65 protein-coding genes, 2 tRNA genes, 3 rRNA genes and 4 pseudogenes are annotated in these 81,694 nt (G+C 42.0%); 22 read left to right on the forward strand and 52 right to left on the reverse strand.

What is annotated here, in order from left to right; translation table 11 throughout:
• Nucleotides 1-487 precede the first annotated feature (487 nt).
• Complete coding sequence (locus tag AC5590_RS10325) at nt 488-679, forward strand: hypothetical protein (RefSeq protein WP_169263801.1); 192 nt, start codon at nt 488-490, stop codon at nt 677-679.
• Between the two features lie 67 nt (nt 680-746).
• Here the strand turns inward: AC5590_RS10325 and speB are convergent, their stop codons facing one another.
• Nucleotides 747-1,790 (reverse strand): agmatinase SpeB, encoded by a 1,044-nt coding sequence (gene speB, locus AC5590_RS10330; RefSeq protein WP_169263803.1) that lies wholly within the window; start codon nt 1,788-1,790, stop codon nt 747-749.
• Nucleotides 1,791-2,195: 405 nt separating this feature from the next.
• Here speB and AC5590_RS10335 point away from each other — a divergent pair, with 405 nt between their 5' ends.
• The 10 genes from AC5590_RS10335 to AC5590_RS10380 all read left to right on the forward strand — a co-directional run bounded on the left by AC5590_RS10335 (nt 2,196) and on the right by AC5590_RS10380 (nt 14,233).
• Nucleotides 2,196-2,516 (forward strand): hypothetical protein, encoded by a 321-nt coding sequence (locus AC5590_RS10335; RefSeq protein WP_169263804.1) that lies wholly within the window; start codon nt 2,196-2,198, stop codon nt 2,514-2,516.
• Between the two features lie 973 nt (nt 2,517-3,489).
• Nucleotides 3,490-3,804 (forward strand): PqqD family peptide modification chaperone, encoded by a 315-nt coding sequence (locus AC5590_RS10340; protein ID WP_169263805.1) that lies wholly within the window; start codon nt 3,490-3,492, stop codon nt 3,802-3,804.
• The gene (locus AC5590_RS10345) at nt 3,788-4,243 is read left to right on the forward strand and encodes a lasso peptide biosynthesis B2 protein (protein ID WP_169263806.1); all 456 of its coding nucleotides are present in this window, start codon (nt 3,788-3,790) and stop codon (nt 4,241-4,243) included. The genes AC5590_RS10340 and AC5590_RS10345 overlap by 17 nt, the downstream gene beginning before the upstream one ends.
• Entirely contained in the window at nt 4,240-6,276 is a 2,037-nt protein-coding gene (locus AC5590_RS10350; protein WP_169263807.1) for a lasso peptide isopeptide bond-forming cyclase, read from the forward strand. Before AC5590_RS10345 ends, AC5590_RS10350 begins: the two co-directional genes overlap by 4 nt.
• Nucleotides 6,277-6,379: 103 nt before the next feature.
• A complete protein-coding gene (locus AC5590_RS10355; RefSeq protein WP_169263808.1) occupies nt 6,380-6,565 on the forward strand; it encodes a lasso peptide in 186 nt (61 codons plus the stop codon).
• Between the two features lie 120 nt (nt 6,566-6,685).
• The gene (locus tag AC5590_RS10360) at nt 6,686-7,657 is read left to right on the forward strand and encodes a serine kinase (protein WP_248277167.1); all 972 of its coding nucleotides are present in this window, start codon (nt 6,686-6,688) and stop codon (nt 7,655-7,657) included.
• A gap of 99 nt (nt 7,658-7,756) precedes the next feature.
• Nucleotides 7,757-9,574 carry an ABC transporter ATP-binding protein gene (locus tag AC5590_RS10365; protein WP_169263809.1) on the forward strand — a complete coding sequence of 606 codons (1,818 nt, stop codon included), beginning with the start codon at nt 7,757-7,759 and terminating at the stop codon, nt 9,572-9,574.
• A 7-nt stretch (nt 9,575-9,581) separates the two neighbouring features.
• Complete coding sequence (locus tag AC5590_RS10370; protein ID WP_169263810.1) at nt 9,582-10,814, forward strand: PqqD family peptide modification chaperone; 1,233 nt, start codon at nt 9,582-9,584, stop codon at nt 10,812-10,814.
• Nucleotides 10,815-10,911: 97 nt separating this feature from the next.
• Nucleotides 10,912-12,030 carry a nucleotidyltransferase domain-containing protein gene (locus AC5590_RS10375; RefSeq protein ID WP_169263811.1) on the forward strand — a complete coding sequence of 373 codons (1,119 nt, stop codon included), beginning with the start codon at nt 10,912-10,914 and terminating at the stop codon, nt 12,028-12,030.
• A 130-nt stretch (nt 12,031-12,160) separates the two neighbouring features.
• Entirely contained in the window at nt 12,161-14,233 is a 2,073-nt protein-coding gene (locus tag AC5590_RS10380; protein WP_169263812.1) for a glycoside hydrolase family 55 protein, read from the forward strand.
• 62 nt (nt 14,234-14,295) lie between these two features.
• On the opposite strand, the gene AC5590_RS10385 is transcribed toward AC5590_RS10380, so the two are convergent.
• The 24 genes and pseudogenes from AC5590_RS10385 to AC5590_RS10500 form a co-directional block, all read right to left on the reverse strand.
• Nucleotides 14,296-15,411 carry a hypothetical protein gene (locus tag AC5590_RS10385; protein WP_248277168.1) on the reverse strand — a complete coding sequence of 372 codons (1,116 nt, stop codon included), beginning with the start codon at nt 15,409-15,411 and terminating at the stop codon, nt 14,296-14,298.
• A 370-nt stretch (nt 15,412-15,781) separates the two neighbouring features.
• On the reverse strand, nt 15,782-16,906 hold the full coding sequence (locus AC5590_RS10390; protein ID WP_169263814.1) for a glycosyltransferase family 4 protein: 1,125 nt from the start codon (nt 16,904-16,906) through the stop codon (nt 15,782-15,784).
• A gap of 32 nt (nt 16,907-16,938) precedes the next feature.
• Entirely contained in the window at nt 16,939-18,231 is a 1,293-nt protein-coding gene (locus tag AC5590_RS10395) for a glycosyltransferase family 4 protein (protein WP_169263815.1), read from the reverse strand.
• Nucleotides 18,232-18,316: 85 nt separating this feature from the next.
• On the reverse strand, nt 18,317-19,453 hold the full coding sequence (locus AC5590_RS10400) for a glycosyltransferase family 4 protein (protein WP_169263816.1): 1,137 nt from the start codon (nt 19,451-19,453) through the stop codon (nt 18,317-18,319).
• A 50-nt stretch (nt 19,454-19,503) separates the two neighbouring features.
• Nucleotides 19,504-20,688 carry a glycosyltransferase gene (locus AC5590_RS10405; protein ID WP_169263817.1) on the reverse strand — a complete coding sequence of 395 codons (1,185 nt, stop codon included), beginning with the start codon at nt 20,686-20,688 and terminating at the stop codon, nt 19,504-19,506.
• Between the two features lie 16 nt (nt 20,689-20,704).
• On the reverse strand, nt 20,705-21,388 hold the full coding sequence (locus tag AC5590_RS10410) for a class I SAM-dependent methyltransferase (RefSeq protein ID WP_169263818.1): 684 nt from the start codon (nt 21,386-21,388) through the stop codon (nt 20,705-20,707).
• Between the two features lie 48 nt (nt 21,389-21,436).
• On the reverse strand, nt 21,437-22,552 hold the full coding sequence (locus AC5590_RS10415) for a glycosyltransferase (protein WP_169263819.1): 1,116 nt from the start codon (nt 22,550-22,552) through the stop codon (nt 21,437-21,439).
• 36 nt (nt 22,553-22,588) lie between these two features.
• Nucleotides 22,589-23,710, reverse strand: a complete 1,122-nt coding sequence (locus AC5590_RS10420; protein ID WP_169263820.1) for a glycosyltransferase family 2 protein — start codon at nt 23,708-23,710, stop codon at nt 22,589-22,591.
• Nucleotides 23,711-23,834: 124 nt separating this feature from the next.
• Nucleotides 23,835-24,956 (reverse strand): UDP-galactopyranose mutase, encoded by a 1,122-nt coding sequence (gene glf / locus AC5590_RS10425; protein WP_169263821.1) that lies wholly within the window; start codon nt 24,954-24,956, stop codon nt 23,835-23,837.
• Nucleotides 24,946-25,944, reverse strand: a complete 999-nt coding sequence (locus AC5590_RS10430) for a hypothetical protein (RefSeq protein WP_248277169.1) — start codon at nt 25,942-25,944, stop codon at nt 24,946-24,948. Before AC5590_RS10430 ends, glf begins: the two co-directional genes overlap by 11 nt.
• Before the next feature lie 256 nt (nt 25,945-26,200).
• Entirely contained in the window at nt 26,201-27,619 is a 1,419-nt protein-coding gene (locus AC5590_RS10435) for a hypothetical protein (RefSeq protein ID WP_169263822.1), read from the reverse strand.
• 160 nt (nt 27,620-27,779) lie between these two features.
• Nucleotides 27,780-29,801: an HAD family hydrolase gene (locus tag AC5590_RS10440; protein WP_169263823.1), complete on the reverse strand. Its 2,022-nt coding sequence runs from the start codon at nt 29,799-29,801 to the stop codon at nt 27,780-27,782.
• 112 nt (nt 29,802-29,913) lie between these two features.
• Complete coding sequence (locus AC5590_RS10445) at nt 29,914-30,909, reverse strand: ribose-phosphate pyrophosphokinase (protein WP_169263824.1); 996 nt, start codon at nt 30,907-30,909, stop codon at nt 29,914-29,916.
• Between the two features lie 97 nt (nt 30,910-31,006).
• The gene (locus tag AC5590_RS10450; protein ID WP_248277170.1) at nt 31,007-32,053 is read right to left on the reverse strand and encodes a glycosyltransferase; all 1,047 of its coding nucleotides are present in this window, start codon (nt 32,051-32,053) and stop codon (nt 31,007-31,009) included.
• Between the two features lie 33 nt (nt 32,054-32,086).
• Nucleotides 32,087-33,202, reverse strand: coding sequence for a glycoside hydrolase family protein (locus AC5590_RS10455; protein ID WP_169263825.1), 1,116 nt, complete (start codon nt 33,200-33,202; stop codon nt 32,087-32,089).
• Nucleotides 33,203-33,291: 89 nt separating this feature from the next.
• On the reverse strand, nt 33,292-34,575 hold the full coding sequence (locus AC5590_RS10460) for an ATP-binding cassette domain-containing protein (RefSeq protein WP_169263826.1): 1,284 nt from the start codon (nt 34,573-34,575) through the stop codon (nt 33,292-33,294).
• 15 nt (nt 34,576-34,590) lie between these two features.
• Nucleotides 34,591-35,430 carry an ABC transporter permease gene (locus AC5590_RS10465; RefSeq protein WP_169263827.1) on the reverse strand — a complete coding sequence of 280 codons (840 nt, stop codon included), beginning with the start codon at nt 35,428-35,430 and terminating at the stop codon, nt 34,591-34,593.
• A 252-nt stretch (nt 35,431-35,682) separates the two neighbouring features.
• The gene (gene rfbD / locus AC5590_RS10470; RefSeq protein ID WP_169263828.1) at nt 35,683-36,582 is read right to left on the reverse strand and encodes a dTDP-4-dehydrorhamnose reductase; all 900 of its coding nucleotides are present in this window, start codon (nt 36,580-36,582) and stop codon (nt 35,683-35,685) included.
• Nucleotides 36,579-37,124 (reverse strand): dTDP-4-dehydrorhamnose 3,5-epimerase, encoded by a 546-nt coding sequence (rfbC, locus tag AC5590_RS10475; protein ID WP_169263829.1) that lies wholly within the window; start codon nt 37,122-37,124, stop codon nt 36,579-36,581. The genes rfbD and rfbC overlap by 4 nt, the downstream gene beginning before the upstream one ends.
• A gap of 44 nt (nt 37,125-37,168) precedes the next feature.
• Complete coding sequence (rfbA, locus tag AC5590_RS10480) at nt 37,169-38,065, reverse strand: glucose-1-phosphate thymidylyltransferase RfbA (protein WP_169263830.1); 897 nt, start codon at nt 38,063-38,065, stop codon at nt 37,169-37,171.
• A 22-nt stretch (nt 38,066-38,087) separates the two neighbouring features.
• Complete coding sequence (gene rfbB / locus AC5590_RS10485; protein WP_169263831.1) at nt 38,088-39,182, reverse strand: dTDP-glucose 4,6-dehydratase; 1,095 nt, start codon at nt 39,180-39,182, stop codon at nt 38,088-38,090.
• Between the two features lie 623 nt (nt 39,183-39,805).
• The gene (locus AC5590_RS10490) at nt 39,806-40,621 is read right to left on the reverse strand and encodes a WecB/TagA/CpsF family glycosyltransferase (RefSeq protein WP_169263832.1); all 816 of its coding nucleotides are present in this window, start codon (nt 40,619-40,621) and stop codon (nt 39,806-39,808) included.
• A 461-nt stretch (nt 40,622-41,082) separates the two neighbouring features.
• On the reverse strand, nt 41,083-41,388 hold the full coding sequence (locus AC5590_RS10495) for a hypothetical protein (protein ID WP_248277171.1): 306 nt from the start codon (nt 41,386-41,388) through the stop codon (nt 41,083-41,085).
• Between the two features lie 454 nt (nt 41,389-41,842).
• Nucleotides 41,843-42,237 (reverse strand): annotated as a pseudogene (locus tag AC5590_RS10500) (transposase); the annotation flags it as partial.
• 75 nt (nt 42,238-42,312) lie between these two features.
• Here AC5590_RS10500 and AC5590_RS10505 point away from each other — a divergent pair.
• The 3 genes from AC5590_RS10505 (at nt 42,313) to AC5590_RS10515 (ending at nt 43,092) form a co-directional block, all read left to right on the forward strand.
• Nucleotides 42,313-42,507 (forward strand): hypothetical protein, encoded by a 195-nt coding sequence (locus AC5590_RS10505; protein WP_211178321.1) that lies wholly within the window; start codon nt 42,313-42,315, stop codon nt 42,505-42,507.
• A 91-nt stretch (nt 42,508-42,598) separates the two neighbouring features.
• The gene (locus AC5590_RS10510) at nt 42,599-42,811 is read left to right on the forward strand and encodes a hypothetical protein (RefSeq protein WP_211178322.1); all 213 of its coding nucleotides are present in this window, start codon (nt 42,599-42,601) and stop codon (nt 42,809-42,811) included.
• Nucleotides 42,781-43,092: a transposase gene (locus AC5590_RS10515; RefSeq protein ID WP_169263835.1), complete on the forward strand. Its 312-nt coding sequence runs from the start codon at nt 42,781-42,783 to the stop codon at nt 43,090-43,092. The genes AC5590_RS10510 and AC5590_RS10515 overlap by 31 nt, the downstream gene beginning before the upstream one ends.
• Here the strand turns inward: AC5590_RS10515 and AC5590_RS10520 are convergent.
• Both AC5590_RS10520 and AC5590_RS10525 read right to left on the reverse strand, forming a co-directional pair.
• Nucleotides 43,079-43,618, reverse strand: a pseudogene (locus AC5590_RS10520) (IS630 family transposase); the annotation flags it as partial. The gene AC5590_RS10515 and the pseudogene AC5590_RS10520 overlap by 14 nt on opposite strands.
• A 20-nt stretch (nt 43,619-43,638) precedes the next feature.
• Nucleotides 43,639-44,151, reverse strand: coding sequence for a helix-turn-helix domain-containing protein (locus AC5590_RS10525; RefSeq protein ID WP_169263836.1), 513 nt, complete (start codon nt 44,149-44,151; stop codon nt 43,639-43,641).
• Nucleotides 44,152-44,247: 96 nt separating this feature from the next.
• Between AC5590_RS10525 and AC5590_RS10530 the strand changes: the two genes are divergently transcribed.
• The gene (locus tag AC5590_RS10530) at nt 44,248-44,469 is read left to right on the forward strand and encodes a transposase (RefSeq protein WP_211178323.1); all 222 of its coding nucleotides are present in this window, start codon (nt 44,248-44,250) and stop codon (nt 44,467-44,469) included.
• Nucleotides 44,470-44,741: 272 nt separating this feature from the next.
• On the opposite strand, the pseudogene AC5590_RS10535 reads toward AC5590_RS10530, so the two are convergent.
• The 7 genes and pseudogenes from AC5590_RS10535 to AC5590_RS10565 all read right to left on the reverse strand — a co-directional run bounded on the left by AC5590_RS10535 (nt 44,742) and on the right by AC5590_RS10565 (nt 52,823).
• Nucleotides 44,742-45,590, reverse strand: a pseudogene (locus tag AC5590_RS10535) (reverse transcriptase domain-containing protein).
• Between the two features lie 295 nt (nt 45,591-45,885).
• Nucleotides 45,886-46,003, reverse strand: a 5S ribosomal RNA gene (gene rrf, locus AC5590_RS10540).
• Nucleotides 46,004-46,098: 95 nt separating this feature from the next.
• Nucleotides 46,099-48,985, reverse strand: a 23S ribosomal RNA gene (locus AC5590_RS10545).
• Between the two features lie 273 nt (nt 48,986-49,258).
• Nucleotides 49,259-49,331, reverse strand: a tRNA-Ala gene (locus tag AC5590_RS10550).
• 84 nt (nt 49,332-49,415) lie between these two features.
• A tRNA-Ile gene (locus AC5590_RS10555) sits at nt 49,416-49,489 on the reverse strand.
• A 158-nt stretch (nt 49,490-49,647) separates the two neighbouring features.
• Nucleotides 49,648-51,139 (reverse strand): 16S ribosomal RNA (locus AC5590_RS10560).
• Together the 16S, 23S and 5S rRNA genes with 2 tRNA genes alongside form the textbook arrangement of a ribosomal RNA operon.
• A 619-nt stretch (nt 51,140-51,758) precedes the next feature.
• Nucleotides 51,759-52,823 carry a potassium channel family protein gene (locus AC5590_RS10565; protein WP_169263838.1) on the reverse strand — a complete coding sequence of 355 codons (1,065 nt, stop codon included), beginning with the start codon at nt 52,821-52,823 and terminating at the stop codon, nt 51,759-51,761.
• Nucleotides 52,824-52,956: 133 nt separating this feature from the next.
• Here AC5590_RS10565 and AC5590_RS10570 point away from each other — a divergent pair, with 133 nt between their 5' ends.
• A complete protein-coding gene (locus tag AC5590_RS10570; RefSeq protein WP_169263839.1) occupies nt 52,957-54,222 on the forward strand; it encodes an acetylornithine/succinylornithine family transaminase in 1,266 nt (421 codons plus the stop codon).
• A 246-nt stretch (nt 54,223-54,468) separates the two neighbouring features.
• On the opposite strand, the gene AC5590_RS10575 is transcribed toward AC5590_RS10570, so the two are convergent.
• The 5 genes from AC5590_RS10575 to AC5590_RS10595 all read right to left on the reverse strand — a co-directional run bounded on the left by AC5590_RS10575 (nt 54,469) and on the right by AC5590_RS10595 (nt 59,880).
• Nucleotides 54,469-55,356 carry a hypothetical protein gene (locus AC5590_RS10575; RefSeq protein ID WP_169263840.1) on the reverse strand — a complete coding sequence of 296 codons (888 nt, stop codon included), beginning with the start codon at nt 55,354-55,356 and terminating at the stop codon, nt 54,469-54,471.
• A 129-nt stretch (nt 55,357-55,485) separates the two neighbouring features.
• On the reverse strand, nt 55,486-56,898 hold the full coding sequence (locus tag AC5590_RS10580) for a glyoxal oxidase (RefSeq protein ID WP_169263841.1): 1,413 nt from the start codon (nt 56,896-56,898) through the stop codon (nt 55,486-55,488).
• Between the two features lie 782 nt (nt 56,899-57,680).
• On the reverse strand, nt 57,681-58,811 hold the full coding sequence (locus tag AC5590_RS10585; protein WP_169263842.1) for an FUSC family protein: 1,131 nt from the start codon (nt 58,809-58,811) through the stop codon (nt 57,681-57,683).
• Nucleotides 58,812-58,842: 31 nt separating this feature from the next.
• Complete coding sequence (tsaB, locus tag AC5590_RS10590) at nt 58,843-59,532, reverse strand: tRNA (adenosine(37)-N6)-threonylcarbamoyltransferase complex dimerization subunit type 1 TsaB (RefSeq protein ID WP_169263843.1); 690 nt, start codon at nt 59,530-59,532, stop codon at nt 58,843-58,845.
• Between the two features lie 99 nt (nt 59,533-59,631).
• Nucleotides 59,632-59,880: a Ycf34 family protein gene (locus AC5590_RS10595; RefSeq protein ID WP_169263844.1), complete on the reverse strand. Its 249-nt coding sequence runs from the start codon at nt 59,878-59,880 to the stop codon at nt 59,632-59,634.
• Nucleotides 59,881-59,966: 86 nt separating this feature from the next.
• Between AC5590_RS10595 and AC5590_RS10600 the strand changes: the two genes are divergently transcribed.
• Nucleotides 59,967-61,214, forward strand: coding sequence for a tRNA nucleotidyltransferase/poly(A) polymerase-related protein (locus AC5590_RS10600; protein WP_169263845.1), 1,248 nt, complete (start codon nt 59,967-59,969; stop codon nt 61,212-61,214).
• Nucleotides 61,215-61,266: 52 nt separating this feature from the next.
• Here the strand turns inward: AC5590_RS10600 and lepB are convergent, their stop codons facing one another.
• Nucleotides 61,267-61,899: a signal peptidase I gene (gene lepB / locus AC5590_RS10605; protein WP_246163245.1), complete on the reverse strand. Its 633-nt coding sequence runs from the start codon at nt 61,897-61,899 to the stop codon at nt 61,267-61,269.
• 260 nt (nt 61,900-62,159) lie between these two features.
• Here lepB and AC5590_RS10610 point away from each other — a divergent pair, with 260 nt between their 5' ends.
• The 3 genes from AC5590_RS10610 (at nt 62,160) to AC5590_RS10620 (ending at nt 65,702) form a co-directional block, all read left to right on the forward strand.
• Entirely contained in the window at nt 62,160-63,482 is a 1,323-nt protein-coding gene (locus tag AC5590_RS10610; RefSeq protein WP_169263846.1) for a dihydroorotase, read from the forward strand.
• Nucleotides 63,483-63,954: 472 nt separating this feature from the next.
• A complete protein-coding gene (locus tag AC5590_RS10615) occupies nt 63,955-64,335 on the forward strand; it encodes a hypothetical protein (RefSeq protein ID WP_169263847.1) in 381 nt (126 codons plus the stop codon).
• 254 nt (nt 64,336-64,589) lie between these two features.
• Nucleotides 64,590-65,702: a phosphatase PAP2 family protein gene (locus AC5590_RS10620; RefSeq protein WP_169263848.1), complete on the forward strand. Its 1,113-nt coding sequence runs from the start codon at nt 64,590-64,592 to the stop codon at nt 65,700-65,702.
• Here the strand turns inward: AC5590_RS10620 and tsaE are convergent.
• Both tsaE and AC5590_RS10630 read right to left on the reverse strand, forming a co-directional pair.
• Nucleotides 65,689-66,150, reverse strand: a complete 462-nt coding sequence (gene tsaE, locus AC5590_RS10625) for a tRNA (adenosine(37)-N6)-threonylcarbamoyltransferase complex ATPase subunit type 1 TsaE (RefSeq protein WP_169263865.1) — start codon at nt 66,148-66,150, stop codon at nt 65,689-65,691. The genes AC5590_RS10620 and tsaE overlap by 14 nt on opposite strands.
• A gap of 284 nt (nt 66,151-66,434) precedes the next feature.
• Nucleotides 66,435-67,829: a gluconeogenesis factor YvcK family protein gene (locus tag AC5590_RS10630; protein WP_169263849.1), complete on the reverse strand. Its 1,395-nt coding sequence runs from the start codon at nt 67,827-67,829 to the stop codon at nt 66,435-66,437.
• Nucleotides 67,830-68,001: 172 nt separating this feature from the next.
• Here AC5590_RS10630 and ruvC point away from each other — a divergent pair, with 172 nt between their 5' ends.
• On the forward strand, nt 68,002-68,493 hold the full coding sequence (gene ruvC / locus AC5590_RS10635) for a crossover junction endodeoxyribonuclease RuvC (protein WP_169263850.1): 492 nt from the start codon (nt 68,002-68,004) through the stop codon (nt 68,491-68,493).
• A 250-nt stretch (nt 68,494-68,743) separates the two neighbouring features.
• Here ruvC and AC5590_RS10640 read toward each other — a convergent pair whose 3' ends face one another.
• Together AC5590_RS10640 and AC5590_RS10645 are read right to left on the reverse strand one after the other, a co-directional pair.
• Nucleotides 68,744-69,454: a response regulator transcription factor gene (locus tag AC5590_RS10640; protein WP_169263866.1), complete on the reverse strand. Its 711-nt coding sequence runs from the start codon at nt 69,452-69,454 to the stop codon at nt 68,744-68,746.
• A 127-nt stretch (nt 69,455-69,581) separates the two neighbouring features.
• Nucleotides 69,582-69,722 carry a hypothetical protein gene (locus AC5590_RS10645; RefSeq protein WP_169263851.1) on the reverse strand — a complete coding sequence of 47 codons (141 nt, stop codon included), beginning with the start codon at nt 69,720-69,722 and terminating at the stop codon, nt 69,582-69,584.
• Between the two features lie 410 nt (nt 69,723-70,132).
• Here AC5590_RS10645 and AC5590_RS10650 point away from each other — a divergent pair, with 410 nt between their 5' ends.
• Nucleotides 70,133-70,762, forward strand: a complete 630-nt coding sequence (locus AC5590_RS10650; protein ID WP_169263852.1) for a CPP1-like family protein — start codon at nt 70,133-70,135, stop codon at nt 70,760-70,762.
• A gap of 54 nt (nt 70,763-70,816) precedes the next feature.
• Here AC5590_RS10650 and AC5590_RS10655 read toward each other — a convergent pair whose 3' ends face one another.
• From AC5590_RS10655 to pstS, 8 genes and pseudogenes are all read right to left on the reverse strand, one after another.
• A complete protein-coding gene (locus AC5590_RS10655; RefSeq protein ID WP_169263853.1) occupies nt 70,817-71,515 on the reverse strand; it encodes an HAD family hydrolase in 699 nt (232 codons plus the stop codon).
• A gap of 387 nt (nt 71,516-71,902) precedes the next feature.
• A complete protein-coding gene (gene hppD, locus AC5590_RS10660; RefSeq protein ID WP_169263854.1) occupies nt 71,903-73,078 on the reverse strand; it encodes a 4-hydroxyphenylpyruvate dioxygenase in 1,176 nt (391 codons plus the stop codon).
• Nucleotides 73,079-73,201: 123 nt separating this feature from the next.
• Complete coding sequence (locus tag AC5590_RS10665; RefSeq protein ID WP_169263855.1) at nt 73,202-74,014, reverse strand: peptidylprolyl isomerase; 813 nt, start codon at nt 74,012-74,014, stop codon at nt 73,202-73,204.
• 250 nt (nt 74,015-74,264) lie between these two features.
• Nucleotides 74,265-76,568, reverse strand: a pseudogene (locus AC5590_RS10670) (esterase-like activity of phytase family protein); the annotation flags it as partial.
• A gap of 612 nt (nt 76,569-77,180) precedes the next feature.
• The gene (gene pstB, locus AC5590_RS10675; RefSeq protein WP_169263857.1) at nt 77,181-77,960 is read right to left on the reverse strand and encodes a phosphate ABC transporter ATP-binding protein PstB; all 780 of its coding nucleotides are present in this window, start codon (nt 77,958-77,960) and stop codon (nt 77,181-77,183) included.
• Nucleotides 77,961-78,009: 49 nt separating this feature from the next.
• Entirely contained in the window at nt 78,010-78,888 is an 879-nt protein-coding gene (gene pstA, locus AC5590_RS10680; RefSeq protein ID WP_169263858.1) for a phosphate ABC transporter permease PstA, read from the reverse strand.
• A 132-nt stretch (nt 78,889-79,020) separates the two neighbouring features.
• The gene (gene pstC / locus AC5590_RS10685) at nt 79,021-80,013 is read right to left on the reverse strand and encodes a phosphate ABC transporter permease subunit PstC (protein WP_169263859.1); all 993 of its coding nucleotides are present in this window, start codon (nt 80,011-80,013) and stop codon (nt 79,021-79,023) included.
• A gap of 264 nt (nt 80,014-80,277) precedes the next feature.
• Nucleotides 80,278-81,315, reverse strand: a complete 1,038-nt coding sequence (gene pstS, locus AC5590_RS10690; protein WP_169263860.1) for a phosphate ABC transporter substrate-binding protein PstS — start codon at nt 81,313-81,315, stop codon at nt 80,278-80,280.
• Nucleotides 81,316-81,694: the final 379 nt, after the last annotated feature.

Genomic DNA, 81,694 nt, shown 5'->3' on the forward strand with positions numbered 1-81,694 from the left:
CAGCGTCTCCGTAGGAGATACGCGTAGCGTCTCCGCAGGAGATACCCGAAGGGCACTGGCTCCCCAACCCCTCTCCGAACTCCGGAGAGGGGAGCGTTTGCGGAAGCTTATGCGGGGTGAGGTGACGACTGTATTGCACCGAAGTGAGAACCGCTAAGTAGGTCGGTACAAATAAAGTTAACTAGTCAAGGCAGTCATTAGTCATTGGTCATTAGTCATTGTAAGAATTTCAGCGTTTTCACATTTCGTAACATAGTTCAGTTTATTCTTACCTACCTACTTATAACCTAAAAATAAGGTCTCATATTTAATCTGACGAGAGTAATAAAAGAGCGCTATAGCGTTCCGCCACGCTGAGAGGATTTTTCTGTTCCCACTCGCTGCTCAAACATTCAAAATTATCAATTCAAAATTCACGCATTAAGAATTTTTTTTGAACTTTGAATTTTGAACTTTGAATTGTTTTGTTCCCTGTCCCCTCTTAATAATGATTCAAACAATTATTGTTTATGTGATCATTGGGCTGATTATCACTGGGATTTTAGTCAGTCCCACCTTAGTTAAACAAAGAAGAAACCGTCTTAAACATCGTCCTTTTCCCCCACTTTGGAATGCGATTATTGAAAACAATCTTCCCATTTATCTGCATCTTTATTGCTTCTTCCCTGTTAAGCGTTAAGCGTTAAGCGTTCCCTGCCCTGACGAGTTAGTTCACCAAATCAAACCGGATTCCTATACACTGCAAATTATGATCGTCGCACAGATAAATCCATCAAATTCGCCAGCTTGTAAACAATCCGCGCACCGACATTACCATCCCACTCAGCATCACCAACTTCGCACAGATCAAAACCAATAATTTTTCTACCACTATTTACCAATTCACGAAACAAACAAAAAGCTTGCTCTAATTCCAGTCCACCCGGAACAGGAGTTCCTGTACTTGAACAGTATTTTGGATCTAGACCATCTACATCAAAGCTAATGTAAACATATTCAGGCAAATTAGTGATAATTTCTCGACACAACTCCATCCAAGTCGTTCCCGAATACAGCTTTTGTTTCATGGCTGGGTCATAATAAGCGACAATTCGACCATGAGATTGGTTAATCATTTGCACTTCATCATGACAAATATCACGCAAGCCTACCTGAACTAACTTGGAAATTTGTGGTAGCTTCATCGCATTGAACATGATGGACGCATGGGAAAACTCAAATCCCTCATAGGCGTCGCGTAAATCTGCGTGTGCGTCTATGTGCAAAATGCCATAGTTTGCAAAGCGTGCTGCTAATGCTTGGAAGTAACCTAAGGGTGAACTGTGATCCCCACCAATCACAGCAACTCGTTTACCATTTTCAATTGCTTGCTTAGACTGTTCAAACAACCATTGATTTACCTGTTGACAAGCTTGATTAATTTCTGCTAACACAGGTGTTAAATCTGGTGTATCTGTCATGGGTTTACCTTGCTCAAGTCGCTCGATAATTTTTGCCGCTAAAGTGCGATAATATTCGTTCTTCTCTAAAATATCCTGAGGAATTTCTACCATGAAAATTCCCTGTTTCCATCCATCAGGATTATCGAAATCGAACAAATCCACTTGAGCCGACGCATCCAGAACTCGCTGTGGTCCTTGGGCAGTGCCTGCGCCATAGGAAACGGTCACTTCCCAGGGTATACCAAAGATAATCAGGTTTGCAGACTCGTAATCAAATGGTAAAGCAAAAAGGTTGCCATTAATTTGACCTATGCTACTGGGATTGTACTCTTGGAGTTGATGGCTCATGTGGGTAGATAAAACACCGCTTAGTGGACACCTGCACTATTGTAGCGAACCATAGCTTATGGTATCTTGCTTGTCAGACGCAGCCTAGGCAATGTGGCTATCCACAATTATTAAGGTAGCGGGCGCCAAGAGCCTTGCCCTTCTTCGCCTAGAGACTTGGGTCTAAACGTGTAAAAATCCGGCAACCTATGCCAACTGATCGCTTGGCAATACGCCTTTATGCGTCTGTTACTTTGCGCAATCACCCTGATAATAGGTTTTGCACAGGGTAAACCCTGAGCGGACTTGTGCTGAGCGTAGTCGTTCGCGTAGCGTCTGGTGGAGGAGATCGCAGCCGAAGGGTACTTCTCCTCCATAGTGCTGCCCCTAAAAATCCGATCGCCTTTATTTGTTTGCCAATCGCTTATGTCTCGTACCAGGTCAGCCATCAACCTTAATATTATTTTTTCGTCATTCTATAACTATATCTTAAGGAAGACAGAAAACAAGCATAGTAAAACTTATGACTATACACAATATGTTAGTGGACGTGACTATATATTTGAATCGACTGATAATCAGACAATAGGTTATATGACTGGAATTCGTGCAGGTGTCCAACGCGGGGATTATATCATTTTATGTAACAGTTCTAATACTTGTCGATATCAAGTTGAGGACATTGATTACTATTCTGAACCACCCGATATGTGGATAGCCTTACTTCAAGAAGTTGACTTTGAATAGTAGAGATTTTCATTTTTCCAGGATTTAAAGCCGAAAGCCCACGACGCGTCTTTCCATATGCGCACTTTTATATCATGTGTGTGATATTGTCAATATATTGAAACTCTATCGCTTTATGAGTAGAGTTCTCCTAACTCTACCAATTCTGAATTTTGACTCCTTTCATTGAACTTTAAAATTCTTTCTCATGAATTCCAAAGCAAAGGTGAGAATTTATTTTTTCATAGAAAATACAAAAGCCATAATTATGTCGGGAAACATACAGTTTTTTTTGAAATAGAGAGACTCTTTTGAGTCATTGCAAAGATTAGATATATCAACTGACACATACTTAACAGTATTGTGTTGTTTTTATGAACTTTCGGAAAAATACTAGCATGTTATTGTAGAAAATATCGTAGAATATCAGGTAAGCATTCGTTGAAATAAGCATATACAAACTTGAGTTCAATTAAGTTTGTTGAAAAAGCCATCTACCACTTCAGATAAAAAATCCAGTTTCTGATCTAGATTATTGCATGTTTTGAGACCAGGGACAATTTATAAGTAGGTAGCCACAAGTAAACCTAACTACGTAACAAAACAAAAAGAGGTCAAAACTATTGCGATTGCGCTTCTATTGCGGGAAGCCCTCTCCGGGGTCTACGTTCCACTCGCAATAATATACTGAAAAAATTTCCCGCTTACCTACTTAACAGTTAAGACTGTGATAGTTTTTATTATCAGAGTAAAGCTTTGGAAACTCAACCAATTGGTATAGTTCGAGTAGTCTAGTAGACAAGTAAAACCCTATAAATAGGATAGAGTTAGTTACTGTGTGTCAATCACTCATCTTGATTATTTCAAGTTGCATAAATTTTTAATAATTAATATACCTCTTGAGAGATTTCCAGTGTATTTACTGATTTGAAAATCAATTTCTAAAAATAACTTTTTTAATAAGATCAAGCATCTAAAGGAAATCCCTGTAATCATGACCTCAAAATCATTGAACTACAAGATCTCAGAGTCGTCGATAGTAGTAGCTGCTGTAGAGCAGATATCGTCAGATCTTGGTGGCGAAGCAGTCATTCTGAATCTCAGATCAGGAGTCTACCACGGACTCAATGAACTAGGAGCAAAGATTTGGAACTTCATTCAGCAACCCAAGGCAGTGAAAGATATTAAACACAAGCTTCTGGAAGAATATGAAGTAGAACCAGAAGTTTGCATGAGAGATATTTTGGCACTGCTGGAAGAATTGAAAGCTGTAGAGCTAGTTAAAGTTAACAATGAAACAGTTGCGTAACTTTCTGAAACTTTCTGGGAGCGATCGCTATCTTTTCGCAATCACCTTTATGTTGCTAGGGGCAATTAGGTTGGGGCTGTTTTTCCTTGCCTTTCGGAATTTACTAAAGCTCTTGCAAAAGATACATAAGCAAAATATTCGTTTCCCATGTTCGACTCAGAAAAGTCAAATTTCTGTAGGCAAGATTGTTTGGGCTGTTAACGTAGCAACACGCTATATGCCTGGTGAAACAAAGTGTCTGGCTCGCGCCTTGACGACTCAATTCCTCATGAACCGCTATCGTTACTCCTCTGAACTACGTATAGGTGTAGCTAAAGAACAGGGAGGACAATTAGAGGCTCATGCTTGGATTGAGTATCAGGGAAGGGTTGCGATCGGTAATCTCCCGGATCTCTCACGCTTTATCCCACTACCATCTCTCGAAGGAGTCAAGCTATGAGCGGAATTATGGGAATTTACTGCCTGGATAAGCGCCCTGTAGATCGGGAAGATTTAGGACTAATGGTTGAAGTCTTGGCGCACCGTGGACCTGATGGTGCAGACATCTGGGTTGACGGATCTGTCGGTTTAGGGCATCGGATGCTGTGGACAACACCGGAATCTCTGCTAGAAAAACTGCCATTGATTAACCAGACAGGTGATTTAGCAATTACTGCAGATTGTCGAATAGATAACCGGGATGAACTTATCCATGTGTTACAATTTGATAAGTGCCCATCCGAAAAAATCACGGATAGCCAGTTAATATTGGCGGCTTACGAAAAATGGGGTGAGTCCTGCCCAGAACAACTTTTAGGAGACTTTGCGTTTGCGATTTGGGATCGGCACAAGCAATCCCTGTTTTGTGCTCGCGATCACATGGGTGTTAAACCCTTTTACTATTACCATCAACCAGGTAAAATCTTTGCTTTTGGTTCTGAAATTAAGGGACTTTTATGCCTGAAGGAAATACCGCATAGGCTAAATGAAGTAAAGGTAGGCGACTATCTGGCATCCATATTTAACGATAAGTCCAGCACATTCTATCAAGATATTTTTCGTCTTCCTCCTGCCAGTTGCATGACGTTGAGCGCCAAGAAAATGCAAATTCGCTCCTACTGGTCACTTGACTATTGCCGTGAGTTGCAATTAGGATCAGATGAGGAATATGCCAAAGCATTACGTGAAATCTTTGCTGAAGCAGTGCTGTGTCGTTTGCGTAGCGCTTTTCCAGTTGGTTCTCATCTTAGTGGTGGGATAGATTCCTCTTCTATTACCTGTATGGCACGGCAATTGCTGATGGAAGAAGAAGAAAATCGCCAATTGCACACTTTCTCCAATATCTTTGATGCAGTTCCTGAATGTGATGAGCGCCCCTTTATTGAGGCTGTTTTGGCTCAGGGGAATATAGTTTCTCATTATGTTCATGCTGATAGGCGGGGTCCTTTATCAGATTTAGATCAAATTTTTCAATATCATGATGGAGCGATTCCTGCACCTACACATTTTTTGGTTTGGGGATTGAATGAAGCAACTCACAAAGAGGGAGTTCGCGTTGTCTTAGACGGCTTTGACGGTGATAATACCTTGTCTCATGGCGAGGCTTATCTTACTGAATTGGTCAGAAAAGGACAATGGTCAACTTTTGCAAAGGAAGTCGATGATTTACACAAGCTTGCTAGTGTTTCACCACGTAAAATTCTTCAATACTATGCTTTTACGTATCTCGAAGAACTGGCACGCTCTGGGAGATGGGTTACTTTTGCCAAACAAATCAATGAGATCCTACAATACTTTAACGTCTCGCGGCGATCGCTTTTCTTGCACCACGGCTTTAAGCCTTTGCTTCCTCAACCAATACGACAGGCTTGGCAATTGCTGCGCGGACACAATCAACCAGCAAATAATGACCGCAACCAAATCGTTAAGCGTAAATTTGCCAAGCATATCAGTCTCAAAAAGCGTATTCAGGTTCTCAAGAATTCACAGTCTAATCAACCCCTTACTGAAAGAGAACAGCATTGGCGGGGTTTGACTTCGGGCGTATTGACACAAGCCCTAGAAGTATCAGACCAATATTCCGCAGCATTTTCCATTGAGACGCGCCACCCTTTTATGGATAAGCGTTTGATTGAGTTCTGTTTGTCTCTACCACCTGAACAAAAGTTTCGCCAAAGTTGGTCTCGCTTTATTATGCGTCGTGCCATGTCAAATGTTCTACCAGAACAAGTGCAGTGGCGTCGCAGCAAAGGCGATATGAGTTCCAGCTTTTTGTATGGACTATTGGAACATAATCGTGAGCATTTGGATCGAGTGATGCAAAATCATTTACATTCCATCACTGATTATGTGGATGTCAAAGCCCTACGTAAAATTTATGAAGAATTAATATCTATAAAGGACATTAAGTCCTCTGAAAGCGTAACAGACTTACTGTTCTGGCAAGTAGCCATGTTGGCTTTTTGGCTAGATCACACCCAACTCAAACAATAGAATTAGTTGGAAGTATAAATTACGCTCAATCTTTATACGTACTCATATTTAAATTGGGTGCATCTACCCAAATACACAATACTTCACAACAGGATTGAAAACAATGAAAAAAACTTACGAAGCCCCTAGACTTACCAACCACGGTAACGTGAGCGAGATCACAGCTTTTAGCTTTGATTCTTCCAAAAAAGATACCTATTTTGGACCGCCAATGGCTAGTACTCCTCTTCTAAGTGGTACTGGTTCACTTGATGGTTGTGTCAAAGATAGCAGCGGGAAATGTATCTAAGAAGCAGCTTAAGAGTTCAAGGTATGCTGTAGCATCCTTTATAAGGTATGAGCCAGTCATTAACGCCCTTGCAACTCTAAGTCTTCTTTGTTGAAGCTAGTTTCTCCTAAGGGAATAGCTATGAAGATTCATAGCTATTCCCTTAAATTCTTCCCGAACAACCAAAAAGGTGACTCAAAGGTGTTTGCTTACTCTGCCTATAATCTCTGTATTCATTCAAAATTGGCTTTTCCTGAATTGATGCCCAGTGAACTAATACCAGAAATTACTAGGCAACAGCCAGATGTAGTCATTTCCAAGGGGCAGATCGGTGACTTTGAAAATGAAGCTGCTAATGGTGGCTTAAGGCTAGTAGGGTTTTTAAAGTTAGAAAACTCAACAGTAGGAAGGTTTTTGGTAGAGTTAGGACACAAGATTGTTGTTGAACCAGACCCAGGAATTGATGAGGATTTACTGCGTCCTTTTATTCTCGGACCAGCTATTGCAGTACTGCTCAGGCAACGAGGACTGCTTGTTCTTCACGCCAGTAGCATTGCCGTGAAAGGTGGAGCAATAGCATTTTTAGGTCATTCTGGATGGGGTAAGTCAACGCTGGCCGAAGCATTCCACACTAAAGATTACAGTATCCTCACGGATGATTTGATGGCTGTCAAGATGGATACTGACCAACCCATCGTATTTCCAGGATTTCCCCAGGTTAAATTATGGTCTGATGCAGCCACTTCTTTAGGGCATACTCCGGAAAATTTGCCCCTACTACACTCAATGACGGAAAAGCGGGTTCTCCGCTTTTCCGAAGGTTTTTGCCAAAAACTGCTGCCGTTAAAGCGTCTTTACGTGCTCGACAAAGGAACTAAACACACCATTGAACCGTTGCATCCTGCAAATGCTTTCATGGAGTTGGTGCGCTATTCCCGCGCTGTCAATTTATTACAAACTCCAGACTTTACCAAGACACATTTTGAGCAGTGCCAGAAGCTAGTTAAGCAGGTACCTGTGTGCCGACTGCAACGGCAATTTTCTTTAGATGCTCTTCCGGATTTAGTGAAGTTGATAGAGGAAGATATTAAAGAGGGTGTTTACACTAGCTGAACTGTCAAAAATAACTTTTTTCCACAACCTGACTTTAGATTCAACACTAGCAGCGGCTATTTAACCTATTAATATTTTGTTTTTGTAGAAAAATAAACTATGCAAGCAGGCAAAATATTAAAACAAAAACTCCAAAACACATTACGCTTTTTGCCTGCATTGCGCCTAGTTTGGCAAAGCAGTCCCAGTTGGACGATCGCTCGCGTCGTCCTCTTGGTGATCCAAGGCATACTGCCTTTAGTATCAATCTATCTCGCTAAACTGATCGTCGATACGGTCGCTGCCAGCCTCAACACAGGTGACAAAGCAGCAGCCTTTGGTCAGGTATTATTCTTAATTGTCCTAGCAGGTGTAGTCACCCTAGTCACTACGCTTTGCACCTCCTTAACAGAACTGGTCAATACCGCCCACTCGCAGCAGGTGAGTGACTATATGCAGGGTATTCTCCAGGCTAAATCAATAGAAGCTGATCTAGAATATTACGAAAATCCCCAATACTACGATACTCTGCAACGTGCTCAACAAGAAGCTCCTTACCGCCCTCCCCAAATCCTGAATCGTTTGGCACAGGTGGGACAAAATAGTATTTCCTTGCTAGCAATGGTTGGCTTACTGTTGTCACTTCATTGGGGAATTGCCTTAATGTTATTTGTTGCTGGTCTCCCCTCTATGCTAGTAAGGGTAAAATACACTCGTGTTTTGTACCGTTGGCAGCGTAAAGTCACACCTCAAGAACGACAGTCGATGTACTTAGCTTGGATGCTGACATCAGACCAGTTCGCTAAAGAAATTCGCTTGTTTAATTTAGGCTCCTACTTCAGTCAATGGTATCTGCGTATCCGACGGCAAATATATAAAGAAAGCCTAGTCATTTTCACCGCACGTTCTCTGGCTAACTTTGCTGCTCAAGCTGTAGCAGCAATTTTAATGTTTGCTGTCCTTGCCTTCATCGTTAATCAAGCTATCCAAGGTGTCCTCAAACTAGGGGATCTCGTCTTGTATTACCAAGCATTGCAACGTGGACAGAACGATATTAAAGGTCTATTGAGTAGTGTGTCTGGTTTGTATGAAGACAACCTATTTCTCGCTAACCTTTATGAATTCCTTGACCTGAAACCCAAATTGGTTGAGCCTTTACATCCTGTGCCTATCCCCCGACCAATGCAAAGTGGCATTGTTTTTAATCATGTCAGTTTTCAATACTCTACCACTACCCGTCAGGCACTTAAGGATATTAACTTGATTATTCGACCAGGGGAAGTCGTAGCGTTGGTGGGAGAAAACGGTTCTGGTAAAACTAGCCTCATTAAACTTTTATGCAGATTATACGCTCCAACCTCTGGAAGTATCACTATTGATGGCATTGACCTGGGCCAATTTAAAATTGCAGAATTACGTCAAGAAATTAGCGTGATTTTCCAAGACTATGCTAAGTACCACTTCACAGCCCAAGAAAACATTTGGTTAGGCAACATCGATCTACCACCGCACCGGGAAAGCATAATTGCTGCTGCCCGTCGTTCTGGTGCTGATGATGTTATTACTCATTTACCCCAAGGTTATGACACCATCCTGGGCAAGTTATTTGAGCGAGGAGAAGAACTGAGCATTGGTCAGTGGCAGAAAATAGCATTGGCAAGGGCATTTCTCCGGGACTCTCAAGTGATTGTTTTGGACGAACCTACTAGTGCGATGGATCCCAAGGCTGAATACGAGGTGTTTGAAAAGTTCCGTCAACTGATCAAAAATCAAGCTGCTATTCTGATTAGCCATCGCTTATCAACCGTCAAAATGGCGGATCGCATTTATGTGATGGCAAACGGCTCAATTGTCGAAAGTGGAACTCATGACGAATTGATGCAGTTGGGCGCTACCTATGCCCACTTGTTTGAAACCCAAGCCCAGCAGTATCGATGAAGACTCTATGTGGCAAGAAACTTTCCCTCAAGCTAGTAAAACACAATCACTTTCCCCGGCGGCGAAGTTGCCGAAAATCTATAGCATTCCGATTGCTGCCGAAGCCCTAGCTCATTACAGTCGTGAACTCCAAATAGCTGAACCTGCTGAGGCATTGTGTAGGTTAACTCAAGCCATTGCCTGTAGTCCTAGTTGGGCAGAAATGCCTCCAAGCGTATTGATTAGCCGACCAACTCCCGAACCTGTACTTGCGGTGTTGGGCTGCTTTGATGAAGTTGCTAAATTCCGAATTTGGACACAGTTGCAAAGCTTGAATCGGGATCTAGCTCGGATGCGCTATGTTAGCTATGGTCAAGCTGAGCTAGACTGTCAGCGCTTGGCTTATCAGTTAATTGATCGCTTTGGTCATGAGGAACTGAAACGCTTTCACTTCACCGGCATTCCTCGCGGGGGACTGATTGTACTGGGTATGCTGGCTTATTGTTTAGGACTCACGAGTGAGCAATTACAGCCACCGAAATCGCCGGATGTGCCTTGGGTGGTAGTGGATGACTGCGTGTATACAGGATCGCGATTCTACGGCTTTGTGCAATCCCACTCGCAGCAGAAGATGATCTTTGCCCATCTGTACTCTCATCCTGAGTTGCGTTCGCGCATCATAACTTGTGAACCTCACGTCCTTGCTTGTGTGAGTGCACACGATGTTTATGACTACGCACCTGAAGAATTGGGCGATGATTACCAAGCTTGGCAGAAACACTCGCTCTTCAACCTTAGCGGTTTCCGCTATTGGGTTGGAAAAACTGACCATGTGTGTTTCAGTTGGAATGAGCCAGATCGCTTTTTTTGGAACTCTATTACGGAAAAAATCGAAGGTTCCTGGTTGCTTCTTCCAAAAGACGTTTGCTTGAAAAATCAATTTAAGGGTGCTTCCAAGCTTCTGAATGTGCAAATTCAGCCTGGGGCAACCGGATCCCTCAAGCCTGCGGCACAGGTTGTCTTTGGTCAGTATGGGGAGCAAATTGTGATTGGCAACCTTGAAACACAGCAAAGCTTTGGACTAACTGATTTGGCTGCTGATATTTGGTTAGCTATTGTTGAGCACGGCAATTTGGAAGAGGTCATAACAGTGTTATTAAAAATCTACGACATTAATGAAACCACGCTACGCTCTGATGTGGATATTTTTATAGATCAGTTGTACGCCGAGGGTTTGCTAATTAAATTGGATGATCGCTAATTCAAAATTATGCTCCTATCTTTACCCTTAAGCAAGCTTATACGCAAATATTGAAAAGCCAAAAATAAGATACACCTATTACAACTTATTAATGAAAATGCAAACTTTACCAAGACCATATATCAGGAATTTCGAGACAAATATTCGCCCCGAAATAGAGCTACTTCTTTGTTGCGTCCGCCCACAGGTTGATGATGCTATTAGCGAACGCATCAAATCCTTGGTTAAAGAAAACATTGACTGGCAATACTTAATCCAAATAGCACATGGACACGGTGTCATACCCTTAGTGTATACCCGCCTCAATGCTGTCTGCCCAAAAGCTTTGCCCGACTCCGCTTTGAACCAGCTACGTAGTCTTTTCGGTGCGATCGCTGGGCGTAACTTGTTTTTGACTGGAGAACTCATAAAACTCCTAGAACTTTTGAAGGAGCAAGGGATTATAGCAGTACCTTATAAAGGGCCAGTTTTAGCTACCTTAATATACGGTGATGTAGCTCTACGGCAATTCGGTGATTTAGATATTATTGTCGAAGTGCAAGATATTTTTGCAGTCAAGAAATTGCTGCTTGATCAAGGATATCGACCCAATTTTGAAATGACTCATGCAGAAGAAATTGCTTATCTGCAAGCTAAAACTGAGCATACCTATGACTTTATTCACGATGACAAAGGAATTTTTTTAGAAATTCATTGGCGAATTGCACCAAAGTACATCACTCCCATCGAACCTAAACACTTGTGGCAAGACTTGGAACCATTCTCATTGGCTGGCACAACTATATCCTACCTGCCCCTAGAAGACTGGCTACCAATTTTATGCGTACATGGGTCTAGACATATGTGGGAAAGGCTGTCATGGCTGTGCGATATTGCTACACTCCTTCACAAACACCCAGATCTAAATTGGGAAAAAGTCTTCAAACAAGCTAGCACTTTTGGGTGTAGACGGATACTGTTTTTAGGGCTTTTCTTGGCACATGATCTTTTAGGAGTTGTCTTGCCTACAGAAATTTGGCAGCAGGTAAAAGCTGAACCGATGGTAAGTGCGATCGCCCCCCGAGTATACAATCAACTTTTTGATCAAGTCAGGACTTCCGATAGATTTCTGGGTAGAACTCTCTACCATATTCAGGTGAGGGAACGCTTGCAAGATAAAGTTCTTTACATCCAATCTTTCTTCCACTGGTTAATGAGTGGGAATGCCTCAGTTTAATGTGAGTTCAAAGCATCAAACATTATGGCTGATAAATTCTACAAATATAGTGTAGGGGGGTAAGGTATATTCTGATTTATTGTACTAATTAATTTAAAAGCAAAAATAGAAAATAGAAAATTTATAATCGATGAAACGACGATTTTTTTTGCTAAGTGCAGGTACATTAACATTCTCACAACTGCTTGTTAACTGTGCTGAAAACAACCAGGCAACCCCAATTAACCAGTCGCCAAAAGATTCAAGTGGTAAGCGAGAGCTTAATAAGTTTCGCAAGAACTTGAATAATTTTCCTAATGAAAATATTTCTTATCCAGCTGATGCTGGAGTGATTGACGTCATGAAGGACTATGGCGCTCGCGGAGATGGAAGGACAGATGACACTACCGCCATTCAATCTGCTATTAGCGCTGCTGTTGGAACGAAAATGATAGTATATTTTCCAAAAGGAACATATTTGGTTTCAAATACTATTTCTGCAAAAGATACTAATGGAGTTTGGCGCTGCCGCCTAATTTTACAAGGATACAACAAACAAAATACTATTATAAAATTGAAAGATAATTGTCCCGGTTTTACAGACTCAAAGAACCCAAAAGATGTTCTGCAAACTGGGAGTGATAATCCGATTGCTCAAGACGGTCCTCAGGCAGGAGGAGGTAATCAAGCATTCAATAACTCTGTTTTGAATTTAACTATTGATATTGGAATAGGTAATATTGGTGCAAGAGGGCTAGAGTATCTTGCAAATAATCAAGGAATTTTAGAAAATGTCACTATAAAATCCTCAGATCCTAAAATGTTGGGAGATATAGGACTTGCTATGATTCGCTTTGGTCCTGGTCCATGCTTGATTAAAAATGTCACAATAATTGGATTTAATTACGGAATATATGCTTTTGGGATGGAGTATGGATTGACTTTTGAAAATATCGCAATTGAAGGGCAGCGAGTAGCAGGTATATATAATAATGGACAAGTTATGGCGATCCGCCGATTAATTAGCTACAACGAAGGAACTATTCCAGTCATTAAGCTTGATGGCGCAGGTTTTCTAGTTATGGTAGATTCTGAATTAATTTGTTCAGGAAATACTAAAAATTCAGTTGCTATTGATAGTGTGGGTGATAATTCAGAATTTTTCTTAAGAAATGTAAAAACCTCTGGTTACCGAGTTGTAAGCATAACAAAAAGGAGACAGTCTGAGAAGACAGAAAATCCTATGATCGAGTATTCTTCACTACCTGTCAAACAACTGTTCTCCTCAACTCGAAAAAGCTTGAATCTTCAAGTAAAAGAAACACCAAATTACTACAATAACAACTTTTCAGATTGGGCTTTTGTTGGTCCTCCAACAGGAGGAGATGATACCTCCAATATCCAAGCAGCACTAAATTCTGGTAAACCTGTTGTCTACTTTAAGTCAGGGCTTGGTTATTTTATAAGTACAAAATTAGTGATTCCATCAACAGTCAAGAAAATTGTTGGTATGAAAGCAACTATACTTTTTTCTAAAAACAACACTTACTTTAGAGACAAGAGTAAGCCAAAAGCGCTATGGGAAGTAGTTGATGGTAGTGATTTGTTGGTCATTGAAGCCCTAGATTGCACTATTTTTAATACCAATACTGAAACAGCGGGTTGTTATTTTATGCACAATAAATCCGCTAGAAGTATCGTGCTTAAAAGGATTCCTGCGGGATACGGTGCTTACAAAAATGAAACGCCAGCATCAGGTGTACCACTTGGCGAGCTTTATATAGAGGACTATTCTGGAACTATCAGAATTAACGTTCCTCAAAAAGTTTGGGTGAGACAATTTAACCCAGAGAACTTTGAAGATGGGTACAACGCCAAGGTCACAAACAATGGTGGAGATCTCTGGATTCTTGGTTTCAAAATAGAAGGACCTGGTTCCGCCATTGAAACAAATAATGGTGGTCGCACCGAAGTACTAGGCGGGGAAATATACGCCTCAGGATATGTTCCCCCTGCTGGAAAGGCTTGCTTCCTTGTCAATAATTCTTCTGTCAGCTTTTCTGTTGGCACTTCGGGTGTAAATCAGTATCCAGTAATTGTCAGAGAAACAAGAGGCAAAGTTACTAAGAATTTGAATCATCGTGATTTGCCATCTAGAGGTGGTCCCTCTGTTGCCTTACCATTGTACTCAGGGCAAGTAACGCGAAAAAAAGGGATGAAATAAGTTTGGGCGATCGCTCGCACTCGACTCCCTAATGTCAAGTTTTCTGTCAAATCTACTACTTTCTAGACATTGTTTAAGGGGTGCTGATGTGCTTGTCGAGCCAGCCGCCGCTCATGCCATTGTAGACTAATCAAAATAGCCACAGTAAGGGTTTGACCCGCCTCTTCCATCTGAGTGAAAATCAGACCAAAGACAAACAGAGTCAGCGTCAAAAATTTGCAAAAATCATCCACACAAACACGAGACCATAAGACATAGCCAAGATACAGATAAGCCCCTAGACCTAAAAACCCTAAGTCTCCCCAGACGCCAAGCCAGCTAAATAAAGGCATAAACATTGAAGACTCCTTGGCAAGCCAACTTGCATACACTTTATCCCAGACTTCTGTACTCACAGGATGAGTTGTAGCCCCTAACGGACCCAGTAGACTCCAATAATCGCGGAAAAACCACCCTCCTAACCGCCCCACGGTATGACCTGGTCCAAGACCGAACAACCAATTTAAGGGTGACTTATAGTAAGAAACAATCATGGGAACCGCTGCCATTTTAGTCCTAACAGCCTCACCATCAGGACCGTAAAGTTCTGTTCTGCTAAACCAATATTTAAATGCTTCCAAGCCTTCTATTTCTAGGTTTTCCATGCACCAATAAAAACCTATAATAAACAAAGTAAAAATTATTATATACATTAGTGCTTTGCCAAAATCATTGTATTTAAAAAATACCAAAAGCATCCAGGCTACTACAAATACTATTAACACCTGCTTGGAGTCGGAAATTAATAATTGCCAAAACGCAAGGAGTAACCAAAATGCTCGAAGCCAAATAGAAACAGTCTTAGCATTCAGCAGATAATACAAACCAACAGCTAATGAAACGGAGCAAGATATATAATTGCCAGCGCCTGACAAATAAAAAACACCTTGAACAGCGTCTTGCGGAGTGTATTGGGCAACACTAATCTTACCCATCTCTATAAGAGGTTTCTGAATTAAAGCCACTAATAGGTTAATTAGGGCAGAACCTAGCAGCCAAGCTCTCAACTTTTGAAAACTTGCTGGCGTTAGAGGTATACAAACTATCGTCAGCAGCATCAAAAAAGGCTCACAAAGTATCATAAAATCCAAGAATACATTAATCGCACCTGCCTTATTCAAAAGTGCACTGGCAAGCATGACCCCAAGAAAGATAAAACACGCAGTTATAATTTCCCATGTAGTTGCTATTTGCTTGCTATCCTTGGTTCGGGTCTTGGTTATCGCAACTATGAGAGCAAATGGAACCAACAAAAAATGTGCAAAATTGATGACTTTAGGGACACCTGCTGCACTAATAATACGGGGGTAGAAAATACTTATAAAAGCAATTATTATGAGTGATAAACTAGTAAGGTATACTTGTTTACGTGGTTTCCAAAAATGTTGATTTATAGAGTTTTTTGTATTGATCATTCTTAGGTTTCTATTCTTTCAGAAAAGAACTGCATGAGTATTTTTACTGGTTTATAACGAAAAGTTAACTTATTGCTCACTCTAGTAATTATAATTATATTAATGTGGAATAAAAGTTGATATATTGATATGCACTATTTGATTTAGAAAAAGAATAATCCTGAGATTTATAATCATAATCAGGCTGAGCTAGGCATTGAAGAATTGCTTGCGAAAGATTTTCGATGCTATCGCCTTGTAGTTCAAAATAAGTGCAATTAGAGGAACCTATTTCTCTAAAGATAGGAATATCTGAGCAAACTACTTTACATGAAAGATATAGTGCTTCAGCTAATGGTAGGCAAAAACCCTCTGTAGAAGAAGGCACTACTAATAGTTCACAGTTTTGATACAGCCAACACAGTTCATCATCATCTATTGATGAAAGCATGAGTACACGCTCTTGTAGAGAAAGTGTTTGGATTTGATGACAAATGTTTTCTGTTTCCGGTCCAGAACTACCAACGAGAATCAGCTTAGTTGAATCTTTTAGCTGATTATTTTTTAATAACAGAGAATATGTCTGTATTAAGATATCTAAATTTTTGTTCTTACGATGCTGAGCAACGGCAAGTAAGAAAGGAGTATTAATACTACTTTCTATATTCTTGGGTACTCTTGGTTTAATCTGACTAAAATCTACATAGTTATAAACGACAGTAGTTTTTTTCCGTTGCTCAATGTGGGGGAAATAAATTTTTAGGAATTCTAGTGTTTGTTTGGAAACGCAGGAAAGTCCATCGCTATTGTTGATGCACTGTTTCAAAAATAACTGATTGAAGATAACATTTGGGTAGCCAAAGTTTTCTGGGTATTCATAAGGATATAGGTCATGAATAGTGGTCACGACTGGACAGGGAAAAACTGAGCGAAGAAATGGAAGTGGAAATGAAAGATGGACAATATTAGAATGGAGTTGTTTGGCGAGTTTTGGTAAACCAAATAAAAACCAGAGATTTCTTGAAACTGAGCTATTTTTAATGTCTACGCTCAGTAAATTAATTTTTTGTGAAGACAGATTAAAAGTTTTTTCAAAGTAATCTTTTTGCCATGCTCCTACAACCAAAGTAACTTTGGTTACTTGGTCGGTATCGACAAGACATTGAGCAAGATTTGCAGCGTGTCTGCAAACGCCAGTCGGTTTTGTAGGTCTGTGTAAAGCAGCAATTAGGATATGCATATTAGGGCGTTATTTTTAAAATTTGAATGTACTTAGCGATACGCCTTTGGCGTCTGCGTTCCGCGCAATCGCAATTCAGGCTGCTTCGTTATTTTTTCTTTCTGAGCTACGATTTCTTCATAAACCTCAGCCAAACGTTCTCCCTTAACTTGCCAACTAAAAGCCTCTGTTGTTAACTTCTGTCCGGCTTGACCCATACGTAGGCGTAGTTCTGGGTCTTTAGCGACACTAATCATTGCTTTAGACAAGTCATCGACTGCCTGATCCGGATGATTTGCAGAAATTTTGAAGCCAGTTTCCTCAGTAACCTGCAAAGCTGGTCCTCCCAAGTCCAGACAAATGACCGGACGCCCTGTTGCCATTGCCTCCATACACACCAACCCCCCAGAATCGTGTAAACTGGGATGAACTAGCACATGGCACTCGCCTAGCTTTGCCAAAGTCTCCTCACGGGGTAACTCGCCCCAGAACTTTACCTGTTGAGCAATTCCTAAATCTTGGGCAAGAGTGTGAAGGCGATCGCGTTCCGAACCGTCTCCCAAAATCCAGTACTCGGCATTAGGCAGGTTTGCCTGGGCGAAGGCACGCAGTCCCAGATGAAACCCTTTCCAATGCCACAGTCTACCGATGCTAATAAACCTTACTGGCAAAGCGTCTGGCATCCCGTACTCAGCAAGATTGGCTATTTCTTCCTTCGTCAGCCCTATCGCAGATAAAACCTCCACATTACTGACACCCATTTTGTACAGTCGCTTAGCCGTATCCTCAGTTGTAGCGCTAACGACAGCACTTTTTTTAGCAGTCAGATGCACAAACGGATCAAGTTCCCCTAAAAAGCGAACAAAGTCCCTCATAATTTCGTAAGTCTTTGCACGCCAGCTAAAATCTCGCCAAAACTCTTTTGGCGCAGATTCGCCGCCACCAACAGGTCCCCACACAAAAGGAACTGGCAGCAGTGAAAGAAAGCTAGGATTTGAATACTTGACAAAAGTAACGTGCTGTGCGACTTCAAAGCCGATTTCACGATGTAGACGGCGGGCTACAAAGTATGCTTGGATCTGCCAAAGATAGTAGTGGATTTGCATCGCACCGCTTGACCCCCAGCGCCAGAGGCTACCCAAGATGGGAAGATTGAAATATACGAAGTGTAAGTTAGGCACTGGGTTGCGGGCTAGCTCGGCTTCAATTGCTTCCCCACTTTCGTCAAATCGAGTTAAAACCCAAACTTCGTGATATTTAGCGACTTCCCGAACAACATTCCAGCCCACGCCGCGCTCAGATCCCTTGCCTGGTTCACACGAGTAGGCGGACATCAGAATTTTCATATCTAGAGCGCCTCTTTAAAATAGATTGAACAATGAAAAAATTAAGTTTTACTATAAAAACACTAGTGCAAGATTTTTTTAGCGATTAAGTTTTAGCAACTCCTTTAAATTCCTTACAAGCCTGAACTTTCTCATAAATTTCAGCAATTTGTTCTCCTGCTTTTTCCCAGGTAAACAGTTTAGCTCTTGCAAGTCCTTTGTTGACTAATTCCTGATAGGAATCAGGATGATTGTGAAGATGACACACTGCATCTGCAATTGCTTGATAGTCGTTTGGATCAACTAATACTCCCGCATCTCCTACTACTTCAGGCATGGCTGAAACCTTGGAGGTAATAACTGGAATTCCACAAGCCATTGCCTCTAAAAGGGTTATGCCAAATCCCTCATGGAGTGAAGGTGCTATTAACATATCAGCGGCGTTATAAATTTGAATTAGGGTAGATTTATCTGGCTTGCCTAAGTAGCTGATATGATTTTCTAGCCCTTGAGTTTTGATGAATATTTTTTGTTCATCTGTAAAGTCTGCACCCACTTTCCACAAGTGGATAGACAAGCCTCGCTGCTGCAAAGTTTCTATGACTTTAAGAATGGTAGAGAGATTTTTACGCGGATGATTGGAGCCTACATTTAGTAAACAAACTGTTTCTGGTGAAATTCCATATTTTTGCCGTAAAGACTCAGCTTGTTCTTTGGGTAATGGTTGAAATGCGGCTTCAACTGCATTAGGTATTACAGAAATACGTGCAGGTTCAATATCCATTATTTGAGTCGTATCTTTGGCTGTTGCAGAAGAAACAGCGACGACATGATCGGCGTACTTCATACCTTTGACAGCATGTATCCACATACCACGACTGAGGAAGGGCAGTTCCACTGAACCTTGAAGATTATCGTGAGAGTAAAAGTTGACGAGATCGTGACAGGTGACGACAACAGCTTTATTTTTCTTTTTTAACCAATAAGTGATGTGCGCCTCGCTAGGGTCGATGATATGAAAAATATCCGCGACTTGCTGCTGCACTTGTTGAGGAAAGCGCCAGAAACGTTCGTAGTATTTCCAAACTCTGAGTAACAGAGAACGACTTTTTCTGTCAACAGGTTGCGGTTTGAGATCAACAATCTCCCAGTTTGGTCGGACAGATCGCAGTCCTGAAATTATGCCATCGGCATAGACATCCATGCTAGGTTCAGGCATCATCCGCGCAATCACTACACGCATTGGTAATCTTTTACCCTCAAAACATCATCAAAGCTAGATTTAAGGCACTGCTATATGAGCTTTTCGTGTCTCATCGCATATGCTGCATTGTTTGGCTCCAGTAATTTTTGCCATAGGTTAAGCAACCGCTCTGCAATCCGTTCGTGCGTGTAATGCTGATACACTCTGGTCATGCCATAGCGTCCAGTTTCTTCGCGCCACTGTCGATCGCGGATCATGCGCTCCAATATTGCCGCTAGTCCCTGAGCATCTCCTTCTGGAAAGACTAAATCGGGTCGCCCAATCACGTTGGGAATTTCGCCAGAATTAGAACCAATGACTGGCACACCCATTGCCATTGCTTCAATTAGCACATGACCAAACTGCTCTTTCCAAGTTGGGGAAGTTCGTGAGGGCAAAACTAGGACATCAAATTTGCTGATTTCTTCTGGGGCTTTGTCGTGGGGTACTGCTCCTTGCCAAGTAACTAGATCGGCAATCTGGTGAAGAAGCGCCTCTTGTCTGAGAGTTTCTTCAAAAGAACCAGAGCCACAAAGGATGATTTGGCAGTTGAGTCCTTGCTGTTGGAGTTGGCGGACAGCTGCAAATATGACATCAACGCCTTTTTCAGGTACTAACCGCCCCAGGAAACCAATGTGAAATTTATCTTTGTGCTGGTGCGATGGCGATCGCCTATCCGCAGTAAACAATTGAGTGTCTACTCCCATCTGAGGCATGACTTCCACTAACCCAGTGTAACCCCATTGAGGCAGCAACTCCGCTCCATCACGATTGCCAGCAATCATCAGCTTTGCCGTACTCATGACAAATTGGCGCAGCCAACGGCGCGGAAGCGGAAGTTGTCGATCCATGTTTTCCCAACCAAACACGACTAAGGGTGTCTTGGTGAGTCGGCTCCAAATTGCTAGCTCAAGCGCACAAATAGAAAAAACTTCTTCCTCTACCTGTACCACGTCTGGTCGAAAGTCGTTGAGTACTTGCCAAATTTTCCAAGGCGCGTAAATATGAGCGCCGCCTCGACCTGGAAAAAGGACAGGTGCTGAATAAGTTTTGATATTGGGGTAGGGTGTCTCTAGTGGAAGTAGGCGATTCCACTCCAATGCTTTCCAGTTGCTAGGAGCAAGCAAACCGACTTGTGCTTTGCCAGTTCGGGCGAGCGCCTCAAGCTTTCCCTGGTTCACACCAACAACATAGGCGTGGCTGACAAACAGTATGCGTAGGGATGAGCTGGTCATTATAGCTTCTCTCCTGTTATGAACGCTGACCTACCAAAGGGTCTGACTGCACAGAATTAACTGGCTTGTAGCGGGGTGCAGATATTTTTTTCCCTTCAATAATGACAGCTTCATCAGTTCGACTAGAGCGTTCAATTGCTCGCACATCCTCTATCTCACTTTCAAAAGCCTGTCTGCTAGCAACCTCAAAGCCAATTTCAGACATAATCCGTAGTAACGCTGGAGTGTCATACATACACTTATGAGGAAATCGAATAAATGGTGCTAGTTTCCGCTTTAGCGCCCCATCACGAGGAGAATCATAGCTCACATAAAGTTCATCAAGCATTTCGTCGGCAGCGATTTCACCTTGCGTATACTTGTTGACAATAGCTCTCAAGTCTGGCACGATAATCCGAATAATGCCATTAGGCTTTAAGACACGGTGGCATTCTTTTAAGAAATGTTGTCCTTCGGTTTTAGATAGATGCTCCAGAGTATGAGAGCTATAAACTACATCGACTGAATTATCTTCCCAAGGAAATTTCTTCCTCAGGTCGTGCATAAAAATTTTATCTGACCAGTCAAAGTTGATAATTTTGAATGTTTTATTGATTATAGAAAAGACTGGTAGCTTTGCGATCCAAGCACCTAGTGCATAGTCTACATTTACCCAGCCACTTGGAATATGAGAACCACAACCAAGATTTAATTTGAGCATTTGATATATCCCTTTTTGCTAAGAGAACATTAGATGTGTGACGGTGGATTAACCACGTATAAAACTTGCAGTTAAGTTTCGCCTAAATAACCATCTGGCAAAACTCTTAAGTCGGCTTGATCCATACACTAGGTTAAAAAAGGCTGCAAAAAGTGCGTTTGGTAGATATTCACCCCATTGCACCAGCCACTTTTGAGGTAAAGAGTTAAAGTGGGTGTGAAATCGTGGGTTAGCAACTAGGTGCTGATGAATTTCTTTTCTCTCTATTTTGGATTTGTTTGTCAGACGGGCATGCAAGTAGCGAGAGTTGGACACTAGCACGCTGAATTTTAAATCGGTTAACTTTTGTGCGATCGCTGCACCATAAACATTTGTTACAAACAGTTTCTGTTCTTGGTGAACCCGCTCCATAATAACTAAATCTTTCTCCAAAAAATCTGGTGTCACGCTGACTAGACTTGTTGTGTTTGCTCCATGCAAGCGAAACTTACTTAGTACCTCTGGTGCTGCCCCAATCGCTGTGATTAATGGAGCGAAACGGAATATAAGACTGTCTGCATTGCGCTTAAATGCTTCATTGAGTGGAAATATTAACTCAGCTACTTCGCGTCGGACACTCAGTGCAGAAGCTGGAGGTATATTGTCAACTAATCCACCATTTACCAAAGCAGACGGTGCCAGCCAGCCTGAAGCTAAACGCTGGAACATCGCAGTAGGTTTTATGAAGTTCCCTTGGAAATCAATCTGAATAACATTGTGAATAGCAAAGCCACACTGAGGATCTGACCGAAAAACCTCCAGAGTCTTTTGCAGCTTGTTATCAATCCAGACATCATCTGCATCCAATAGGCAAATGATTTGACCTTTGCTATCCCGGTATGCTGCATTTAAGGCGGTAGCTACACCACCATTTGGTTTTCGTACTAGCTTGATTCGGGAATCTTTTTGAGTATAGTTTTCGATGACTTCACAAGAGTTATCGGTAGAGCCATCATCACAAACTATGATTTCATAATTGGGATAAGTTTGGCAAAGTACGCTTTCGAGAGTTTCGCTGATGTATCTGGCGTAGTTGTAGTTAGCAATCAACACTGAAACCAACGGTGCATCTGAAAGTGGCGAAAGGTCTATGGGTTGAAGTTTCTTATCTTGCAGTTCTTGCATACTTAATTCTTTTTTTAAAAATAATTACCCGACTTTTTACTCGCTTAGCAGTTTTGCAGAATGCATAGCTGGTTTTCTTGCAAATAGGGACTTGACAAATTGCTTCAGGGGACTGACTCCATACACCTGATTAAACAACAGTGTAAAAAGCGCATCTGGTAAATTCCATTGGAATAGCCACCTTTGAGGTTTGAACCAGCTAAATTCAGTACTAAACTGTGGGTGTGAGATCAAATGCTGGTGTACTTCTCGGCGTTGTTTGCGTGAGATACCTTTAAGGCGGGCAAGCAAGTAGCGATACTGGCAAATTGCTAAGCTATACCGCAAATCCCTTAATTGCTCTGCAATTTCCGTACCATAAACCTTTTTCAGAAGCTGTTTTTGTTCCTGATGGATATGCTCTAGGGCAGAGAGCGATCGCTCCATACTATCTACTGTTATGGGTGCTAGACTTGTAGTATTTGCTCCATGTAAACGAAACTTGTTTAACACTTCTGGCACAGCCCTGACTTCCGTCACAAGTAAAGCCAGAAAAATGATCAGACCATCTACATGGCGCTTCATTGCTTCGTTTATTGGAAATATCAGACTAGCTATTTCCCTGCGAATACTAAGTGCAGAAGCAGGAGGAAGATTTTCAATGAAACCACCATTTTCTAAAACATCTGGTGCCATCCAGCCTGAAGCTAACTGCTTCATCATAGGCGTTGGTTTTATATTTTTCCCCTGCCCATCAATTTGAATGACGTTATGAATCACAAAACCGCACTTGGATTGAGATTTCAGTTTTTCTACTACCCTTTGCAACTTTGTAGGCATCCATAGATCATCTGCATCTAGGATACAAACAATTTCTCCTTTGCTTTGTTGATATGCTGCATTTAAACCAGAGGCGATACCTCCATTCTGCTTACGGATTAATTTAATTCTGGGGTCTTTTTGAACATAGGTTTCGATAACTTCACAGGAGTTATCGCTAGAGCCATCATCACAAACTATAGCTTCAAAGTGTGGGTAGGTTTGGCAAAGTACGCTTTCTAAAGTTTCACCAATGTATCTGGCGTAGTTGTAGTTTGAAATCAACACTGAAACCAATGGATTTTCAGGAAGTAGAGGTAGTGCGATCGGTTGCAGCTTGTTAGTTTGTAAATCTTTCATAAAACCTCGTGGGATGTGTGGAAATTCAGAGGCTTTAGCCCTGGGTTAGTAACATTTACTCTCTGGCTAATATTGATCGGCTACGGCGGTAAGTAGGTGGGCAAATACTGCATAACCTGCTCACTCACTGCGCTACTTCTTTCTCAAACAAGCTCAAGGCTCGTAACGCTGCCTGATCCATGTCGTAGTATTTATACTCGGCAAGGCGTCCAGCAAAGATAACTGTACCGTTAAGTTTCTCCACCTCTTTCAAGTAGAGGTCATATCGGTCGCGGTTTTCCTCACGCGGAATCGGGTAGTAAGGGTCATTTTTACCTGGTACGTATGCCTGGGGATACTCCATGACCAAAGTTGTTTTGGGTGAAGTTTGCCCCGATAGATACTTTTGTTCGGTGATGCGGGTGATGTCGTATTCGTTGGGGTAGTTAACTGTACCTACTTCCTGGTAGTGTTCTTGATCTAAGGTGTCAAACTGAAAGCGCAGGCTACGATAAGGTAGCTCGCCATACATATAGTCGAAGAAAGTATCAATTGGACCAGTGTAAACCATCCGGTTGAATTTGATGTCGTTAATGACTTCCCGGTAGTCCGTTTGTAGCAGTATCTTGATATTGGGGTGAGCCAGCATCTGGCGGAACATCTCGGTATAGCCGTACTTTGGCATCGCTTGGTAAGGATCTTGGAAATAGCGATTGTCTCGGCTGATGTAAACTGGAACGCGTCCTGTCACACCGCGATCGAGTTCCTCTGGTTTGAGTTGCCACTGCTTAGTTGTGTAACGTAAGAAAACGTTCTCGTAGATGTAGTTAGCTAAAAACTCTAAATCTCCACTAGCGCTTTCACGCAACTTGAGAATCGGTACTTTGACCCCAAAACCGAAGTGTTCTAAGAGTTGTTCCTCTAGTTTTTCGGCGTAACGGGGAGGAAACAGCGCGTAAAGTGAATTTAAATTAAATGGGATAGGAACTTTCTTACCTTCCACTACACCAAGCACATGGTGAAAATAGTGTCGCCACTCGGTGAATTGGGATAAGTAATCCCAAATTTTTTTGGATTTAGTGTGGAAGATATGGGGACCGTATTTATGTACTAAGATGCCATGCTCGTTGTAGTAATCGTAGGCATTGCCGCCGATGTGGTCTCGCTGGTCTAAAATTAGTACTCTCTGCCCTAGTTGATTGGCGATTCGCTCAGCTAGCACACAGCCTGAATATCCGGCCCCGACAATTAACCAATCAAATTTCATGGTTTACATTCCCTTGTAAGGACAGTTGAGGTTCCAAGGAAAGTTGAGGTTCCAAGGAAAGTTGAGAGTATATTTCTGGTAAATACTCTTTCATTGCAGGTGTTTGCGGTCCAAATGAAAAATGTCCAGCAAACACGTTGTGAATAACAATCATTGCTCTCGACAGTTGTATACAGTCTTTACATAGATATGCTTCATCAATACCTAGCCCGCCTTGTTTTAATGGAGTTCTGAAGCCACCTATTTCTTGCCAAAATTCTTTTTCAAAAAGAATGGCACCAATGCTGAAACGATGTGGAGATGGTGAGTATTTGAAAGGTTGGGAGGCAATGTAATGGGCTACTTTATCAAATGGTAGGCTCTTTTTCCATAAGTACTTGGCTGCTTCTCCATCATCAGAAGCCTTAATGCCACCAGCTGCATGCTTCAATTCGCCAAATTTAGCTTTGTATTCATCCTCAGCACCGAGAAATTTGAGAAAATTGATGTAGGAATAACCATTAACATTCAGTAGCGGAGCACAAAAACCTGGGTCATATAACCCCTCTTTTTTGACAGATAAATATCCTTCTAGGAGTCGTTCAAAAAAGTTTTCTGATATAAAAACATCCTCATCTATTTTATAGATCCACTTGGCTTGTGTATGCTTGGCGATCGCTAAGTTCTGAACTAGTGAAACTTTGTTAGTTTTTGTGTACAGGTAAGACCAGCCATTAACTGCTGACATTTCCGCTAGTTCTTCAGAATATAACCCAGAGGAGAGGATACAGACATCAATATCAGGTGGAACAAACTTAGCAATTCTTGTCAGAGTCAGCGGATACAAAAAACTTTTGTAACCAGCAAGTACAATCAAAAGGCGATCGCTTTTCTTACTTCTGTCAATGAAAGTATGAGAACCACTAAAATTTAGCCACTCAATGCTTTTTTTGTGCAGGTTCCCACCTGCTGTGGACATCACTTGGGATGACCAATCGCGAAGGTTCAATATTTTTTTTACTCTGAGATCAAATTTGTCTGTCACATATCCCTCCCTAATCCAATTTGTCTAGACTTCAATAGTTGGTTGATACAGATGCTGATGCATTCGAGCTACAAACGGCTGATACACTGACTCAGGGGAGAGTCTTTTGGCAACGTCATCACACCTGTTTTTTGAATTTCAAATTCCTAAATAAGTTGGTTCATAAAAAATTTTTTTTAGCCTGTATTTGCAATGGTCACAATGACTATTTATGTTCATGTCAAGTGTCCACTAGGCGCGAGGCCGGTTCAGTCTCTGTTTTCGCTCTTATACTACGCTTTAGCCTGCCTACTATGACCCTTAGATTATGAGTGGCATTAAGTATGTTTGGATTAAGGACTATTCTAAAAAGAGGATGACTTCTGGCAAGTGAAGCTGGAAACCAAACACCCTTGAATGGTTGACTACCAAAACTCAGCAGTTTCAAACAATTAACAAAATTGTAAGCAGGTGCTAGTTCATAGAGTACTTTTTCGCCCTGATCGTCAGCAATTAAAAAGGAACCGAATACTTTTGCCTCTATAGGAGAAGGATCATAAACAAAAGATTCTATTAATAGATCACTAGCTCTGAGAAACTGATCTGTTGCACAATTGCTATCACTCAGATTTGTTGTAAGCTGCTGTGCAAACTCAACACCAGCATTTTGAAGGACATATAGCCCCCAGTTGATTGCTTTTTCATTTTTCTGATAACGCAGGATGGGGACATACTGATTATCAGATTGTTCATATCTCATTGTGCCACCATGATCTGCGGCAACCAAAAGCTCGAATAAGTGTCTGTACTTAGAAATATGGTGGCGATCTGGTTTTTCTACATTATAGAATGCTAATAAATGATCGCTTCCGAGCGCTTTTGCCTGCTTTTCTAGAGCAAAGTAAAACCCATGAACTCCCGATTCTGGATAGAGTCCAGCGCTTTTCAATAATTGACTGAAGGAACGCTGGGCGCGTCCAAGCCAGCCGATATCAACAATGGCAAAAGGTAAACCATCGCCTAATTTTTCCTGACGGAAATAACCAATTGCCTTCTCACGATAGACAGCAGATGTCGAGAGAATCAGTTCTATTACCTGTGGATCGCGAAAAGCTTGCTCAAGTTGGCTGCGTTCTTGACGACTAAGATTAAGATTCCACTTGGATGGAGGAAACTCAAACCGAATCAAAACATCTTCGATTTGCTGTGGTGTCAGGTTCACCCGCTCACAAACCGAATGAACCGATAAAAACGTCGTGCTATCTAAAATCCAACCCAGTTCGGCTTCACCAATCTCCATCAATGAAGGGGCGTGCCAAGCTTGCCGCGAGCCATACAGGTAGCGACAATCGATATCGTACCCCCAGTTCTGACAAATCACTTGTGCAATCTTGTGGAGAATCTGCCCATCTCTAGCAACAAAGTAGAGTCTTTCAATTCCTCTTTTTTTGGCTGACACCAAGCACCAGTAAACGAAGCCAAACAAAATTGGCGCAATCACGTTGGCTGTTGTATCCCAGATAATTTGCTTGTCTGAGCTAGTTTCTTTTGAATGCAAGCGGGTAAGTTTAGTAGCACCAGCTAGCTGCGAGCGAAATTGCAAAGGTAGCTGGGAGTCATGTGCAATCAGTTGTTCGTATCGATTTAGGTGGCTTGGCATGAAGGTTTCACCGACTAGCTTTTTGTATCAAATAACTACAGGCTTAGTGTTTATGTCTATTAGACCTCTCAAAAATGGCTATGAAACCTTTACGGCGCTTGCACTAAAAATCGATTTTTGGAGAGGTCTATTCAAGTAGTACTGAGGTGTGGAGCCAGAATTAAGCAGGCTCACTGAGTCGCTTGAGTAAAATGCCGCGTCTTAACTTACCCCCAATGACCCTAAGATGATGAGTCATGTTCATTGTTCTTTCATTCATAAATATTCTGAAAATCGGATAACTTCTTGCAAATGATGCTGGGAACCAAACGTTCTGATGAGGCTGTTTACCACGAAGTATCAACCTAAAACAATCAATCAAACTGTAAGCAGGTGCCAGCTCATAAAGTTTATTTTCACCTTGATCTTCAGCCATCAAGAAAGAACCAAATACTTTTGCTTCCTGGAAAGAAGGATTTTGAACAAATTCTTCGATTAACACATTAGTTGCCCTGATAAATAATTCGACTGGACAGTCTTGCTCACTCAAATTGGTTGTCAACTGCTTGGCAAATTCAACAGCGGCATTTTGAAGGACATACAGTCCCCAGTTGATTGCGGCTTGATTTTTTTGATAACGCAGAACGGGAGTATATTGATCGCCCTGTTGTTCATATCTGGCTGTGCCACCATGATCTGCGGCGACAAACAACTCGAATAGGCATCTGTATTGGCAAATGCGATCGCGATCGCCAACGGGTTTGTCTCCATCATAAAAATAAGTGAGTAACTGGTCGCTAGCAAATGCTTTCACTCGTTTTTCTAGAGCAAAGTAAAATCCATGCATACCTGATTCTGGATATAATCCCGCACTTTTTAATACTTTGCTAAAAGAACCCAGCGATCGCCCAGTCCAACCAATATCAACAACTGCAAAAGGCAAACCATCACCAATCTGTTCCTGACGGAAATAACCAATTGCCTGTTCACGATAGCTAGTAGCAGTCGCCACAATCAACTCCACTACCTCCGGTTCACGAAACGCTAGCTTGAGTTGGTTACGTTCCTGACGACTGAGATTATGATTCCACTTGAATTTCGCAAAGCCAAACCGTGCCAGCACATCTTCAATTTGCTCTGGCGTGATGTTCACCCGCTCACACACCGAATGCACTGACAAAAAAGTTGTATCATTAAATATCCATGTGTATTCGTCTTCACCAACTTGCATCAATGAAGGTGCATGCCAAGCTTGCCGCGAACCATACAAATAGCGACAATCAATTTCATATCCCCAATTTCGACAAATCTCCTGAGCAATTTTGTGGAGAATTTGTCCATCCCTGGCAACAAAGTAAAGTCTTTTAATTCCTCTTTTTTTGGCTGACACCAAGCACCAGTAAACGTAGCCAAACAACATCGGCGCAATCACGTTGGCTGTTGTATCCCAGATAATTTGCTTGTTTGGACTAGTTTCTTTTGAATGTAACCGAGTAAGTCTACTCATTCCAGCTAGCTGTGAGCGGAAGGGCAAAGGTAGCTGGGAGTCATTTGCAATAATTTGTTCGTATCGATTTAGGTGGGTTTGAGAGATAGGCTCAACTCTAACCCCCTGTTTTTTTGCCATTTTCACATCAGAGTGTAAGTTGTCTCCAATATGATTTAACTGGGAAGCTTTGACTGACTCCTTTGCTAGACAATGTTGAAATAATTTACCATTTGCCTTGCTGACACCTACTTCGGATGAGACATACAAACGGCTACCTGGTGTCCAGACATTATTTTCTTTGAGGAAAGTCCGAATCGTTTCCTCAGATAAATACATATCAGATATGTAGATGACCCGCTCATTTGCTTGCTGTAATGCTTGTATTCTTTTTTGAATGGCGGGTACCGGACGCAAAGAAGCCAACTCTAATGCAATTTCTTTGTGCATAGCTTGTTGCGCTTGAGTTGTTGACCAACTCAAAAAACCAGCTAATTGTTGGTAGATTTGTTCTACAGTCACTTCTCCGGTTTTCGATGCAACTCTTGCTGCGCTTTCTGCTTTTATCCGCATCTGCTGCCAAGTGTCTGCTGATATCTCGATTAGTTTTTGTTGCCTTAGTTGTTCTCCCAATTCCCAAAATAAGTCTGTTGGTTTTGCCCAAATCCGAACTAGAGATGTCTCAAATACGTCGAATGAGTAAACTGTCTTTTTCATGGGAATTTAACCGATATTTTTAGGATCTTCAACGAAAAATGCAAGGTTTTTTTTCTTTTTTTCTTGACAGTTTTAGTCAGTGAAACTGAGTGTATGTATGAAAATTTGTAATTTAATTGTGAAACATACTGCTAACAGAACTTTCTTTGTGAATGCGGAATATTGTCTCACCGATGAGATTAGCGACAGATAAGACTGTCAATTGTGGAAAGCGGTTCTCCTGCACAAGGGGAATGGTATTTGTAACGATAACTTCTTCAAAGTAACCGCTTGATAGACGTTCATGGGCAGGAGGTGAAAAGACTGCATGGGTTGCACAAGCATAAACTTGCCGTGCACCTTCCTTGCGAAGTAGTTTTGCCGCTTCAGTTATAGTACCTGCTGTGTCTATCATGTCGTCCACAAGAACAGCCGTTTTACCTTGCACCTCACCAATGAGATTCATAACTTCAGCAACATTGTGTACCTGGCGACGCTTATCGACAATGGCAAGCGGTGCATCGTTGAGTTGCTTGGCGAATGCTCGTGCCCGCCCTACTCCGCCCACATCAGGAGAAACGACAACGATATCAGAAAGTTGCTTGCTTTGCAGATAATCTAGCAGGATAGGAGAGCCGTAGACATGATCTAGTGGAACGTCGAAGAAGCCTTGAACTTGAGCAGAGTGCAGATCCATCGCCAGAACGCGATCAGCACCCGCTTTGGTGATTAGGTTTGCTACTAGTTTAGCCGTAATCGATTCCCGTCCAGCTGTCTTACGATCTGCTCTGGCGTACCCAGAGTAGGGCAACACTGCTGTGATTTGCCTTGCAGAGGCGCGACGACAGGCATCAATCATGATCATCAATTCCATAAGATGATCGTTGACTGGACGACTAGTGGGTTGAATCAGATATACGTCGCAACCTCGGATTGATTCCATAATTTGGATATAAATCTCTCCATCAGCAAACCGTTTACAGACTGTAGGAGTCAGTTCCATGCCAAGATATTGAGCCACTTCCTGAGATAGTGGGAGATTGGCTGAGCCAGAAATCAGACAAAGACGGTTATTCTCAGAAGTGATTGAGGTCGTGGTTGAAAGTGTTAGAGCTGGAGCGAAAACCATATTACTCCTCCAATATGTTTTCTGTAACGCAATGCTTGAGCTAACTGTACTGTAGAGACCGTAGTGTAGAGAGCATGAATATGTTGTTTAAACTCATTTAGTTAGCATCAGATATATTTTGTTTAAGTTTGAGGAATTTCATATCAAAATTTAAAGCTCCGTATAACACATATCGAGCTAAGGCAATTAAATAAACTTTAAGAGAAGATTTACTAGGCTCCAGCCTTAGGCTCCAGCCTGCATGAATTAAACTACTTTTCCACAATTTTTTATTTGCTAAATCTAAGTGTAAGAAACGAGCTAGCTCTGTAATGTCGGAATATTTATTATCATTAAGTTCCTCTCGAAGTTTCTCTGGCAACTGACGCATACACATATCAATTGCATGCTTGCACTCTTGAATATTGTTACCAGTGAGGATTAGACGACTCGTATCACTTCCTGAATGAATCCGATAATAAGCGACTTGCCTATCTAGAGTTACCACCTTGCCATACATACCTGCTCTAAACCACATTTCCCAATCAGCAGTATGGTAACGTGGTTCATAGAAGCCACCAATCTGCTCATAGACTTTACGAGGTACAACCGCAGCAGGTGTTTGAATTACGTTTCTCACAGCCTCTATTTTTAGGAAGTCTACTACAACTCCGTCTATATTGGAGAGTAGCGGCTCAATGCGGATCTGCTCATTTTTTTCATTTACAAAAATTGCTGGGCTAATAATTAAGGTTACATCCGGATGCGATTGTATGAGACTTTCGTAGGATGAGTAAAAATTTGGTGCAACGAAATCATCACCATGCAGTATGTGGACAAATTGACCTAAACTACGCTGAATACAGGTGTTGAAATTACGAATTGCACCTACATTTTGAGGTTGACGATAGAAAGATACTCGTCCTTTACCAATTTCTCTAACCACTGCTTCTGGGTCATCTTTGGTTGAGCAATCATCGATGACCTCAATTTGCATATGCTCTGGTCCTAAATCTTGAGATAAAACACTCTCAAGAGTTTGAGCAAGATAATTAGCGCAATTGTAAGTGGGAATCATTATAGACCAGAACGGTCTGTGAACTTCTTCAGGTACAGGATAAATTTGAGGATATTCTAATTTTTGGAATGGTTTTAACTGCATCATAATAATTATTGGATAGACATTCACAAATACTAACTAATTTTCACCAGATACTATAATTCTGGGAACTTCCATATCCCAAATAACTGGAAATTTGCTACTTACTTCATATGTAAAAGATTCTGGATACCATCCATAAGCAAACCATCTGCCTTCTTCATCTTGAATAAAATTTGTTCCGTATAAACCAGTTTTTTCACTACCAGGCACAAAAATAAATTCTGAGGAACGCATAAAAGAGCCTTCAATTGTGTCACAAGTATAACAATAAATGCATGAATCACTTAAATCTAGATGGTTGTAGTAGTTTATTGCTTTTGGGTTTATAGTATGCATCCATGCAGAGAAGAAAAGATAGTATTTTCCATCTTTAAATATTATTTGAGGTCTTTCAAGTTCATAAAAAATGCCTTCATCAAGTTCATTAAGTTGAGGATAGAGCAATGGTTGAAGTAATTTATAAGGTCCTTCGATAGATTGAGATACTGCAAGACCTACACAACCACGATAAAGTGGATGATCCTTGGAAACTACGGCTGAAAAAATGAGATAGTACTGGTTAGTAAGATGACATTTAAAGATATATGGATCTCGACACTGACGATGCTCAAGAAGGCAACCAAAAGTTGTACAACTTCCGTAAATATTATTATCTGGAACTATTAAAACTTCAGAACTTTTATGCCTTTGCCAATTATAGCAATCTTGTGAAACAGCAAGACCAATAGTTTCCATTAGCAGATTTGGAGCTTTAGGCGATGCAGAGTAGAATAGATAAAACTTATCATTTTCCTGAACGCAAGAACCAGCTAACATCCTACCATTTCGCCATTCACACTTATCTGGCTTCAAAGCGTAATCCTTCAAGGACCATCTCTTCAAGTCTTTGGAAACATACTGTAGAATTATTCCCTCTGACCAAAATGGTTCATAAAATGCTAAACTAGCTAAGCTAAATAATATATATTCGTCACTATTTTTCAAAATCCAAGGATCCCAGATCCTAACCAGGTGGCGCTTGTTAAGTAAATAGAGTATTTTAATCACAAACACAGGATATTTTTCAAACAACCAGCATATAAAAAATTGACGTTTTTTTTGAATTATTGCCCTAATTTTTGCTAGATTTTTATTCATATCATTAATAACCATAGTTTCGGATTTGCCATTTGTGTGTCAATTATAAATAAATGTACATATTTTACACTTCCTTTATTTAAATAGAGAAAATAAAAAATCCTTTAAAAGGATACCGTCAAATTTTCATCTACCAATAACCACTTACTTGTATGCCAAAGCATTCCCCCTGTACCGTTTTTAGGTGGTTCTAAATAGACAATTTTTAACGGTATCAACTCATCATCAAAGAAGATAGCATCATGTTCAGACTCATTCCTAATACCAAAAACAATTTGATACTCACCAGGAGCCAATGATGGCATATTAAAATCCGTATCAATTATTACTTTTCCTGATAAAGGCTTTGTAAATTTGAACTGTTGATCATCTAGGAGATGTGAAGTGAAGACTTTTCTACCTTCATCATCTACTAAAAAGAAACCAGGGTTGATTCTACTTACCTTCTCAAAAAAATGGAATTCAAACCTTAATCTATAGCTTTCTCCCCATGCATACTCATAAACCTCTTCACCTTTATCATTTACCCAGAAAGGACGTTTTAGTTCAAATCTGCCGCAATTTGAGCGCATTACTGATCGGAAATTTGAAGTTTTAGCTGCTGATAAATAAGCGCTTGTAACATTATCAATGTCTCCTTCACTGTAAAGTTGACCACGCTGAAGCATTATTCCCTTATTACAATATGTTTTTATTGCACCCAAGTCGTGGCTAACAAATAGAACTGTTCTACCTTCTTTCTCCGAGATATCTCTCATTTTTTGCATACATTTTTTCCGAAACTCGCTATCTCCTACTGCTAACACTTCATCTAGGATCAAAACCTCTGGCTCTAAATGAGCAGCAACAGCAAATGCCAAACGCACATACATACCTGATGAATACCGTTTCACTGGCGTATCCAAAAATTTTTCTACTTCTGCAAACGCCACAATCTGATCAAAGTTGCGTTTAATGTCCTCCTTGCTCATGCCCAGAATTGCGCCATTGAGAAAGACATTCTCTCGACCGGTTAACTCTGGGTGAAAACCTGTGCCTACTTCCAACAGACTTGCTATCCGTCCTTTAATCGATATCTTTCCATTGGTCGGCTCCACAATCCGGCTTAAAATCTTCAATAAAGTCGATTTTCCTGCATCGTTGCGACTTATGATACCAACCCTGTCGCCCTGCTTGATTTCAAACGAAACATCCTTCAACGCCCAAAACTCTTCACGGGTAGGCTTAGATGTCTTGTGAGCAGGTTTCAGTAATTTCTTACCAAGAGACTTTGTCCCATCTGTGATCTTGTCACGCAAAGAATTATAGCTACCACTTCCTCCTGTCTGCTGGTGACTGAGAACGTACTTTTTACTGAGATTTTCAACTCTAATGGCTGTATCCGACACCTTATCCACTCCTCGCTAAATTACGTCAGCAAACTTGCGTTCCGTTTTGCGGAAATACCAGATTCCGCTCCACAGCAGCACCACCACAAAAGCAACAGATAGCGCAAACCCTGGTAAATATATCTGCGATTCTCCGCCCAAAATCGCCCAGCGGAAACCGTCGATCACCCCTACCATTGGGTTGAGCGAATACAGCAGCAGCAACTGTTCAGAAAACCGTTGAGCAATAACCTTGCTGCTAAACCCCACAGGTGAAACATAAAGCCCAAACTGAACAATAAACGGCACAATGAAGCGAAAATCTCGATACTTCACGTTCAATGCTGCTAACCACAACCCTGCTCCAATTGACGCTGCAAACGCAATCAAAATAAATATTGGCAGAGTTAGAATGCGCCAGTCTGGCACAAAGTTATACCATGCCATCAGTGCCAGTAAAATCATCCCAGAAACCAAAAAGTCCACGAAGCTGACAATCACTGCACTCGTCGGCACAATCAACCGGGGAAAGTAGACTTTGGAAACCAGGTTGGCGTTATTAATTAAGCTGTTGCTGCACTCAGTCAGCGCACCAGAAAAAAACTGCCAAGGCAACAGCGCTGAATATACCAAAATTGGGTAAGGTGCATCACCCTCAGATGGAAGCTTAGCTATATTGCCAAATACAACTGTGAACACAACCATTGTCAAAAACGGTCGGATTAGTGCCCAAGCGAGTCCGATCGCCGTTTGCTTGTAGCGCACTAAAATGTCACGCCATGCAAGAAAGTAGAACAGTTCCCGGTATGTCCACAGGTCTTTCCAGTACTGTTTCTCTGCCCGACCTGCCTCGATTGTGAGTTCTTTTGTGTTCATCTACTTACCTGTATATTGCATTAATCGAAACAATGCGTGGTTGCAGCCAAAAGAATGATTTGAAAATTCAGAGAAAACACTGTTGTTATTCCTCTTATTACTTCTTTACACACACCCTAATATCAGGAAGTATTTGTATCTTTTTTACGTCTTCATCTAATCTTTACAATACATTTTGCATAAAATTTCTGGTAGTTCTCGAACAGCAATGTAGAACAGGCAATAGCGCTAATTATCAAATTTCTTAAAAACCTACGAACCAAGCACCAACTCTAAATTTCTTTGCCAGCTAGGTAAAGCTAACCCAAATGTACGAGAGATTTTGTGAGTATCTAACGACGAATAAGCTGGTCGAGTTGCTGGCGTTGGATATTGCTCTGAAGGGATTGCTAGCAAGTTCTTTAGCTTGTGCTCACTGCGTTTGGAGTCAAATTCAAAAATCGCTTTTGCAAAGCCATACCAACTTGTCTGACCACTAGCACTCAGATGATATATTCCACTATTATTGTTCAAAAAACCAATTAAATCCTGTGTTCCTTGAGAGAGAATTTGTGCTGTAGATTCAGCAATCATTCGGCTCCAAGTTGGTGCTCCCACTTGATCATCTACAACTCTTAACTCTTCACGTTCTCGTGCTAATTTTAGCATCGTGAGCAAAAAGTTTTTACCTCTTAAGCCATATACCCAACTTGTTCTTAGAATCAAATGAGGCACACCAACAGCTTGAATTGCCTTTTCACCAGCGAGTTTTGTTTTTCCGTAGATATTTTGCGGCTCAGGTTCGTCTTGCTCTGTGTATGGTGTCGCTTGATGACCGTTGAACACGTAATCTGTAGAATAATGAATCACTCCTGCTCCCAACTGTTTGGCTGCTTCTGCAATGACACCTGGTGCAGTTCCATTGACAGCCATTGCTAATTCCGGTTCTGACTCTGCCTTATCCACAGCAGTGTATGCAGCTGGATTTACAATTAAGTCAGGCTGAACTTCACGAATCACATGACGAATGGTGTCCGGTTGAGAAAGATCCATGAGTAGACCACAGGAGGAGATTTCACGTCCCACAGCAATTACTTCTCCAAGAGTCATCAAAGTTCGCTGTAGTTCCCAACCAACTTGACCTGTGCTTCCTGTTAAGAGTATTCTAGTCATGCAAACACTTCAGCCTCTTTCAGTCGTTGACCTGCTTTATCTTTAGCAGAAAGAATGGGTTCTTCTTTGAGGGGCCAGGCGATCGCTAAATCTGGATCATTCCACAAAATACTACGCTCATACTCAGGTGCGTAATAGTCTGTCGCTTTATAAAGCGTCTCAGCATATTCTGAAAGCACCAAGAAGCCGTGAGCAAAACCTGCTGGTATCCATAGTTGCTGCTTGTCCTTGGCGCTCAGATGAACCCCTACCCATTGACCGAAATATTTAGAACTCATCCTCAAGTCCACAGCGACATCAAATACTTCACCAACTACAACTCTCACCAATTTGCCTTGAGGTTGCTTGATTTGATAATGCAGACCGCGTAATACGTTCTTAGCTGAACGAGAGTGATTGTCTTGTACAAAGTGTTCTACAAAATGAGCCTTCTGTTGCCAAACCCGTTCATTGTAACTTTCGTAAAAAAAGCCACGCTCATCTTCAAAAACTCGTGGTGAAATCACTAATACATCAGGTATTTCGGTCTGTATAACCTTCACAGTCCTACCCTCTCAGTTTCTGCGTTCTTCCTTCTTGCAAGTCATTAGCTGATTTTACCTTGAGTCGTACGGATATCATCATTGATCATATCCATTAGATAACGCCCATAGCTGCTTTTCACTAATGGTTTAGCGAGCTGATAGAGTTGGTCTGCATCGATATATCCTTGGCAGTAGGCAATTTCTTCAATACAAGCTATTTTCAAGCCTTGCCGTTGTTCCAAGGTTTGAATAAAGCTAGCAGCCTGATGAAGAGATTCATGAGTACCCGTATCTAACCAAGCGTAGCCTCGACCTAAAATTTCAACTTTCAGTTGCCCTCTGCGGAGATACTCTTGGCTCAAATCAGTGATTTCTAGTTCATTCCGGGCTGAGGGTTTAAGTTGAGATGCAATTTCACAAACCTGAGCATCATAAAAGTAAATACCTGGTACAGCATAGTTAGACTTGGGAAACTTTGGCTTTTCCTCTAAACTCATGACTTGACCTGCTGCATCAAATTCAACCACTCCGTATCGCTCTTGTTCAGCGACTCGATAACCAAAAATCAGTCCCCCCTCACGCAACTGAGCCGCACGAGTGAGTACATCAACTAGACCATGTCCGTAGAAGATATTATCACCTAAAATCAGACATACGGGGTTGTTGCCGATAAAATCTTTACCTAGGATGAATGCCTGTGCTATTCCTTCAGGCTTTGGTTGCTCAACATAGCTAAACTTAAGACCCCACTGGCTACCATCCTGCAGAAGTTGTTGAAACAGCGGTAGGTGAGCAGGTGTAGAGATGATGAGAATTTCACGAATCCCAGCTAACATGAGAGTAGACAAGGGGTAGTAAATCATTGGCTTATCGTAGACAGGCATCAGTTGTTTGCTGACCACTTGAGTCAGTGGATACAACCGTGTACCAGAACCGCCAGCTAAAATTATGCCCCTCATGCTTAACTGCTCCTCAGGTATTTCAGGATTTCGCTTTTGTTGATAAAACTGTTTCTCTGTCTCCGTAGTTCTCCTGAATCCAACTTTGGTAGGCACCAGATTGCACTTGCTCAACCCACGTTAGATTGCTTAAATACCACTGAATTGTTTTCAACAAACCACTCTCAAAATCCTCCTTTGGTTGCCAGCCCAACTCTGTGCTGATCTTACTACAATCAATTGCATATCTTCGGTCGTGTCCTGGGCGGTCTTTGACAAAAGTTATCAAACAGGAGTGACACAAACCTGGTTTGGGAGCTAATTCATCGAGGATTGCACAAATTTTCTCAACGACTGCTAAGTTTGTTTGCTCATTATTACCACCAATGTTATAAGTCTCTCCAATAGAGCTATTTTTTAAAACTAGGTAAAGAGCTTCGCAATGATCCACAACATACAACCAATCTCTGATATTCTGTCCATCACCGTAGATTGGTAAAGGTTTCCCGTTTAAAGCATTGAGAATGATTAGAGGAATCAGTTTTTCGGGAAACTGGCGTGGACCATAGTTATTGGAGCAGTTGGTGATTAAAGTGGGGAGACCATAGGTGTGATAGTAAGCTCTGACAAGATGGTCAGAACCTGCTTTTGATGCAGCATAGGGACTATTAGGAGCATATGGAGTGTCTTCCCGAAATGCTGGATCTGTTGGACTCAATGTGCCGTAGACTTCGTCTGTAGACACATGCAATAAACGGAACTGCTCTCGCTTTTGCAAGGATAATTTTTCCCAGTAAGCTCTGCTAGCTTCTAGAAGTTGGAAGGTTCCTACTACGTTTGTTTGAATAAAATCCTGAGGACTGAGAATTGAACGATCAACATGGCTCTCAGCGGCAAAGTTGATAATGGTGTCTGGTTGGTACTGCTTTAGAACATGAGGTATCAGTTCAATATCACCAATGTCTCCACGAACAAAATGATATCCTGAATCATTCTGCAAATCTTCTAGATTTTGAGGATTGCTTGCGTAGGTCAGTTTGTCGAGATTGATAATATTAGCCCAAAGTTTTTTTCTAGCTTTCAAGATGAAGTTAGAACCGATGAAACCTAATCCACCAGTCACTAAAAAAGTTTGCATCTTCCTAGTTTGTTGTTGATTACAGCAGTTTTCGCAAGTTAAAACTTTGCTCGAAAACTCTGTTTTACATACATAGCTTAACTTTGGGCAACCGAAATCGCTACAAAATTCCATCAACAATGGGTTGATTTTTTACATTTGTAGCTCCCGTGACGATAAAGTAGGGTGCTTATACCAGTTAAAAAAAAGAATGCAACAGATGAAGCCAAAGCCACTCCCCAACCCTCACGTTAGTCGGCACAACGGGCGTGAGGGTGCGCCGTCTTCGCCAGTGGGGTATCTGTCGCAAACATTTTTTAAAATGGTATTGCTTCCTACTTCATCATGGCAGTGTCGGCACTCACCACTTCAGGGTATGTCCTACAGCCCTATGCCCGAAGGGCACGGCTGCAAAAGTGTCTGAGCAGAAGATACAGAACACTCAGGAAATTTTTATGACTAAAGTCTCCTGGTACTACTTTGTGTTGTATTCTGAAACCCACTGTATAAATCGTTCGCTATGGATTAACAGTGAGTATCACATAATAACTAAGTTCTTCTTACCCAGTCACAATGTCTGCTAGCAATGAACTTTGTTATCGAAAAGAATGAATCACTTTAATATCACCACACTCACCAATCTATTAATCTCTCCATCCTAAGTATCGTTCACGAATATGGAATGGTGTACTGATCAACGAAGTTGAAGTCAATAGTTGCTTAAAAGCCAACCAAAGAAATGGTGGAATAGTCTTGGTATAGCGTTTGCAAAGGCGACGGGGTTCTTGTATCCATCGATAAAGCCATTCCAAACCAGAATCCCGCACCATGCGTGGTGCTCTTTTATGGAGACCTGCATAAACTGGGAAAGCACCACCCAGCCCAACCATGACTGCTTGAATTCTGTCCTTGTGCTGCGCCATCCAATTTTCTTGTTTGGGACATCCTAAACAGACAAACACCAAACCAGCACCGCTGGAATTGATTCTTTCGACAAGTGCTTTATCTTCTGTTGGTGTCAGGGGACGAAAAGGCAAAGGTTCCATCGCTGCAATATTCAGGTTGGGAAATTCCTGAGTTAACCTTTCTCTCATCTGAGAAAGAACCTCTGTTTGAGAACCCATAAAATAAACACTGACATTCGATTCTTGAGCAAGCGCACACGATGCCTGTAGAATATCGATTCCTGCTACGCGGTCTTGGTATTTTACCCCCAAAAGTTTCATCATCCACACCACAGGCATACCGTCAGGAGTGACGAGGTCTGCATTCTTCAGTACAGTACCAAAGTCTGGATTCCAATATGCCTCCATTAGCATATGTACGTTTGCAACACATACAGTTTTACTTTCATGTGCGATCGCCCATCGCAACATTGTTCGTATCTGATCATCTAAGCGTAAGGCAGTAATCGGAAAATCTAATACTCTTTGAGTCGGTAGAAAAGCTCTTCCTACCATAAGTCACTCCTTGTGTCTAACAGAGAACAAATCATCTTTACGACCATCCCAAACTTTGAAGTGTATCAGTCTATCTCACTTGACTGACTCATTTCAACTTTTAGTACACAGTCGAAAGTTAACACATGGAGATGCAGTAGCTTTTACTAGAAATCGCCGACTTCCCTGGTATGAATTTATTTACATTAGCCTGTATTTTACTTTACTCTAAAAATCTACTTCTTTAAGCATATTTTATGAAACTTTACATTAACTTTATATCAAAATTACATTGATTTTATATTTTTTTCTATTAAAAAAAGAAAGATTTGATGAGTACATATATTGAAATTTGCTCAGCAAAATCACAGACAATCAAAAAAACAAGAGCTAACACTGAATCACGAAAACTAACTGTGATTTTAAATACATTTTCTTTGCTCTAAATCGAGCAATTCTTACTTGATCAAGTTAATAGAGTCTTATTTATCGTTCAACTTTGACACCTTATGTAGCCTGCCGTGACAAACTATGTTGTCTTTGCTAAGAAATGAAAAAATCAGGGGGAAGATTAAATTTTCTTCCCCCTGTCTTTGCTTTTTCTTTTTTCCTTGTTTTCTACTATCTGCTTGATTGTCTTTTTCGAGTTTACTGCCTTCTTTAAGTCTTTTCCGAAGCATTTGCTGTTGTTTCTTAAGTTGTCTCTGCCTTGCAGAACCCCCTCTACCTTTGTCATTTCTACCTTCTTGCCGAGGAGATTCCCATCTTTTTAGTCGCATATTGCTCATCCTTTAATAACTTGACAAATAAAATAAGATTGAAATAATGAAACCTCTGTTAAGACCAAGAAATAAGCTAAATTTTTAGATTTATTTATATTATTATATAACACTTCATATTTATTCGATCTTCAAATTCAATAAATATCACTGGAAAATTGATATATATTATCTAAGTAGCAACGAAGCGATCGCAGAATTTATCTTTTAAGTTTTTTTAGCTTGACCTACTTAAGCACTACAGTTTACACAATTTTTACACTATATATCATTCTTCACTATGTCTTAACGGTTATCCGGAATTATATCTATATATCCACACAAAAAACACATAAAAATATCTAATCCACTTCATTCTTGGCATAAAAGGTTGTGACTATGCATACACTGAAGTTGCCAGCCCTAATTTGGTTTAAAGTGATCTATATTCTGCACCTATACATGTACATAATATCAAATTACTATGAAGTCTGGCATTATCGATTACCACAACCTGTCCGGGTTCAAGTGTCGAAAGCAAACAAGTTTCCAGCCAGGTTTCAAACAGTATTCGATTACACACTCCAACAAAAGCGAAGGGAGCTATTAAATTTTGCTTACATAGTTCTGCAATCATGTTTACCCCCCCTCACGTCGCCCTGATTTAAGTGCATGAAAGCGCTGCCCTTTTTGATTCCAACCATAATCATACTTGAGAGCGGTGATCCATCCCAGACTCATCGAGGTATAAAATTTTATCTGGGGGTAGTGTGGACAACTGCTCTACAAACGCCTGCTGTTTGCCTTCATCGCGCTCACGGTAGCCGTAGATCTTTTTTTTCGAGTGAAGCCAATTTTCTTCAATGCCGGTGAGACTGTGCATTACAGCGGTTTTCAGTTGAGTAGACTACAAATATAGTAAAATAGAGGGGCAGTAAAAATACTCATAAGTAAATGCCTGCTCCTTACTCAACGGATGTACGCCAACGTGTGATTGATGCTTATAATGCTAAAGAAGGGTCGGTTCGACAACTCGCCGACCGATTCAAAGTGAGTTTATCGTTTGTTCAACGTTTGATATGTCGCAATAGTTACACAGGACAAGTGACTCCGAAACCTCATGCAGGTGGTGCGATTCCTAGCCCCTAAGAGGGGCGCTACGCAAACGGAGAGCTAAGCGCCAGAGGCGCACGCTACGCGAACGCTTAACGCCAAAATAACGGTTGAGGACTTACCAACAGTGCAGCAGTTAGTGGATCAACAACCGGATGCCACATTGTCAGAATTATGTGAGCGTTTGGCGAAACACAATGGGATTCAAGTCAGCGTACCGACCATGCATCGTGCTGTTCAACGGTTGGAGTTAAGCACTAAAAAAAAACACTTTATGCCAGTGAGCAAGACAGCCCACGAGTTGAACAAATGCGCTTTGAGTATCGGGATTGGGTGTTGAGCGTTGATCCACATAATTTGGTATTTGTAGATGAATCAGGTCTAAAGTTGGGAATGACCCGGCTATATGGGCGTGCACCACGTGGTGAGCGGTTGTACGACTCTTGCCCCAGAAATCGAGGAAAAAATATATCATTAATCGGGGCACTGAGTGTGGATGGACTTATTGCCACCATGAGTATTGCGGGTAGTGTGAACACCAACGTATTTGTAACCTACGTCCAAGAGGTTTTGGCACCTCATACCAAATCCGGGTTAAAAACCCCCTTTATCCAGTGCTGACAAAAGGCCACCAGTGATAGTTAGTAAGAGCAGAGATTTCTGACTTCATTTCAGATAAAACACAACAGCGTTTACTGAGTGCTTGCTCCAATTGATCGAGACTATCAAAATGCTCGTTAACTAAAGGCTCATCAGCAAGAGTCCATAATCGCTCTGCTGGTTGTAACTCTGGAGAGTAAGGAGGCAATGGTTCTAAATAAATTCCTTGGGGGATGACCACTTTTTCACTCGTATGCCATCCCGCTCGATCAATAACAAGAACTATAATTTTTTCTTGTCCTGCACCAACAGAACGAGCAAATTCAGCTAAAGAAATATTGAACCAATCCACATTTACTCTGGGAAGAATATGCCACTCAGTATCTCCAGTCTTTGGATGTACAAAACCATATAAATATAGCCACTCATAACGATGCTGCACAACGGCTATCGGTCTCTCTCCTACAGGAGCCCATACTCGTCGCAGAATAGGTTTTAGCCCTAATCTATGTTCATCAAATGACCAAACTTCTACTTTTGCATCTGGATACTTCTGTTGTAGTTCGTCTACTCTAACACTGAGTTTTTTTTAAAGGCTTCCTGTTCGTTTTTATCTCCTTTATAATGTTTTGGTCGCGGTCTTTGTGGAGAATATCTTAAGCGTTTTAGGTAGTCCCATCCCCGTTGCGGCCATACTTTCTCTCTTCCAGTTTCCTGCTCAATCCAACGGGCAACTTTTGGTCCTGTCCAAATTCCACCATCTGTTGGTCGGTTTTTGAGCGCCTGTCCTAGCTTTTCTAATACCTCTGCATTTAACAATGCATTTTCGCGCTGGCGACGCACCATTTTCTTTTGATTTTGAATCGCTAGCACTCCTTGAGAATTGTATTTATGCACAATTTCTTTGGCATAGTCATAGTTGATAGCGATCGCCTGCGCTGCTTTCTTTATAGTCCATCCACTACATACCATCCACAGCAAATGCCACCTTCTAGATTCTACAGGCTCAGATGCATGAAGGTAGCCTCGCTTGAGTTCGTCGGCACTCAAATGGTTTTCTAGATGTGCTTTCTTTGGCATGGTTTTTTAACCAATCATTATCAGTCGCTTTTCTGTTGTGATTACACCATACACTTTTTTGGGGGGTTTCAAAACCGGATCTAGTATCAGTTGTGGGTGGGAGCCATTATAGTGATGGATAATTTGTCGGTACACACTGCTGCGGTAATTCAAGAGGTGATTGAAGCTGTTGGTGCAAGGGTAGTGTTTTTGCCTCCTTATTCACCGGATTTATCCCCAATTGAATTGTGCTGGTCAAAACTCAAACAGTGTTTACGTACTGTAAAAGCGAGAACTACTGAGGCACAAAACCCACGCTTTAACGCAGATTATTACTAAGCAAATCTCCTCTGATGATGCTTGGGGTTGGTTCGCTCATTGTGGTCTATTCATCTGAAAACCGCTGTAAGTCATCAAGTTCGATAGATTGGATGACCTTTTGAGGAAGGTCGTAACTGTAGGCTTTGGACATATAAGAATGCGATAAGCAGGAGGCTTGACACTACTTTGTATCGCACTCTACAGGATAAAAAAAGGGACTACTTCTAGTTTCTGATCAAACCGCCTTGGCGGTTGCTATATCTTGCGATCACTTGCATTTACTGATACTTTTAACCCTGACATTTTCTGACATCGAGTACAACATCTAGATTTTTTGGTTTCCAATTGTTGTGGTTTCCGTCTATATGGTGTAGATGTACTCGTTCTTCACTTGTACATTTTAATGCACAATATCCACATGTATGGTTTTGCTTTTTGAGAGCTTTAGAGGTTTCTCCGTCGTAGAGCTTACTATTGCGTTCGCTCCAGTACGTTAGGTCGCCGTCGTAGGGTGATTTATTTCCTTTAAAATTGACGTGTTTATTTTCGGAGTAAGAAACCTTGGGAAATGCGATTTCAATCAGTTTATTGGTTGATTCTCCCGTTTGCTTTGTTTCTTTATTGAACACTTTCCACGTTCTGTGATTTAACAAGCAAAGTGAGAATTTTGAGGAATCCATATTGCAGAACTTGTGGTAGTTTCTCCATCCTCTAACTATTGGTGCGAGCTTTGCAGCTTTTACCTTAGCGCCATAATTTGAGCTATTAACGATGGCTTTTACCTTCTGACGAAACTTTTTATAGTTATCCACTCAGGGAGTACATCTAAATTTTCCGTTGCTTTGCACTCTAAAATGCCACCCAAGGAAGTTAAATCCATCTGTCGTTGCGGTTAGTTTTGTCTTTTTCTCACTTACCTTTAACCCTCTTGCTCCTAAAAACTGGCTTGTTTTTTCAAGTATTTTTGTTGCATTGTCTTCGGGTTTTAAAATTATTACCATATCATCGGCGTCTCGCACAGATTGGTGAATATTTTCTATTCCGTGGAGGGCGATGTTAGCTAATAGTGGGCTTACCACACCACCTTGGCATGTAATCCATTTCAGGATACGTTTCCGTGTGCCCCACGGTACGCGGATTACTCCAAAAACTTTTTAATTTTCGACAATCGCTTGAAAATCTTAGCTGTTTATCGAGTTCTCGCTGCTCGTTACCCCTAAAATTCCTAACTCAAAATGTGTCTTAACTGTTTCACGATGTTAGAGGAGTTTCACCCCGGCATTTTGATTATAACAAGTTTTGACTAAAGCCGTCGTAGAAGGACGGAGCTTTAAACCCAGTTTTTTGGTAAAAAACCGATAGTGACCGTTGAAGAAAAGCAACAAGGGTGTTGCGATATAGCGCAACACCCTTTTGTTGTTAGTTGAAATCAAATCCTGGCATCGAGCTATTGTCGCAGACAGCTACCCACCTACTATCGTCGCCGCTGCAGCGTTTCACACCTGAGTTCGGGATAGAATCAGAGTGGTTCCACCGCGCCATTGACACCAGGAAAACCTTGGGGGAAATTCAAAATTCAAATCTAGTTGATTTTGAATTTTTTCAAACCCTGAAGACTGCACAGAAACGCGATTAGCAATTGTTGTTGAAGTCAAGCCCTCGGTCTATTAGCATGGGTCGGCTGAACACATTACTGCGTGTACACCTCCCACCTATTAACAGGTGTTCTGCCTGTGACCTTACTGGCTAATGCCATGAGAGTACTCATCTTGAGGTGGGCTTCCCACTTAGATGCTTTCAGCGGTTATCCGCTCCGCACATGGCTACCCAGCGTTTACCGTTGGCACGATAACTGGTACACCAGCGGTGCGTCCCTCCCGGTCCTCTCGTACTAAGGAGGGCTCCTCTCAATACTCTTACGCCTGCACCGGATATGGACCGAACTGTCTCACGACGTTCTGAACCCAGCTCACGTACCGCTTTAATGGGCGAACAGCCCAACCCTTGGGACGTACTTCCGCCCCAGGTTGCGATGAGCCGACATCGAGGTGCCAAACCTCCCCGTCGATGTGGACTCTTGGGGGAGATCAGCCTGTTATCCCTAGAGTAACTTTTATCCGTTGAGCGACGGCCATTCCATTCTGTGCCGTCGGATCACTAAGACCGTGTTTCCACCCTGCTCGAGTTGTTGCTCTTGCAGTCAAGCTCCCTTATTGCCTTTACACTCAAAGCACGATTTCCAACCGTGCTGAGGGAACCTTTGTGCGCCTCCGTTACCTTTTAGGAGGCGACCGCCCCAGTCAAACTGCCCACCTGAAATTGTCTCCTTTCCGGATCACGGAAACGGGTTAGAATCCTAGCTTCGCCAGAGTGGTATCTCACTGTTGGCTCCACACTCCCCACAAGGAATGCTTCAATGCCTCCCACCTATCCTGCGCAAGCCAAGCCCGGACCCAATTCCAGGCTACAGTAAAGCTTCATAGGGTCTTTCTGTCCAGGTGCAGGTAGTCCGTATCTTCACAGACACTCCTATTTCGCCGAGTCTCTCTCCGAGACAGTGCCCAGATCGTTACGCCTTTCGTGCGGGTCGGAACTTACCCGACAAGGAATTTCGCTACCTTAGGACCGTTATAGTTACGGCCGCCGTTCACCGGGGCTTCGGTCGCCAGCTTTACCTTTCGGCTGACCAGCTTCCTTAACCTTCCGGCACTGGGCAGGCGTCAGCCCCCATACTTCCTCTTACGAGTTGGCGGAGACCTGTGTTTTTGGTAAACAGTCGCCTGGGCCTCTTCACTGCAACCCACTCACGTGGGCACCCCTTCTTCCGAAGTTACGGGGCTATTTTGCCGAGTTCCTTAGAGAGAGTTATCTCGCTCCCCTTAGTATTCTCTACTCCCCCACCTGTGTCGGTTTCGGGTACGGGTACTGAGCTTTCATCACATTCACAGCTTTTCTTGGCACTAACATAACTACACGACCTCCGTAGAAGTCTCCCAATCCAGTCAGGGCGTAGCTTACTTTCATGCGCACTGCAAATGCTCCCACTCAATAGTCAGGGATTGTTGACCCTGTGTCCATCGACTACGCGTTTCCGCCTCGCCTTAGGTCCCGACTAACCCAGAGTGGACGAACCTGGCTCTGGAACCCTTGGGGTTTCGGGGTATTGGATTCTCACCAATATTTTCGCTACTCAAGCCGACATTCTCACTTCCGTTTCGTCCACACCTGCTCGCCGCTAGTGCTTCTTCCTAATACGGAACGCTCCCCTACCAGTTCAGTTATCAGTTACCAGTTAACAGTTATTACAAACTTTTGGTTCATTCATAACTGATAACTGATAACTTTTTACTAAAATCCACAGCTTCGGTACATCGCTTAGTCCCGTTCATTTTCGGCGCAGGAGCGCTTGACCAGTGAGCTATTACGCACTCTTTTAAGGGTGGCTGCTTCTAGGCAAACCTCCTGGTTGTCTGTGCACTCCCACCTCCTTTGCCACTTAGCGATGATTTGGGGACCTTAGCTGGTGGTCTGGGCTGTTTCCCTCTTGACGATGAAGCTTATCCCCCACCGTCTCACTGGTTGTGTGTACATCTGGTATTCTGAGTTTGTCTCGATTTGGTACAGCTTTCGCCGCCCGCACCGAAACAGTGCTTTACCCCCAGACTATAATCACAACCGCTGCGCCTCAACACATTTCGGGGAGAACCAGCTAGCTCCGGGTTCGATTGGCATTTCACCCCTAACCACACCTCATCCGCCGATTTTTCAACATCGGTCGGTTCGGACCTCCACTTGGTGTTACCCAAGCTTCATCCTGGACATGGTTAGATCACCCGGGTTCGGGTCTAAAAACACTGATTCGCGCCCTCTTCAGACTCGCTTTCGCTTTGGCTACAGTTTTTCACCTTAACCTACCAGTGCCTTTAACTCGCCGGCTCATTCTTCAACAGGCACGCGGTCATCCGTTGAATCGGACTTCCACTGCTTGTGGGCGAATGGTTTCATGTTCTATTTCACTCCCCTCATTGGGGTTCTTTTCACCTTTCCCTCGCGGTACTGTTTCGCTATCGGTCACACAGTAGTATTTAGCCTTACGAGATGGTCCTCGCTGATTCACATGGGATTTCACGTGCCCCATGCTACTCGGGATACAGCTAGTATCTTTTTGTTTTTGACTACAGGACTCTCACCTTCTCTGGTACAGTTTTTCGCTGCTTCGTCTAACATAAGGATTCCTTGTTGCTGTCCCACTACCCCAAAAAGCAAGCTTTTTGGTTTAGGCTTTTCCCCTTTCGCTCACCACTACTTAGGGAATCTCTTTTGATTTCTCTTCCTCCAGCTACTAAGATGTTTCAATTCGCTGGGTTGGCTCTTTCCTGTCTATATATTCAACAGGCAGTTCTTGGGGTTGCCCCATTCGGACATCTCCGGATCTATGCTTGCTTCCAGCTCCCCGGAGCGTTTCGTCGGTCACCACGTCCTTCTTCGCCTCTGTGTGCCTAGGTATCCACCATTCGCCTTTCATTGCTTGACTACAAACAATCATTGCTTTTTGCTTGGAGTTTTAACTGTTAATAACAGTTAACTACCTGACATTTTTCGCGTTTCTATGCAGTTTTCAAGGTTCTTTTGCTGGAAATACCCCAGCATTCTTGCTTATATCACAAGATGCTGAATCTTATCCAATTAATTATCGGATGATAATTTTGCTTTTGCTTTTCTGACTTGCCTGCACTCTAGCCTTTGCTGCTATTTGAGTACACTCAACAAAGATGGAATCACAAAAGTTAATTACTTAGGGCGCAGGTGGAGGTAAGGAGACTCGAACTCCTGACATCCTGCTTGCAAAGCAGGCGCTCTACCAACTGAGCTATACCCCCCTAAATTTCAGTTCACAGTTATCAGTTCACAGTTATCATTTTTTCGTGACCACTGTTTACTGCACACTGTTCACTGTTTTCAGGTGGGCCATCCTGGACTCGAACCAGGGACCTCACCCTTATCAGGGGTGCGCTCTAACCACCTGAGCTAATAGCCCATATCCGAACCTAACTTATAGTTTGAAAGCTTACACTTACCTTACGACCGACCTCGGGATAAAACCAATTCAAAGTTTTATAATTCTAAATTTCCAAAAACTCTTTCTTGTTTTTGAACTTTGAATTTTTACTTTTGAATTGAGTCGGGTCTCCCTAAAAAGGAGGTGATCCAGCCACACCTTCCGGTACGGCTACCTTGTTACGACTTCACCCCAGTCACCAGTCCTACCTTCGGCGTCCCCCTCCTCGAAAGGTTAGGGTAACGACTTCGGGCGTGACCAGCTTCCATGGTGTGACGGGCGGTGTGTACAAGGCCCGGGAACGAATTCACTGCAGTATGCTGACCTGCAATTACTAGCGATTCCTCCTTCACGCAGGCGAGTTGCAGCCTGCGATCTGAACTGAGCCGTGGTTTATGGGATTTGCTTGCTATTGCTAGCTTGCTGCCCTTTGTCCACAGCATTGTAGTACGTGTGTAGCCCAGGACGTAAGGGGCATGCTGACTTGACGTCATCCCCACCTTCCTCCGGTTTGTCACCGGCAGTCTCCCTAGAGTGCCCAACCGAATTGCTGGCAACTAAGAACGAGGGTTGCGCTCGTTGCGGGACTTAACCCAACATCTCACGACACGAGCTGACGACAGCCATGCAGCACCTGATAGCCGCTCCCTTGCGGGCACCCCGCCCTTTCAGGCAGGTTCGACCATTTTCGAGCCCAGGTAAGGTTCTTCGCGTTGCGTCGAATTAAACCACATACTCCACCGCTTGTGCGGGCCCCCGTCAATTCCTTTGAGTTTCACACTTGCGTGCGTACTCCCCAGGCGGGATACTTAACGCGTTGGCTACGACACTGCCCGGGTCGATACGGGCAACGCCTAGTATCCATCGTTTACGGCTAGGACTACTGGGGTATCTAATCCCATTCGCTCCCCTAGCTTTCGTCCCTCAGTGTCAGTTATGGTCCAGCAGAGCGCTTTCGCCACCGGTGTTCTTCCTGATCTCTACGCATTTCACCGCTACACCAGGAATTCCCTCTACCCCTACCATACTCTAGTCACTCAGTTTCCACTGCCTTTATCTGGTTGAGCCAGATTCTTTGACAGCAGACTTGAATAACCACCTGCGGACGCTTTACGCCCAATCATTCCGGATAACGCTTGCATCCTCCGTATTACCGCGGCTGCTGGCACGGAGTTAGCCGATGCTGATTCCTCAGGTACCTTCAGTACTTATTCCCTGAGAAAAGAGGTTTACAACCCAAGAGCCTTCCTCCCTCACGCGGTATTGCTCCGTCAGGCTTTCGCCCATTGCGGAAAATTCCCCACTGCTGCCTCCCGTAGGAGTCTGGGCCGTGTCTCAGTCCCAGTGTGGCTGGTCATCCTCTCAGACCAGCTACTGATCGGTGCCTTGGTGCGCTCTTACCACACCAACTAGCTAATCAGACGCGAGCTCATCTTCAGGTGATAAATCTTTCACCGTTAGGCACATCCGGTATTAGCAATCGTTTCCGACTGTTGTCCCGAACCTGAAGCCAGATTCTCACGCGTTACTCACCCGTCCGCCACTAAGTTCCGAAGAACTCCGTTCGACTTGCATGTGTTAAGCATACCGCCAGCGTTCATCCTGAGCCAGGATCAAACTCTCCGTTTTGATTCTGAGTTTATCAAGGCTCCGGAAACTAATTTCCGAAATCTTTTTTATGTGTTTCGTAGTTTCACTCATCAGTGAAACTGCTAATCTATTCTTTGAATCACGAGTCTTAGTGCTTTAGACTTTCAAACTATTTATTTTTCTTTGGTTCGGCGTGTCTTTGTTTTTGACACTTTATTTAAGATAAACTCTAAATTTTCTTTTGTCAAGGGGTTTATCAAACTTTTTCTTGTTCCTTTCGCTAGTGGTCTGGCAAGCCAACTTTGCAGACCATCCACCACTTAATACTTTTAGGTGCAACTGGCTTACAGTAAGCTTTTCATAGTCCAGTGTGTTTACTTTGGTTGTGACGGTAGCTTTAGTGCAGATTTTTCCAGACTGGGAAGCTAGACTGTGTGGCTCCTATAAATCAATATTAGGACTTAGGCACACTGTAAGTATTCTTGGCATTTTTGGCGTCTTGGGGATTGCTAGTTAACCATAGGGGCGATTTTTGCCTAAGTCCTGAATATTTTTAGTGATTTGTGCTTCAACATAGCTTACTCATCACAAGCTACCCATCTCCCCATTTTTGAGTTTCAAGACAAAAATCGCACTGTTAACTTACTTCTGGTCTGATCTAACTTTTCCTGGGTCGTCGTAGTCTCTTAGAATTTATCGGTCCTAAAACCTTGTTAAGGGCACGCAATTGTTCAGCTGTACCCATAGCTATCAGAACATCTCCTGGTACAAAAGCTGTTTCAGGAGTGGGACCACCAATGAGTTCACCACTAGCGCGGCGGATCGCAAGTAACAGTGCTCCAGTTTTGGCTCGCAAGTTTGCCTCTCCTAAAGTTTGACCTACAAAAGGACAGGTCGCAGGGTCTAGCAAAAATTCCTCCATATACAATTCTCTGTCTGTACCAGATATAATGCCATCAACAAAATCCATGACCTGGGGTCTAAGGGCTGCAGCTGCCATGCGCTTGCCTCCAGTTATATAAGGAGAAACTACAGCATCCGCACCAGCACGTTGTAACTTTTGCAAAGCTTCCTCTGTACTGGCGCGCGCGATCGCCCGAATTTTCGGATTAAGCGTTTTCGCGGAAAGAACTACATATAAGTTTTCTGCATCTGAAGGTAATGCCGCTACGATACAAACCGCCCGATCAATGCCAACTTTCCACAAAGTTTCATCCAATGTGGCATCTGCTTGATAGACTATGTAATCTTTTTGTTGAGCTATTTGTACAGATTCGAGATCAGAATCAATAATGACAAAAGGAACATTTTCTGCCCTAAATTCTATAGCAATTTGGCGACCTGTGCGGCTAAATCCACAGATGATATAATGCTGCGTTAAGGATTCCATCAAGCGCCTCTGTTGTCGTATTCTAATTCCTTGTTGAAAGTAGCCTTCAATAATAGCTTCTGTAAATCGGTTGACAATGTAACCAATACTAATAACACCCATCAAAATCAAGGCGATGGTAAATAATCTTCCTCGTGGTCCTAGCGGTCGGATTTCACCGTAACCAACCGTAGATAATGTGATAACCGTCATGTAAGCTGCGTCTTCCCAAGACCAATCCTCCACAAACTTGTACCACAAAGTGCCAATGAAAAAGACTCCGGCAAGAGCTATCACCCCTGCTTTTAACTCTTTCTGGATACGTTGGTATTTTTGTTCAAGTGTTGAATACACGGTTTTTTTCCATTGCCACTCGTTTGAGAATATCTGAGTGCTAGCTTAAGATGAGGTTTGTAAGAAGATTTTTTTCAAAATTCTCATAGAAACTAGTATCCAACGGTAGGATAAAAAATTTCAGGAGTAAGTAGTGAGCATACAAACTCTGATTTCACAAGCGACGACTCCGTCTAGCCCCTTTGATACCGATAGCTTCAATCAAGTTGTCATGTCCACCTATGCACGGTTTCCCATAGCCTTAGAACGGGGTGCTGGATGCCGTGTTTGGGATACACAGGGGCGAGAATATCTTGACTTTGTAGCAGGTATTGCCACTTGTGCCTTGGGACATGCCCACCCTGCATTAATTGAAGCTGTAACACAACAAGTACAAAAACTACACCACGTTTCTAATTTGTACTACATTCCTGAGCAGGGAGAATTAGCAAAGTGGATAGTCCAGCACTCCTGTGCTAATCGCGTATTTTTCTGCAACTCCGGGGCAGAAGCCAATGAAGCTGCGATTAAACTGGCTCGCAAATACGCCCATACAGTGCAACAAATTGAAAAACCAATCATTTTGACCGCACATGACAGTTTTCACGGAAGAACTTTGGCAACAATTACCGCCACAGGTCAACCGAAGTATCAAAAGAACTTTGAACCTTTAATGCCCTGTTTCCACTATGTACCCTACAATGACATAGAAGCAGTGGAAGTAGCGATTAGCGAACTCGATGAAGGTGATTATCGCGTAGGGGCAATTTTGATAGAACCATTGCAGGGAGAAGGCGGTGTACGACCAGGAGATATTGCTTACTTCCAAAAGCTGCGGCAGATTTGCGATGAAACTGGTGTTTTGCTGATTTTTGATGAAGTGCAAGTCGGCATGGGGCGCACCGGTAAGTTATGGGGTGACGAGTGTCTTGGTGTTGAGCCAGATATCTTCACGAGTGCCAAAGCCTTGGGCGGTGGTATCCCCATCGGGGCAATGATGTCCAAATCATTCTGTGATGTTTTTCAACCAGGAGAACATGCGAGTACCTTTGGCGGAAATCCTTTTGTCTGTGGAGTTGCCCTGACAGTGTGTCAAACTTTAGAGCAGGAAAATATTTTACAAAACGTAGAAGAACGGGGTGAACAGCTGCGAGTTGGTTTGCAGGCGATTGCAGCAAAATACCCCAATCACATTAGCGAAGTACGCGGCTGGGGTTTGATCAACGGTATGGTATTAAATGCACAAATTGCCCTAACAGCAGCAGACGTTGTGAAAGCAGGAATCGACGAGGGCTTATTGCTTGTTCCCGCAGGTCCTAAAGTCATTCGGTTTGTGCCACCGTTGATTGTGACAGAAAAAGAAGTTGAGGAAGCATTGCAAGCTGTTGACAGGGCAATGGCGAGTGTCACAAAAGAATGAACAAGAAAAATGGTGGCACTGATGAAGTTAGTAACCTTCAACACTAACACAAATCTGTCGTCAATAGATATACGTGTAAAAACCTAGCGTTTGGACGCTTGTTAGTTTCAGCTTCGAGTAAGGCTTGAGCCACGTGATTAAAAAAAATCATACGTGGTTTTTAGGGGAGAGAGATACGCTGACGTATACTCTCTTACCCAACTAATCATAAGTGGTGAATCACATGCTTAAGTTAACTCAACCAAGCTAAATTGCGATTCTGGCAACATCAAAATCTTTTATCCTAGTAATAACTCCAGTGCTTTTATTGATGGTATGGAGATATTTAGGTGACTCATATCTTCGAGCACCTAGGGCGAACAATTCGTTTGATGAAGAGCAAACCAAGCCACTGAAGCCACTATTCCAAGGTTGAGCGTTAAAGGTTAGTGGGGTTGTTTGGTTTTTGCTATTTATTTGTAACAAACTTGTTGTGCCTTGGCGATCAACACTAATCCCATAAAGATTTCCATCTGGACATTCAGCGACAGTAGTAACCCGCACATTTCCAGATAGTTTATCTTCATCTGTAATTTGGCCTGTTTGAGAGTTAATACTCACTATACTCATGGGGGATGTACCATTTCTTTTGCCGACTAAAGCACCCAGAGAGCCGTTTTTACGGGTGAACAAGTCAATAATCGTCTCTTGCTTTTTGAGTCCTGAAATCGTTACAGTTTTTGGAGAAGCACCCAAAACAAGGAGGCGAGTCAATTGATCGGCTCTGTTGTCTGTTGTACTAGTAGTGGCTACTACCTGTGTGCCATCTTTTAAAATAGCGAAACCAGTTATTTGGTCAGCGAACTCCAGAATAGGTGGGCTTGTCAGTATCAGACCACGGTTTAAAGACCGGACAACAAGAGGTTGGCTAGTGGATAGAGCAATAACTTTGCTAATGGTTTGCTCTATATTTTCGGTACTCTCTATTTCAGGAGTTGCTAAATCATCAGTGATGGTAGAACCAGCAACCAAACCTAAGATGTCTGAACTCGGCGTTTGTGCCAAAGTTTTGTTTACGAACGTTCCTACGGTAGCCACTACAGTGGTGGCGATCGCTGCCTGACCAAACTGTCTGCGTGTTAACTTCAGGTTCATATTTGATGCTTACAATTATTGCGTCTGAGTTATCGAGTCAGGAAAAAATAGTAGATTGCGCCCTTATTAATTGTTAATTCCAGGCTTAGGCTCTTGCGTGTTTATCATTTGCTATGAGCCATGAGGCAACTATATTAACTGAATCCAACGTGCTACTGATGGTACGTTATTGTTGTTAGTAATAAACATCATGTAGTATCCAGGTGGTGCCAGGTTACGGTTACTTGTTGCCGTAACGCTGAGAGAACTGTTAGTTCTAGAGTTAATTGGTAAGTCTACTAGCCGTTGTTCGGTGTCTAGACCATGAGTTGTTGCCATTGGTCTAATTAAATGAACCCACTTGATGCTTGCAGCTTGGGGTGTCTGGATCGTGATTCTTCCGCCGTATCCCACTAATTGAGGAGCGCTTTGAATAGTAGGTCGTGTTTGTGACATGTAAGCTGGACTATAAATTTCTATTCGCGATTCATAAGAACCACGCTCAGGGTTTCCCCCAGCTGTCACAACTCTGCCATCTGGCAGAAGCAGCGCCACAGAATGATAGACACGACCGTTAACATTTGGTGTCTCTACCGCTGTCCAGGTATTTGTTGCTGGATTGTAAATCTCTGCTGGCAGCGTTGATTGTCCTATATCCTCGTTCATTCTGCTGCCATTACACACAAACACCGTGCGATCAGGCAACAATACTGCATTGTGGTGCATTCTAGCGTTGAGCAGAGAAGGTGCTGCAGTATAGGTGGGGCTACTAGGATTGAGATTGATAATATTAACGCGATTAGTTGCCATGCCACTATCATTGCCGCCACCAATAATCATCACCTTTTGGTCTTGAGCTGGTGGTAGTAACACACTGGCCGATTGGTTGCCGTAATCTGACTGTTGCAACCCAAACACCGACTGCTCTGTAATAGGTCGATTGAACCTACTAGGTAGGGTCAGAATAGTTGGTGAGAGACCATTGTTGCCTCCGAGTTGAGCACCGGAATAGAAAATTTTGCCAGTACTAAGTAGAAAAAGGTGCGCGTAGAGCGCGAAACTACTAGTGGGTTGTGAAAAAATCGTCCAACTACTACCGCTAAAAATTTCTGGGTTTGTGTCGAGGTTGCCATTTACATCAAGACCTGAGATAGCAAAGATTCTACCGCTACCCAACGTTAGTACGGTAGGATACCAGCGACCTCTATTCATTGATGCGACTCGTGTCCATGCCTGGGTTCTGGGATCAAACGTAAAAGCAGCTGTCTCTCCAAAAAACGGGTCATACTGTATGGTACCGCCGGCAACCAGCAGCTTACCGTTGGATAGGAACGACTGAGCAGCACAGAAAACGTCTATGGGATTGCCAGCATTATCCAGAGGGATCTTTGGACGTAAGAAGGTACCGTTACTTACATCCCATAAAGCTGCACCAAGAGCCGAATTTGCTACATTGTTCGGATCATTACCCGAACCTGCAAAAAACAAGACTTTACCCGTGTTCAGTAAAGCGGCATGAACCGGATTAATTGGACAGTTATACGATAAAACTTGCCAGGGCATTGTAGTGAGATTTTCCGCTAGAGAAAAAGGACAAGTAGGTACACAGTAATTAAGTAGATTTCAACTTATTGCATATAGGAGCAATAGGCAGGATTAAGCATCAAAGTTGTTATAATTTATTGCAACTTTGAATTTGTCTCGCAACACAAGTTACCAGACACTTAGAAAAGACATTATTACCCTGATAATCTAAATATTTTTATCTTCAGGATTACCACAACTGACTTATTGCACTAACAGCCAGAACTTTATTTATTAAAAATTGGCTAATTTGAAATATAGCTGCCTCAAAAAAAAGGGACAAGCTAATTTGAAATTAGAAACTGCGGAATGGAATTTTTACGTATTCCTCGTACTCCCCGTAGTCTTTAAGTATTGCACCCTTTAACGTTGCATTTTGCACTCCGCACTATTTGACTTTTGCACGTTTTTATGCAGTATTCCAGACTCTTTCACACTACACTTTTTCACTTTGGACTCCATATTACTGAAGATTTTCTATCAAAGTGTATCAATTAATCATTAAAATTTACTTCTACCAAATTGTATAGCTGAATTAACAATATTTAATTTGGTATTCGAGAAATTAAATATTAGGGAAGAAAGAAAGTAGTAACTTATTAACCAGTCAATACTCAATGAAGAAAATTTAAGTATTTGTCATAAAAAATTTAAAACCTCAGCAAATCTAGAAGTTGTTAATAAGTCAATACTACATTAAAAGAATTTAAAGTTTTTTCATACAAACTTTAAATTATCTAAAAAGTAAAGTATTGATTCTATTACGAATTAGTTAATGTGTCTGTCATTCTTTGCAGCTTTCTCCCCACCTCTTCCATCGTGTACAAGAATGTGAAAAAGCGCAGTAGCTCATTGATGGGAAAATCTGTATATCGAATAGCTTGTAAATGATTCAATTGCGCTGATGCATTGGTGAGAGCAACTTCCATATTTGATAAACATAAATGAGATTGATGCGACTTAACAGCGTGTGCCAAGGCGAACATGGCACTTCTAGTTTCCTGTGCCAGTTGGGTCAGTTGAGGTGAGAGCATATGCCAAAATTTATCGTGCTCTCGGGCAAGTACAGTATGTTCCATTGTCAGGATATGCTCCCAAATCCTTCGGACTAAAAACTCCCAAGCTTCATTGACTTGCTTTTCTGGCGGTTGGCGTGTTTGTCCCTGTCTAACTTCTTTGCATAGCTGCCGTCCTTTCTGTAATGAACTAATAATATTGGCTTTTATCTCATCGGCTTTGGAACGCTGATAATTTCCTGTTAATGCACCGTCCACAACCAATCCGTAAAACTCCTCTAAAGCCACCAAGGTTTGTGACAGACAACGCCTCAGTTGTATTCCCGCAGAAGCAGGAAAGATCAAATTATTTACCAACAGTGCAACAAAAATCCCCAACAGAGTTTCTAGAAACCTGCCCCAAGCGTAGAGCCAGGGAGACTGGTTGTGACTCAATATAACAATTGCGGATAAATATCCCGCCAACTTCGCCGTCTCATTGAATTTCCAGTAGTTAGCCAGAAGTATAGTCACGAATCCACTGATTCCCAATGACCAAGGATTGCTACCTAGGGTAATGGCAAAGATGGCTCCACCAATGGCACCAATCGCTGTTCCTATTAACCGCTGAATTCCCAATGTCAAAGTACTGCCATGGGTTGATGACATCACAATAATTGCAGCGATGACTGCATAAAAAGGATACTCCCATCGCAAGCACTGAGCAACGACCAAAGAGATCACAGATGCTATTGCCATTTTCAGTGCCATTTTGGCTAGTATCCCATCGGGAGAACAAGCCCAATTGTTTAATGCTGTGATGATTTGTCTCGGGGATTTGTGTTGACTTGTACTTTGGTTATCTGGAGGAGGAAAGGTCTTATGGGGTTTTACCATATTTATGAAGGGCGAAGTGGCTGGTGGTTTTTTACATTTCCACAGGATGCTGACCGTAAAATGGTAATGCTTCTGACCAGTTAGGACATTTCCCTTGTTGCCAATCTAAATATGCTAGTTGCAATACACTTGTGACTGTCGCTCCTAATCCGGATTCTGCTTTAATAAGTTGATAAGTGGTATTCCAGGTAGCTAATTTTTCTTGCCAGACTTCAGGTGTCATGAGGGTATCTGGCAATAAGCTGGTAAGTCCAGAAATATTTGGTGTCGATTGATAAATAGCACCGAAAACTTGACCGCGTTGAGCAGGCATTTCCACAGCAATGTCGCTTTGTGATCTTACCCCCGGTTCGGTTTCCATTGACACAGAACAGAAGTGAAAAACTTGTGAATAAGCTACAGCTGCCAAAGTAGAAATAGCAAAGACAGGAAGACCTAACTGTTGCCCCAAAGTACGGGCAGTAACAACCCCAATACGAGTCCCAGTAAAACCTCCTGGTCCTTTTGCGACGGCAAGAAATGCCAAGTTTGCCCAAGTTTGGGGCTGGATAAACTCAATTAAATATTGATGCAAATGACTTGATAATTCACGATCTAAATACCAAACTTGAGAACGTGTGTCTCCTACAAAGTTACTTATTACCAAACCTAGTTCACGAGTTGTCGTATGGAGTGCCAGCCCGTATTTTGTTGGTTCAAGATGTTGTAATTCAGTGGTCAAAGCTTGTTCAAATAATGGTTAAAAATATAATCACATAGACAGATGCGACTACCACAAAAAATAGCAGTAGCCGCGTTAAAGACACAACAGAATCTATAATCAGGTTGGTACTAACTCACCAGGACGCAACTTCGACCACTTACCTGTTTCCCGCTTAAAACTGAGACAGCCTACAACGTCCCATTCCATTTCAATCATATCTTCCTGTGTACGGATATTGACATTGATGGAAGGTTCATTCGGCTCAAAATTTGGTATTTCGGTCAAGTGGGGTTGTTGGTGCTGAGTTTCTACCGCATGGTAGGTGAGACAGGTGTCTACATAGTGGCAATTTACACAAACACACATAATTGAACCAACTCCGGGGACCTTTATTGATAATCTAGCTTAAGCACCATTGTTATTCACTAGTCGCTGGGTTTATTTTTATTACAATGAACGGTTCAGTTCCTTCTCTGCTGTCACCAGAAAATTGGCCATTTAGTTTGGAATTCTTGCCACAACCAGCTTACATAGTAGGTGGTGCTGTGCGAGATGCTATTTTGGGAAAAACTCGCGAATATCTGGATCTAGATTTTGTTGTCCCATCAGACGCTGTAAAAGTAGCCCGCAAAATAGCGACACACTACAAAGCAGGCTTTGTTTTATTAGATCCACAAAGGCAAATTGCTCGTGTTGTGTTTCCTAACGCTACAGCAGACTTTGCTCAACAGGAGGGCGAATGCCTAGAAACAGACTTGCACAGGCGAGATTTCACAGTAAATGCGATCGCATATAATCCTCACACTCAAGAAATCATTGATCCCCTGCAAGGTTATCTAGATTTGCAACAGCGTCTTTTGCGAATGATATCACCTGCTAATTTCGTAGACGATCCATTACGATTAATGCGAGCATATCGGCAAGCAGCACAACTTGGTTTTACGATTGAGCCAAATACCGAAGCTGAAATTCGTTCTTTAGCATCACATATAACAATAGTTGCCCCCGAAAGAGTCCGGGCAGAATTAAGTTATATGCTAGTTAACGCTAAAGGAACTCTTTGGATTACAAAAGCATGGGAACATAATTTACTTGTCCCTTTCTTTAAATACGCGACAAAAGAAAGTGTAAGTTTATTAACAGTGCTTGACAAAGTTGCTTTCCAACTTGCCCAAATGTGGCAGCAGTTTGGGGTAGAACTTGATCAATACATACGGGATACAGTCAAAACCACTTGGTTGGGTGTTGCAAAACTTGCAACTCTAGTCAACTCAGAACCCAAAATAGCAGAAATAGAGTTGATGGAATTAACTTATAGCCGTGCTGAAATAAAAGCGGTAAGCACCGCTTTAACGGTCTTACCGCAATTAAAAAAGCCTCTAATGTCTTTACGAGAACAATATTTTTTCTTCCAAGAAGCGGGATCAGTTTTCTCTGCCAGTGTTGCTTTAGCACTAGCAGATGGAACATCGTTAGAGGCGCTTACACCATTAATCACCCGCTATCTTAACCCTGATGATCTGGTCGCTTATCCCATACCACTATTGAGTGGTAGACATATTATGTTAGCACTGAATATTCCAGCTTCGCCACTAGTTGGCAAACTTCTTACTGAAATTGCAGTAGCGCAGATTGAGGGCAAGATTTCCACAGCAGAACAAGCTATAAAGTTTGCTACTAGGTTGTTAGGTAATGATTGAAATTTCCTTAGAGAAAAACGGACTTAAAGTCTTTTGTCAAAATCTTCTGTAATTATGGATACAGTGGGGTCTTATCTATTCCTCCAACTTGACTGAGAGGCCAAAAGCGAACGATCGCACGTCCAATAATATTCTCACGCGGAACAAGACCCCAGCAACGGCTATCATAGCTACTATTGCGGTTATCGCCTAACACTAAGTATGAGTTCGGGGGTATCGTGACTGGTTGGGATAGGAAAGACGGTTGCGGGCCTGATGTACAAACATCAACGACTGTACGCTGTGTCGGTGATAAATACTTGTCTTCTGAAAGAAGTTTGTTATTTATATAAACTTTACCATTCCTGAGTTCAATCTTTTCTCCCGGTAAGCCAATGACACGCTTAATAAAGGCATCTTGGTACTGTTCTCTTTGTAGTTCTTGCGTAGGAGAAAATACTACAATGTCACCTCGTTTTGGACTAGAGACTTTATAACTTAATTTATCGACAATAATCTTATCTGCCTCCCACTGATTTGGAGATCCATGCAAGGTTGGTTCCATTGAACCAGAAGGAATCCAACGAGCTTCGGCAACAAATGTGCGAATTCCTAAGGCTAGGACTATGCTTAAGATCACTGTCCTACTAAGTTCTGCGAGCCAAGAATTATTGGGTGCTTGGTGACTAGAGTTATTTTTAGACACTTGATATGCTGTGAAATTACAAAAGTAATGGCTTTGGTGCAGGTGATTCACTTGCCTCAGCAGGGATGCTGTATTTGTTTATCTTACACTTTGCAAATTAGGTGTTAGGGTAATGTGGTCATCTTGAGGGAGTTTATTTATTAAAATTTATAAAGTTTTTGTTACGAAAAACACAAAATGCCTGCAAAGAATCCAACTAAGTTTAACCTATATAAATAGTTATCTGTCACGCTCAGTTCTTTTTTTAACGCAGTAGATTCATGTCATCTCCTACCAGTTTGCTGATTCGTCGCGCTCGAATAGTTTTACCCAATGGTGAATCGGTTGTTGGGGATGTGCTGACAAGCCATCGCACAGTAGTCGAAGTTGCACCAGAAATTTCCACCACAACGCCAACTATAGAAATTGACGCACAAGGGTTAACTTTGTTGCCAGGAGTAATTGATCCACAAGTCCATTTTCGCGAACCAGGGCTGGAACATAAGGAAGACTTATTTACCGCGAGTTGTGCTTGTGCCAAAGGGGGAGTCACTTCCTTTTTGGAAATGCCGAATACACGTCCTTTAACAATTACTCAGCAAGCTCTTGATGATAAGCTACAACGAGCCTCACAAAAGTGCTTGGTTAATTATGGCTTTTTTATTGGGGCAACGACAGACAACTTGCCTGATTTGCTTTTGGCAAAGCCAGCTTGTGGAATCAAGATTTTCATGGGTTCAATGCATGGACAATTACTAGTTGATCAAGACGCTGCACTGGAAGCTATATTTTCTAAAGGCGAACGTTTGATTGCTGTTCATGCTGAAGACCAAGCCAGAATTAATGAACGTCGCAAGGAATTCGCTGGAACTCATGATCCAGCCGTTCATTCCCAAATTCAAGATAATCAAGCAGCGCTACTAGCAACTGAGCAAGCATTAAGACTTTCTAAAAAATATCAACGTCGTTTGCATATTCTGCATATGTCAACTGCAGAAGAAGCAAACTTGTTGCGTGAGGATAAACCAAGTTGGGTGACAGCAGAAGTGACACCCCAGCATTTGTTGCTTAATACCACTGCGTATGACAAGATTGGTACCTTGGCGCAGATGAATCCGCCTTTGCGATCGCCCTACGATAATCAAGTCCTTTGGCAAGCTTTGCGTGATGGCGTGATTGATTTTATTGCCACAGATCATGCACCTCATACAATAGATGAGAAAGCTCAAGAGTATCCAAACGCTCCCTCTGGGATGCCTGGTGTAGAAACTTCTCTACCTTTGATGTTAACCGCTGCAATGCAAGGACAGTGTACCGTAGCTCAAGTTGTTCACTGGATGTCACAAGCGGTAGCCAAGGCATATGGTATTCCAAATAAGGGGGCGATCGCTCCTGGTTTTGATGCCGATTTAGTTCTTGTAGACTTGGACACTTATCGTCCTGTGTTACGCGAGGAATTATTGACCAAATGTGGTTGGAGTCCTTTTGAAGGCTGGAATTTAACTGGATGGCCTGTACTAACTATAGTAGGTGGTCAGATTGTATATGAAAAAGGCAAGGTAGATACAAAAGTGCGGGGTCAAGCTTTAACTTTTAATCATTAGTCAAATTATTCTGCTTTGCTCTGTAGAATTAAGAGAAAGACTGTTTGTTTCTGCCTACTACTTGTCGACTTTTAGCACTTTTGATACTTATACTGAAAAGTTTTCAGTTTTTGCAATACAACCGGGATTAGGATTACGAATGTCCGTGTTAACCCCACAGCTGCATCTATAATCGTTAGTTATCAACCAGGTGTGATTTTAGATCAGCACATGCGAACAGCCAGAGGCTTGATGCTGCGCGTACGCATCTGGTCAATCTTAGTGACGTTCTCCCCACCGCGTCGCGGATGGGGCTTCTACAAGTCGCCTTGTAAAAATTTCCTGCTAAGCCCTTCGGGCACGCTGCGCGAACATTGGTGAACCAGCGATAATTAGATTTGCATCCTCTTATCCCCAGGAACGATACCTCCACAGGGAGTTTAGAGACTTCGCTCCTGACATACCACGGAGTCTTGTTATGTAGCGAATCCAAATGAATTCTATGTTTGAGTTACGTTTCCCAACGTTTGCACTGTTCACCTACAAAGTAGTCCGTTTGTGTCAAGTGGTTGGTCGTCACCAATGCTGCCTCACTAGAACTTCTAATTGCTACGGGCATTTATATGCTACCACGCCTGTTCTAACCATTCCGGATACGTTGAAAAATATGAGGTACATCCTCAAAGGACCTACCTCATATTTTTCCCGCTATCCATCCCCACTGCACGGTGGATGGGGAATTCCGCCGAACTGCGTTAAAACTGCGCCAAAGATAGTTTTGCCACCCGAAGTAACAACAAAATCTGTTATGAAAGCTATCTTTAATGCTCTGATTAACCTAATTGACAGTACACAACATCAACCAAGCGCTTAACACTATTATGTATCGGGTACTCTCTAGCGCTAAAACCATGATCCAGAGACTAAAATCTGACCATGTTTGTCTTGCCTAACAAGCGATGACGATTGCGTTCTCCTCATGGAGATGGTACACAAACCGCACTGCCTTATGCTTGAACTTTCTGCGGTCTAAAGACACCCAAAAAGTTTAAGATTGATATCATTTCCGGTTAATGTCCCACCAGTCAAATTTTAATACAATTTGACTAGAATCAGCTAAGTAGAAAAATGGGTACTCATCATAATAACTTCCTCAATCAAAATCCTTTAGTTCGGGCAATACACACTGCTGTAAAAGGAAGAGCTAGATATAAGGTAAATGGGCTTTATCGTTCGGAAGCTCTCAAAAGATATCTTGAATTGCGATTATCGGAAGAGAAAGACGTTAAACAAGTGCGTGCCAATCATGATACAGGAAATGTTCTTGTTCTTTTCCACTCAGATTTAAGTGCAAATGCTATAGCCTGGCTTCTTGAAAAAATTGTCTTGGATTACACAAAACAAGGCAGAAAATTACCTCTAAGGACATCTTACATAAGCATAGCGCCAGAAGAAGCAATAATATTACCTATAAACAAAAGAAAATTAAATAACTTGACAGTTGGTGCTCAGAAACAAGAAAGCACCCAAACGCGTGTCAAAAAACAATTAGAGCAAGCGGGCAGTCAACTTATTTTAACATCAGGAACAACTGTGTGCACTCTTGTTTTATGCACCGGACTGCTACATAGATATGGTCTTGATGAACGCATTTTACTAGCAATTCAGAAGCTGCATACGCCACTTCTTGATCGCATTATGGTTGGTATCACTTTTCTTGGCCAACCAGTCGTTTTGCTGTTAATTTGTTTGGGATTGAGAATAGGACTACAGCGTTATAATCGTCGCACTCAAGCAACTACCTTGAGCATAGCTGCAATTGGTGCTATGGGTTTAACTTTTTTCCTAAAACGGCTGTTTGGTAGAGCACGTCCCGACTTGTGGGACTGGATTATTAATGTAGGTCATCACAGCTTTCCTAGCGGTCATGCAATGGGGTCAATAGTGATTTATGGCTTTGTAGGCTATATTTTGGCAAAGGAATTTCCTCAATGGCGAGAACAAATTTTGGCCTTGACCGTTGTCTTAATTGTTGCAATAGGTTTTAGTCGGCTTTATCTTGGTGTACACTGGCCCAGTGATGTAGTAGCTGGCTATGCGGCAGGTTTAGTGTGGTTGATTGTCTGTATTAAAAGCTTGGAACTATGGCAAAAATTTCAGTCATCAGGTAAAGATGTACACACAATTTTCGGACTGAGAGATTCACACAAAGCTGAAAAGGTACAGATTACATACGCCTAGTAACGATTTCTTCACTAAGAACGCAATTATGGGGTGTAATTTCCATTTGCCGAGTTTTTTCATCTCCATAACTCAAGCGTACACTGAGATAGCTGTCTGGTTTATAGGGCATACGTTCCGCCCACTCAATCGCGACAATTCCTGGTGTAACTTCAATGCCTTCCCAGTAGGTTTCTAAGTTTAATGCGGGGACTTGATTTGATTCCAAACGGTATAAATCCAGATGGTAAAGGGGAAGACGTCCCTGTGTGTACTCGTTAATCAGGGTGAAAGTTGGGCTGACTATTGGATCAGTAATGCCCAAGCCTTCCCCGATCCCTTGTACTAATGTCGTTTTGCCAGCACCTAAATCACCTTCTAGTAAAATCACATTACCAGCATTTAGTGATTGAGCAAGAGTTATTCCAAGCTTTCGCGTCGCGCTTATATCTGCCAGAAAAATTCTCATCATCACTCACCCCCCCCTTGGCTTAATTCAAAATAACGACTATGTCCTACACGCAATTTACAGCTTCTTTGTAGAAGGTGCTAAATTAAAAATTATTTTTGTTGGTGCAGCTTGTTCCTAAGAACTACTCTAAATCAGTGAATTCGTTTCAGATCAGGTTTCTAGCTATAGACTGTTGCTTAGGACAACAATCAATTCACAATGTACGCGCTTTAAAGGCGTGTACCCCTGGCTTGTGCTAACGAGTTTGGCCACTACTATAAATCCCCAACTAAAAATGTCTTTTATTTGGAATTTTGAATTCTGAATTTTGAATTGTTTAGATGCCCTCCACTGTACCACCGCCACAACACTCGTGCTAATTGTTGAGAGTTATGACGCACGCAACCTGTTTCATCTTCATGCATCACGTTAGCTATCACAATTCGGCGTCCCAACTGAGCTATGGCTTCTCGATCTAAGAAAACAGGATGGGAGTTTTGTTGAGCATACCGCGTCAGTGCGAGTTCGCTAGGAGATTTTTTGTGTACCAGTACGGCATTAAATAGTGGTCTACCACAAGCAGCATCAATCGCCCTAATGTGATCAGCAACAGTGTATCCCTGAGTTTCTCCAGGCTGTGTCATTATATTACAGATGTAAATGCGTGGTGCGTCCGAGGCGGCGATCGCATCAGCAATTTCTGGTACTAACAAATTGGGAATGACGCTGGTGTAAAGACTACCAGGACCCATAATAATGTAATTAGCTTCTTTGATTGCCTTGATAGCTGCTGGCAAAGCTGGCGGATTTGCGGGGATGCAGCCAATTTTGACAATACTACCACCCGCTTCGGTAATTTTAGATTCCCCTTCTATATGGCGACCATCGGCTAACTCAGCCCAGAGGCGCACATCGCTGAGGGTTGCTGGCAAAACTTGTCCTCGAATTGCTAGGACTTTAGAACTGGCGGCGACACCTCTTTCTAAATCGCCAGTAATGTCACTCATCGCCGTCAAGAACAAATTGCCAAAACTGTGACCAGTCAAACCATCCCCAGCTTTAAAGCGGTACTGAAATAGTTCTGTCAGTAACTTTTCTTCGTCAGCTAATGCTGCTAAACAATTACGAATATCTCCTGGTGGTAGCACGCCAAATTCCTGACGTAATCGCCCTGAAGAACCCCCGTCATCAGCCACAGTGACAATCGCGGTAATTTTGGCGCTGTAAACTTTGAGACCTCTAAGCAATGTGGAAAGTCCCGTACCACCACCAATGACTACAATTTTTGGTCCCCGGTACAATCGGCGATGTGCCAGCAACACATCAATGAGATCCTCATCACCTTCTGATCTGAGTACCTGAGTAATTGAACTTACTGTCCGAGTTTGTCCCCACAGAAGCAACAACAAGCCGCCTACTATCACCAAAGGACCGCTGATGTAATACGGTACAATATCGGTGATCACTCCCAGAATGCGCCTCAAAAACTTAATTGCCCAAAAAATTGGCGTTAGCCTAATCCAGATAGCTAATCCCAGACTTGCTAATATCATGCCTCCAAGACTGATGAGCAACCATCGTTTTACTGATAGTCCAGGGGACAACCACTTGAACCACTGGTTTACTCGATAGGAAGTGCGACTGCGTGACTGCTTTTGCAGCGCTTTAAGGGCAAGTCTTAGAAAACCAATTGACATACCTGATTTATAGCAGTATTACTAACAATGATTAACAGAAAATGTATACCACCTGGTTGAAATTCGGATGTGGAATTGTTACAGTTTTCAATCCTATTGGACTAAAGGTACATAGTCTAAATTGCCAGTATACCGATTCAATAGGCTTTCTGGTCAAAAAAATAACAAGTCAATGGAACAGCGAATTTTAGGAATAGATCCGGGACTAGCAAGTTTAGGATTTGGGGCGATTATATGCCAAAAAAATCAAGACAGGGTGCAAGAAGATTCAGTCAACCTACTCGACTTTGGTGTTATCAATACGCCAGCCAATACAGAAATTGGACAGCGGCTATGTACGTTATACGACGATTTACACACCCTGATCAAAGAATTTCAACCTGAACTGGTAGCAATAGAGAAATTCTTCTTCTATCGTATGGCAAATACCATCTCCATTGCTCAAGCGCGGGGAGTGATCATGTTAGTTTTAGGGCAACATGAATTACCAACAGTAGAGTTCACTCCTGGCCAAATTAAGCAAGCGTTAACCGGATATGGTAACGCTGAGAAACAGGAAGTTCAGCAAGCTGTGGCGCGGGAATTGAATTTAGAATATATTCCTCATCCAGATGATGCAGCTGATGCATTGGCTGTCGCGCTGACAGCATGGTTTCAGATTTAGTTGTCTTTTGCGAAAAATCAGGCAAGTCTAATGTAGAACTGAAAACTCAAGGATAGAGTGTTTCATCTTTAATTCGTTTTTTCTTTCGCCCCAGATCTTGAAGTTAAGAGACTGAGGCCTTAAAACAATGCCTGATTTGTGCTTGTGCACTAGATCTGATAAAGGAGTTGTATGAAGGTTACTTTTTAACCAGATTCGCCAGTCAAATATCTGTGAACCACAGTTTTGGCAATCTTTTAGGTTATAAAGATTATTCAAATTGTTGAGCTTGAGAAGAAGATTCAAACTTATATCCGACGCCTCGTACAGTTTGAATTAATGCTGGTTGGCTGGCATCAATCTCAATCTTCTTACGAATTTGACCGATATGGACGTCTACAACTCTTTGATCGCCGACGTACTCATAGTCCCAAACCTCCTGAATCAGTTCAGAACGCCGCCAAACTCGACCAGGATGGCTAGCTAAAAAATGCAACAGGTCAAATTCCAAAGCAGTTAAAGGCACTGGTTGAGTGTTAAGCGTAACTTCCCGCCGTACGGGGTCAATCATTAGTTTTTCAAATACTAACCTCTTCTGTTCTGCTGTAGTAACAACACGCTGACGCCTTAAAATGGCTGCTACTCTTACTTCCAATTCCCCTAGACCAAAGGGTTTGGTCAGATAATCATCAGCACCTTTAGAAAAGCCGCGAATCTTGTCGGCTTCGTCTGCACGACTTGTTAACATCAGTACAAAAACTCCATTACGGCTTTGCATCTCTTGGCAGAGGTTAAATCCAATCACGTCCGGTAAATTTACATCTAAAATTACCAAGTCTGGGTTAAATTGCTCAAACAGCGCTAGAGCTGTTTTACCATCTTCGGCAGATTCTACCTGATAGTTTTGCCTAATTAAGAAGCGTTGGATTAAGTTCCGAACCGCAGGGTCGTCATCAACTACAAGAATCTTGGCAGGAGCCATGACCATCACTTTGCACAAAAATTTATAGGATAAAGCGCGAATTCCATCAATAAAATGGTTTTCGCATTGGAGACAATATGTATCTACAAGGCCAAGGTATGATTTCCCTGATTATTTAAATACTAGTTTAATCAGGATTATCCACAATTAGGGCGTAAATATTTTGGTAATGCTGCCCATTGCTCCAGTATTTGACTTTTTTGTCAATTTTGTGTCCACAAAGCAAATCCTCTAACCTTAGCCACAACACCTGGTTCAACTCGGACACAAGCTTATCCCAGATGTGCGATCTTAAAACCCTTTAATTTTAAATCGAGATGTGACTTCATGGCACGAGAAAGCAAAAGACTCTTATTTACAACTCACGTTTAAGTGCTGTAAATTGTTGAACCTGAAATACAAGAGATTTTTTCATCGTAAAATTGGCTTTTAGGTATTTTTTGCTTAAATTCTAGAGTAAAGCCCTACTTAATCAACGACATGAGGGGATACACGGAGCTATGCCTATATGTTAAAGTGGCTATAGTTAAAATTAGCAAACTAGTGTGGCTTGCCTGTGTTAATATCCGGGTAAACTATACGAATTGACCTAAACATTGGTTTAGGTCAAGATAAAAATATAGTATTTTTTGTTTAGCAAAACATTGCCGCTGACTTAGGCTAAAGTAATAAACTCCCATGAGTGACGATCACAATCCATACGAAAAACTTGGGCTATCAGAAGATGCGAGCTTTGATGAAATTCAAGACGTTCGCAATCATCTATTGGAGCAACACAGTGGCGATGCTAAACGTCTGGAAGCCATAGAAGCTGCCTACGACGCAATTTTAATGGAGCGCTTAAAGATGCGCCAGGAAGGCAAAATAAAAGTGCCTGAACGCATCCGATTTCCAGAGCGTCTAGTGCCATTGCTTCCAAAAGAAAGTCAAACTCCTCGCCAACAGTCACCAGCGTGGTTGCAACGCATTCTAGATAAGCCAACATTAACAGATACTTTGTTGCCTGGAGCTTGGTATGTTGGATTAAGTGCAATTAGCGTTTTTTACCCAGCTGGTAGCGACCAAGTATTGCAATTAACATTAGTCCTAGGGGTGTGTATCAGTATTTACTTTCTTAATCGTAAGGAAAAAAAGTTTGCTAGAGCGGTTTTGTTAACGCTAGTTGGTCTGACTACAGGCTTACTTGCAGGAGGGTTGGTCGCCACATGGCTTATTCCTCAAGTACAGATTATGAATGTGACAGCAAATCAGTTTTCTACTATAGTCACATTCGTCCTATTATGGTTAATCAGTAGCTTTTTAAGGTAAATTGGTTTTTGAATAATAGGTCGTAAAGAACACATTTCTTAATCCAACTCCAGTTCAGCTTGTTTGTTGTCGGGTTGTTTCTAGAGCTAGATTTACAGCAGAACTAAGATCCTGGACAATAAAATTTGGCTTGTAAAGTTGTAGTTGAGAGCGATCGCGAATGCCACACTCCACAGCTATCATCTTAATGTTGTGTTTTGTGGCAGAAATGATATCAGCTTCTGTATCCCCCACCATCCAGATATCCGTGGCAGGGGGGAGTTCTTGTATTGCCCGTTCCATCAACAAAGGTTTATCATCAATGTCACGGGTTTTGACATAATCGTTAGTTAGGCAGTAACAACGATTTTCTGGGAAAAATCTCCTTAAATCGTGTTGGTTAAAGGCATAATCTAATTCCCGAAATCGACGCATTGTCATAACTGCTAAATCAATTCCTGCCTGTTCTATTTTTAATAAAGCTTCTACAGCGCCAGGAGCTAAGCTGTCATAATGAAAGTAAGGTTCTGTGTGCACAGTTTTTCGCCGCAACTGAGAAAATTCTTCTGCCTGCGCTTCATCTAAACCAGAAATCATACCAATTTTTGTTTCAGAAACGCGCGATCGCTTCAACTGCCAGAATTCTGCTTTTCCTAATTGTTGTACCTGTTGGTTTGGACGTTGGATTTCCTCCAAGCAAAATTGGTAAACACGGTAGTAGCGCTCAGAAACGTCAATAATAGGACCATCAAAATCTGTAATTAGTCTTAACATTTTTAATTAAAATGTAATGTTTACTTACAGAATATCCCAAATCATGGTGTTTTATGCGCTTGAAAAATTGATCAGTCAATTTTAGATTTCTAATATGTCATATCAAATCCGCTTGTATCGGAATTACTTCTCCTTCCTCTCCACGCCAGTCACCTCTGTCGGGAAACCCGTCATTCGCGCTGGATCCTCAGCGTCCTCTGCGTCTGGAGCGGTTTTTTAATCATTCAAATGCTACCGGATTTTATATCCTACTAAATTTTAAGACCAGTCATGAAATTGAGAAAAATGAGCCTGCCAAACTACTTAAGCCCCAGAGGCGCATCCTAAGCTTAGCCTACCGGATCACTAAGGGTCTTGTGTGAACAGCCGACTCATTTTTTGAACATTTCATCCCAGACTACCGCGTTTGATTTGTTCATTTTCAATTGCTGCAAATAAAGTCCGAAAGTTACCTTCACCAAAACCTTGAGCTTGGTACCGACGCTCAATAAACTCAAAGAAAAAAGTCGGCTGTCCAAAGATAGGCTGGGTAAAAATTTGCAATAGTACAGGAGTTATATTCTTGTTCGAGTTAAAACAAATTTCTTCTTTCCAATCTACCAAAATTTCCTGTCCAGCAATAGTATCCAGTTCGTCGCTCGTAATGGGAAGTCCTTTTCGCTGTCGAATTTGTGAGTAGTAGTCTTTAGGAACTGGGAGTAACGATAAACCAGTAGCACGGAATTCGGCTATTGCATGAACTATATTGCGTGTTCGTAAAGCGATATGTTGAATTCCTGATCCTCGGTTTAGGTTCAAAAATTCTTGAATTTGAGAATTGGCTGAACCTGGCTGATTTATTGGCAATTGTACATCACCGTTACCCGAAACCATGACCTGGCTATGCAAGCCAGAGCGAGATGTTTGAATATTAAACCTCTGCTGTCCCTGAAAATTAAGGATATTTTCGTACCAAGCCACTGCATGCTCTAAATCACCTGCGTTTACATTTAGCACGATATGGTCAATGCCGGTAAACCAAGAAGATGAGGAGGAAAACAGGGAAGGATGTTTTTCTACACTGCCACACCCTTTGATTATCTCACTCTGTGTTTCTCGCTGTTCTGTCCCCCTTTTGGTTTCTATCAACGTATGTGTAAGGGAACCCCAAGCAGCTATTTTGCTGCACTTAATATATTCCTGACCATATTCGTATTGCTGGATGGGTTGCAGGATTTTCGCCCCGTGGACCCTGGCAAGGGAAATAATTTCTTCTAAATTTTCAACACAAAAAGCAACATCTGCCACACCAGCCGGGTGGTGGCGCAAAAACTCAGCCACTGGACTGGTGGGTAATAAAGGGGAAGACAGTAAAAAGTAGATTGCACCACTTTTGAGCACTTGCGTGCAGGTGTCAAAGGTATTATTCTCCCTAGCTTTCCAACGAATGTTGTCTACCTTTTCGAGAAAAGTTGGAAATACGGCAGAACTTTTCTCGACTACTTGAAAACCCAAATGGCGTACAAACCAATCGCGCCACACTTTGGCATCTTCGACATAAAAGTGAACGTGATCAATTTTCATGCTCTTTGAAAATCCAGCACAATTGTTTATCTGTTTGTAAATTTTGCCTCTTTTAGTGGATTTTCAAGTCATTCCTAAGCAAGAATCTGGCTGGTTTCTTTAACACAAGTGAGGAATGAAGACTCATTGAGCTTTGTCTGGTTTAAATACTTGTCGAGGTACATCAGAACTGCCAACACCATCTTGTTCAGTTTGAAGTTTTGGAGAATTCGCCTGTATATTTTGTAAATTTTCTTTTAGCTGAGTTTGTAGCCAGTGTTCAAATAGTTCGTTGAGCAGTCGCTGTCGCATTTCTTCATCTAACTGAGATGGCAAAAGCTTTTCTAGACGTACAACCACAATCCAATCCCCCAAAGGTGTTGGTGGTAAAAGTTGACCAGGCTGAACTGATGCCAGCATATTTGCCAACACTGGATGGGGAACTCCCAATTCCACTGGACCGATTAAGCCACCTGTTTGAGCCTCAGGACCTTGAGAATACTCGCGAGCGAGTTCGCTAAAAGACTGTTCTCCTTCCTGAATTCGGAAGTAAAGCTCTTGAGCGATACAAATATCTTTCACCCGAATCAGAGAATAAACAACCCGATCTAACTTTGCTTTACGCTGAAGAAAGTAGGACTGTGACTTATCTGCCCAAGTGCTTCGCTTGAAGTTTTCTAGTTTGATATTACGTGTGGCTAGATAGTCCACTTGTTCACGGTTTAGACCACGAATTTGTAACCATGCTTGCAGGTCATCTTCAGAATTCAACTGATGCTGTTGGTAGAATTGCTTATATGCCTGAGTATTTTCTTCTGCTGTCAGAGTATGGTTAGCGATCGCATTATCGACAATAATCTCTCGCATCAATTGCGGCAGTATTCCGTACTGCTTCAGTAGGGGAATGAGTTCGTTGTTGTTAATGGCGCGATCGCCTACTTGTAGAACTGGAATCATAACCTCCTAACTGTTATTACTACTTTAGGCTAAATAGAGTCAATAAACTCTTCAGGTTTTTTCAACATATCTTAATAATAGTATTTCTAGTTTAACTATACTGACTATTGACAAGTAACTTTATATCTGCTTCGGTTTCCCATCTATCATGAGAGTGATCGAAACAGAGGTTATAGAAAAATCGCCCCCAGATTCGGTGTGAGGGCGAATGAAAGTGGAAGAAAAATAAAAGCCTCAGTTATGATTTTGACTAGATACTCAGATTTGGCTGTGACCAATTCTGAGTTCCTAGCAAGTCATGACCTTCGCTAAGTAACGTGTTGTTGTTAAGTCCAGCAAGACCTACACGCGGATCAAGGCTAAGAGGTTTTCCTAACCCTAGGAGGATAATTTCATCATTGTCGATCGCAGGTGGTCGTCCCACAGAGAAAGGATAGTTGTTGTCATTGGCAACTAAGATAGTATTTTGATCAATCACCAGCACATTTTCGATGGTTTGGAATGGGAAGGTGAACTTTGTGCTGCCATCTTGATTTAAGTCATTTGGATCTTGAATGTTGAGTAGATCTGCTACTTCTTCTTTTGCCACATATCCATTGACATCTTTTTGGGAGAAATCAACCTTATATATTTTCTTGAATTGGGCGGTATCTGCTTGTCCGTTATCACGCTCAATCACTAGGTATTCGTTATCGTTGACAACAGTCAAGTCACCAATTGCATTAGTGGGATTTTCCAGATGGTAATAACCAACTAAACCCTCATACTGTTTACTGGCAACATCAAACTTATGAATTCGTAAGGCATCGTTGGGATCACCAAGAACCGATCCCTCTAATAGGGGATACAGTTTGGTTTTGTCAGGACTAATTGCTAAGCCTTCAAATCCCTTGGAACTGGCAAGGTTGGATGGGGCAAGATTTGCGAGAACATCAGGGTTGTCAGGCGATCGCACAAACTCACCAGTAATTTGGTCACGGACTTTGTCTCCGGTACCAGGGAAATCAGTGAAGTAGCCATCCACCCCTAACTTAATAAACTGCTGGAACTCCAGTTCTGGGTTTTTGTTATAATCTGCCGCGAGGTACTGACTTTCATTACGGAAGGTGTAGGGATGTACCAGCAAACCAGCAGCATGGGCATCTTGTATCAGCGTTGTTGGGGGTAAAGTGTTTTTATCTGCGTCGTTGAGGAGTCCATCTCGATTAACATCATCTGCTTTGCCATCACCATCAGCATCAACACCTTTAACCGAGACAATCATTCGCTTCCAGGGACCAATCCCATCCGCGTATGTGGCAACTTCTTTCAAACCCTCAGCAGTGCGTAGATCACCATAAGTTCGAGGATCGCCACTCACCAGAAAATCGTAAGGCTGCTTCTCTATGAGTGTACCGTCGAGCTTAATATCTTCTGCATCCAATAATTGGACCAGCGGTACATCTATTTTCTGGTTGAGTTCTTTTAGATTCCCAACTTCAAACGACTGGATAAAAACCCGACTTGGATCAGTGAAATCATTTTTCTTCAGAGTCTCAACCAATGGTTCTTCCAAGGACAACCCGACAGAATCGTGGTAAGTAGGGTGCTTGGTTTCTGGGTAGATGCCAATTTTGCGACCTGTTTGGGTTTCTACCTGCTTAACCAGATTGATAACTTCCTCAAGGGTGGGAACTTCAAATAAACCATTATAGGATTGATCCCGGAAGGAAAGACGTTCTTTTGCCCGCAGGGTCTTAATTTCTTCCAAGGTGAAGTCGTCAGCAAACCAGCCTCTTTCGGTCACACCGTCAATAACTTTAGTCGTATAACGATTAGTAAACTCTGGTCGGCTTGCTACATCAGTGGTATCCGTTATATTGACTTCATGGCGAGCAATCAGTACTCCGTCCTTAGTTGATACCAAGTCTGGTTCAACAAAGTCAGCCCCTCGTTCAATCGCTAATTTGTATGATTCTAGGGTATGCTCTGGACGTTCACCACTAGCACCTCGGTGACCAATCACAATCGGAGGTTGACCATTTAAGGTATTGAGTTTATAAAAGTTTGGCGTGGAAATCGGAGCTTCTAATAATTTACCTGTCTGATCAACGTGCAATAGGTAAGGTCCAAATTCATCCCCAATCCAGATACTTCCATCAGAACTTAAGACAAAAGATTCTACATCAAAATCTGCACCTGTTAGCAAACGATCTGTAGTACCTTCGTTAACGATTTTGAATGGAACTTGTTTATTTGGGTCAGATAGCTGAATAAAATTTAGAACCTCAACACGACCGTCACCCCCTTCTGTACCTCGAAAACTGGGGTTAAGCTGATAGATTCGTAACAAAAAATCAGCGCTGTTGCTCTTTGCCCCAAAACCATTGTCAGGGAGGAACCAATAATTGTTTTTGTCGGCAAACTGTACAGCACTGAAGCCTTGGACAGGTTGTCCTTGAAAAGGTACTGTTCTGCCATTAGTATTGCCTGTAATAAACTTTCCAGAAGATGAACCTTCAGCAAATGTATCTGCTGGTAGTGAAGCAAATCCTTTGAGTGTTACGTTTGCCATAGTTTTTCCCTAGTTTGTCGCAACTTATATTTTTTAGCGGTAGATATACTATGTGTTTGGAATTAGGTTTTGATTGACAGCACAAAAACCAGATTTCCTTTCTTGTTTCCCATAGATGCTTATAGGAAATACCTGACAAAAATCTGTAAAGAGAAAAATGTACACAAAGCAAAAATTTACATTGTGTACATCTCTATCGAAGTTCTCACATATAGGTTAAGAAGAAGAAATGCTTTGATTAAAAGTATTATTTTTATCTACATATGGCAGTTATACTCATCCCTCTGAATGAGTGAGAAGTTTATATCAAGTTTGGTTCAACACCTATAATGTAGGTAGATTAAGCTATTAGAACTAAACTCAACACTTGAGTCTAGTTTCTAAAAATAGCAATATTTTCACGATTTTACGTTGAAACGCGACTTAAAGTTGTGGATATCTTAATATCAAATGTCTTTGAGAGTGAGGAGCTAGCTTATTATCCAACAAAGAAAATTATATTCAAGTCATAAGCTTGTGAAATTCCTTGGAGATATAACTAGATGAGGGTAACAAAATACTTTCAAGTTGTTTGACACAAACTAATCAATTTTTTGAATTTGCTTAAACTCCTTATCCAAAACGTCCAGAAGTGTAGTCGCGGGTGCGAGAATCAAGAGCATTGCCGAAGATTTGATTTGTTGATCCAAATTCAACCATTTGACCAATTCGACTTTCATCAGTGCTAAAGAAAGCGGTGAAATCAGAAACGCGAGCGGCTTGCTGCATATTATGAGTAACAATTGCAATTGTTAGTTCATTGCGTAAACTATGGATGAGCTCCTCAATTTTCATTGTTGCTATTGGATCAAGAGCCGAACAAGGCTCATCCATTAAGAGAATTTTTGGTTTAACTGCTAAAGCACGAGCAATACATAGACGCTGTTGTTGACCACCAGAAAGCCCTAAAGCTGATTTCTGTAGTTTATCTTTTACTTCATTCCAAATAGCAGCACCTCGCAGAGCATATTCAACTATTTCATCTTGTTCTGCTCTCGGACGCCATCCAGCAATTTTTATACCGTAAACGATATTATCGTAAATGCTCATCGGAAAAAGGTTTGGCTTTTGAAAGACCATACCTATTTGGCGGCGTAGCCGATTTAGGTTAACACGAGAACTGTAGATATTTTGACCATAAAATTCTACGCTGCCATCTACTTTTACTGCTCCTTCTAATTCACTAATGCGATTAAGGCATTTAATGAATGTAGATTTACCACAACCGCTAGGACCAATAATTGCGGTGACTTGGTTTTCGTAGACATCCATTGTTACGCCTTCTAGTGCTTTGGAAGTTCCATAGTAGAAGCTAAGGTTCTTGACTTTGATTGCTGGGTTTAATTTACTCATACCATGTTAAATATTACAAAAATAGTTGACAAAATTACTTCAGTTGTGATTATACATTTCTCTTTCTTATGAAAATACGAGAGAGAATACTGATTGACATAATTATCCCAACTAAGACAACAGAAGCAGTCCAAACCAATGCTGTTTTTTCTGGCGAGGGATCGTTGTATAAGTTAAAAATTAACACCGATAGGGAAGCTGTTGGACCCAATAAGTCGCTTGACCAATCTAAACTGAACAAAGCAGTAAAAATTAAGGGTGCTGTTTCACCTGCCGCACGAGCTACGGCTAACAAAACCCCTGTGGTAATTGTGGGAATTGCTGCTGTGAGAACAACGCGCCAAGTCGTCTGAAAACGAGTTCCTCCCAAGGCAGCTGAACCGAGACGTACAGAAGTGGGAATAAGTTTTAGGGCTTCTTCTGTTGTTAATACAATCACGGGGAGCATGAGAACTGATAATGCAAAACCACCGGCGATCGCACTAAATTTCTTAGTTATTAATACAATAACAGCGTAAGCAAAAACACCGACAACAATCGAAGGAACTCCAGTCAGAATAGAGGCGACAAAGCGAACAGTACGACCAATGCGACTTCCTTTACCAATTTCTGACAAAAATATGCCTGTCATGACTCCAGTCGGAATACTGAACAGCGCCGCAATGGCTACCATTTCTAAGGTACCAACAATCGCATTTCCAAATCCATCGTTTATGACTGATGTTACAAACATAGATGGTTTAATGCTTGTTATACCCCTTCCGATAATTTCCCACAGCAATGACAGCAAAGGAATCAGGGCTATAGCTGAAAGCAAGAATGCTATCACAGTCATGCCATTGTTAAATATCTGCCTTATGGGTGGTAGAGGACTACATATCTCTGCTGCCACTGATTTATCTATCTCAGACTCTTGATGACTGGTCATATTCCTTACGCTTTTAGAGGTTCATAATGATTTGCAACTTCCGCATCTTGCTTTAGAAAGAGAATACGTAGGACATTCTACCAGGATTTGACACTTGTTATTTGTGTTCCCAGTATCTTGAAAATAAGCTTTCTATTTGGTCTTACCCCCTACAAACTGCACAACCACTAAAGCACAAATATTGACAACTAAAGTCACAACAAATAGGATCAAGCCCAAATATGTTAAAGCACCAACGTGCAATGGATCTTGAGCTTCAGCAAATTCATTGGCTAGTACAGAGGGAATTGAGTAAGCTGGATCAAGTAGTGAAAGACTCACCTGAGCCGAGTTACCAATCACCATAGTCACGGCCATTGTTTCTCCTAAAGCTCTTCCTAGGGCGAGCATTGCTGCACCCACAATTCCAGAAAATCCAGCAGGTAATATTACCCTAAAAATAGTTTCCCAACGAGTAGAACCCAGAGCCATTGAGCCACTGCGTAACTCTTTAGGAACAACTAATAAGACTTCACGACTAATTGCTGCCATCGTCGGCAAAATCATAATCGCAAGAATTATGCCAGCAGTCAACATATTGAACCCAGCAGGACTTGGTGTATTAAATAGTGGTATCCACCCGAAGATGTTGGATAGCCATGTTTGTAGAGGTACAAAACTTGGAATAAAAACGTAAACGCCCCACAAACCAATAATGACGCTGGGAACAGCAGCTATGAGTTCTACGATAAAAGCTATGGTTGTGCGTGCTGAAGCAGGGATAAAATTTTCACTCGTGACTAGGGCTACTGCTATCCCTACGGGTACGGCAAATAACATGGCGATCGCGCTGCTAACCAAAGTGCCATAAATATATGGCAAGGCACCAAAAACGAAATTACCTGTATCCCATTGTTGATTCCACAAGAACCCTAGTCCAAACTTATTAATAGCTGGAAGAGCTTTTTCAAAGATGATCCAACTCATCCAAAACAGGACAGTAACCGTTAGGGCAGCAAACGCATAAACTAGCCACGTAAATCCTTTATCTATCCAGAAATTTTTACCACTGCTAGCTGTTATGTCTATACTTTCATCAATCAAACTAGGTTGATTGTTATTAGCAGGTTCAGATGAATTTGCCATTACGAATCAGAAAATTGAAGAAGAACTCAGTTGTAAGAACGCAGAACTCAGAAATCTTGAGTATGTGGATACCGAACCCCAACGAAAGTGAACACTTCCGTAGACGGTGGGGATTTAAACTCTTACTCATCAGCCCAGTCGTACAGAAGTTTATTCTGACTTCTGACTCAGGAGTTGCTGAGTTCTTTTTTGTTAAATTATGTTCATGATTTTGGAGTGGGCAAATAGCCCACCCTGATAGAGGAAAAAGTGTCAGATGACACATTATTTGATCGCGCTGTTCACTGTCTGTATGACTTTTTGAGCCACAGGATCTGGAATACGAGTGTAGTTTAGGTCATCATTAATTTGTTGACCATCTGTTAGTACCCAATTCACAAAGTTCTTGACAGCTGTTCCTTGGGCTGCATTGGGATAACTTTTATATATCAACAACCAGGTTAGACCAACGATAGGATAACCCTGTGTTGGATCGTCAACAAAAACGCGGAAGTTGGCTGGAAAACTTACAGTTGATAAAGCTTGGTTGGCAGTTTGTAAAGAAGGAGCCACAAATTGTCCTTGTTTGTTCCGAATTTGTGCTACTTTGAGCTTATTTTTCAGAGCAAATTCATACTCAACATAACCGATAGCACCTGGAGTGCGAGTGACTGAACTTGCTACACCTGGATTACCTTTTGCTTTTATAACATTTGGGATAGTCCAACTTGGAGATTTACTGGTGCCAACTCGTCCCTTAAAATAGGGACTTATAGAAGTCAAATGGTTGGTAAAAATGAAAGATGTACCACTACTATCAGCGCGAACAACAGCTTTAATCGGCTGACTTGGTAGATTCACACCAGGGTTATCAGCTTTGATTTGAGGATCATCCCACTTGGTAATTTGACCAGAAAAAATAGCTGGTAGTGTCTTGCGGGACAATTTGAGATTATCTATTGGAAGATTGTGAACAACTGCAACAGCACCACCTGCGGTAGGTACTAGGATAACACCATTTTTTACTTTACCCATCTCCGCATCAGTCATCGCAGAATCACTAGCACCAAATTGAACAGTGCCAGCAATCACTTGGTTAACACCAGCACCGCTACCAACGGCTTGATAGTTAACTGTTAGGTCTGGATATTTCTTTTTGACTTCACGAGCATAACGTTCGTAGAGTGGAGCGGGAAAAGTTGCTCCTGCACCATTAAGGGTTTCTGCTTGGGCGAACGCCCCAAAAATCGCTCCAAAACTAATAGCACCCGTAACAACTGAAACACTAACTACACGACTCAAAACATTAGTTGAAAATGTCATATTACCCCGTTATTAATAAGTAATTTTGTGTTGATTAACAATGACGCAAATAACCTACTATACCAATGGTTAACAAAAGGTTAAATAAACAGAAAAATAAATTTAAATATTCCTCAACATCTGTTTAAGACGTTTTAAAATTTTATTCAATCAAGACTGACTCTGATCCGTGAAGTCAAAGTCTCAGAGTTCAAAAGCAATATCAAACTGGCTGGTGTTCCCACCCCAGATTTATCGTTAACTCTTGATTTTTGTTGATGTTACTTTCATCAAGCTTAAAGGACTAATAACATGCACAGTCCATTTAAATTTTCCTGCGCCAGATTACAGCAATTTTCAGGTAATTGAACCACAAACTACGGTAAGCTGGTAGTAAAGT

This window comes from Brasilonema octagenarum UFV-OR1 (assembly GCF_963888615.1).
Lineage (GTDB): Bacteria > Cyanobacteriota > Cyanobacteriia > Cyanobacteriales > Nostocaceae > Brasilonema > Brasilonema sennae.

Bases quoted from the DNA above. Each gene is read 5' to 3' on its own strand.
- AC5590_RS10450 (WP_248277170.1), bottom strand. From the start codon at position 32,053: ATGATGCAGTTAAAACCATTCCAAAAATTAGAATATCCTCAAATTTAT.
- speB (WP_169263803.1), bottom strand. From the start codon at position 1,790: ATGAGCCATCAACTCCAAGAGTACAATCCCAGTAGCATAGGTCAAATT.
- pstC (WP_169263859.1), bottom strand. From the start codon at position 80,013: ATGGCAAATTCATCTGAACCTGCTAATAACAATCAACCTAGTTTGATT.
- AC5590_RS10650 (WP_169263852.1), top strand. From the start codon at position 70,133: ATGAGTGACGATCACAATCCATACGAAAAACTTGGGCTATCAGAAGAT.
- AC5590_RS10640 (WP_169263866.1), bottom strand. From the start codon at position 69,454: ATGGCTCCTGCCAAGATTCTTGTAGTTGATGACGACCCTGCGGTTCGG.
- glf (WP_169263821.1), bottom strand. From the start codon at position 24,956: ATGAAATTTGATTGGTTAATTGTCGGGGCCGGATATTCAGGCTGTGTG.
- AC5590_RS10505 (WP_211178321.1), top strand. From the start codon at position 42,313: ATGCCTGCTCCTTACTCAACGGATGTACGCCAACGTGTGATTGATGCT.
- rfbA (WP_169263830.1), bottom strand. From the start codon at position 38,065: ATGAGGGGCATAATTTTAGCTGGCGGTTCTGGTACACGGTTGTATCCA.
- AC5590_RS10365 (WP_169263809.1), top strand. From the start codon at position 7,757: ATGCAAGCAGGCAAAATATTAAAACAAAAACTCCAAAACACATTACGC.
- AC5590_RS10585 (WP_169263842.1), bottom strand. From the start codon at position 58,811: ATGGTAAAACCCCATAAGACCTTTCCTCCTCCAGATAACCAAAGTACA.
- AC5590_RS10490 (WP_169263832.1), bottom strand. From the start codon at position 40,621: ATGGTAGGAAGAGCTTTTCTACCGACTCAAAGAGTATTAGATTTTCCG.
- AC5590_RS10615 (WP_169263847.1), top strand. From the start codon at position 63,955: ATGAATTCTATGTTTGAGTTACGTTTCCCAACGTTTGCACTGTTCACC.
- AC5590_RS10620 (WP_169263848.1), top strand. From the start codon at position 64,590: ATGGGTACTCATCATAATAACTTCCTCAATCAAAATCCTTTAGTTCGG.
- AC5590_RS10370 (WP_169263810.1), top strand. From the start codon at position 9,582: ATGTGGCAAGAAACTTTCCCTCAAGCTAGTAAAACACAATCACTTTCC.
- AC5590_RS10405 (WP_169263817.1), bottom strand. From the start codon at position 20,688: ATGACCAGCTCATCCCTACGCATACTGTTTGTCAGCCACGCCTATGTT.
- hppD (WP_169263854.1), bottom strand. From the start codon at position 73,078: ATGAAAATTGATCACGTTCACTTTTATGTCGAAGATGCCAAAGTGTGG.
- AC5590_RS10395 (WP_169263815.1), bottom strand. From the start codon at position 18,231: ATGAAAATTCTGATGTCCGCCTACTCGTGTGAACCAGGCAAGGGATCT.
- AC5590_RS10385 (WP_248277168.1), bottom strand. From the start codon at position 15,411: ATGCTTGCCAGTGCACTTTTGAATAAGGCAGGTGCGATTAATGTATTC.
- AC5590_RS10515 (WP_169263835.1), top strand. From the start codon at position 42,781: ATGCGCTTTGAGTATCGGGATTGGGTGTTGAGCGTTGATCCACATAAT.
- AC5590_RS10595 (WP_169263844.1), bottom strand. From the start codon at position 59,880: ATGTGTGTTTGTGTAAATTGCCACTATGTAGACACCTGTCTCACCTAC.
- AC5590_RS10420 (WP_169263820.1), bottom strand. From the start codon at position 23,710: ATGAAAGATTTACAAACTAACAAGCTGCAACCGATCGCACTACCTCTA.
- AC5590_RS10355 (WP_169263808.1), top strand. From the start codon at position 6,380: ATGAAAAAAACTTACGAAGCCCCTAGACTTACCAACCACGGTAACGTG.
- AC5590_RS10390 (WP_169263814.1), bottom strand. From the start codon at position 16,906: ATGCATATCCTAATTGCTGCTTTACACAGACCTACAAAACCGACTGGC.
- AC5590_RS10630 (WP_169263849.1), bottom strand. From the start codon at position 67,829: ATGTCAATTGGTTTTCTAAGACTTGCCCTTAAAGCGCTGCAAAAGCAG.
- ruvC (WP_169263850.1), top strand. From the start codon at position 68,002: ATGGAACAGCGAATTTTAGGAATAGATCCGGGACTAGCAAGTTTAGGA.
- AC5590_RS10325 (WP_169263801.1), top strand. From the start codon at position 488: ATGATTCAAACAATTATTGTTTATGTGATCATTGGGCTGATTATCACT.
- AC5590_RS10455 (WP_169263825.1), bottom strand. From the start codon at position 33,202: ATGGTTATTAATGATATGAATAAAAATCTAGCAAAAATTAGGGCAATA.
- AC5590_RS10665 (WP_169263855.1), bottom strand. From the start codon at position 74,014: ATGATTCCAGTTCTACAAGTAGGCGATCGCGCCATTAACAACAACGAA.
- AC5590_RS10655 (WP_169263853.1), bottom strand. From the start codon at position 71,515: ATGTTAAGACTAATTACAGATTTTGATGGTCCTATTATTGACGTTTCT.
- AC5590_RS10350 (WP_169263807.1), top strand. From the start codon at position 4,240: ATGAGCGGAATTATGGGAATTTACTGCCTGGATAAGCGCCCTGTAGAT.
- AC5590_RS10465 (WP_169263827.1), bottom strand. From the start codon at position 35,430: ATGAACACAAAAGAACTCACAATCGAGGCAGGTCGGGCAGAGAAACAG.
- AC5590_RS10380 (WP_169263812.1), top strand. From the start codon at position 12,161: ATGAAACGACGATTTTTTTTGCTAAGTGCAGGTACATTAACATTCTCA.
- AC5590_RS10400 (WP_169263816.1), bottom strand. From the start codon at position 19,453: ATGCGTGTAGTGATTGCGCGGATGATGCCTGAACCTAGCATGGATGTC.
- AC5590_RS10340 (WP_169263805.1), top strand. From the start codon at position 3,490: ATGACCTCAAAATCATTGAACTACAAGATCTCAGAGTCGTCGATAGTA.
- AC5590_RS10575 (WP_169263840.1), bottom strand. From the start codon at position 55,356: ATGAACCTGAAGTTAACACGCAGACAGTTTGGTCAGGCAGCGATCGCC.
- pstS (WP_169263860.1), bottom strand. From the start codon at position 81,315: ATGACATTTTCAACTAATGTTTTGAGTCGTGTAGTTAGTGTTTCAGTT.
- pstB (WP_169263857.1), bottom strand. From the start codon at position 77,960: ATGAGTAAATTAAACCCAGCAATCAAAGTCAAGAACCTTAGCTTCTAC.
- AC5590_RS10335 (WP_169263804.1), top strand. From the start codon at position 2,196: ATGTCTCGTACCAGGTCAGCCATCAACCTTAATATTATTTTTTCGTCA.
- AC5590_RS10600 (WP_169263845.1), top strand. From the start codon at position 59,967: ATGAACGGTTCAGTTCCTTCTCTGCTGTCACCAGAAAATTGGCCATTT.
- AC5590_RS10445 (WP_169263824.1), bottom strand. From the start codon at position 30,909: ATGGTTTTCGCTCCAGCTCTAACACTTTCAACCACGACCTCAATCACT.
- AC5590_RS10345 (WP_169263806.1), top strand. From the start codon at position 3,788: ATGAAACAGTTGCGTAACTTTCTGAAACTTTCTGGGAGCGATCGCTAT.
- AC5590_RS10580 (WP_169263841.1), bottom strand. From the start codon at position 56,898: ATGCCCTGGCAAGTTTTATCGTATAACTGTCCAATTAATCCGGTTCAT.
- AC5590_RS10495 (WP_248277171.1), bottom strand. From the start codon at position 41,388: ATGAGCAATATGCGACTAAAAAGATGGGAATCTCCTCGGCAAGAAGGT.
- AC5590_RS10440 (WP_169263823.1), bottom strand. From the start codon at position 29,801: ATGAAAAAGACAGTTTACTCATTCGACGTATTTGAGACATCTCTAGTT.
- AC5590_RS10610 (WP_169263846.1), top strand. From the start codon at position 62,160: ATGTCATCTCCTACCAGTTTGCTGATTCGTCGCGCTCGAATAGTTTTA.
- AC5590_RS10375 (WP_169263811.1), top strand. From the start codon at position 10,912: ATGCAAACTTTACCAAGACCATATATCAGGAATTTCGAGACAAATATT.
- AC5590_RS10525 (WP_169263836.1), bottom strand. From the start codon at position 44,151: ATGCCAAAGAAAGCACATCTAGAAAACCATTTGAGTGCCGACGAACTC.
- pstA (WP_169263858.1), bottom strand. From the start codon at position 78,888: ATGACCAGTCATCAAGAGTCTGAGATAGATAAATCAGTGGCAGCAGAG.
- AC5590_RS10410 (WP_169263818.1), bottom strand. From the start codon at position 21,388: ATGCTCAAATTAAATCTTGGTTGTGGTTCTCATATTCCAAGTGGCTGG.
- tsaE (WP_169263865.1), bottom strand. From the start codon at position 66,150: ATGAGAATTTTTCTGGCAGATATAAGCGCGACGCGAAAGCTTGGAATA.
- AC5590_RS10435 (WP_169263822.1), bottom strand. From the start codon at position 27,619: ATGCCAAGCCACCTAAATCGATACGAACAACTGATTGCACATGACTCC.
- rfbB (WP_169263831.1), bottom strand. From the start codon at position 39,182: ATGCAAACTTTTTTAGTGACTGGTGGATTAGGTTTCATCGGTTCTAAC.
- AC5590_RS10360 (WP_248277167.1), top strand. From the start codon at position 6,686: ATGAAGATTCATAGCTATTCCCTTAAATTCTTCCCGAACAACCAAAAA.
- rfbD (WP_169263828.1), bottom strand. From the start codon at position 36,582: ATGACTAGAATACTCTTAACAGGAAGCACAGGTCAAGTTGGTTGGGAA.
- AC5590_RS10415 (WP_169263819.1), bottom strand. From the start codon at position 22,552: ATGCAAGAACTGCAAGATAAGAAACTTCAACCCATAGACCTTTCGCCA.